At 71.9% G+C, this 98012-nt stretch carries 83 protein-coding genes, 1 pseudogene and 2 riboswitches (1 of these 86 running past the window's edge); of the genes and pseudogenes, 58 read left to right on the forward strand and 26 right to left on the reverse strand.

What is annotated here, in order from left to right; genetic code table 11:
• Window positions 1-164, forward strand: partial view of an alpha-glucan family phosphorylase gene (gene glgP / locus SGA01_RS12495; RefSeq protein ID WP_141296583.1) — the 3' portion only. 2392 nt of this gene lie to the left of the window's left edge; the window shows 164 of its 2556 coding nt (coding positions 2393-2556); its start codon lies beyond the left edge, outside the window; it ends in the stop codon at window positions 162-164.
• 22 nt (window positions 165-186) lie between these two features.
• Here the strand turns inward: glgP and SGA01_RS12500 are convergent, their stop codons facing one another.
• The 4 genes from SGA01_RS12500 to SGA01_RS12515 all read right to left on the reverse strand — a co-directional run bounded on the left by SGA01_RS12500 (window position 187) and on the right by SGA01_RS12515 (window position 5696).
• Window positions 187-1704: a sensor histidine kinase gene (locus SGA01_RS12500; RefSeq protein ID WP_141296585.1), complete on the reverse strand. Its 1518-nt coding sequence runs from the start codon at window positions 1702-1704 to the stop codon at window positions 187-189.
• The gene (locus tag SGA01_RS12505; protein ID WP_141296587.1) at window positions 1697-2374 is read right to left on the reverse strand and encodes a response regulator; all 678 of its coding nucleotides are present in this window, start codon (window positions 2372-2374) and stop codon (window positions 1697-1699) included. The genes SGA01_RS12500 and SGA01_RS12505 overlap by 8 nt, the downstream gene beginning before the upstream one ends.
• A gap of 123 nt (window positions 2375-2497) precedes the next feature.
• Window positions 2498-4528 carry a M4 family metallopeptidase gene (locus tag SGA01_RS12510; protein WP_141296589.1) on the reverse strand — a complete coding sequence of 677 codons (2031 nt, stop codon included), beginning with the start codon at window positions 4526-4528 and terminating at the stop codon, window positions 2498-2500.
• Window positions 4529-4751: 223 nt separating this feature from the next.
• A complete protein-coding gene (locus SGA01_RS12515; RefSeq protein WP_141296591.1) occupies window positions 4752-5696 on the reverse strand; it encodes a TetR/AcrR family transcriptional regulator C-terminal domain-containing protein in 945 nt (314 codons plus the stop codon).
• A gap of 126 nt (window positions 5697-5822) precedes the next feature.
• On the opposite strand from SGA01_RS12515, the gene SGA01_RS12520 reads away from it, so the two are divergent.
• Window positions 5823-7322: an MFS transporter gene (locus tag SGA01_RS12520; RefSeq protein WP_141296593.1), complete on the forward strand. Its 1500-nt coding sequence runs from the start codon at window positions 5823-5825 to the stop codon at window positions 7320-7322.
• A gap of 178 nt (window positions 7323-7500) precedes the next feature.
• Here SGA01_RS12520 and SGA01_RS12525 read toward each other — a convergent pair whose 3' ends face one another.
• Both SGA01_RS12525 and SGA01_RS12530 read right to left on the reverse strand, forming a co-directional pair.
• Window positions 7501-9354 carry an ABC transporter ATP-binding protein gene (locus SGA01_RS12525; RefSeq protein WP_141296595.1) on the reverse strand — a complete coding sequence of 618 codons (1854 nt, stop codon included), beginning with the start codon at window positions 9352-9354 and terminating at the stop codon, window positions 7501-7503.
• A complete protein-coding gene (locus SGA01_RS12530; RefSeq protein ID WP_141296597.1) occupies window positions 9351-11144 on the reverse strand; it encodes an ABC transporter ATP-binding protein in 1794 nt (597 codons plus the stop codon). The genes SGA01_RS12525 and SGA01_RS12530 overlap by 4 nt, the downstream gene beginning before the upstream one ends.
• Before the next feature lie 149 nt (window positions 11145-11293).
• On the opposite strand from SGA01_RS12530, the gene SGA01_RS12535 reads away from it, so the two are divergent.
• From SGA01_RS12535 to SGA01_RS12550, 4 genes are read left to right on the forward strand one after another with little or no spacing between them, the layout of a single operon-like run.
• The gene (locus SGA01_RS12535) at window positions 11294-12199 is read left to right on the forward strand and encodes an ABC transporter ATP-binding protein (protein ID WP_141296599.1); all 906 of its coding nucleotides are present in this window, start codon (window positions 11294-11296) and stop codon (window positions 12197-12199) included.
• The gene (locus SGA01_RS12540; protein ID WP_141296601.1) at window positions 12196-12945 is read left to right on the forward strand and encodes an ABC transporter permease; all 750 of its coding nucleotides are present in this window, start codon (window positions 12196-12198) and stop codon (window positions 12943-12945) included. Before SGA01_RS12535 ends, SGA01_RS12540 begins: the two co-directional genes overlap by 4 nt.
• A 27-nt stretch (window positions 12946-12972) precedes the next feature.
• Window positions 12973-14283, forward strand: a complete 1311-nt coding sequence (locus SGA01_RS12545; RefSeq protein WP_141296603.1) for a sensor histidine kinase — start codon at window positions 12973-12975, stop codon at window positions 14281-14283.
• Window positions 14280-14924, forward strand: a complete 645-nt coding sequence (locus SGA01_RS12550; protein WP_141296605.1) for a response regulator — start codon at window positions 14280-14282, stop codon at window positions 14922-14924. The genes SGA01_RS12545 and SGA01_RS12550 overlap by 4 nt, the downstream gene beginning before the upstream one ends.
• A gap of 24 nt (window positions 14925-14948) precedes the next feature.
• Here the strand turns inward: SGA01_RS12550 and glgX are convergent, their stop codons facing one another.
• Window positions 14949-17150 carry a glycogen debranching protein GlgX gene (gene glgX / locus SGA01_RS12555; protein WP_141296607.1) on the reverse strand — a complete coding sequence of 734 codons (2202 nt, stop codon included), beginning with the start codon at window positions 17148-17150 and terminating at the stop codon, window positions 14949-14951.
• Between the two features lie 184 nt (window positions 17151-17334).
• Here glgX and SGA01_RS12560 point away from each other — a divergent pair, with 184 nt between their 5' ends.
• The 6 genes from SGA01_RS12560 (at window position 17335) to SGA01_RS12585 (ending at window position 23797) form a co-directional block, all read left to right on the forward strand.
• Window positions 17335-18552, forward strand: a complete 1218-nt coding sequence (locus tag SGA01_RS12560; RefSeq protein ID WP_371866023.1) for a L,D-transpeptidase — start codon at window positions 17335-17337, stop codon at window positions 18550-18552.
• Window positions 18553-18754: 202 nt separating this feature from the next.
• Complete coding sequence (locus SGA01_RS12565; protein WP_141296609.1) at window positions 18755-20017, forward strand: L,D-transpeptidase; 1263 nt, start codon at window positions 18755-18757, stop codon at window positions 20015-20017.
• Window positions 20018-20093: 76 nt separating this feature from the next.
• Window positions 20094-20861 (forward strand): enoyl-CoA hydratase/isomerase family protein, encoded by a 768-nt coding sequence (locus tag SGA01_RS12570; RefSeq protein WP_024755207.1) that lies wholly within the window; start codon window positions 20094-20096, stop codon window positions 20859-20861.
• A 70-nt stretch (window positions 20862-20931) separates the two neighbouring features.
• Window positions 20932-21438: an ATP-binding protein gene (locus SGA01_RS12575; RefSeq protein WP_141296611.1), complete on the forward strand. Its 507-nt coding sequence runs from the start codon at window positions 20932-20934 to the stop codon at window positions 21436-21438.
• Between the two features lie 395 nt (window positions 21439-21833).
• Complete coding sequence (locus SGA01_RS12580) at window positions 21834-22613, forward strand: polysaccharide deacetylase family protein (protein ID WP_141296613.1); 780 nt, start codon at window positions 21834-21836, stop codon at window positions 22611-22613.
• Entirely contained in the window at window positions 22613-23797 is a 1185-nt protein-coding gene (locus SGA01_RS12585) for a YncE family protein (RefSeq protein WP_141296615.1), read from the forward strand. The genes SGA01_RS12580 and SGA01_RS12585 overlap by 1 nt, the downstream gene beginning before the upstream one ends.
• Before the next feature lies 1 nt (window position 23798).
• Here the strand turns inward: SGA01_RS12585 and SGA01_RS12590 are convergent, their stop codons facing one another.
• Entirely contained in the window at window positions 23799-24437 is a 639-nt protein-coding gene (locus SGA01_RS12590; protein WP_141296616.1) for a GNAT family N-acetyltransferase, read from the reverse strand.
• Between the two features lie 74 nt (window positions 24438-24511).
• Between SGA01_RS12590 and SGA01_RS12595 the strand changes: the two genes are divergently transcribed.
• Both SGA01_RS12595 and SGA01_RS12600 read left to right on the forward strand, forming a co-directional pair.
• Window positions 24512-24727, forward strand: coding sequence for an EF-hand domain-containing protein (locus tag SGA01_RS12595; RefSeq protein ID WP_024756557.1), 216 nt, complete (start codon window positions 24512-24514; stop codon window positions 24725-24727).
• Window positions 24728-24798: 71 nt separating this feature from the next.
• The gene (locus SGA01_RS12600; RefSeq protein WP_141296617.1) at window positions 24799-25716 is read left to right on the forward strand and encodes a CopD family protein; all 918 of its coding nucleotides are present in this window, start codon (window positions 24799-24801) and stop codon (window positions 25714-25716) included.
• Window positions 25717-25729: 13 nt separating this feature from the next.
• On the opposite strand, the gene SGA01_RS12605 is transcribed toward SGA01_RS12600, so the two are convergent.
• From SGA01_RS12605 to gcvT, 5 genes are all read right to left on the reverse strand, one after another.
• The gene (locus SGA01_RS12605; RefSeq protein ID WP_141296618.1) at window positions 25730-26293 is read right to left on the reverse strand and encodes a DUF7010 family protein; all 564 of its coding nucleotides are present in this window, start codon (window positions 26291-26293) and stop codon (window positions 25730-25732) included.
• Window positions 26294-26493: 200 nt separating this feature from the next.
• A complete protein-coding gene (locus SGA01_RS12610; protein ID WP_141296619.1) occupies window positions 26494-27864 on the reverse strand; it encodes an L-serine ammonia-lyase in 1371 nt (456 codons plus the stop codon).
• A gap of 160 nt (window positions 27865-28024) precedes the next feature.
• Complete coding sequence (gene glyA, locus SGA01_RS12615; RefSeq protein ID WP_141296620.1) at window positions 28025-29293, reverse strand: serine hydroxymethyltransferase; 1269 nt, start codon at window positions 29291-29293, stop codon at window positions 28025-28027.
• Between the two features lie 31 nt (window positions 29294-29324).
• A complete protein-coding gene (gene gcvH, locus SGA01_RS12620; RefSeq protein WP_141296621.1) occupies window positions 29325-29702 on the reverse strand; it encodes a glycine cleavage system protein GcvH in 378 nt (125 codons plus the stop codon).
• A gap of 77 nt (window positions 29703-29779) precedes the next feature.
• Window positions 29780-30904: a glycine cleavage system aminomethyltransferase GcvT gene (gene gcvT / locus SGA01_RS12625; RefSeq protein WP_055641224.1), complete on the reverse strand. Its 1125-nt coding sequence runs from the start codon at window positions 30902-30904 to the stop codon at window positions 29780-29782.
• Between the two features lie 59 nt (window positions 30905-30963).
• A riboswitch (glycine riboswitch) is annotated at window positions 30964-31089 on the reverse strand.
• 1 nt (window position 31090) lies between these two features.
• A riboswitch (glycine riboswitch) is annotated at window positions 31091-31189 on the reverse strand.
• Window positions 31190-31339: 150 nt separating this feature from the next.
• Here gcvT and SGA01_RS12630 point away from each other — a divergent pair.
• The 11 genes from SGA01_RS12630 (at window position 31340) to SGA01_RS12680 (ending at window position 43701) form a co-directional block, all read left to right on the forward strand.
• Window positions 31340-32020: an AAA family ATPase gene (locus SGA01_RS12630; protein ID WP_141296622.1), complete on the forward strand. Its 681-nt coding sequence runs from the start codon at window positions 31340-31342 to the stop codon at window positions 32018-32020.
• Between the two features lie 151 nt (window positions 32021-32171).
• Window positions 32172-32912, forward strand: a complete 741-nt coding sequence (locus tag SGA01_RS12635; protein ID WP_141296623.1) for an enhanced serine sensitivity protein SseB — start codon at window positions 32172-32174, stop codon at window positions 32910-32912.
• Between the two features lie 101 nt (window positions 32913-33013).
• On the forward strand, window positions 33014-33805 hold the full coding sequence (locus SGA01_RS12640; protein WP_079037403.1) for an enhanced serine sensitivity protein SseB C-terminal domain-containing protein: 792 nt from the start codon (window positions 33014-33016) through the stop codon (window positions 33803-33805).
• Between the two features lie 362 nt (window positions 33806-34167).
• On the forward strand, window positions 34168-35205 hold the full coding sequence (locus SGA01_RS12645) for an ABC transporter permease (RefSeq protein WP_141296624.1): 1038 nt from the start codon (window positions 34168-34170) through the stop codon (window positions 35203-35205).
• A gap of 111 nt (window positions 35206-35316) precedes the next feature.
• Window positions 35317-37089, forward strand: a complete 1773-nt coding sequence (locus SGA01_RS12650; protein ID WP_141296625.1) for an ABC transporter substrate-binding protein — start codon at window positions 35317-35319, stop codon at window positions 37087-37089.
• Between the two features lie 114 nt (window positions 37090-37203).
• Window positions 37204-38202: an ABC transporter permease gene (locus SGA01_RS12655; protein WP_141296626.1), complete on the forward strand. Its 999-nt coding sequence runs from the start codon at window positions 37204-37206 to the stop codon at window positions 38200-38202.
• The gene (locus SGA01_RS12660; protein ID WP_141296627.1) at window positions 38199-39302 is read left to right on the forward strand and encodes an ABC transporter ATP-binding protein; all 1104 of its coding nucleotides are present in this window, start codon (window positions 38199-38201) and stop codon (window positions 39300-39302) included. Before SGA01_RS12655 ends, SGA01_RS12660 begins: the two co-directional genes overlap by 4 nt.
• 8 nt (window positions 39303-39310) lie before the next feature.
• Window positions 39311-40480 carry an ABC transporter ATP-binding protein gene (locus SGA01_RS12665; RefSeq protein WP_141296668.1) on the forward strand — a complete coding sequence of 390 codons (1170 nt, stop codon included), beginning with the start codon at window positions 39311-39313 and terminating at the stop codon, window positions 40478-40480.
• A gap of 328 nt (window positions 40481-40808) precedes the next feature.
• Window positions 40809-41486, forward strand: a complete 678-nt coding sequence (locus SGA01_RS12670) for a trimeric intracellular cation channel family protein (protein WP_055641215.1) — start codon at window positions 40809-40811, stop codon at window positions 41484-41486.
• A gap of 23 nt (window positions 41487-41509) precedes the next feature.
• Window positions 41510-42388: a thioesterase family protein gene (locus SGA01_RS12675; protein WP_174867292.1), complete on the forward strand. Its 879-nt coding sequence runs from the start codon at window positions 41510-41512 to the stop codon at window positions 42386-42388.
• Window positions 42389-42537: 149 nt separating this feature from the next.
• Complete coding sequence (locus SGA01_RS12680) at window positions 42538-43701, forward strand: cysteine desulfurase family protein (protein ID WP_141296629.1); 1164 nt, start codon at window positions 42538-42540, stop codon at window positions 43699-43701.
• 15 nt (window positions 43702-43716) lie between these two features.
• Here SGA01_RS12680 and SGA01_RS12685 read toward each other — a convergent pair whose 3' ends face one another.
• Window positions 43717-44376 (reverse strand): N-acetylmuramoyl-L-alanine amidase, encoded by a 660-nt coding sequence (locus SGA01_RS12685; RefSeq protein WP_055641213.1) that lies wholly within the window; start codon window positions 44374-44376, stop codon window positions 43717-43719.
• A gap of 60 nt (window positions 44377-44436) precedes the next feature.
• Here SGA01_RS12685 and mnmA point away from each other — a divergent pair, with 60 nt between their 5' ends.
• On the forward strand, window positions 44437-45582 hold the full coding sequence (mnmA, locus tag SGA01_RS12690) for a tRNA 2-thiouridine(34) synthase MnmA (RefSeq protein ID WP_141296630.1): 1146 nt from the start codon (window positions 44437-44439) through the stop codon (window positions 45580-45582).
• A 20-nt stretch (window positions 45583-45602) separates the two neighbouring features.
• Here mnmA and SGA01_RS12695 read toward each other — a convergent pair whose 3' ends face one another.
• On the reverse strand, window positions 45603-46388 hold the full coding sequence (locus SGA01_RS12695) for an alpha/beta fold hydrolase (RefSeq protein WP_141296631.1): 786 nt from the start codon (window positions 46386-46388) through the stop codon (window positions 45603-45605).
• Between the two features lie 98 nt (window positions 46389-46486).
• Here SGA01_RS12695 and SGA01_RS12700 point away from each other — a divergent pair, with 98 nt between their 5' ends.
• The 15 genes from SGA01_RS12700 to SGA01_RS12770 all read left to right on the forward strand — a co-directional run bounded on the left by SGA01_RS12700 (window position 46487) and on the right by SGA01_RS12770 (window position 66486).
• Window positions 46487-47026: an LOG family protein gene (locus tag SGA01_RS12700; protein WP_141296632.1), complete on the forward strand. Its 540-nt coding sequence runs from the start codon at window positions 46487-46489 to the stop codon at window positions 47024-47026.
• 63 nt (window positions 47027-47089) lie between these two features.
• Window positions 47090-47788, forward strand: a complete 699-nt coding sequence (locus SGA01_RS12705) for an SDR family oxidoreductase (protein ID WP_141296633.1) — start codon at window positions 47090-47092, stop codon at window positions 47786-47788.
• A 2-nt stretch (window positions 47789-47790) separates the two neighbouring features.
• Window positions 47791-48807 (forward strand): methionine synthase, encoded by a 1017-nt coding sequence (locus SGA01_RS12710; protein WP_141296634.1) that lies wholly within the window; start codon window positions 47791-47793, stop codon window positions 48805-48807.
• Window positions 48808-48839: 32 nt separating this feature from the next.
• On the forward strand, window positions 48840-51020 hold the full coding sequence (gene ligA / locus SGA01_RS12715) for an NAD-dependent DNA ligase LigA (protein ID WP_141296635.1): 2181 nt from the start codon (window positions 48840-48842) through the stop codon (window positions 51018-51020).
• A gap of 310 nt (window positions 51021-51330) precedes the next feature.
• The gene (locus SGA01_RS12720; RefSeq protein ID WP_141296636.1) at window positions 51331-53457 is read left to right on the forward strand and encodes a putative bifunctional diguanylate cyclase/phosphodiesterase; all 2127 of its coding nucleotides are present in this window, start codon (window positions 51331-51333) and stop codon (window positions 53455-53457) included.
• Window positions 53458-53550: 93 nt separating this feature from the next.
• Entirely contained in the window at window positions 53551-53847 is a 297-nt protein-coding gene (gatC, locus tag SGA01_RS12725) for an Asp-tRNA(Asn)/Glu-tRNA(Gln) amidotransferase subunit GatC (protein ID WP_015036350.1), read from the forward strand.
• A 6-nt stretch (window positions 53848-53853) separates the two neighbouring features.
• Window positions 53854-55353: an Asp-tRNA(Asn)/Glu-tRNA(Gln) amidotransferase subunit GatA gene (gene gatA, locus SGA01_RS12730; protein ID WP_055641205.1), complete on the forward strand. Its 1500-nt coding sequence runs from the start codon at window positions 53854-53856 to the stop codon at window positions 55351-55353.
• Between the two features lie 5 nt (window positions 55354-55358).
• On the forward strand, window positions 55359-55592 hold the full coding sequence (locus tag SGA01_RS12735; RefSeq protein ID WP_030693796.1) for a hypothetical protein: 234 nt from the start codon (window positions 55359-55361) through the stop codon (window positions 55590-55592).
• 16 nt (window positions 55593-55608) lie between these two features.
• Window positions 55609-57120 (forward strand): Asp-tRNA(Asn)/Glu-tRNA(Gln) amidotransferase subunit GatB, encoded by a 1512-nt coding sequence (gene gatB, locus SGA01_RS12740; protein ID WP_141296637.1) that lies wholly within the window; start codon window positions 55609-55611, stop codon window positions 57118-57120.
• 263 nt (window positions 57121-57383) lie between these two features.
• Complete coding sequence (locus SGA01_RS12745; RefSeq protein ID WP_141296638.1) at window positions 57384-59486, forward strand: phosphocholine-specific phospholipase C; 2103 nt, start codon at window positions 57384-57386, stop codon at window positions 59484-59486.
• Between the two features lie 197 nt (window positions 59487-59683).
• Window positions 59684-61915: an MMPL family transporter gene (locus SGA01_RS12750; protein ID WP_141296639.1), complete on the forward strand. Its 2232-nt coding sequence runs from the start codon at window positions 59684-59686 to the stop codon at window positions 61913-61915.
• Window positions 61893-62459 (forward strand): GNAT family N-acetyltransferase, encoded by a 567-nt coding sequence (locus SGA01_RS12755; protein ID WP_141296640.1) that lies wholly within the window; start codon window positions 61893-61895, stop codon window positions 62457-62459. Before SGA01_RS12750 ends, SGA01_RS12755 begins: the two co-directional genes overlap by 23 nt.
• A 35-nt stretch (window positions 62460-62494) precedes the next feature.
• A complete protein-coding gene (locus SGA01_RS12760; protein WP_141296641.1) occupies window positions 62495-63064 on the forward strand; it encodes a hypothetical protein in 570 nt (189 codons plus the stop codon).
• A gap of 160 nt (window positions 63065-63224) precedes the next feature.
• Complete coding sequence (locus SGA01_RS12765; protein ID WP_141296642.1) at window positions 63225-63422, forward strand: hypothetical protein; 198 nt, start codon at window positions 63225-63227, stop codon at window positions 63420-63422.
• A 7-nt stretch (window positions 63423-63429) separates the two neighbouring features.
• Entirely contained in the window at window positions 63430-66486 is a 3057-nt protein-coding gene (locus SGA01_RS12770; protein ID WP_141296643.1) for a helix-turn-helix transcriptional regulator, read from the forward strand.
• Here the strand turns inward: SGA01_RS12770 and SGA01_RS41870 are convergent.
• The 3 genes from SGA01_RS41870 to SGA01_RS12785 all read right to left on the reverse strand — a co-directional run bounded on the left by SGA01_RS41870 (window position 66370) and on the right by SGA01_RS12785 (window position 68953).
• Entirely contained in the window at window positions 66370-66669 is a 300-nt protein-coding gene (locus tag SGA01_RS41870) for a DUF6191 domain-containing protein (protein WP_141296644.1), read from the reverse strand. The genes SGA01_RS12770 and SGA01_RS41870 overlap by 117 nt on opposite strands.
• Window positions 66666-67826 carry a PQQ-dependent sugar dehydrogenase gene (locus tag SGA01_RS12780; RefSeq protein WP_174867294.1) on the reverse strand — a complete coding sequence of 387 codons (1161 nt, stop codon included), beginning with the start codon at window positions 67824-67826 and terminating at the stop codon, window positions 66666-66668. Before SGA01_RS12780 ends, SGA01_RS41870 begins: the two co-directional genes overlap by 4 nt.
• A 104-nt stretch (window positions 67827-67930) precedes the next feature.
• Window positions 67931-68953: an aldo/keto reductase gene (locus SGA01_RS12785; protein ID WP_055646007.1), complete on the reverse strand. Its 1023-nt coding sequence runs from the start codon at window positions 68951-68953 to the stop codon at window positions 67931-67933.
• A 75-nt stretch (window positions 68954-69028) separates the two neighbouring features.
• On the opposite strand from SGA01_RS12785, the gene SGA01_RS12790 reads away from it, so the two are divergent.
• The 7 genes from SGA01_RS12790 (at window position 69029) to SGA01_RS12820 (ending at window position 79562) form a co-directional block, all read left to right on the forward strand.
• On the forward strand, window positions 69029-69994 hold the full coding sequence (locus SGA01_RS12790; RefSeq protein WP_167534069.1) for a 2-hydroxyacid dehydrogenase: 966 nt from the start codon (window positions 69029-69031) through the stop codon (window positions 69992-69994).
• Between the two features lie 441 nt (window positions 69995-70435).
• Window positions 70436-73324, forward strand: coding sequence for a putative bifunctional diguanylate cyclase/phosphodiesterase (locus tag SGA01_RS12795; protein WP_371866024.1), 2889 nt, complete (start codon window positions 70436-70438; stop codon window positions 73322-73324).
• Window positions 73325-73552: 228 nt separating this feature from the next.
• Window positions 73553-75397, forward strand: a complete 1845-nt coding sequence (locus SGA01_RS12800) for an acetolactate synthase large subunit (RefSeq protein WP_141296645.1) — start codon at window positions 73553-73555, stop codon at window positions 75395-75397.
• Between the two features lie 31 nt (window positions 75398-75428).
• Window positions 75429-75956, forward strand: a complete 528-nt coding sequence (ilvN, locus tag SGA01_RS12805; RefSeq protein WP_024756291.1) for an acetolactate synthase small subunit — start codon at window positions 75429-75431, stop codon at window positions 75954-75956.
• A gap of 119 nt (window positions 75957-76075) precedes the next feature.
• On the forward strand, window positions 76076-77077 hold the full coding sequence (ilvC, locus tag SGA01_RS12810; protein WP_055641191.1) for a ketol-acid reductoisomerase: 1002 nt from the start codon (window positions 76076-76078) through the stop codon (window positions 77075-77077).
• A 237-nt stretch (window positions 77078-77314) separates the two neighbouring features.
• Entirely contained in the window at window positions 77315-78904 is a 1590-nt protein-coding gene (gene serA / locus SGA01_RS12815; RefSeq protein ID WP_055641190.1) for a phosphoglycerate dehydrogenase, read from the forward strand.
• A gap of 76 nt (window positions 78905-78980) precedes the next feature.
• Window positions 78981-79562: a TetR/AcrR family transcriptional regulator gene (locus SGA01_RS12820; RefSeq protein ID WP_055641189.1), complete on the forward strand. Its 582-nt coding sequence runs from the start codon at window positions 78981-78983 to the stop codon at window positions 79560-79562.
• A 47-nt stretch (window positions 79563-79609) separates the two neighbouring features.
• Here the strand turns inward: SGA01_RS12820 and SGA01_RS12825 are convergent, their stop codons facing one another.
• Both SGA01_RS12825 and SGA01_RS12830 read right to left on the reverse strand, forming a co-directional pair.
• Window positions 79610-80467, reverse strand: coding sequence for a hypothetical protein (locus SGA01_RS12825; protein WP_141296646.1), 858 nt, complete (start codon window positions 80465-80467; stop codon window positions 79610-79612).
• Window positions 80464-80814: a hypothetical protein gene (locus SGA01_RS12830; RefSeq protein WP_141296647.1), complete on the reverse strand. Its 351-nt coding sequence runs from the start codon at window positions 80812-80814 to the stop codon at window positions 80464-80466. Before SGA01_RS12830 ends, SGA01_RS12825 begins: the two co-directional genes overlap by 4 nt.
• A 107-nt stretch (window positions 80815-80921) precedes the next feature.
• Between SGA01_RS12830 and SGA01_RS12835 the strand changes: the two genes are divergently transcribed.
• Window positions 80922-83936, forward strand: a complete 3015-nt coding sequence (locus SGA01_RS12835; RefSeq protein ID WP_141296648.1) for a CHAT domain-containing protein — start codon at window positions 80922-80924, stop codon at window positions 83934-83936.
• 19 nt (window positions 83937-83955) lie between these two features.
• Here SGA01_RS12835 and SGA01_RS12840 read toward each other — a convergent pair whose 3' ends face one another.
• Window positions 83956-85068: a PucR family transcriptional regulator gene (locus tag SGA01_RS12840; RefSeq protein ID WP_141296649.1), complete on the reverse strand. Its 1113-nt coding sequence runs from the start codon at window positions 85066-85068 to the stop codon at window positions 83956-83958.
• Window positions 85069-85252: 184 nt separating this feature from the next.
• On the opposite strand from SGA01_RS12840, the gene SGA01_RS12845 reads away from it, so the two are divergent.
• Together SGA01_RS12845 and pruA are read left to right on the forward strand one after the other, a co-directional pair.
• Window positions 85253-86179, forward strand: a complete 927-nt coding sequence (locus tag SGA01_RS12845; protein ID WP_055641184.1) for a proline dehydrogenase family protein — start codon at window positions 85253-85255, stop codon at window positions 86177-86179.
• 33 nt (window positions 86180-86212) lie between these two features.
• A complete protein-coding gene (gene pruA, locus SGA01_RS12850; protein ID WP_055641183.1) occupies window positions 86213-87844 on the forward strand; it encodes an L-glutamate gamma-semialdehyde dehydrogenase in 1632 nt (543 codons plus the stop codon).
• 74 nt (window positions 87845-87918) lie between these two features.
• Here the strand turns inward: pruA and SGA01_RS12855 are convergent, their stop codons facing one another.
• Complete coding sequence (locus SGA01_RS12855; RefSeq protein ID WP_174867296.1) at window positions 87919-88800, reverse strand: alpha/beta fold hydrolase; 882 nt, start codon at window positions 88798-88800, stop codon at window positions 87919-87921.
• A 111-nt stretch (window positions 88801-88911) separates the two neighbouring features.
• Between SGA01_RS12855 and SGA01_RS12860 the strand changes: the two genes are divergently transcribed.
• The gene (locus tag SGA01_RS12860; protein ID WP_141296650.1) at window positions 88912-89448 is read left to right on the forward strand and encodes a GNAT family N-acetyltransferase; all 537 of its coding nucleotides are present in this window, start codon (window positions 88912-88914) and stop codon (window positions 89446-89448) included.
• A gap of 12 nt (window positions 89449-89460) precedes the next feature.
• On the opposite strand, the gene SGA01_RS12865 is transcribed toward SGA01_RS12860, so the two are convergent.
• From SGA01_RS12865 to SGA01_RS12875, 3 genes are read right to left on the reverse strand one after another with little or no spacing between them, the layout of a single operon-like run.
• On the reverse strand, window positions 89461-90207 hold the full coding sequence (locus tag SGA01_RS12865) for a hypothetical protein (protein ID WP_141296651.1): 747 nt from the start codon (window positions 90205-90207) through the stop codon (window positions 89461-89463).
• Window positions 90204-90545 carry a PadR family transcriptional regulator gene (locus SGA01_RS12870; RefSeq protein ID WP_141296652.1) on the reverse strand — a complete coding sequence of 114 codons (342 nt, stop codon included), beginning with the start codon at window positions 90543-90545 and terminating at the stop codon, window positions 90204-90206. Before SGA01_RS12870 ends, SGA01_RS12865 begins: the two co-directional genes overlap by 4 nt.
• A 55-nt stretch (window positions 90546-90600) precedes the next feature.
• Window positions 90601-91605 (reverse strand): MDR family NADP-dependent oxidoreductase, encoded by a 1005-nt coding sequence (locus SGA01_RS12875; RefSeq protein WP_141296653.1) that lies wholly within the window; start codon window positions 91603-91605, stop codon window positions 90601-90603.
• Window positions 91606-91706: 101 nt separating this feature from the next.
• On the opposite strand from SGA01_RS12875, the gene SGA01_RS12880 reads away from it, so the two are divergent.
• The 4 genes from SGA01_RS12880 (at window position 91707) to SGA01_RS12890 (ending at window position 95501) form a co-directional block, all read left to right on the forward strand.
• Complete coding sequence (locus SGA01_RS12880) at window positions 91707-92591, forward strand: LysR family transcriptional regulator (protein ID WP_141296654.1); 885 nt, start codon at window positions 91707-91709, stop codon at window positions 92589-92591.
• Window positions 92592-92854: 263 nt separating this feature from the next.
• Window positions 92855-92986 carry a hypothetical protein gene (locus SGA01_RS41875; protein WP_255325181.1) on the forward strand — a complete coding sequence of 44 codons (132 nt, stop codon included), beginning with the start codon at window positions 92855-92857 and terminating at the stop codon, window positions 92984-92986.
• A 126-nt stretch (window positions 92987-93112) separates the two neighbouring features.
• Window positions 93113-94153, forward strand: a complete 1041-nt coding sequence (locus SGA01_RS12885; protein ID WP_141296655.1) for a 3-isopropylmalate dehydrogenase — start codon at window positions 93113-93115, stop codon at window positions 94151-94153.
• 259 nt (window positions 94154-94412) lie between these two features.
• Entirely contained in the window at window positions 94413-95501 is a 1089-nt protein-coding gene (locus SGA01_RS12890; RefSeq protein ID WP_141296656.1) for a branched-chain amino acid aminotransferase, read from the forward strand.
• Window positions 95502-95525: 24 nt separating this feature from the next.
• On the opposite strand, the gene SGA01_RS12895 is transcribed toward SGA01_RS12890, so the two are convergent.
• The gene (locus SGA01_RS12895) at window positions 95526-96947 is read right to left on the reverse strand and encodes a cytosine permease (protein WP_141296657.1); all 1422 of its coding nucleotides are present in this window, start codon (window positions 96945-96947) and stop codon (window positions 95526-95528) included.
• A 155-nt stretch (window positions 96948-97102) separates the two neighbouring features.
• On the opposite strand from SGA01_RS12895, the gene ureA reads away from it, so the two are divergent.
• Both ureA and SGA01_RS12905 read left to right on the forward strand, forming a co-directional pair.
• Complete coding sequence (gene ureA / locus SGA01_RS12900; RefSeq protein ID WP_141296658.1) at window positions 97103-97810, forward strand: urease subunit gamma; 708 nt, start codon at window positions 97103-97105, stop codon at window positions 97808-97810.
• A pseudogene (locus SGA01_RS12905) lies at window positions 97810-98012 on the forward strand (urease subunit alpha); the annotation flags it as partial. The gene ureA and the pseudogene SGA01_RS12905, both read left to right, overlap by 1 nt.

Genomic DNA, 98012 nt, shown 5'->3' on the forward strand with positions numbered 1-98012 from the left:
GGCAGCCGTATGCCGGCACCCTGGAACTCGACCGCACCGGCTCCTTCGGCTGCACGGTCCGCGTCCTGCCCGCCCACCCGCTCCTCGCCCACCAGGCCGAACCGGGGCTCGTGGCCCTGCCGGAGGAGACGGCGGGGGAGGGCGCGGGCTGCCTGCTGCGGTAGGCGGGCGCTCCACCGGACGGCCTCAGCGCACCTCGGCCTTGTCGGCGAGGTGCCCTGCGGTGAAGCAGAGCCGGTACACCGGGACCGCGGCGAGCAGCGTGGAGCGGTAGTACCGGCACTCGTCCATGCCGGGCGGCTCCGCCGGAACGCCCTTCGGCGGGCCGTCCAGCGGATGGTCGGGCAGGTCCTCGGCCTCGGTGATCGCGGTGAGCGTCTGGCCGATCCGCATCCGCCCGTAGTCGTCCGGCTCCAGGTACGACTGGTGCTGGGTCCACAGCGCGACCCCCACCATGAGCAGGCCGAGCGCGGCGAGCAGCGCGAGCGGGATCCAGATGGCCTGGGCGAGGCCCTTGCGGACCTCGCGGCGGACCCGGTCCAGCTCCCGGGCCGAGGTGGGCGCCGCCGGCGCGGCCGGGCCGCCGGGGGGCGTCCGGCGCGGCAGGGTCGCGCGGACCGCGAAGCCCCCGTCGGGCGTGGGTCCGTGGGTCAGGGCCCCGCCCGCGAGCCGTACGCGCTCGTCGAGGCCGACGAGTCCGGTGCCGCCCGAGGCGAGCGGCGACCCCGCCGCACCGGGACCGCTGACGACGTCCACGGCGACGCGCTCCGGGCCGGCGTCGACCCGGACGGCCACGCTGCCGCCCGGCGCGTGCTTGGCCGCGTTGGTGAGCGCCTCCCGGACGACGCGGTGCAGCGCCCAGCCGGCCATCCCGTCCGGCTCGTGTCCCTCCCCGGTCACGGTGAGGGTGACCGCGAGGCCCGAGGCGCGGGCGCGGGAGACGAGTTCCTCGACGGGTTCGCCGCCCGGGGCCGTCGGCGCCGGGTCCTCGTCGGGCTGGCGCAGGACGCCGATGACGTCCCGGAGGCGGGCCGTCGCGTCGGCCGCCGCGCGGCGCAGTTCGCCGGCCGCGTGCTGCTGGTCGGGGCCGAGCGCCGGATCGACCTCCAGGGCGCCCGCGCGGACCGCGATCAGGGCCAGGTCGTGGCCGAGGGAGTCGTGCATGTCCCCCGCGATCCGGGAGCGTTCCCGCAGCCTCTCCCGGTCGGCGACGGCCGCCTGCTCCCGCTCCATCCGGACGGCGAGCTCCCAGCCGCTGTGCACGAGACGGTCGTACTGGCGGACGTAACGGCCGATCAGCCACGGCGCGACGATCGCCAGGGCCAGCGCGAGGAGCAGCGTGAACCACTGGCCGAGCGAGGTGGCGGTGAGCCGGGTGAGGAACAGCCCGACGGCGGCCACCGCGCCGAACAGCCACAGCGCGCCCCGGGTGTGCTCCTGGCGGCGCCCCGCGAGATAGCCGAAGGCGATGAGGGCGAGGCTGTACGAGGGGGTGAACAGCTCCAGGGTGGCGGGCAGGCTCAGCGCGACCGTCACCGCGATCGGCGCCAGCGGCCATCTCCGGCTGACCGCGACGCAGCCGCCGAGCACCGTGACGCCGAGCGCGACCTGCGGCCAGCTCCCGCCGTCGTTGGGGTCCGACCTCAGCAGCACCGGGACGCACAGCAGCAGCCACAGCCCCAGGTCGAAGAGACGCTCACGCATCCGGGTTCCCGAGGGGATCGCCGGGGACCATGCCCGCCTCGTACGCGAGGACCGCGAGCTGGACGCGGTTGCGGAGTCCCAGGCGGGCCAGGACGGCGCTCACATGCGCCTTGACGGTGCCCTCGACGACGTACATGCGGTCCGCGATCTCCTGGTTGGAGAGCCCGGCGCCGAGGAGGCCGACGACCTCCCGCTCGCGGCCGGTGAGCGGTTCCAGGCGCGCCCGTGCCTCGGCGGCCCGGCCGAGGCGCTCGCCGCCGAGGGTGTCGATGACCCGGCGGGCGACGGCGGGGGAGAGGGCGGCGCCGCCGGTCGCCACGGCCCGGACCCCGGCGATGAGTTCGCGCGGGTCCCCGGACTTGAGCAGGAAGCCGCTGACGCCGAGGGCGAGCGCCCGGGCGATGTAGGCGTCCTCGGAGAAGGTGGTGAGCATGACGGCGGCCGTGTCCGGGACGGTCCCGCGCAGCTCCGCGGCGGCGCCGAGCCCGTCGAGGCGGGGCATCCGGATGTCGAGCAGGGCGACGTCGGGCCGGTGCAGCCGGGCGAGCTCCACGGCCTCGTGGCCGTCGCCGGCCTCGGCGACCACCTCGATCCCGGGGTCGGTGGTGAGGATGGCCCGGACCCCGGCCCTGATCATCGTCTCGTCGTCCGCCAGCAGCACCCTGATCATGGGTCCCAGGGTATGCAGACAGGGGTGTGCAGACGCGCGGAAGCCCGGAGGGAACGTTCCCTCCGGGCTTCCGTCACATCACTTCAGGCTCTGCGGGCCTTGCGGCTCCGCGGGCCTTCCCGCTTACGGGAAGGTCAGCTTGAAGTTGTTGATGTAGCCGGTGTCGATCGAGGCCTTGTCCTGGACGCGGAGCTTCCAGGCGCCGTTGGCGACCTCCGAGGAGGCGTTCACGGTGTAGGTCTGGACGATGTTGTCGGCGCTGCCGCCGGACCGGTTGCTCAGGCTGTAGGCCGAGCCGTCGGGGGCGACGAGGTCGACCACGAGGTCACCGCGGTAGGTGTGGACGATGTCCACGTCCACCTTGAGGGTGGAGGGGGCGTTGCCGGCGATGCCGGTGACGTTGACCGTCGAGGTCACCGCGGCGCCGTTGTCCGGGATGGACACGTCGGCCGCGTTCTCGAAGACCTTGCCCGGCTGCGGCTCGCCGCCACCCGGACGGGTACCGACGTTCACACCGGCCCAGGCGTGCTGGACGGCGAGGACCTCGGGGCTGTTGGCGCCGTACAGCTCCGTGGCCACCGCGACGGTGCCCGTGCGGGCGCCGGCGTAGTTGGTGGAGGAGTTGAACTTGGTGGTGAGCGCCTTGAACCAGATCAGCGAGGCCTTGTCCCGGCCTATGCCGGTGACGGGCAGGCCGTCGGAGGTCGGCGAGTCGTAGTTCACGCCGTTGACGGTCTTGGTGCCGCTGCCCTCGGAGAGCAGGTAGTACCAGTGGTTCGCCGGACCCGAGGAGTAGTGGACGTCGACGTTGCCGATGCCCGAGTACCAGTAGTCCTTGGAGGAGCCGTCCTTGCTCGGCTTGTCCATGTAGCGCAGCGGCGTGCCGTTGCCGCGGATGTCGATCTTCTCGCCGACGAGGTAGTCGCCCTGGTCCTGGCTGTTGTTGGCGTAGAACTCGACGGCCGCGGCGAAGATGTCCGAGGTGGCCTCGTTGAGGCCGCCGGACTCGCCGCTGTAGACCAGGCCGGCGGTGACGGACGTGAGGCCGTGCGTCATCTCGTGCGCGGCCACGTCGATGGACGTGAGCGGCTTGGTGTTGCCCGCGCCGTCGCCGTAGGTCATGCAGAAGCAGGAGTCCTGCCAGAAGGCGTTGACGTAGGCGTTGCCGTAGTGGACCCGGGAGTACGCGCCGGCGCCGTCACCGCGGATGCCGGAGCGGCCGTGCACGTTCTTGTAGTAGTCCCAGGTGAGCGCGGCGCCGTAGTGCGCGTCGGCGCCCGCGGTCTCCTTGTTCTGCGGAGTCCCGTTGCCCCAGACGTCCGTGGTGTTGCTGAACAGCGTCCCGGTGCCCGACGAACCACCGTTGAGGTTGTACGTCTTGTGGCTGCCGCGAGTCGTGTCGGTGAGCGTGTACGAGGGCGCGGTGCCGAGGGTGACCTGGCCGCTGTACTGGGTGTTGCCCGTGCCGGTGTGCACGGCCTGCCACTCGTACAGCTTCGCGCCGCTCTTGGCGTCCGTCACGACGTGCAGCTCGTTCGGGGTGCCGTCGTGCTGGAGGCCGCCGACGACGGTCTCGTACGCGAGGACGGGGGCGCCCTTGGCCATCCAGACGACCTTGCGCGGGGCGCGCTCGGCGTCCGTCTTCTTCGAGCCGTCCGCCGCGGCGATGCCGACGGCCTGCTTCTCGGCGGCGGCCGGGGCGACGGTCGCCGTGAGGTCGACGTTCTTCAGCTCCGCGCGGGAGGACTTGGTGACCGAGGCGGTCGCGCCGCCCTTGGTCTCGGCGACGATCAGGTCACCGCCGAGCACCGGAAGGCCGGCGTAGGTGCGCTCGTAGCGCGTGTGGGTCGTGCCGTCGCGGTCCTGCACGACGTCACGGACGACCAGCTTCTCCTGGGCGCCGAGGCCGAGCGCCTTGGCCGTGGCGGCCTTGTCGGCGTCGGCGGCCTTGATGAGCGCGGTGCGCTCGGCGGGGGTGAGGTCGGCCGGGAGCTTGCCGGGGTTCGCCGAGGTGCCCTTCTGGGACTTCGGGGCGATGGTCCAGGGATCGTCGGCCGCGGTGGCGGACCCCGTCTGGACGCTCACGGCGAGCATGGCGGCGGCAGCGATCAGAGCGCCGGTCGCGGTGGCGCGACGGCTGGGCGTGGATCTCACGCAGACTCCTTTTGCGAGGGGGGTACCGGCGGACTGGGTGGGGTCCGTCCGGGCGGAGCAAGGAGAGCTGTGGAGCACGTTCGGAGCTGTGCAACACGTCCGGGTGAAGCAGCGAACAGTGATGCGAAGAACCGGGGAGAGAGTGACAGGACTGACGGGTACCTGTCATGAGTGCGTCAGCAAGTTGGCCGGAAGTCGTCCGCTGCCCGTACGTCCGTGTTCGTTAACCGGACGTTTCGTCGATCATGGACGCGATGCCGTCCAGAGTTCGCTGAAGCCCGAATTCGAAGAGCGCGTCGAGGTCCAGACCGAAGCCGCCGCCACTCGTCACCGAGTTCAGCTCGGGGTAGGAACCGCCCGCTTGGATCGCGTCGAAGCGTGGCTCATTCTGTTCCATCCACTCGCCGTCGGAGATCCCCGTGTCCTGCCGCGCCTGCTCCTCCAGATCGTCCGCCATCGACAGCCCCTGCACGTAGGCGAAGATCAGCAGATGCGCGTGGAGCTTCTCCGTGTGCGTCAGCGGAGTGCCCCGCAGCGACCGCAGCACCCACTCCGTGTACGCCATCGCGTTCCGCGTCGCGACCGGCCGCGTGAACGAGGCCATCGCGTGCGCCATCCACCGGTGCCGCGAGTACACCCCGCGCAGCCACCGCGCCCCCCGCTCCAGACCCACCCGCCACTCCGGCGGCACCGGCCCCAACGGCACCTCGCCGCAGGCCGCGTCCGCCATCAGCCGCACCAGCTCCGCCTTGCCCGGCACATGCCGGTACAGCGTCATCGTCGACACCCCGAGCGCCGTCGCCACCCGGCGCATCGTCAGGCCGTTCAGCCCCTCGGCGTCGGCGAGTTCCAGCGCCGCCGCCACCAGCCGCTCCCTTGAGAGCGGCTCCGGCTCCGGGCCCGCGCCCGATCCCGCGCCCGATCCCGTGTCCGATCCCGTGCCGCGTCCCGTCCGAGCGAGGACGACCGTGCCCACCCCCGGCTCCGGCCGCACCAGACTCTCCTGGCGCAGCACCCCCAGCGCCTTCGTGGCCGTCGCCATCGCCACGCCCCACTCCCGCGTGACCGCCCGCGTCGACGGCACCCGGTCGCCAGGCGACAGCTCGCCGGACCGGATGCGGCGGCGGAGCTCGGCGGCGATGGCGAGGTAGGGCGGCTCGTTCGTCACCGGGCGGAGTGTACTAGTGCGGTCGGGACGGCGTACGCCTTGTGGCAGAAGGCCTGTTGGGGGTTTTCCTCCCGGTGCACTAGGGCGGGAGTGGTCTTGTACGCCCGGCGCTGCTTCCTTGCTCCCATGACACTCACCGCACACCCCGGGCACGACACCGCGGGACCCGGACCCGTCCGTGCCGGACGGCGCGAATGGGCCGCCCTCGGCGTCCTCATGCTGCCCCTGCTCCTCGTCTCCATGGACGTCTCCGTCCTCTACTTCGCCATCCCCTCCATCAGCGCCGACCTGGCCCCCGGAGCCACCGAACAGCTCTGGATCCTCGACACCTACGGCTTCGTCCTCGCCGGACTCCTCGTCACCATGGGCGCCCTCGGCGACCGCCTCGGGCGCCGCCGGCTCCTCCTCGGCGGCGCCGCCCTCTTCGGGGTCGCCTCCGTCGCCGCCGCCTACGCCCACAGCCCCGGCGCCCTGATCGCCGCCCGCGCCCTCCTCGGCCTCGCCGGCGCCTGTCTCATGCCCGCGACCCTCGCCCTCATCCGCAACCTCTTCCAGGACCCGGCCCAGCGCGCCAAGGCCGTCACCGCGTGGACCGCCGTCATGGCGAGCGGCATCTCCCTCGGGCCCGTCGTCAGCGGCGCGCTCGTCGAGCACTTCTGGTGGGGGTCCGTCTTCCTCGTCAACCTCCCCGCGATGGCGCTCCTCCTCGTCCTCGGACCCCTGCTGCTTCCCGAGTCCAAGGCGCCGGCCGCCGGCCGTGGGCCGTTCGACCTGGTGAGCGGCGGGATCTCGCTTGCCGCGCTGCTGCCCCTGATCTACGGGATCAAGGAACTCGCCAAGGACGGCTGGGCGCCGCTGCCCGCTCTCGGGGTGACCGGTGGACTGCTGCTCTGCCTCGTCTTCGTCCGCCGCCAGGCCCGGCTCGCCCACCCCATGGTCGACCTCGGGCTGATCCGCACCCGGGCCTACGGCGGCTCCGTCCTCGTCAACCTGCTCGCCATGGTCGCGACCGTCGGCTTCGCCGTCTTCCTCACCCAGTACCTGCAGTCCGTCCTCGGCCAGAGCCCCTTCGAAGCGGCCCTGTGGAGCCTCGTACCCGCCCTCGGCGTCCTCGTCGCCGCCCCGGTGGCCGCGACGCTCGCCCGCCGGGTCGACCGGGCGTACGTCATGGGCGGCGGGTTCCTCGTCTCCGCCGGCGGCTTCGCCTGGCTCGCCGCGATCGACCGCGCCACGCCCTTCTGGGCGGTCCTCGTGGCCAGTGCCGTCTACGCCGCCGGGCTCGTCTCCGCCATGACCCTCGCCAACGAACTCGCCCTCGGCGCCGCGCCGCCCGAGCGCGCGGGGTCGGCCGCCGCCGTCCTCGAATCGGGGCAGGAGCTGGGCGGGGCGCTCGGGATGGCGATCCTCGGGTCCATCGGGGCGGCCGTCTACACCGCGGCGATGCCGCCCTCGGCTCCCGCCGCCGCTCGGGAGACGTTGGGGGGTGCGCTGTCGGGGCCTGCGGATGTTCTCGATGCCGCCCGTGGTGCCTTCGTCGAGGCCATGGGGGGTGCCGCCTTGGGGGCTGCCGTGTTGATGGTCCTCGCCGGCTTGTTGGCGGTCGGGTTGTTGCGGGGGCGTTCCTGAGGGGTGGTGCGTGGGGGACGTTCCGGGGGTCGCGTTCGGGACTGCATGATTTACGGCGCCCTCGGGTGCCGGATGGCTTGAAGTCTCTCTGCGCCACAAATCACGCTTTACGTCCCGAACACGACCCCCTCCACGTCCCCCACTCCCGCCGGTGGAGCGGTGACCGCCTGGGTTCCTTTCAGCCCACCAGGCTGTCCCGCCATGCCTTGTGCAGGCCCGCGTAGTGGCCCTCGCCCGATACCAGGGTCCTGGGCGTGCCGTCCTCGACGATCCTGCCCGATTCCATGACGAGGACCCGGTCCGCCACCTCTACCGTCGACAGGCGGTGGGCGATGACCACCGCCGTGCGGCCCGCCAGGACCGTGTCCATCGCCCGCTGCACCGCCCGCTCTCCCGGCACGTCCAGCGAACTCGTCGCCTCGTCCAGGATCAGGACCGCCGGGTCCGCGAGAAGTGCCCTCGCGAACGCCACCAGTTGGCGCTGGCCGGCCGAGATCCGGCCGCCCCGCTTGCGTACGTCCGTGTCGTAGCCGTCCGGGAGGGTGGTGATGAACTCGTGTGCCCCGATGGCCCTGGCCGCTTCCTCGATCTCCTCGCGGGTCGCGTCCGGGCGGCCGATCGCGATGTTCTCCGCCACCGTGCCGGAGAAGAGGAACGCCTCCTGGGTCACCATGACGACGCCTCGGCGGAGGGTGGGTGTGGTCAGGTCCCTGAGGTCGACGCCGTCGAGGAGGACCCGGCCGTCCGTCGGGTCGTAGAAGCGGGACAGCAGCTTGGCCAGGGTGGACTTCCCGGCGCCCGTCGCGCCCACCACCGCCACCGTCTGGCCCGCCGGGATCCTCAGGTCGAACGCGGGCAGCACCTCGCCGCCCGTCCGGTAGGCGAAGCGGACCTTCTCGAAGACCACCTCACGGCCCGGTGTGCCCTCGCGGTCCGGCAGCTCCTTCGGCGCCGTCGTCTCCGGGACGCCCGGCTTCTGGGCCAGGAGGCCCGCGATCTTGGCGAGGCTGGCCGCCGCCGACTCGTACGAGTTGAGGAACATGCCCAGGCGGTCGATCGGGTCGTACAGGCGCCGCATGTACAGCACCGCCGCAGCCAGGACGCCCAGTTCGAGCGTGCCGTCCGCGACCCGGTACGCGCCCCACAGGACCATCCCGGCCACCGCCGTGTTCGCCACGAGCCGCGAACCGACCACGTAGCGGGCCATCTCCAGGAGCGCGTCGCCGTTGCTGCGCTCGTGGCGGTGGTTCAGTACCGCGAACTCGGCGTCGTTCTGCTGCTCGCGGCGGAAGGCCCTGACCGGGCGGATCCCGTTCATCGTCTCCGCGAACTTCACGATCACGCCGGCGATCGCCGTGGACCGCTCCGCGTAGACCGCGCCCGCGCGGCGGCGGTAGATCCGTACCAGGAGGTACAGCGGGGCGAAGGACGCCACGGCCACCGCTCCGATGCCGAGGTCAAGCCAGAGCAGGATCACGGAGATGGAGACGAAGGAGAGGACCACGCCGATCAGTTCCTGGAGCCCCTCCGAGAGCAGCTCGCGCAGCGATTCGACGTCCGTCGTGGAGCGGGAGATCAGCCGGCCCGAGGTGTAGCGCTCGTGGAAGTCCACGCTCAGGACCTGGGCATGGCGGAAGATCCGGCCCCGGAGGTCGAGCAGCACGTCCTGGTTGACGCGGGCCGCCACCCGTACGAAGGCGTACTGGAGCACTCCCGAGAGCGCGGCGCACAGGAGGTAGCCGAGCGCGACCGCCACCACCGGGCCGTGGTCACCCGCGCGGAAGGCCGGGACGCCCCGGTCGATGGCGTACGCGACGAGCAGCGGGCCCGCCTGGACCGCCGCCTCCTTGAGGAGGAGGACGAGCGCGGCGGCCGTGACCCGCAGCCGGTGGGTGGCGAGGAGGGAACGCAGCAGCGCGCCCGTGGCGCCCGGGGGCGTCGGCAGGTCGTCGCGGTCGAAGGGGTCCGAGGGCGGTGACTCGGGGAGCGATGCCGGGGGTTCGCTCGTGGGCGCGACGGTCGTGTCCGTCATCGGTGTTCGTTCCCCTCGTCCTCGCCGGACATCAGCCAGGCGTACTCCTCGCTGCTCCGCAGCAGTTCCTGATGGGTGCCCACGGCCGTGATGCGGCCTTGTGAGAGCAGCGCCACCCGGTCGGCCAGCATCACCGTCGACGGGCGGTGGGCCACGACCAGTGCCGTCGTCTCGCGGAGGACCTCCCGCAGGGCCGCCTCCACCCGTGCCTCCGTGTGCACGTCGAGCGCCGAGAGGGGGTCGTCGAGGACCAGGAAGCGGGGTCTGCCGACCACCGCGCGCGCCAGCGCCAGACGTTGGCGCTGACCGCCCGAGAGGCTCAGGCCCTGTTCGCCCACCTGCGTCGCCGTGCCCTCCGGCAGCCGGTCCACGAAGCCGTCCGCCTGGGCGACGCCGAGGGCGCGCCGCAGCTCCGGCTCGCCGGCCCCGGCCCCGGCGCCCATCAGGACGTTCTCCCCGACGCTCGCCGAGAACAGCGTCGGCTCCTCGAAGGCCACCGACACCAGGGTCCTCAGCCGCTCCCGCTCCATCAGGGCGATGTCCTCGCCGTCCAGCAGGATCCGCCCGCCGGTCGCCTCGTGCAGGCGCGGGACGAGCGCGGTGAGCGTCGTCTTGCCGGAACCGGTGGAGCCGACCAGGGCCAGGGTCTCGCCGGGGCGGATGTGGAGGTCGATGCCGTCCAGGACGGGCGGTGACCCTTCCGGGGCGTCCGGGTAGTGGAAGGACACCCCTTCGAACCGCACCCCGTCCGAGCTGTCCGCCGGGGTCGAGGACGCCGACGTCTCCGGCTCCTCGTGCGCGTCCATCACCTCGAAGTACCGTTCCGTCGCGGTCGCCGCCTCCTGGCTCATCGCGAGCAGGAAGCCGATCGACTCGACCGGCCAGCGCAGCGCGAGCGCCGTCGACAGGAACGCGACGAGCGTGCCCGCCGACAGGTCGCCGTCCGCGACCTGCACGGTGCCGAGGACCAGCGCCGCCCCGATGGCCAGCTCGGGTACGACCGTGATGACCGCCCAGATCATGGCGAGCAGCCGGGCCTTGACCAGCTCCGTGCCGCGGAGCTGTCCGGCGAGTTCACGGAAGGCCTTCGCCTGGCTGCGGTGCCGGCCGAAGCCCTTGACGATCCGGATGCCGAGGACGCTCTCCTCGACGACCGTCGTCAGATCGCCGACCTGGTCCTGGGCGCGCCGCGCCACGACCCCGTAGCGGCCCTCGAAGAGCGAGCAGACGATCACCAGCGGTACGACGGGCGTGAGCAGCACCAGGCCGAGCGACCAGTCCTGGGCGAGCAGCAGCACATAACCGGCGAGGATCGTCACGCCGTTGACCAGCAGGAAGGTCAGCGGGAAGGCGAGGAACATCCGGACCAGCATGAGGTCGGTCGTGCCGCGCGAGAGCAGCTGCCCCGAGGCCCACCGGTCGTGGAAGGCGATCGGCAGCCGCTGGAGCCTGCGGTACAGATCGGACCGCATCCGTGCCTCGACCCCGGCGAGCGGCCGTGACACCAGCCAGCGCCGGTACCCGAAGAGGACGGCCTCGGCGATGCCGAGCAGGAGGAGGTAGAGCGCCCCCAGCCACACACCGCCAGGGTCGCGGTCGGTGATGGGCCCGTCGACCATCCACTTCAGGACGAGCGGGATGACGAGCGACAGACAGGAAGCGACGATCGCGACGATCGCCGCGGTGAACAGCCGCGCCCGCACGGGCCGGACGTACGGCCACAGCCGGAGCAGCACGCGGATCGCCGAACGGTCGGGGGAGGTCTCTGGGGGCAAGGGTTTCTCGGGCATCAGGTCCGACCATACGGTTCACCACTGACACGTCTCATCCGGTTTTCCCGCGCCCCCGGAGGTCGTAGCGGCATCAGCCGATCGGTTGATGCCGCTTTCGAGCGCGATGGCCGATACCGGCGGCCCGGCCGGATCGGCAGGCTCGGGGCATGACAGCGATCGAGGTGCAGGGACTGCACAAGGCGTACGGCGACCGGAAGGTCGTCGACGGGGTCTCCTTCGACGTCGGCGAAGGGGAGATCTTCGGGATCCTCGGGCCCAACGGCGCCGGCAAGACCACCACCGTGGAGTGTGTCGCGGGACTGCGGACCCCCGACGAGGGGCTGGTGCGCGTCTGCGGGTACGACCCCGTCGCGCAGCGTGCCGAGGTCACCCGCGTCCTCGGCGTCCAGCTCCAGGAGAGCGAACTCCAGGCCAAACTGACCGTCCGTGAGGCGCTCGACCTGTACGCCTCCTTCTACGAGCGGCCCGCCGACCGGCAGGAGCTCGCCGAGCGGCTCGGGCTGCTGCCGCACCTGAGGACCCGGTTCGGGAAGCTCTCCGGCGGGCAGAAGCAGCGGCTCTTCATCGCCCTCGCGCTGATCGGCAACCCCAGGGTCGTCGTCCTCGACGAGCTCACCACCGGTCTCGACCCCCGTGCCCGCCGCGAGGCCTGGTCGCTCGTCGAGTCCGTCCGCGCGGGCGGCGTGACCGTCCTGCTCGTCACCCACTTCATGGAGGAGGCGCAGCGCCTCTGCGACCGGATCGCCGTCATCGACCGGGGCCGGGTCGCCGCGCTCGACACCCCCGACGGACTGATCGGGCGCTCGTCCACCGCCAAGGAGATCTCCTTCGCCGCGCGCACCCCGCTCGACCCGGCGGACCTCCGCGCGCTGCCGGGGGCGGCGGGCGTGGAGACGAGGGAGGGACGGACCGTCGTCCACGGCACCGACGAGACCGTCGACGCCTTCGTCTCCCTCCTCGCCCGCCGCGGCGTCACGGCCGGCCAGCTCCGGGTCAGTGACGCCACCCTCGACGACGCCTTCCTCGACCTGACAGGAGCCGACCTCCGATGAGTGCCGCCACCGCCACCCGCAGCGTCCTCAGGACCGAGGCCCGGCTCTTCGCCCGCGAACCCGGCTCCCTGTTCTGGGTGATGGTCTCGCCGACCGTCCTGCTCGTGATCCTCGGCCTGATCCCCTCTTTCCAGGAGGCCTCCGACGACCTCGGCGGACGCCGGGTCATCGACCTCTACGTCCCCGTCGCCGTCCTCTTCGCCCTGATCATGTCGGGACTCCAGGCCATGCCCCCGGTCCTCGCCGGCTACCGCGAGCGCGGCATCCTGCGCCGGATGTCCACCACGCCCGTACGCCCCGGAGCGCTGCTCACCGCCCAGCTCGCGCTGCACGCCGCCGCTGCGCTCGCCTCGGCGCTGCTCGTGATCGCGGCCGGGCGGCTCGCCTTCGGCGTCGCCCTGCCGGAGAACCTCCCCGGCTACGCCCTCGCCCTGCTCCTCGCCGTGGCGGGCGGCCTCGCGCTCGGCGGCGCCGTGTGCGCGGTGTCCCGCACGCAGAAGATCGCCACGGCCGTCGGCTCGGCCGTCTTCTTCCCGACCATGTTCACCGCGGGCGTCTGGGTGCCCGTCCAGGCCATGCCGGATACAGTGCAGCGGATCGTCCAGCTCACGCCGTTCGGTGCCGCCTCCCAGGCGCTGGACACGGCCGCCTCCGGCGGCTGGCCCGGCTGGGCCGCGCTCACCGTGACCGGGGTGTGGACGGTCGTGCTGACCGCCGCCTCGGTGCGCTGGTTCCGCTGGCAGTGACCGCGCGTGAGTGAGGGAGAGGGGCCGATGCCCACCACCGTCGAGGAGCGCTGGCGCCAGTTCTTCCGCTGGGGGCCCTACGGGCTGCTCGCCGCCGCCACCGCCATCGCCGCCGCGGCGGCGGACCTGCTGATGAGCGACGGCGAGAAGGCCGCCGCCGGAGCCCTGGTGCTCGCCGCGCTCGTCCTCCAGGTGGGATGGGACCGCCACTGCGCCCGGAGCGCGGGCCCGCGGGAGACGAGGCCCGGCCCCGACGGCGAACAGCCCGGGACGGCGCCCGTCCTCGTGCACGGGGCGCCCGGGCCCGCCTCCGTCGCCTACTTCACCCTCCGTACCGCCCTCGCGTTCGCCCTCACCTGGCTCAACCCCTTCTTCGCGATCTACGCCTGCATGGGCTACTTCGACACCGAACACCTCCTGCCCCGCCGCGTCTCCCGCGCCGGACTCCTCGTCACCGCCGTCACCATGGCCGGCTCCCAGTCCGGTGGACTGCCGCCCGCCACCCCTCTCAACTGGCTGGCCTTCGGCGGGCTGTTCGCCCTCAACCTCTCCCTCACCGCCGTCTTCTCCCACCTCGCCGCCAAGGAGGCCGAGAGGGCCGCCGAACGCGCCACCACCATCGCCGAACTCGGTCGCGCCAACGCCCGCCTCGAACAGGCCCTCGCCGAGAACGCCGCCCTTCAGGCCCAACTCGTCCTCCAGGCCAGGGAGGCCGGGGTCGCCGACGAGCGCCGCCGCCTCGCCGCCGAGATCCACGACACCATCGCGCAGGGCCTCACCGGCGTCATCGCCCAGCTCCAGGCCGCGACCGCCACCCCCGACCGCGAGCGGGCCGACGTCCACCTCCGGCGGGCCGCCGGCCTCGCCCGGGACAGTCTTGGCGAGGCCCGCCGCTCCGTGCGGAACCTCGGCCCGGCCGCCCTGGAGCACGACACCCTGCCCGAGGCCCTCCGCAAGACCGTCGCCGACTGGGCCGAGCGCACCGGGTGCGACACCCGGTTCACCGTCACGGGCACCGAGCTCCCCCTCCACGACGAGGTCGCCGCCACCCTCCTGCGGATCGCCCAGGAGGCCCTGTCCAACGCCGCCCGCCACTCCGGCGCCTCCCGGGCCGGCGTCACCCTCTCCTACATGGACGACGAGATCACCCTCGACGTGCGGGACGACGGCCGAGGCTTCGACCCGCACGCCCTCGCGGGACGGGACCGTACGGGCGGGGGGTTCGGTCTCGACGGCATGCGGGCCCGGGCCGAACGGCTCACCGGCTCCGTCGCCGTGGAGACCTCACCGGGCGAGGGCACGGCGATCTCCGCTCGCGTACCGTGGAGCGCGCCATGACCGACATCACCCTTCTGATCGTCGACGACCACCCCGTCGTACGGGACGGCCTGCGCGGCATGTTCACCGCGGCCGGCTCCGGCTTCCGCGTCCTCGGCGAGGCCTCCGGAGGCGTCGAGGCCGTCGAACTCGCCCTGCGCCTCGACCCGGACGTCGTCCTCATGGACCTGCGCATGCCCGGCGGCAACGGCGTCGACGCCATCGCCGAGCTCACCCGCCTCGGCGCCCGCTCGCGGGTCCTCGTCCTCACCACGTACGACACGGACACCGACACCCTCCCGGCGATCGAGGCGGGCGCCACCGGCTACCTCCTCAAGGACGCGCCGCGCGAGGAGCTGTTCGCGGCCGTGCGGTCCGCCGCCGAGGGCCGCACCGTCCTCTCCCCGGCCGTCGCCACCCGCCTGGTCACCGCCGTCCGCAAGCCGGTCGCCGTCGCCGACACCACCCTGTCCGCCCGCGAGAGCGAGATCCTCGGCCTCGTCGCGAAGGGCACCGCGAACCGCGCCATCGCCGCCGAGCTCTTCATCAGCGAGGCCACCGTCAAGACCCATCTCACGCACATCTACGGCAAGCTGGGGGTCAAGGACCGGGCGGCCGCCGTCGCCGCCGGCTACGACCGGGGGATCCTGGGCTGCGGCTGACACCCGCCCCCGGCCCGCCCCGCCTCACTCCCTGACCCGCAGCAGCACCGTCGAGCGCGCGCCCACCGTGATCGTCCCGCCGCCCCGGTGCACCGTGCCCGGCGCCCGCGACTGGTCCTCCCGGGTGGTGTCGACGAGGAGTTCGTACGACTCAGCCCAGGGCGGCCCCGGCAGCCGGAACTCCAGCGGCGTGTGGCCGGCGTGCAGGACGGCGAGGAAGCTGTCGTCGGTGATCTGCTCCCCGCGCTCGTCCCGGCCCGGGATGTCCCGGCCCGAGAGGTAGAGGCCGAGCGTCGCCGTCGGCGCGTACCAGTCCCGCTCCGTCATCTCGCCGCCGTCCGCGCCGAACCAGGCCAGGTCCCGCAGCCCGTCCGCGCCCTGCGCCCGCCCCGAGAAGAAGGCCCGGCGACGCAGCACCGGGTGGCGGTGGCGCAGGGCGAGCAGCCGGCGGGTCAGGGCGAGGAGCTGGGCCCGCCCCGGGTCGTCCGGCAGCGACCAGTCGAGCCAGCCGATCTCGTTGTCCTGGCAGTAGGCGTTGTTGTTGCCGCCCTGGGTGCGGCCCATCTCGTCGCCGGCGACGAGCATCGGCACCCCGGTCGACAGGAGCAGGGTGGTGAGGAGGTTGCGGAGCTGGCGGAGCCGCAGCGCCTGGATCCCGGGGTCGTCGGTCTCGCCCTCGGCGCCGCAGTTCCAGGAGCGGTTGTCGTGGGTGCCGTCCCGGTTCCCCTCGCCGTTGGCCTCGTTGTGCTTCCGCTCGTACGTGACGAGGTCCCGGAGCGTGAAGCCGTCGTGCGCGGTGACGAAGTTGACCGAGGCGTACGGCCGCCGGCCGCCCCAGGCGTAGAGGTCGCTGGAGCCGGAGAGCCGGTAGCCGAGGTCCCGCACATCGGGCAGCGCGCCCCGCCAGAAGTCCCGTACGGCGTCCCGGTAGCGGTCGTTCCACTCCGTCCACAGGGGTGGGAAGGCGCCCACCTGGTAGCCGCCGTTGCCCACGTCCCAGGGCTCGGCGATGAGCTTGACCCGGCGGAGCACCGGGTCCTGGGCGATCACGGCCAGGAACGGGGACAGCATGTCGACGTCGTGCATCGAGCGGGCCAGCGCCGCCGCCAGGTCGAAGCGGAAGCCGTCGACCCCCATCTCCGTGACCCAGTAGCGGAGCGAGTCGGTGATGAGCCGCAGCACCTGCGGCTGCACGACGTGCAGCGTGTTGCCGCAGCCCGTGTAGTCGGCGTACCGGCGGGCGTCGGACTGCAGCCGGTAGTAGCCGCGGTTGTCGATGCCCTTGAGGGAGAGGGTGGGGCCCAGCTCGCCCGCCTCCGCCGTGTGGTTGTAGACGACGTCGAGGATGACCTCGATGCCGGCCGCGTGCAGCGCCCGCACCATCCGCTTGAACTCGCCGACCTGCTGCCCGGTCGTCCCGGAGGAGGAGTAGGCGGCGTGCGGGGCGAAGTAGCCGAGGGAGTTGTACCCCCAGTAGTTGCTCAGCCCGCGCCGGAGCAGATGGTCCTCGTGCGCGAACTGGTGGACGGGCAGCAGCTCGACCGCCGTCACCCCGAGCCGTACGAGATGCTCGATGGCCGCCGGGTGCGCGAGCCCCGCGTACGTGCCGCGGAGCCGCTCAGGGATGCCCGGGTGCTGCTGGGTGAAGCCCTTCACGTGCAGCTCGTAGATGACCGAGTCCTGCCAGGGCGTCTTCGGCCTGCGGTCGTCCGACCAGTCGTCGTCGTCCTGGACGACGACCCCCTTGGGGACGTACGGGGCGGAGTCCCGGTCGTCCCGGACGGTGTCGGCGACATGCTGCTGCGGCCAGTCCCGCACATGCCCGTACACCTCGGGCGGCAGCGAGAAGTCTCCCTCCACCGCGCGTGCGTACGGGTCGAGGAGCAGCTTCGCCGGGTTCCAGCGGGCACCCGTCCACGGGTCCCAGCGGCCGTGCACCCGGTAGCCGTACCGCTGCCCGGCACCGACCCCGGGCACGAAGCCGTGCCAGATCTCATGGGTCAGCTCGGTCAGCGGCAGCCGCCGCTCCGTGCCGTCCGCGTCGAAGAGGCACAGCTCCACGGCCTCCGCGCCCCCCGCCCACAAGGCGAAGTTGGTGCCCGTCACCCCGCCAGGACCGACCCGGCACCGGGCGCCGAGCGGCGTCGGCGCCCCCGGCCAGACCGGCGGTCGGGCCCGTTCCAGGGCATGCTCCTGTACCGCCTCCTGCTCGGCTGCGCTCGACACCGTCCCGGCCTCCCGCGGCTCGTGGGGCTCGTGGGGCCCGCACCCGGGGGAGCGGCGGCGTCCCGGCCACCGCTCCCGCGCGTCGTTCTTTCCCGTCGTCCTCCCTGTTCTGCCCGCACGGCCGTGCTCCCAACATGGCCCGCACGCACGTTTCCCCTGGAGGGGGGCTGTCGTTGGGCCGAGCGTGAATCGTGTATGGAAGCGGGCGAGGTACGCCCTCGTGGTGGCGGGACTGATGGCGGGCCTCGCGGGCTGCACCGGAACGGACGGCGAAGGGGGCATCGACATCTCCCTGCCGGGCAAGGCGCGGGCCCCCGGAGACGTCATCCGGGTGAGTCCGGAGGACGGCAGCCGGGGGGTGCCGGCCGAGGGCCCCGTCGAGGTACGGGTGGACAGCGGGCGGCTCGAACGGGTGACGGTCGTCCAGGTCGAGGACGCCCAGCGGACCCGGGTCGTCGGCGAGATCTCGGCGGACGGGCTGCGCTGGCGGCCCCGGGCCGACGCCCGGCTCGCGCTGGCCGCCAAGTACAGCGTGGACGCCGTCGCGCTCGACGCCCACGGCCGCCGGTCGGCCCGGCACACCACCTTCACGACCGTGGTGCCGGAGAGCCGGTTCATCGGCTACTTCAAGCCGGAGAACCGTTCCACTGTCGGCACCGGAATGATCGTCTCCTTCTCCTTCAACCGGCCCATCGAGAACCGCGACGACGTCGAGCGCGCCGTCCGCATCACCTCGGACCCGCCGGTCGAGGTCGTCGGCCACTGGTTCGGCAAGGAGCGGCTCGACTTCCGCCCCGCCGCGTACTGGCGGCCGGGCACGAAGGTCACCGTCGAGCTCGCGCTCCGCGACGTCGAGGGGGCGCCCGGTGTGTACGGCATCCAGCGCAAGAAGGTCGGCTTCACCGTCGGCCGCTCCCAGGTCTCCCTCGTCGACGCCGCCGCGCACACCATGGAGGTCCGCAGGGACGGCAAGGTGCTGACCACGGTGCCGATCACCGCGGGCGCGCCGAAGACCACCACGTACAACGGGAAGATGGTCGTCACGGAGCTGTACGACGTGACACGGATGGACGGGCGGACGGTCGGTTTCGGCGGCGAGTACGACATCAAGGACGTCCCGCACGCGATGCGGCTCACCGAGTCGGGGACCTTCCTGCACGGCAACTACTGGGCCTCGCCCGACACCTTCGGCTCGGCCAACGTCAGCCACGGCTGTGTGGGGCTGCGGGACGAGAAGGGCGGCAGCGCGGACTCCCCGGCGGGGTGGTTCTTCGACCGCACGCTCATCGGCGACGTGGTGGAGGTGGTCAACTCGCAGGACCGGAAGGTCGCGCCCGACAACGGGCTCGGCGGCTGGAACATGGACTGGGTCCAGTGGAAGGCCGGTTCGGCGCTGAAGTGAGACCCCCTCGCGTTCCTCTCGCGCCCCTTTCGCCACCAGGCCGTCTTTCTGTCGCCTTAGCACGCCGATCGGGACGGAACGGTGACATTCGCGAGGATCTTTCGTGTCCTGCGGTGTGATTATCTAGCGCCGTGTGCGCGAGCGGATGTGCACGGGGGTGGGGCCGTGGCAATGCCAGGCCGTGCGAGGGGAGAAGACCACAGTGAACGGGCAGCCGATATCGGGGGCATCGGTAGGAGCTACGGGCCGGCGCGGCCGACGACGCGGGGGCGTCCGTCTGCAGGCGCTGGCCGCGGGGGCTCTGCTCCTCGTCCTCACCGCCTGCGGCGGCGGTGAGACCGGCGGTGCCAAGGGGGGTCAGGATCCGGCGTCGCAGGGGAGCGGCAAGCCGGAGAACGCCGCCTCCCAGGCGGTCGTGACGATCCTTCCGAAGGACGGCGCCGACTCGGTCGCCACCAGCGGGGCCCTCAAGGTCACCGCCGAGCAGGGCAAGCTGTCCACGGTCACGGTCGCCGACTCCAAGGGCGCCGCCGTCGAGGGCAAGATCGCGGCGGACGGCGCCAGCTGGTCGCCCACCGCCCACCTGTCCGCGGGGACCCAGTACAAGGTCCACGCCGTCGCGAAGGACGCCGAGGGCCGCGAGTCGGCGAAGGACACCACCTTCACCACCTTGGTCCCGAAGAACACCTTCATCGGCCACTACACGCCGGAGGACGGTTCGACCGTCGGCGTCGGCATGCCGGTCTCCATCAACTTCACCCGGGGCATCACCGACCCGGACGCCGTCGAGAAGGCCATCAAGGTGACGGCCGAGCCGGCCGTGGAGATCGAGGGGCACTGGTTCGGCAACGACCGCCTCGACTTCCGCCCGGAGGAGTACTGGGCCGCGGGCACCAAGGTCACCGTCGACCTCAACCTGGACGGCGTCGAGGGCCGCCCGGGCGTCTACGGCAAGCAGAAGAAGACGATCACCTTCACCATCGGCCGTCGTCAGGTCTCCACCGTCGACGCGAGCGCCAAGACGATGAAGATCGAGCGGGACGGCTCGATCATCAAGACGCTGCCGATCACCGCGGGCGCCCCGTCGACGACCACGTACAACGGTCAGATGGTCATCAGCGAGAAGTACAAGGTGACCCGGATGAACGGGGCCACGGTCGGCTTCGGCGGCGAGTACGACATCAAGGACGTCCCGCACGCGATGCGGCTCTCCACCTCGGGCACCTTCGTGCACGGCAACTACTGGGCCCCGAAGAGCACCTTCGGATCCTCCAACGTCAGCCACGGCTGCGTCGGCCTGTCGGACACGCGCGGCGCGGGCGACAGCTCGACCCCGGCCGCCTGGTTCTACGAGCGCTCGATCATCGGTGACGTGATCGTGGTCAAGAACTCCAAGGACAAGCAGATCCAGCCGGAGAACGGCCTCAACGGCTGGAACATGCCGTGGTCGGAGTGGACCAAGTAAGTCGTTTTCGAGGGGCCCGGTGCTGTGAGCAACAGCACCGGGCCCCTCGGCGTTAACGCCGACTAACCTTCGCTCCATGACTGTGAACCTCGAAGTCGCCGACGGCGTCGGCACGATCCGCCTCGACCGCCCCCCGATGAACGCCCTCGACATCGCCACCCAGGACCGGCTGCGCGAGCTGGCCCAGGAGGCGACCGACCGCGACGACGTGCGGGCCGTGATCCTCTACGGCGGCGAGAAGGTGTTCGCGGCCGGCGCGGACATCAAGGAGATGCAGGTCATGGACCACGTGGCCATGGTCAAGCGCTCGCGCGCCCTCCAGGACTCCTTCACGGCGATCGCCCGCATCCCCAAGCCCGTCGTCGCCGCCGTCACCGGCTACGCCCTCGGGGGCGGCTGCGAGCTCGCGCTCTGCGCCGACTACCGGATCGCCGCCGACAACGCGAAGCTGGGCCAGCCGGAGATCCTGCTCGGCCTGATCCCCGGCGCCGGCGGCACCCAGCGGCTCTCCCGGCTGATCGGCCCCTCCCGCGCCAAGGACCTCATCTTCACCGGCCGCATGGTGAAGGCGGACGAGGCCCTCACCCTCGGCCTGGTCGACCGGGTCGTCCCGGCCGCCGAGGTGTACGAGCAGGCGCACGCCTGGGCCGCGAAGCTGGCCCAGGGTCCTGCGGTCGCCCTGCGCGCCGCGAAGGAGGCCGTCGACCAGGGTCTGGAGGCCGACATCGACACCGGTCTCGCCATCGAACGCACCTGGTTCGCCGGGCTGTTCGCCACCGCGGACCGTGAGAACGGGATGCGCAGCTTCGTCGAGGAGGGCCCGGGCAAGGCGAAGTTCGCCTGAGCCGTCCCCGCGGGGGCCGATTCCGCCGGAACGGCCCCCGCGGACGGCTCCGTGCGGCCATGATGGGGGCATGGCGGGCCTGGAGGGTACGGAGCAACCATGGCAGCGCGGCAGCGCCGCCGCCGCACGGTGGTCACCGGCCGTGGATGACGAACAGGTCCCCGACGTACTGGAGTTGTACGGCAACCCGGCCGAGGAGGACGTGCGGCTGCCGTCCCGTCCCGAGTCCGCGTGGGTGGCCCGCCGGCTCACCCAGAGCGTGGTCCTGCGCCAGTGGGGGCTGGGCCCGCAGATCGCCGAGCACGCGGTGCTGCTCGTCTCGGAGCTCGTCGGCAACGCCGTCCGGCACACCGGCGCCCGGTCCTTCGCGCTGCGGATGCACCGGCGGCGCGGCTGGATCCGGATCGAGGTCCGCGACCCCTCGCGCGGGCTGCCGTGTCTGATGCCCGTGGGGGAGCTCGACATCAGCGGCCGGGGGCTCATGCTCGTCGACAAGCTCTCCGACCGCTGGGGCGTGGACCTCGCGCCGCGCGGCAAGACGACCTGGTTCGAGATGCGGGTCGCCGACCGCGCCTGAAGGCCGCCGGTGCCCGTGCCCCGGATACACGAAAGCCCCCGTCCGCCGTAGTGGGGCGCCTGGGGGCTCTCGTGTGATGCGCCGTGGACGGGGGGGTGTATCCACGGCTGCTATGTCGACCTGGCCCGGGTCAATGGGGGTCGTGTCTCCGACTATGACAGACAGGCGGCCGCGTAGCCAAAAGTCCTTACCGGGATAAAAACGGTCAAATGGGGATTGATCTTCTATGAATCATTGGTGATCTGTCGCACTCGCCTTGCAAACATTGAATGGCTATGCGGTTCATCGATTGTTTCCCCGGCTGGTCCGCATGCTGGACGCCCCGGCGCGCCCCGCAAACGTCCTGAATCGGCCTAATCATCACGATTCGGTCGACATCCATCTTTACTGGTCGCGTGAAGCCGACCGACCGCCGTGGCGCCCTCCGGGCGGGCGTGACCGCCGCCCTCGCGGGAGCCCTCGCCACCGCCTGCGGCACGGAGCCCAGCCCCGCCTCCCGCCGCCCCGGAGCCGCGCAGGGCACGGAGCCCGCCGCCGCCCCGGCCGCCGCCCCCGCCCCGCTCCGCTTCCCCGGCCGGCCCGCCGAGATCGACCACGGCCCCCGCGACCGGCCCCGGGTCGCCCTCACCTTCCACGGCCAGGGCGACCCCGCCCTCGCCCGCACCCTCCTCGGCCAGGCGGAGAAGGCCGGCGCCCGCGTCACCGTCCTCGCCGTCGGCACCTGGCTCGACGAACACCCCGGCATGGCCCGCCGCATCCTCGACGGCGGCCACGACCTCGGCAACCACACCCAGCACCACACCGACATCAACACCATGACCGAGACGGAGGCCCACGCGGAGATCGAGGCCTGCGCCACCCGCCTGCGCCGCCTCACCGGCTCCGTCGGCACCTGGTTCCGGCCCTCCAGGGCCCGGCACGCCACCCCCGCCGTCCTGCGCGCCGCCCACCGCGCCGGATACCCGCACACCCTCTCGTACGACGTCGACTCCCTCGACTTCACCTCGCCCGGCGCCGACGCGATCGTCCGCAACATCACCGGACCCCTCCGGCCCGGCTCGGTCGTCAGCCTGCACTTCGGCTACCCGGACACCGCCGCCGCGCTGCCCCTCCTCCTCGCCGACCTCGACCGCCGCGGACTGCGCGCGGTCACCACCACGGAGCTGCTGACCTGATGGCACACCTCACCGCGCGCAGCGGGGCCCTCCTCGCCGCGGCCCTCCTCGTCACCCTCGCGGGCTGCGGCGGCGCGAACCGGGAAGAGAACGGCGCCACCGGGGTCAAGAAGGCCGCCGCCCCCGCCGTACCCAAGCCGGCCGAGGCCCCCGCCGGGCTCCCCGGCATGCCGCCGCTCCTCGACCCGAACGACGTCTACGCCGCCGACCGGCCGAACAAGCTCTCCCCGGTCGTCAGGAACTTCCCCTCCCGGATCTACGTCCCCAACACCAACTCCAACACCGTCTCGGTCATCGACCCGACGACCTACCAGGTCGTCGAGACGATCCCCGTCGGCAACCAGCCCCAGCACGTCGTGCCCTCCTGGGACATGAAGACCCTCTGGGTCAACAACAACCGGGGCCACACCCTCACCCCCATCGACCCCGCCACCGGTGTCGCGGGCAAGCCGGTCGAGGTCCACGACCCGTACAACCTCTACTTCACGCCCAACGGCAAGTACGCGATCGTCATGGCCTCCCTCGACCGCGAACTCGTCTTCCGCGACCCGCACACCATGGAACGGAAGAAGACCGTCCCGGTGAGCTGCTACGGCGTCAACCACGCCGACTTCTCCGCCGACGGACGCTACTTCGTCGTCTCCTGCGAGTTCTCCGGCGAACTCCTCAAGGTCGACACCGAGAAGATGGAGGTGATCGGCCAGCAGAAGCTGCCCTTCGAGGGCGCCATGCCCCAGGACGTCAAGATCTCCCCGGACGGCAAGACGTTCTACGTCGCCGACATGATGGCCCACGGCATGTGGGTCCTCGACGGCGAGAAGTTCACCACCCCGACCCTGATGCCCACCGGCAAGGGCGCCCACGGGCTCTACGTCAGCAGGGACTCCCGCGAGATGTACATCCCCAACCGCGGCGAGGGCTCGGTCTCCGTCTTCGACTTCGGGAAGAACAAGCTCACCAAGAAGTGGCGGCTCCCGGACGGCGGCTCCCCCGACATGGGCGGCGTCTCCGCCGACGGCAAGGTCCTGTGGCTGTCCGGGCGTTACGACTCCGAGGTCTACGCCATCGACACGACGAGCGGCGAGCAGCTCGCCCGCATCCCCGTCGGCGGCGGCCCCCACGGCCTCGCCGTCTACCCCCAGCCCGGCCGCTACTCCCTCGGCCACACGGGCATCTTCCGGTAGGTCAGTGGGCCACGAGCAGTGCCTCCGAGGCCACCGGACGGAAGCCCGCCGCCTGGAAGACGCGCACGCTGCGGGCGTTGCCCGGCGACTGCTGGGCCCACACCACCGGGCCCGGGGCGAGATGCCGGGCCGCCGTCGCCAGCGCGCGCCCGAGGCCCCGGTGGCGTACGCCCTCGTCGACCTCGATCGCCGCCTCCCAGCGGCCCGCGACGCCCCGGCCCAGGATCAGCACCCCGCCGTCCGCCGCCCACACCCGTACCTCGTCGCGGAACTTCAGCGCCCGCGCGACCCGGGGGTGGGACGGGTCGTCGAGCTCGCGGAGCCCCAGCGGGGGAGGGCCCGGCAGGGCGTCGGCCACCGTGAGCAGGTCGATCGTGTTCATGCCCCGGCCGGTGCGGGCCATCAGGGCGGCGAGGAAGCCCGGGTGCATGGTCGCCGCGAGCGGGTCGCTCGGCGTGGCCGCGAGCTCCGCCCGTATCCACTCCGGATCGGCGTCCGTGAACACCACCGAATGGGCGGTGAAGGCGAGCACGCCCGCGTCCCGCGGGTTCGGCTGCGGCACCACCGTCGTCGACCCGTCCGGGGGCGGGAACTCCCCGTGTGCCGCCGCCGCCAGTATCCGTGCCACCTCGCTGCTCATACCGCCATCATCCGGCAGGGGCGGGCCCGCTAATCTGACCACCGTCAGTGAAGCACCAAGAAGGGGCGGAAGCAGTGGCGGACATCGACGCGGCACGCACGGCATTCAACAAGTTCGACGCCGACGGGGACGGTTTCATCACCGCCGCGGAGTACAAGAGCCTCATGGCGCAGCACGGCGACTTCAACGTCACCGAGTCGGTCGCCGAGGTGCTCATCAAGCAGCGCGACGACAACGGTGACGGCGTGCTGTCCTGGGACGAGTTCTGGGCGCACTACAGCAAGGCCTGACCCGCGCCCGCCCGGGCGGGTGGCGCCAGCCTTGAGTTGCCGCCCGTCCGGGGCTCGGTGACGATCGTCCGGTGACGCTTCCCGGACCTTTCGGTACCCCGAGCCGTCCGACCGCGGCGATCCTCGCCGCGGTCGCCGCCATCGCCGTCACCGGCCTCGCCCTGCTGGGCGCCGGCCTCGCCCAGGCGGGCACCGGCGAGCTCCGGATACCCGCCGCCGGCACCACCGCGCTGCTGCGTTTCCTCGTCCTCGCGGGCCTCGCCGTCCACGTCGGCGAACTCGCCGGACACCGCCTCGCCGGGGAAGGGCCCCGGCCCCGCTCCCTGTCCGTGCCCGCCGCCGTGCTCGCCGCGGCCGCCTCCGCCGGACTCCTGCTGCTCCTCGCCGCCGTCAGCGGGCTGAGCCTCCCCGTCGTGTACGGGCTGCGGGAGGGCCGCCTCCTGCTCGTCACCGCCAACGCCTTCGCCCTCGCCGCGCTGTGCGCCGCCTCCCGGCGCCCGGCCCTCGCCGTGGTGCCGCTGGCCGTCGCGGTCGTGGCCGAGGCGCTGCGCGCCCACACGGAGACGTACACCCCGGCCGTCGGCATCGGGCTCACCGTCGTCCACCTCACGGGCGCCTCGCTCTGGCTCGGCACGCTCCTGTACGTGCTGCGCACGATGAGGCTGCGGCGCGGCGGCCGTGACGTGCTCCTCCGCTACGCCCGGATGGCCGCCGTCGTCTACGCGGCCCTCGCGGTCACCGGCACGGCCTCCACCCTGCGCAGGCTGCCGCTGGACGCGGTCCTGACCACGGCGTACGGCCGGATCCTGCTGGTCAAGCTGCTGCTGTTCGGCGGGGTGAGCCTGCTGGCCCTGGCGGCCAGGAGCCGGATGCTGTCCGGCGGCGACGCCGAGGCCCCGGCGCGGATCGAGGTGGCCGCGCTGGCGGTGGTCGTGGTGGTCTCGGCGCTCCTCACGGTGGTGCCCGACCCGCACTGGATCGCGACCTGAGGGTCCTCGGGGATCAGCCGCGCAGGGCGACGTGGAAGGACGAGCCCCACAGCACGGCGGCCGCGCCGAGACCCACCACCGCACGGATCGTCTCCGCCGAGGCGCCGGCCGCGAGGACGGCGAGCCCCACCAGCGCGAGCGCCGTCAGGAGGATCGCGGTCCACCGGTACTGCGGCTGGTCGAAGAGGCGCGCCAGCGGGAAGAAGTGCAGACCGACGACGAGGCAGATCCCGACCGGGATGAGCTCCGGGTGGCCCGAGGCGTTCGACGCGGCGATCACCGCGAAGATCGCCACCAGCTCGGCGGTGTTGACCAGGCCGACCCCGCGGTTCCACTTCTCCGGCAGGCGCACGGTCCGGGTCACGGGGCCCCGGGTGCCGCGGAAGGCGACCACGACCGCGCCGGCCGTCACGGCCGCCGCGACGACGCCGACGGCGACCGAGACCGCGGCCGCCGCCACTCCCGAGCCGCCGGCGAGGGCCCAGACGAGGCCGAAGACGGCGAGGACGATCGCGCCTCGGCGACGCAGGTTCCGGGTGAGGTCGAGACACTCGGCGTCGATGGATTCTGTGGTCATGGCGCGGACATTACAGCGGCGGTCGAACGGGATTGCGGGTTTCGTCGATCTTCCCGCGCATCGACCCGGACCCATGGTGCGGCTCTGTCCGCGGGACATGCCGAACCGTCGCACAGCGGGAAACGGCCGGCCCCGGGACTCCCGGGGCCGGCCGTACACACACGTGGTTCCGCGGCACTACCGGTGGCCGCGGATGATGCTCAGCACTCGATGATGTTCACCGCGAGACCGCCGCGCGCGGTCTCCTTGTACTTCACGCTCATGTCCGCGCCCGTCTCCTTCATGGTCTTGATGACCTTGTCGAGGGAGACCAGGTGGCTGCCGTCGCCGCGCATCGCCATCTTCGCGGCCGTGACAGCCTTGACCGCCGCCATGCCGTTCCGCTCGATGCACGGGATCTGCACGAGGCCGCCGACCGGGTCGCAGGTCAGGCCCAGGTTGTGCTCCATGCCGATCTCGGCCGCGTTCTCCACCTGCTCCGGGGTGCCGCCGAGGACCTCGGCGAGCGCGCCGGCCGCCATCGAGCAGGCCGAGCCGACCTCGCCCTGGCAGCCGACCTCGGCGCCGGAGATGGAGGCGTTCTCCTTGAAGAGCATGCCGACGGCGCCGGCCGCCAGGAGGAACCGGACCACACCGTCCTCGTCGGCGCCCGGCACGAAGTTCGTGTAGTAGTGCAGGACCGCCGGGATGATGCCGGCCGCGCCGTTCGTCGGGGCGGTGACCACCCGGCCGCCCGCCGCGTTCTCCTCGTTCACGGCCATCGCGTAGAGCGTGATCCACTCCATCGCGAGCGCCGCCGGGTCGCCCTCGGAGCGCAGCTTGCGGGCCGTGTTCGCGGCGCGGCGGCGCACCTTCAGGCCGCCCGGCAGGATGCCCTCGCGGGACATGCCGCGCGAGACGCAGGCCTGCATGACCCGCCAGATCTCCAGGAGACCGGTGCGGATCTCCTCCTCGGTGCGCCAGGCCTTCTCGTTCTCCAGCATCATCGAGGAGATCGAGAGGCCGGTCTCCTTGGCGAGGCGGAGCAGCTCGTCACCGGTGCGGAAGGGGTACTTCAGGACGGTGTCGTCCGGGACGATCGGGTTCTCGCCGGCCACCGCGTCCTCGTCGACGACGAAGCCGCCGCCGACCGAGTAGTACGTCTTCTCCAGGACGAGCGCGCCCTCGGCGTCGTACGCGAAGATCGTCATCCCGTTGGCGTGGTACGGGAGCGCCTTGCGGCGGTGCAGGATCAGGTCGGCGTCGAAGTCGAAGGGGATCTCGTGCGCGCCGAGGAGGTTGATCCGGCCGCTCGACTTGATCCGCTCGACCTCCTCGTCCGCGGTCTCGACGTTCACCGTGCGCGGCGAGCTGCCCTCCAGGCCGAGGAGCACCGCCTTCGGGGTGCCGTGACCGTGGCCGGTCGCGCCCAGCGAGCCGTACAGCTCCGCCCGTATCGTCGCCGTGTGGGCGAGCAGGCCCTCGTTCTTGAGCCGGCGGGCGAACATCCGGGCCGCGCGCATCGGGCCCACCGTGTGGGAGCTGGACGGGCCGATGCCGATCGAGAACAGGTCGAAGACCGAGATGGCCACGGGGGGACTCCTTGTGGGGGCTAGACGCCGTTGTCTGCCGGGGTGGTGCAGAAACGTTGATCATGGGGCGGGGCACCGCGCTCACTGTCCAGTGTGCGCGGTGCCCCGGAGCTTTCGTACGAACGGCCTCAGACGGGCCGCAGAACAAAAGGGTACGAAATTACTTCAGGCCGGGGTAGAGCGGGTGCTTGTCGGCGAGAGCCGTCACCCGGGCCTTGAGCGAAGCGGCCTTGTCGGCGTCGAAGTCCGGCTTCAGGGTCTCCGCGATGATGTCGGCGACCTCGGTGAAGTCCTCGGTGCCGAAGCCGCGGGTCGCGAGCGCCGGCGTGCCGATGCGCAGACCCGAGGTGGTCATCGGCGGACGCGGGTCGTTCGGAACGGCGTTCCGGTTGACCGTGATGCCGACCTCGTGGAGACGGTCCTCGGCCTGCTGGCCGTCGAGCTCCGAGTTGCGCAGGTCGACGAGGACCAGGTGCACGTCGGTGCCGCCGGACAGGACCGAGACACCGTGCGCGGTGACGTCGTCCTGGACCAGACGCTCGGCGAGGATGCGGGCGCCGTCCAGGGTGCGCTGCTGGCGCTCCTTGAAGTCCTCCGAGGCCGCGACCTTGAAGGAGACGGCCTTGGCCGCGATCACGTGCTCCAGCGGGCCGCCCTGGAAACCGGGGAAGACCGAGGAGTTCAGCTTCTTCGCGAACTCCTTCTTCGCCAGGATGATGCCGCCGCGGGGGCCGCCGAGCGTCTTGTGCGTGGTGGAGGTCACCACGTCCGCGTACGGGACCGGGTTCGGGTGCAGACCGGCCGCGACCAGACCCGCGAAGTGGGCCATGTCGACCCACAGGTACGCCTCGACCTCGTCGGCGATCCGGCGGAACTCCGCGAAGTCCAGCTGACGCGGGTAGGCGGACCAGCCCGCGATGATGACCTTCGGGCGGTGCTCCTTGGCGAGGCGCTCGACCTCGGCCATGTCGACCAGACCGGCCTCGTCCACGTGGTACGCGACCACGTTGAACTGCTTGCCGGAGAAGTTCAGGCGCATGCCGTGGGTGAGGTGGCCGCCGTGCGCCAGGTCCAGACCCAGGATCGTGTCGCCCGGCTGGGCGATCGCGAAGAGAGCGGCCTGGTTCGCGGAGGCGCCGGAGTGCGGCTGGACGTTGGCGTACTCGGCGCCGAACAGGTCCTTGACCCGGTCGATCGCGATCTGCTCGGCCACGTCGACGTGCTCGCAGCCGCCGTAGTAGCGGCGGCCCGGGTAGCCCTCGGCGTACTTGTTGGTGAGGACGGAGCCCTGGGCCTCCATGACCGCGACCGGAGCGAAGTTCTCCGACGCGATCATCTCGAGGGTGGACTGCTGACGAAGGAGCTCGGCGTCGACGGCGGCGGCGACGTCGGGGTCCAGCTCGTGGAGGGGAGTGTTCAGAAGCGACATGAATCGATCCCTAGGGGTCTCGGGCCCGGTCTCAGCCGGCGGAGAACGCGGTGTACTCGTCGGCGGAGAGCAGCTCGTCCGGCTCGCCCGCGACGCGTACCTTGAACAGCCAGCCACCCTCGAACGGAGCCGTGTTCACCAGCGACGGGTCGTCCACCACGTCCTGGTTGGCGGCGACGACCTCACCCGAGACGGGGGAGTACAGGTCGCTCACGGACTTCGTCGACTCCAGCTCGCCACACGTCTCGCCCGCGGCGACGGTGTCGCCGACGGCGGGAAGCTGGGCGTAGACGACGTCACCGAGCGCGTTGGCCGCGAACTCCGTGATGCCGACCGTCGCGACGCCGTCCTCGGCGGCCGACAGCCACTCGTGCTCCTTGGTGTAGCGCAGCTGCTGGGGGTTGCTCATGACCTGATTCTCCTGGATCGGGGGAGTAATGATGAACGTGGGTCTCGCGGGATGAGACCCGGGGTGAGACGACTGCGTCACTTCTGGCGCTTGTAGAACGGCAGCGCCACGACCTCGTACGGCTCGTGGGTGCCGCGGATGTCCACACCTACACCCTCGGTGCCGGGCGCGGCGTGCGCCGCGTCCACGTAGGCGATCGCGATCGGCTTACCGAGCGTCGGGGACGGGGCGCCCGAGGTCACCTCGCCGATGACCACGCCGTCCTTGACGACGGAGAAGCCGGCACGCGGGACGCGGCGGCCCTCGGCGACCAGGCCGACGAGCTTGCGCGGCGGGGCGGTCTCGGCGCGCTCGGCGGCCTTCTCGAGCGCCTCACGGCCGACGAAACGGCCGTCGTTGGTGGTCTTCTCGAACTTCACGACCCGGCCGAGACCGGCGTCGAAGGGGGTGAGGGCGGTCGTCAGCTCGTGGCCGTACAGCGGCATGCCCGCCTCCAGGCGGAGCGTGTCGCGGCAGGACAGGCCGCAGGGGATGAGGCCGACCGGGGCACCCGCCTCGGTCAGGGCCTTCCAGACGCCCTCGGCGTGCTCGGGCTTCAGGAAGAGCTCGAAGCCGTCCTCGCCGGTGTAGCCGGTACGGGCGATCAGCGCGGGGACGCCCGCGACCGTGCCGGGCAGGCCGGCGTAGTACTTGAGCCCGTCCAGGTCGGCGTCGGTGAGCGACTTCAGGATGCCGGGGGACTCCGGACCCTGGACCGCGATCAGGGCGTACGCGTCACGGTCGTCGCGGACCTCGGCCTCGAAGCCGGCCGCGCGCTCGGTCAGCGCGTCGAGGACGATCTGCGCGTTGGAGGCGTTGGCGACGACCATGTACTCGGTCTCGCCGAGGCGGTAGACGATCAGGTCGTCGAGGATGCCGCCGTCCTCCTGGCAGATCATCGTGTAGCGGGCGCGGCCCACGCCCACCGTGGAGATGTTGCCGACGAGGGCGTGGTCGAGGAGCTCGACGGCCTGCGGACCGGTGACGGTGATCTCGCCCATGTGGGAGAGGTCGAAGAGGCCCGCCTTGGTCCGGACGGCGATGTGCTCGTCCCGCTCGCTGGCGTAGCGCAGCGGCATGTCCCAGCCCGCGAAGTCGGTCATGGTCGCGCCCAGCGAACGATGCAGCGCATCGAGGGCGGTCAGACGGGGGGCAGTGCTCATGGGGTGGCTCCCGGATCCCAAGGGCGGTTCGGTGACGAAACACATGACGGGCGAGGACGTCCTCCCCATCTGTCATGGAACCTGAGAGGTTCACCGAGAGCATCTCGTCACCGAAAAATCGGCTGGGAGAGATCGGCTTGCACCTTGGGTGGGGACACGGCAGGGTGTCCCGCTTTTCAGATCTGCCTCATCCACGCGGTACGGGGCCTGAGAGATTCAAGGGAGGGTCTTGCTCCTTCGGCGTCCGGACACGTGAACGGTCCGGAACTCTCCCGCGCGGATTCGAGCGGCCGGTATGCGGTTGTATGGCGACTGTGCGCGCCTGGCGCGCACATCATTGCACGCGTGCTCCGCGCGGCACATCACTTGTATCTCATTACCGCTTCTTTACACTTTGTGGGCAAGGGTCTCCCGAGGCCCGGCAGGGGGAGCAACATGAGGATCCAGCACACCGGCGCGTACGCGGCGAGCACCGGCATACCGCCCCAGCGCGCCCGGGCCCGCTCCAGGGCGCGGACCGGGACCGGCCGCCGTGGCCGGATCCTGCGGGACCTGCGCGAGCGCGGCGGCCGGGGCCCCCGCGCCCTCACCTTCGCGGCCGGCGACCTCGTCGTCGTGTCCGGGCTGCCCGGCAGCGGCAAGTCCACCCTCATGAAGCGCGCCGCCGACGGCCGGGGGATCGACTCCCAGGACGCCCGCGAGCGCTGGGAGGCCCGCATGCCCCGCCTCCTGCCGTACGCGCTCTACCGCCCCCTGGTCCGGATCGCGCACTACGCAGGACTGCGCCGCGCCCTGCGCTCCGGCGCGAGCGTGATCGTGCACGACTGCGGCACCCAGTCCTGGGTGCGCGGCTGGCTCGCCCGCGAGGCGAGACGCCGCGGCGGCGGCCTGCACCTGGTCCTGCTCGACGTGACCCCGGACACCGCGCGCGACGGCCAGCGCGCCCGGGGCCGCGGCGTCTCCGCGTACGCCTTCGCCCGCCACCGGCGAGCCGTCGGCCGCCTCCTGCGGGCCGCCGAGTCCGGCAGCCTGCCGCACGGCTGCGCCTCGGCGACCCTCCTCGACCGGGACGCCGCCGACGCCCTGCGGAAGATCGGCTTCCGCGAGGCGGCGTGAGAGGCCGCGTGGGCGGCGGAGTGAGGGGCGGTGTGAGTGGTGTCCCTCACTCGTACCCCCTGCTTTTGGCCACGGCGGCGTCAGGGCGGCGTTAGGGTGCTGCGGGGCAGTGCGGGAGGGCGCGCGCCGGCGAGACTGGGGAAGAGGGACCGTGGACGTGACGTGGCCGGGCAATGAGCTCGAAGAGGTGCTGGCCGCCTCGCTCGGCAACCCCGCCGCAGGGGGCCGACTGGTCGAGGTGCTGGGCCGCAGCGCGGTCTGGGTGCCCCTGCCCAACGGCGGCGGCCCCGAAAGCCCCGACCTGGACCTCGCCACCATGGAGATCGACGGCGCGGCCTTCGTCCCCGTCTTCAGCTCCGAGCAGCAGCTGGTCGCCTGTGTCGGCACCCACATGTCGTACACCGTCGCCCCCGCCCGCGACTTCGCCCGCGGCCTGCCCCCGCAGCTCGGCATCGCCGTGAACCCCGGCGGCACCGTCGGCGTCCCGCTGCCCCCGCCCGCCGTCGCGGAGCTCTGCCGCGTCGGCCGCACCCCGCTCGACGGCCCCGCCAGCGGCGGCCGCGTCCGGCTCTTCGAGCCCGACTGGCAGGACGACCCCGTCGACTTCCTCGCCGCCGCCTCCGCCGAGTTCGAGGCCACCGGAGTCGTCGTCACCGCCCGCCGCGCCCTCGCGAGCGTCGAGGGCACCGAACCCGCCCTCTTCATCGGCGTCCAGCTCGCCGCCTGGGACGGCGTCGACCGCAACGCACCCCTGGACGCCCTCGGCCGCGCCCTCGGCCGCGTCGAGGTCGCCTGGCCGGTCAACCTCATCCTGCTCGACATGGCGCAGGATCCGGTCGGCGACTGGATGGTGGAGCGGGTACGCCCCTTCTACCAGCGCGCCGCCGGGTGAGCGGCACCCTGTCTAAGCTGAACTGAACTGGACCGAGATCTCAGCCGAACCGAATCAGCGGCTGGACGGACGTGGTGAACGGAAGAGGGGCGGGACCCAGGGTGAGCGCGTCGAGCACCGCTGCGACCGGAGGGGTCGAGCACATGCTGCGCCAGGTGGCACCCGGACGCTACGACGCGTACGAGAGGCTGCTGCACGCCCTGGCCGACGGCGAGGTCTGGATGCTGCTCTGGCAGGGCTCGCCCGGCTCGCCCGACGCCCAGTACGGGAACATGGAGGTCGACGGCTTCGGCTACGCGCCCTGCGTCACCTCCGCCCAGGAGCTCGCCGCCTCCGGCTGGAACCGCGCCCACGAGCTCGTCACCGGCCGCGAGATGGCCCGCGCCCTCTACCCCGACCGCTGGGGCATCTGGCTCAATCCGCACGCTCCCGGCGGCGGCGTCGGCATCCCCTGGGCGGACCTGCGCCGCATCGCCACCGGTCTCGACCGGATGCCCGCCGGGCCGCTGCGCGTCAGCGAACCCGCTCTGGAGATTCCGCAGTTCTACGCCCTGCTCACGCAGAACGCGCACCGCACCCCGGCCGTCCGGTCACTGCGCCGCGGCTGGGTGCAGCCCGCGCTCGGCTCCCCGTACCTCGCCGTCGGGCTCGACCTGTACGACACCTCCGCGGCCGCTGTCGACTCCGTCCGCGCGATGATGCGCCAGTCGATCTCCGCCGTCCCCGACGGGCTGCCCGTCTCGACGGTCGCGCTCTCCGACGCGTACGACCCCGTGGCCCTCTGGCTGAGCGCCCACGCGCGCCCCTTCTACGACCGGGAGGCGCACGCCGGACGCGGATCCGCCGCCGTGCCGGGATACGGCTACCCGCCGCCGGCCCCGTCCGGATACTGAGACGTCACCCTTCTCGCCTCCCACCCCACCGGCCTCCGGAGTCTTCTCCGGAGGCCGTTGTTCGCCCCAATACCGCACCTCGAACGCCCAGTTGGGCGACATGTCCGATTACGGTGAAGAGGACCCGAGATGGTCCGCTCAGGTGATCACGACGTCCGGATAACGGAAGTCGCAGCACCGCATCACGTTTGAGCAAACATTCCCCGTCAGGGCTGGCGGGTGATCGCGGACGCATTGAAGACTCCCCGGAACACAGGACGTTCGGCTCCTCTCGAGCCGGTGTCCAGCAGGTTGTTCCACCGAGCCGCTACCCGCGGCGGGCAAGGGCCGGCTACCCGCGGCCGAGAGGGGTCCTCACCACGATGACGGCACCACTGCACGAGACGAGTGCGGGCGAGTCGACCGCCACCGTCGTCGGCGCGCCCGACGCTCCCGGCACTCCGGACAACTCCGGCACCCCCGACGCATCCGCCAAGGCGATCCAGGGCCGCTCGCCCTGGCAGATCGCCTGGACCCGCCTGAAGCGCGACAAACTCGCCCTCGCCGGCGCCTTCGTCGTCGTCTTCCTCATCCTGGTCGCGATCCTCGCCCCGGTCATCGTCGGCCTGCTCGGCCACCCGCCGGACGAGTTCCACGAGGACCAGATCGACCCGCTCTTCGGCACGCCGATCGGGTCGTGGGGCGGCATCAGCTCCGACTTCCTCCTGGGCGTCGAGCCGGTGAACGGCCGCGACGTCTTCAGCCGGATCGTCTACGGCGCCCGGATCTCGCTGCTCGTCGCCTTCCTCGCGGCGGTCTTCGCGGTCGTCCTCGGCACCGTCCTCGGCATCATCGCCGGCTACTTCGGCGGCTGGATCGACGCCGCCCTCAGCCGCGTCATGGACGTCATGCTCGCCTTCCCGCAGCTGCTCTTCACGATCGCCCTGGTCTCGGTGCTGCCCAACGAGCTGCTCGGCCTCGACGGCTCCGGCGTCCGCATCGCCGCCCTGGTGCTTGTGATCGGCTTCTTCGGCTGGCCGTACGTGGGCCGCATCGTCCGCGGCCAGACCCTCTCGCTGCGCAACCGCGAGTACGTCGAGGCCGCCCAGAGCCTGGGCGCCGGCCGCTTCTACATCCTGCGCCGCGAGCTGCTGCCCAACCTGATCGCCCCGATCATGGTCTACGCGACGCTCATGATCCCCACCAACATCCTCACCGAAGCGGCGCTCAGCTTCCTCGGCGCGGGCGTCAAGCCGCCCACCGCTTCCTGGGGCCAGATGCTGTCGACGGCCATCACCACCTACGAGGCCGACCCCATCTTCATGGTGATCCCCGGCTTCGCGATCTTCATCACCGTCCTGGCGTTCAACCTCTTCGGCGACGGCGTGCGTGACGCGCTCGACCCGAAGGGCTCCCGCTGACCGCTCGCCGACGACATTCACGACCCGCCCCTGCCGCTGGCGACAGGAGGCTCATCCCCCAAACGGCGGACCGACTTGACGGCCGTCACTACTCCGGAGGTTGCGAGACCCATGACTCTGATGAGCTCTCAGAGGCGCAGAATCGCCGCGGGCGCGCTGCTGGCGGCGGCCACGATGGTCGTCACCACCGCGTGCGGCGGTGACGGTGGCAACAAGACCGGCGACAAGGGCCCGAAGGCCGCGGCCGGCTTCAACGCCGCCGTGAACAAGGTCGCCAACCCCTCCGACAAGAAGGGTGGCGAGCTGAAGTTCATCGGCTCGCAGGAGGCCGACTCGTGGGACCCGCAGCGCGGTTACTACGGCTTCGTGTGGGACTTCGCGCGCTACTACACGCGCCAGCTGGTCTCCTTCAAGTCCGAGCCGGGCGCCGCCTCCACCGAGCTCGTCCCGGACCTCGCCACCGACGCCGGCAAGGTCTCGGCCGACGGCCTCACCTACACCTTCACGCTGAAGGACGGGGTGACCTGGGAGGACGGCAAGCCGATCACCTCCAAGGACATCAAGTACGGCATCGAGCGCATCTGGGCCCAGGACGTCATCTCCGGCGGCCCGATCTACCTGCAGCAGGTCCTCGACCCCAAGGGCGAGTACAAGGGCCCGTACAAGGACACCTCCGCGGACAAGCTCGGCCTGAAGGCGATCGAGACCCCGGACGACAAGACCATCATCTTCAAGCTGCCGGTCGCCAACGGTGACTTCCTGCAGATGCTGGCCATGCCCGCCGCGTCCCCGGTCCGCCAGGACAAGGACACCAAGGCCAAGTACCAGCTGAAGCCCTTCTCCTCCGGTCCGTACAAGTGGGAGTCGTACACGCCGAACAAGTCCATCAAGCTTGTCCGCAACGACAAGTGGGACTCCAAGACGGACACCATCCGCAAGGCGCTCCCGGACAAGATCAGCGTCACGTTCACCACGAACGCCGACGACATGGACAACCGTCTGGTCGAGGGCGAGTACGACCTCGACATCAACGCGACGGGTGTCGGCGCCGCCGCACGCCAGAAGGTGCTCCAGCAGCACAAGGGCAACGTCGACAACCCGCAGACGGGCTTCATCCGCTACGCGGTCTTCCCGCAGACGGTGATCCCCAACATCGAGTGCCGCAAGGCCATCATCTACGCGGCCGACTCGAAGTCCCTCCAGACCGCCCGTGGTGGCCCGCAGGCCGGTGGCGACATCGCCACCAACATGCTGCCGCCGGCGATCAAGGGTGCCGACGCGAAGGCCGACCCGTACGGCAAGCTCGCCGGTGCGCCGGACCTCGCCAAGGCCAAGGAAGCCCTCAAGAACTGCGGTAAGCCGAACGGCTTCAAGACCACGATCGCGGTCCGCAACAACAAGAAGATCGAGATCGCGACCGCCGAGTCCCTCCAGCAGTCGCTGAAGGCCGTCGGCATCGACGCCCAGATCGACCAGTTCGACGGCGCCCAGACCTCCGGCATCATCGGTTCGCCGAAGGTCGTCAAGGACAAGGGCTACGGCATCATCATCATGGGCTGGGGCGCCGACTTCCCGTCGGGCCAGGGCTTCCTCCAGCCGCTGGTCGACGGCCGCTTCATCCTCCAGAGCGGTAACAACAACTTCTCCGAGCTGAACGACAAGGCCGTCAACGGCCTCTTCGACCAGGCGCTGAAGGAGACCGACCCCGACAAGGCCGGCGAGCTCTACAAGCAGATCAACACGAAGGTCTCGGAGGCCGCGGTCTACCTGCCCTTCACCCACGAGAAGAACATCATCTGGCGCAGCTCCCGGCTGACCAACGTCTACACGGCGGACGCCTACAACGGCCGCTACGACTACGCGTCGCTCGGCGTCGTCAAGTAATCCGACCCGCTCCACCGGCGCACCACCCGCCGCCAGGTCCGAAGGGCAGGTGATGGCCGAGGGCGGCGGCCGGGGGACCCGATCGGGTCCCCCGGCCGCCGACCGGCCGACCGCATGCTTGCATACATAGTCCGACGGCTCTTCGCAGTCGTCGTGATGCTGCTCGTCGTCACGCTCGTGACGCTCAGCATCTTCTTCCTCATCCCCAAGATGACCGGCAGCGACCCTGCCGCGATGTTCGTCGGCAAGCAGGCGGATCCGGCTTCCATTGAGGGCATCCGTCAGAAGCTGGGCCTGGACGAGCCGATCCTGGTTCAGTTCTGGCACTTCGTCTCCGGCATCTTCGTCGGCCGGGACTACACGGGTGGTGGCGACACCATCCACTGCGCGATGCCCTGCTTCGGCTACTCGTTCCGCACCGAGCAGGACGTGTGGTCGATGCTGGTCGACGCCTTCCCCGTCACCCTCTCCATGGTCATCGGCGCCGCGGTGCTGTGGCTGGTCCTGGGTGTCTCCACCGGTGTGATCTCCGCGCTCAAGCGCGGCACGATCATCGACCGGGCGGCGATGATCACCGCGCTCGCGGGTGTCTCGCTCCCCATCTTCTTCACCGCCATGCTGGCGATGCTCGTCTTCCGTACCCAGCTCCAGTGGGTCGACGCCTCGTACACGCCGATCACCGAGTCCTTCACCGGCTGGTTCGGCGGCCTGCTGCTGCCCTGGGTGACCCTCGCCTTCCTGTACGCGGCGATGTACGCGCGGCTCACCCGCGCCACCATGCTGGAGGTCCTCGGCGAGGACTACATCCGTACCGCCCGGGCCAAGGGTCTGCCGGAGCCGGTCGTGCTCGGCAAGCACGCGATGCGCTCCACCATGACCCCCATCCTGACCATCTTCGGCATGGACCTCGGCGCCCTCGTCGGCGGCGCGATCCTGACGGAGACCGCGTTCAGCCTCCACGGCCTCGGCGGCCTGGCCATCAAGGGCGTGAGCGAGCGTGACCTGCCGCTGATCCTGGCCGTCACCCTCATCACCGCCGCCTGCGTGGTCGTCGCCAACCTCGTGGTGGACCTCCTGTACGCGGTGATCGACCCCCGAGTGAGGCTCGCATGACCGACAAGCTGACGAAGACGGGCGCCGCGCCCGGAGAGCCGGTCGCTTCCTCGGGCGCCCCGTCCGACGCCTTCCTCGACGTCCGCGACCTGAAGATCCACTTCCCGACCGACGACGGTCTGGTCAAGTCGGTCGACGGTCTCAGCTTCCAGCTGGAGAAGGGCAAGACCCTCGGCATCGTGGGCGAGTCCGGCTCCGGCAAGTCGGTGACCTCGCTCGGCATCATGGGTCTGCACACGGTCGGCCAGTACGGCCGCCAGAAGGCGCGGATCTCCGGCGAGATCTGGCTGAACGGCCGCGAGCTGCTCTCCGCCAACCCCGACGAGGTCCGCCGGATGCGCGGCCGCGAGATGGCGATGATCTTCCAGGATCCGCTGTCCGCGATGCACCCGTACTACACGGTCGGCCACCAGATCGTGGAGGCCTACCGGGTCCACCACCCGGTCGACAAGAAGACCGCGAAGCGGCGGGCCGTCGAACTCCTCGACCGGGTCGGCATCCCCGAGCCGGCCAAGCGGTTCGACAACTACCCGCACGAGTTCTCCGGCGGCATGCGCCAGCGCGCGATGATCGCCATGGCGCTCGTCAACAACCCCGAACTGCTCATCGCGGACGAGCCGACCACCGCGCTCGACGTGACGGTGCAGGCGCAGATCCTCGACCTGATGCGGGACCTCCAGAAGGAGTTCGGCTCGGCGGTCGTCATCATCACCCACGACCTCGGCGTCGTCGCCGAGCTCGCCGACGACATCCTCGTGATGTACGGCGGGCGCTGCGTCGAGCGCGGACCGGCCGAGTCCGTCTTCTACGAGCCGCAGCACCCCTACACCTGGGGCCTGCTCGGCTCGATGCCGAGGATCGACCGCGACCAGACCGAGCGGCTCATCCCGGTCAAGGGCAACCCGCCCAGCCTGATCAACATCCCGAGCGGCTGCGCCTTCAACCCCCGCTGCCCGTACGCGGACGTCCCCAAGGGCGGCATCACGCGCACCCAGCGGCCCGAGCTGGCCCTCGCCGGCGACCGCCACTTCTCGGCCTGCCACATGCCGCAGGAGGAGCGCACCCGGATCTGGACCGAAGAGATTGCGCCGAAACTGTGAGCGAGACCATGGAACCCCTCCTCAAGGTCACCGGCCTGAAGAAGCACTTCCCCATCAAGAAGGGGCTTCTCCAGCGCCAGACCGGTGCGGTCAAGGCGGTCGACGGGATCGACTTCGAGGTCCTGCCCGGTGAGACGCTCGGCGTCGTCGGCGAGTCCGGCTGCGGCAAGTCCACGATGGGCCGGCTCATCACGCGGCTGCTCGAACCGACCGGCGGCACGGTCGAGTTCCAGGGCAAGGACATCTCCCACCTGGGAGTCGGCGGGATGCGCCCGCTGCGGCGCGACATCCAGATGATCTTCCAGGACCCGTACGGCTCGCTGAACCCGCGCCACACGGTCGGCACGATCGTCTCCGCCCCCTTCAAGCTCCAGGGCGTCGAGCCCGAGGGCGGCGTGCGCAAGGAGGTCCAGCGCCTCCTGGGTCTGGTGGGCCTCAACCCCGAGCACTACAACCGCTACCCGCACGAGTTCTCGGGCGGCCAGCGCCAGCGCATCGGCATCGCCCGGGCCCTGGCCCTGAAGCCGAAGCTGGTCGTGGCGGACGAGCCGGTGTCGGCCCTGGACGTCTCCATCCAGGCCCAGGTGGTCAACCTGCTGGACGACCTCCAGCAGGAGCTCGGCCTCACGTACGTGATCATCGCGCACGACCTCTCGGTCATCCGGCACGTCTCGGACCGCATCGCGGTGATGTACCTCGGCAAGATCGTCGAGCTCGCGGACCGCAAGTCCCTGTACGAGAACCCGATGCACCCGTACACCCGGGCCCTGATGTCCGCGGTCCCGATCCCGGACCCGCGCCGCCGGGGCGCCAAGAGCGAGCGCATCCTGCTCACCGGCGACGTCCCGTCCCCGATCGCCCCGCCGCCGGGCTGCCGCTTCAACACCCGCTGCTGGAAGGCGACGGAGGTCTGCCGGACCCAGGAGCCCCCGCTCGTGGAACTCCGCCCGGGCCAGCGAGTGGCCTGCCACCACCCGGAGAACGCGGACTCGCTGACGATCCCGGGGGCCCGGGAGTCGGTCGAGATCACGAAGCCGGAGGCGAAGGCGAAGCCGAAGCCGGAGCCGGAGTCGCCGAAGGCGGAGGCTGCGCCGAAGGTGGAGGCCGCGGCCGACGTCGAGGCCGAGGCGGAGACGGCGGAGCCGTCGACCGAGGGCGACGAGTCGCCGAAGGCGTGACACCGAGAGGCCCCTGCCGCACCCCGCGGCAGGGGCCTCCGGCGTGCCGCCCTCCGGTCCGGCTCGCGCATGCCCCGCCCACCTCCCACCCCCCCCGTGTGGGCATGCGTCCCGCCGGGCTGGGGGTCCCCCCTCTGGGGGAGGGTGGGCACACGGGACGGCGCCCTTGCGGGCGCCTCCGCCCCCTGTGCCTTGACCCGCACCACCAAGCGCGCCGCGCACCGGGTGCGGGTTCGGGCGCCGGGGCCCGTGCCCGGCAGGTGCCCGGCACGGGGCGTACCGCCCGGCGCGGGCCTACCCATGCGGCGGCAACCGGCACAATTGGGCGGTGCTCCACGATCTGTTCAGCCCCGATGTCCAGCACGCCCTGGACCTCGTCGGCATCTTCGTCTTCGCCATCTCCGGCGCGCTCCTCGCCGTCCGCAAGAACTTCGACGTCTTCGGCATCGCCGTCCTCGCCGAGGTCACCGCCCTCGGCGGCGGTCTCCTCCGCGACCTGATCATCGGCGCCGTACCCCCCGCCGCCTTCACCGACCTCGGCTACTTCGTCATGCCGCTGGTCGCGACCGTCCTCGTCTTCTTCCTCCACCCGGAGGTCGAGCGGACCCAGACCGCCGTCAACGTCTTCGACGCCGCGGGCCTCGGCCTCTTCTGCGTGACCGGCACGACGAAGGCGTACGACTACGGCCTCGGCCTCACCTCCTCCGCCGCGCTCGGGCTCGCGACCGCCGTCGGCGGCGGTGTCCTGCGGGACGTGCTCGCCAACGAGGTGCCGTCCCTGCTGCGCTGGGACCGTGACCTGTACGCCGTCCCCGCGATCGTCGGAGCGACGATGGTGGTCCTCTGCATCCGCTTCGACATGCTCAACGCCTTCACCAGCGGCGCCGCCGTCCTCACGGCCTTCGTCCTCCGGCTCCTCGCGATGCGCTACCACTGGCGCGCGCCCCGCGCCTGGAACCGCCGCTCCTCCGCGCGCGAGGAACCCGAAAAAGCTACCGCTCAGTAATGAGCTGGGGTACCGTCGGAAGCATGAGCACGAGCACCGAGACGACCGCCGTCGAGTCGACCACCACCGCCGCCGCGACGACCGCGAGCGAGTTCGACCGCGACACCGCCGTCACCCTCCGGGCCCCCGGCGTCTACGACGCCGACCTCTCCGCCGGCTGGACGATCATCCAGGCCGTCAACGGCGGCTACCTCCTCGCCCTGCTCGGCCGCGCCCTCGGCGACCACCTCCCGCACCCCGACCCGTTCACGATCTCGGCGCACTACCTCACGCCGTCCGTGCCCGGCCCCGCGGTGATCCGGACCGAGACCGTCCGTACCGGCCGGACCCTCTCCACCGGGCAGGCCTCGCTCTTCCAGTACGCCGAGGACGGCACCGAGGTCGAGCGCATCCGGGTCCTCGCCTCGTACGGAGACCTCGACGCCCTCGCCGACGACGTCCGCACCACCGCGACGCCGCCCGCGATGGCCCCGATCGAGAACTGCTTCAGCGCCGCCGACAACCCGGCCCCGAGGATCCCCGGCTCCTCCGCCATCGCGGACCGCCTGGACCTCCGCCTCGACCCGGCCTGCGTGGGCTGGGCCGTCGGCGCCCCGTCCGGCAAGGGCGAGATGCGGGCCTGGTTCGGCCTCGCCGACGGCCGCGAGCCGGACGCGCTCTCCCTCCTGCTCACGGTCGACGCGCTGCCGCCGACCTCCTTCGAGCTCGGCCTCAAGGGCTGGACCCCGACCGTGGAGCTCACCACCCACATCCGCTGCCGCCCGGCCCCCGGCCCGCTGCGGGTCTCGATCACCACCCGCAACCTTGCCGGCGGCTTCCTGGAGGAGGACGCCGAGGTCTGGGACAGCGCCGACCGCCTGGTGGCCCAGTCCCGCCAACTGGCCCGCGCCCCGCGCGGCTAGGCCCTGTCCGGCGGATCATGGCCGGGTCCGCGGATTCTCGCCGTTCGGGCCGGATCCGGGGCCGGAAGGTCCCGGCCCCCGGCCTGAACGGGGGCGTAAACAGGCCAGACGGCGGGGCCGCCGCGGTGGACTCGTAGAATCGACCCACCATGGCTTACCTCGACCACGCCGCGACCACGCCGATGCTGCCCGAGGCGATCGAGGCGATGACCGCCCACCTCGCCGTCACGGGCAACGCCTCCTCCCTGCACGCCCCCGGACGGCGCGCCCGGCGGACCGTCGAGGAGGGGCGCGAGACGCTCGCCGCCGCGCTCGGTGCGCGGCCCAGCGAGGTCGTCCTCACCTCCGGCGGCACCGAGGCCGACAACCTCGCCGTGAAGGGCCTCTACTGGGCCCGCCGCGACGCCGACCCGCGCCGCACCCGCGTCCTCGCCAGCCCGGTCGAGCACCACGCCGTGCTCGACGCCGTCGACTGGCTCGCCACGCACGAGGGCGCCGACGTCGAGTACCTGCCCGTCGACCGCTACGGCCGCGTCCACCCCGAGGCCCTGCGCGAGGCCATCGCCCGCGACCCCGGGTCCGTCGCCCTCGCCACCGTCATGTGGGCGAACAACGAGATCGGCACCGTCATGCCGGTCCGCGGACTCGCCGACGCGGCCGCCGAGTTCGGCGTCCCCCTGCACGCCGACGCCGTCCAGGCCGTCGGCCAGGTCCCGGTCGACTTCGCCGCCTCCGGCCTCGCCGCCATGACCGTCTCCAGCCACAAGATCGGCGGCCCGTACGGGATCGGCGCCCTGCTCCTCGGCCGCGAGTACACCCCCGTTCCCGTCCTGCACGGCGGCGGCCAGGAGCGGCACGTCCGCTCCGGCACCCTCGACGTGCCCGCCGTCGCCGCATTCGCCGTCGCCGCCCGGCTCGCCACCGAGCGCCGCGAGGAGTTCGCCCGCGAGGTCGGCGCCCTGCGCGACGGGCTCGTCACCGCCGTCCGTGCGGTCGTCCCCGACGCGATCCTCGGCGGCGACCCCGACGAGCGGCTCCCCGCCAACGCCCACTTCACCTTCCCGGGCTGCGAGGGCGACTCCCTGCTCCTGCTGCTCGACGCCGCCGGCATCGCCTGCTCCACCGGCTCCGCCTGCACCGCCGGCATCGCCCAGCCCAGCCACGTCCTGCTCGCCACCGGCACCGACCCGGACCTGGCCCGGGGCACCCTGCGCTTCTCCCTGGGCCACACCTCCACCGAGGAGGACGTGAAGGCGGTCGCCGAGGCCATCGGCCCGGCCGTGGAGCGGGCGAGGACCGCGGGCCTCAGCTGAGGCCCCTCACGGCCCTCACACCGGCTTCTTGGCCGCCTCGCGCACGAGCCGCAGATAGCGGTCCCAGTCCCAGTGCGGCCCGGGGTCGGTGTGATCGGTGCCCTCGACCTCCACGTGCCCGATGATGTGCTCCCGGTCCACCGGTATCCCGTACCGCGCGCAGATGTCGGCCGTCAGCCGCGCCGACCCCGCGTACATCGCCGCCGTGAAGTCCTGCGGCCGGTCGACGAAGCCCTCGTGCTCGATGCCGATGCTCCGCTCGTTCATGTCGCGGTTCCCCGCGTGGAACGCCACGTCGAGCTCCCGGATCATCTGCGCCACATGACCGTCCTTGCGGACCACGTAGTGCGCGGCGGCCCCGTGCCCCGGGTTCTTGAAGACCTTCAGCGCGGTCGCGTAACTGCCCTGCACGACATGGATCACGACCCGGTCTATGCCGTAGTCGTCCGGCCGGTCGGCCCGCCGCCAGTTCGCCCGCGCCGCCGAGGTCCACTCGGCGCCCTTGTGGTCGAGCGCGCCCTCGACGCGCTTCTTCTCCATCCCCGGCAGCCGCCACCACGCGCGCGCCAGCTCGTCCCTGGCCAGCGCGGCCGTACCCAGCACGGCGACCCCGCCGCCGAGCAGCACGGCCCGCCGCCCCACCCGCCTGTCCGAACCGCTTCCCCTGCTCCCCATGCACCAGAGAACGCTTACTCCCGCGACCATGGTTCCCGGGCCCCGTACCCTGGTAGGGCTATGACTGAGACTTCGCCCCCGCGCCCCCGCACCCAGCCCCTCCGGGTACTTGCCGCAATGTCCGGCGGTGTGGACTCCGCCGTCGCCGCCGCCCGGGCCGCCGAAGCAGGCCACGAGGTCACCGGCGTGCACCTCGCGCTGTCCGCGAACCCGCAGTCGTTCCGGACCGGAGCGCGCGGCTGCTGCACGATCGAGGACTCGCGCGACGCGCGCCGGGCCGCCGACGTCATCGGCATCCCGTTCTACGTGTGGGACCTCGCCGAGCGGTTCCGCGAGGACGTCGTCGACGACTTCGTCGCCGAGTACGAGGCGGGCCGCACCCCCAACCCCTGCCTCCGCTGCAACGAGAAGATCAAGTTCGCGGCGCTGCTCGACAAGGCCCTCGCCCTCGGCTTCGACGCCGTCTGCACCGGCCACTACGCCACGGTCGTCCTGGGCGACGACGGCACGCGCGAGCTGCACCGCGCCTCCGACATGGCGAAGGACCAGTCGTACGTCCTCGGGGTGCTCGACGAGAAGCAGCTCGCGCACGCGATGTTCCCGCTCGGCGACACCCTCACCACCAAGGACGAGATCCGGGCGGAGGCCGAGCGGCGCGGGCTCGCGGTCGCGAAGAAGCCCGACAGCCACGACATCTGCTTCATCGCCGACGGCGACACCCAGGGCTTCCTCGCCTCCCGCCTGGGCAAGGCGGAGGGCGACATCGTCGACGAGGCCGGCACCAAGGTCGGCACCCACGAGGGCGCCTACGGCTTCACCGTCGGCCAGCGCAAGGGCCTGCGGATCGGCCACCCGGCCGCCGACGGCAAGCCCCGCTACGTCCTCGACATCTCGCCCGTGAACAACACCGTCACGGTCGGCCCCGTCGAGGCCCTGGACGTCACCGCCCTCACCGCGATCAAGCCCCGCTGGTGCGGCACGGCCCCCGAGGGCCCCGGCCGCTACACCGCCCAGCTGCGCGCCCACGGCGGCGAGACCGAGGTGACGGCCGCCCTGGTGGACGGCCAGCTCACGGTCACCTTCGCCGAGCCGGTCCGCGGTGTCGCCCCCGGCCAGGCGATCGTGCTCTACGACGGCACGCGCGTCGTCGGCTCGGCGACGATCGCCACGACGACCCGCCGCACGACGCAGCCCACGCCCGCGTAACCGGGAGCCGGGCGGAGGCCCTACGCGGCCTCGCTCGTCTCCCGTTCCTCCGCCAGGAACTCCTCCAGGACCGGGGCCAGGACGTGCGGGGCCACCTCGTGCGTCTGGCCCGTCAGGGTCCGGTGACGGGCGCGGGGGAGCGCCGCCGTCAGGGCGCGGGCCGCTTGGCGCGCCCACGCCGGACTCGCGCCCCCGTCGACGACCAGCACGCGCGCGTGGACCCCGGCGAGACGCCGGACCGGCACCGTCCCGTCGCCGAGCACGGCATGGTCGTACGCGAGGGTCGACGCCAGCGCGTCCCCGCCCGGCCACGCCTCCGCCGGTACGCCCCACTCCGCGAGGAACAGATCGAGGGCCGCGCCCCGCTGCCCCCGGCCGAGCAGCTCCGCGGCCCCGCCGTGCCGCGCGGCGGCCTCCGCCGAGTACGGCGGCTCGTACATCGCCACCGGCCCGGCCGAGAGCCCGGCGGCCACCGCGGCGAGCGCCAGGGCGCCCCCCGTGCCCACCCCGTACAGGGCAGCGCCGCTCCCCGCCTCCCCGGCCACCGCGGCCAGGTCCTCGATCTCCCGCTCCACCGCGTACGGCCCGGTGTCGCCGCTCCCGCCGCGCCCCCGCCGGTCGTACGTCACGACCGAGAAGCGGCGGGCGAGGAGCCCGGCGAGGGGCCGCTCGCTCGCGGCCGTGCACAGGGGCCCGCTCACCAGGACCAGCGGCGGCCCCGCCCCGTCGCCGTACCTCTCGTACGCGATCGTCGTCCCGTCCCGTGACGTGACCCGTCCCCCGGCCCTGCCCAGCGTGTCGTCCATGGCAGTGCAGACCCGGACCGTCGCCGGAACTCATCGCCGCACGCGGGGAATTCCCGAAGAATCTTCGAAGCCGCTGGTCACCCCCTACGGTGGAGCGCATGAACATCTGCGTCTTCCTCTCCGCCGCCGACCTCGACGAGCGGTACACGGCGCCGGCCCGCGAGTTCGCCGGACTCCTCGGCAAGGCCGGCCACACCCTCGTCTGGGGCGGCTCCGACACGGGCCTGATGAAGGTCGTCGCGGACGGCGCCCAGGAGGCGGGCGGCCGACTCGTCGGCGTCTCCGTCGACTTCCTCCAGCACAAGGCCCGCCCGGACACGGACGAGATGGTCGTCGCCCGGGACTTGGCCGAGCGCAAGGCCCTGCTCCTGGCGAAGTCCGACGCGATCGTGGTCATGGCCGGCGGCATCGGCACCCTCGACGAGGCCACCGAGATCCTTGAGCTGAAGAAGCACGGCAAGCACGCCAAGCCGGTGGTCCTGCTCAACACGGCGGGCTTCTACGACGGCCTGAAGATCCAGCTCCGCCGCATGGAGGACGAGGGGTTCCTGCCGGTCCCGCTGACCGACCTGGTGTTCTTCGCGGAGGACGGCCCGACGGCCCTCGCCCACCTGGAGGAGAGCCTGGGCGCGAGCTGAGGCAGGTCTCGGAACGAGCCCGGACGAGCCTGGGGGAGAGCGCCGGCTCCCGCTGATGCGAGCATGGTGCCCATGGCTACACATGTGATCACCGGAGCCGGTTCCGGCATCGGCGCGGCCGTCGCGCGCCGCCTCCACGCGCGCGGGGACGAACTCGTGCTGCACGCGCGCGACGCGGGGCGTGGCAAGGAGCTCGCCGCGCAGTTCCCGGGCGCGCGGACGCTCGTCGGGGACCTGGCCGACCCGGACCGGCTGTCCTGGGCCTTCTCGCACCAGAGCATGCCGGAGCGGGTGGACAGCCTCCTGCACATCGCGGGCGTCGTCGACCTCGGTCCCGTCGGGGACCTCACCCCGAAGACCTGGCACCACCAGCTCAACGTCAACCTGATCGCCCCGGCCGAGCTGACCCGGCACCTCCTGCCCCAGCTGCGGGTCTGCCAGGGCCACGTCGTCTTCGTGAACTCGGGCGCCGGGCTCGCCGCCCACGCCGAGTGGAGCGCGTACGCCGCCTCCAAGCACGGCCTCAAGGCCCTCGCGGACTCCCTGCGCCACGAGGAGCACGCCAACGGCGTGCGGGTCACCTCCGTCTACCCGGGCCGCACCGCGAGCCCCATGCAGGCGAAGGTGCACCAGCAGGAGGGCAAGGAGTACGACGCGTCGAAGTGGATCGACCCGGAGTCGGTCGCGACCGCGATCCTCACCGCGATCGACCTGCCGCGCGACGCCGAGATCAACGACCTGACCGTCCGTCCGGGGCGATAGGCGTGAGCGACGAAGCAGACAAGGGCGGCACGAGGCTCTTCGGCCCCGCCACCGGTGTCGGGTCCATGCCCGGCGGCGACGCCCGCGAGGCCGCGAAGACGGTCACCGGCTCCTTCGAGGACTTCCCCTTCCTGGCGGAGCTGCCCGCCCGCGGGCCCGGCGCCGACATGATCGGCCGGACCATCGGGATGCTCGTCGACCTGTACGCGCACGTCGAGCCGAGCGGCTGGCGGATCAGCGACCGGCCCGGCCGGGACACCAAGCGGGCCCGGTCCTGGCTCGGCGAGGACCTGGACGCCCTGGAGGAGTTCACCCAGGGGTACGAGGGCCCGCTCAAGGTCCAGGCCGTCGGCCCGTGGACGCTCGCCGCGGCCCTGGAGCTGCGCGGCGGCGAGGCGGCCCTGGGCGACGCGGGCGCCTGCCGCGACCTGGTCGGCTCCCTCGCGGAGGGGCTCCGCGCCCACCTAGCGGAGCTGGCCAAGCGGGTCCCCGGGGCCCGGATCGTCCTCCAGCTCGACGAGCCCTCACTCACGGCCGTCCTGCGCGGTGACGTCCGTACCGCCAGCGGCTACCGCACCTACCGGGCCGTCGACCGGCAGGTCGTGGAGAGCGCCCTGCGGGACGTGATCGGGGTTCACGACGGGCCGGTGGTCGTCCACTCCTGCGCCCCCGACGTCCCCTTCGCGCTGCTGCGCCGGGCCGGCGTCGCCGGGGTCTCGTTCGACTTCGGGCTCCTCACCGAACGTGACGAGGAGCCGATCGGTGAGGCCGTGGAGGCCGGCACGAAGCTCTTCGCCGGTGTGGTGGCCTCCACCGACGGCCCGTTGTCGGACCCGGGCGGTAGCGTCATGGGTGTCAGGACGCTGTGGCGCAGGCTGGGGCTGAATCCGGGGACTCTCGCGGAGTCCGTGGTCGTCACCCCCACGTGCGGGCTCGCGGGCGCTTCGCCCGCCTATGCCCGTGCGGCCCTCGCCCACTGCGCCCGGGCGGCGAGATCGCTCGCGGACAACCCAGAGTGACCGGGTTCAGAGGCACGGGAGGACGGACGAAGGTGGCAGTCGAACAGGGGGCCCTGCCCGCCGAGGCACGGGAGAAGCACGCCGACCTGGCGGAGCGGATCGAGGAGCACCGCTTCCGGTACTACGTGAAGGACCAGCCGGTCATCAGCGACGGCGAGTTCGACAAGCTTCTGCGCTCGCTGGAGGCGCTGGAGGAGCAGTACCCGGAGCTGCGGACGCCCGACTCGCCGACCCAGAAGGTCGCCGGGCAGTACGAGACGGAGTTCACCTCCGTCGAGCACCGGGAGCGCATGCTCTCCCTGGACAACGCCTTCGACGACGAGGAGCTCGCCACCTGGGCCGAGCGGGTCGCGCGGGACGTCGGCACCCCCGACTTCCACTACCTGTGCGAGCTCAAGGTCGACGGCCTCGCCGTGAACCTCACGTACGAGCACGGGCGGCTGACCCGCGCCGCCACCCGCGGCGACGGCCGCACCGGCGAGGACATCACGCCCAACGTCCGGACGATCGCCGACATCCCGGACCGGCTGCGCGGCGACCGCGTCCCGGACCTCGTCGAGATCCGCGGCGAGGTCTACTTCCCGATGGAGGGCTTCGAAGGGCTCAACGCCCGCCTGGTGGAGGCGGGGGACAAGCCCTTCGCCAACCCGCGCAACGCGGCCGCCGGTTCGCTGCGCCAGAAGGACCCCAAGGTCACCGCCTCCCGCCCGCTCCACATGGTGGTGCACGGCATCGGCGCCCGGGAGGGCTTCGACATCTCCCGGCTGTCGGAGACGTACGAGCTGCTGCACGAGTGGGGCCTGCCGACCGCCGGGCACAACCGGGTGGTCGACTCGCTCGACGGCGTGCGGGAGTTCATCGCGTACTTCGGCGAGAACCGCCACTCCGTCGAGCACGAGATCGACGGGGTCGTCGTCAAGCTCGACGAGATCCCGCTCCAGGGCCGGCTCGGCTCCACGGCGCGCGCCCCCCGCTGGGCCATCGCCTGGAAGTACGCGCCGGAGGAGGTCAACACCAAGCTGGTCGACATCAAGGTCGGCGTCGGCCGCACCGGGCGCGTCACGCCGTACGCCCAGGTGGAGCCGGTGACCGTGGCCGGCTCCGAGGTCGAGTTCGCCACCCTCCACAACCAGGAGGTGGTGAAGGCCAAGGGCGTGCTGATCGGCGACACGGTCGTGCTGCGCAAGGCCGGTGACGTGATCCCCGAGATCCTCGGGCCCGTCGCCGACCTGCGGGACGGCAGCGAGCGGGAGTTCGTGATGCCCGCCGAGTGCCCGGAGTGCGGGACGCCGCTGAAGCCGATGAAGGAGGGCGACATCGACCTCCGCTGCCCGAACGCGCAGACCTGCCCGGCGCAGCTCCGCGAGCGCCTCTTCTTCCTCGCCGGGCGCCAGTGCCTGGACATCGAGAACTTCGGCGCGGTCGCCGCGGCGGCCCTCACCCGCCCCCTTGAGCCGGCCGAGCCGCCGCTCGTGGACGAGGGCGACCTCTTCGACCTCACCATCGAGCAGCTGCTCCCGATCAAGGCGTACGTCCTGGACCCGGACAGCGGGCTGCCCAAGCGGGACCCGAAGACCGGCGAGGAGAAGATCGTCACGGTCTTCGCCAACCAGAAGGGCGAGCCGAAGAAGAACGCCCTGTCGATGCTGGAGAACATCGCGGCGGCCAAGGCGCGCCCGCTCGCCCGCTTCATCAACGGCCTCTCGATCCGGCACGTGGGGCCCGTCGCGGCCGAGGCGCTGGCCCGTGAGTTCCGCTCCCTGGAGCGGATCGAGCAGGCGAGCGAGGAGGAGCTTGCGGCCGTCGACGGCGTCGGCGGGATCATCGCGGCCGCGGTGAAGCAGTGGTTCGCCGAGGAGTGGCACCGCGAGATCGTGCGGAAGTGGCGCGCGGCCGGAGTGTCGCTGGAGGACGAGGGCGCCGGGGAGGATGTGGGGCCGCGTCCGCTGGAAGGTCTCACGGTCGTCGTGACCGGCACCCTGGAGAAGTTCACCAGGGATGGCGCAAAAGAGTCCCTCCAGACCCTCGGAGCCAAGGTCGCCGGTTCCGTTTCAAAGAAGACCGCCTTTGTGGTCGTCGGCGAAAACCCTGGTTCGAAGTACGACAAGGCGATGCAGCTGAAGGTTCCGGTTCTGGACGAGGAAGGCTTCTCGGTCCTGCTCGAACAAGGTCCCGAAGCCGCTCGGGAGGCCGCGGTACCGGTCGCCGAGTAGCCTCCGCCGACCCCGGGAAAGGTCACCCGTTCGGCGCATACCAGATCGTTACGGGTGGCCGGGTCGCATTCGGGCAAGAGAGGGAGAGCGCTGCCCGTCGGAGCCCTCGGCGGCCTACTGTGGTGACCGTGCGTCCTGTCCCGCACGTCCGAGCGAGGGCTGCCGGTCGTACGCGCCAGGACGAACGGCCCAGTGGCATGAGGAACGGCCGCCCGGTGGCGGCCGCATGGCGGACGGCCCGACGACGGACGGCCGCGCGAGCGCGGCCCATCGCACACCGACGGCATCGCCGCCTGTGAGAGGGACGGGAATGGAACCGACCGAGAGCGTCGCCCCGGCCCCACGGCCGTACGGCCGTGTGGTCCCCACGGGCCTCACCTCCCGGCTGCCCGCAGCCGTGGTGGGCATCGCCGCCGTCGTGCTCGTCGTCGGCCTCCAGCGGGCCCTGAGCACCGGACACGGACTCTTCCCCGGCGGTGCCGCGGGCTGGTCCCTCGCCGTCCTCACCGGCCTCATCGTCGGTCACCTGGTCGCGCTCGGCCGCGACCGCTGGTGGGGCGGCACGGGCTCCGGCGCCGCCCTCACCCTCGCCGTGCTCCTGCTGTACGGCTGGGTGCCCGCCGGACTCGTCTCGCTGACCGTCGTCGCCCTCGTCGGCGCCGCCCGCCGGCACCGCTGGCGACAGGGCCTGCTGCACGGCGCCGCCGACGTCCTCGGGGTCGCCGCCGCCGCCCTCGTCCTCGCCGTCTTCGGGGACGTACCGACCGTCGAGGAGCCCTGGCAGCCCCTCGACTGGACGATCGGGGACCTCCCGGAAGTCGTCCTCGCCGCGGCCGCCTACCTCGTGGTGACCCGGATCCTGCTGTGGTACACGCTCGCGCCCCAGGGCCGCGGACTGCCCACCATCGCCCGCACCGCCCTCCTCCGGCAGGGCCTCGTCGCCGTCGCCCTGCTCGGCATCGCGCCGCTCATCTGCGTCGTCGCCGCCACCCGGCCCGTCCTCCTGCCCCTCTTCGCCGTCCCCCTCATCGCCCTCGACTCCACCCTGTGGATCGCCCGGGCCCGCGCCGAGGAACAGCTGCGCGACCCGCTGACCGGGCTCCCCAACCGCCAGTGGCTCCTGGAGCGGGCCTGGACGGCCCTGGAGGAGGCCGAGGGCGAAGGCGCCCGCGCCGCCCTGGTCCTGATCGACCTCGACCGCTTCCGCTCGGTCAACGACACCCTCGGGCACCTCGCGGGCGACCGGCTGCTCCTCCAGATCGCGGAACGGCTCCGCCTCGCCCTGCCCCACGGCGCCGAGGCCGCCCGGCTCGGCGGCGACGAGTTCGCCGTCCTGCTGCCCACCGCCGACTCCACCACCAGCGCCCAGCGCGTCGCCCGCCACCTCGTCGCCGAACTCTCCTCCCCGCTCGACCTCGACGGACTCACCCTCGTCCTGGAGGCCAGTGCGGGCGTCGCCGTCTTCCCCGACCACGCCCTCGACGCCGAGGGCCTGCTGCGCCGCGCCGACGTCGCCATGTACCAGGCCAAGCGGGACCGCACGGGCGTCGAGGTCTACGAGTCCAAGCGCGACTCCAACACCCCCGACCGCCTCGGCCTCCTCGGCGACCTGCGCCGCGCTCTCGACGCGGGCGAGGTCGAACTCCACTACCAGCCCAAGGTCCGCTTCGACGGCCAGGTCGCGGGCCTGGAGGCGCTCGTCCGCTGGGTCCATCCGGAGCGCGGGAAGGTCCCGCCGGACGAGTTCATCGCCATCGCCGAGTCCTCCGGCCTGATGCCCCACCTCACCGAGTACGTCCTGGAGACCGCCCTCGCGCAGGTGGCCCGCTGGCGCACCCAGGGCCTCAACGTCCCGGTCGCCGTGAACGTCTCGCCGCGCGACGTCCACACCCCCGGCTTCGCGGGCGCCGTCGCGGCCCGCCTCGCCCGCCACGGCGTCCCGGCCGGCGCCCTCCAGCTGGAGATAACGGAGCACGTGCTCCTGGAGGACCCCCAGCGGGCCGCCGACACGCTCAACGGCCTCACCGGCCACGGCGTCAAGATGTCCCTCGACGACTTCGGCACCGGCTACTCCTCCCTCGTCCACCTGCGCCGGCTGCCCGTCAGCGAACTGAAGATCGACCGCTCCTTCGTCGCCCGGCTCGCCGTCGACACCGAGGACGCCGAGATCGTCCGCTGCACCCTCGACCTCGCCCACTCCCTCGGCCTCCTCGTCGTGGCCGAGGGCGTGGAGGACGACGAGACCTGGGAGCGCCTCCGCGACCTGGGCTGCGACGCCGTCCAGGGCTGGCTGGTCGCCGCCGCGATGCCGCCCGCCGAGGCGACCGCCTGGCTCCTGGCCCGCGGCGAGCACGGCTGGCGCCGCCCCGCCGACATCGCCGCCGACCTCGCCGCCGAAGTGGACCTCGACCACCCCTCGGGCCAGGTCGTCCCGTAGGACGTGTCACGCCCGGGGCCGACCGTTTCACGGGGAGCGGCACCGGCCCCATAGGATGGACCAAACCATCAAGCTCACCCCGTGAGGAACCGCATGCCTGGCATCACGCGCGAGGAGGTCGCCCACCTCGCACGGCTGGCGCGTCTGGAGCTGAAGGGCGAAGAACTCGATCACTTCGCCGGCCAGCTCGACGACATCATCGGCGCGGTCGCCCGCGTCTCCGAGGTCGCCGACCAAGACGTACCGCCGACCTCTCACCCGCTGCCGCTGACCAATGTCATGCGCGCGGACGAGGTCCGTCCGTCGCTCACCCCCGAGCAGGCGCTCTCCGGCGCCCCGGCCCAGGAGCAGCAGCGTTTCAAGGTGCCGCAGATCCTGGGGGAGGACTAACAAGTCATGACGGACAACAACATCATCAAGCTCACGGCCGCCGAGATCGCCGGGAAGATCGCCGCCGGCGAGCTCACCGCGGTCGAGGTGACCGAGGCCCACCTCGCCCGTATCGAGGCCGTCGACGAGAAGGTCCACGCCTTCCTGCACGTCGACCGCGAGGGCGCTCTCGCGCAGGCGCGCGCCGTCGACGAGAAGCGCGCCCGTGGCGAGAAGCTCGGCCCGCTGGCCGGCGTCCCGCTCGCACTCAAGGACATCTTCACCACCGTCGGCATGCCGACGACCGTGGGCTCGAAGATCCTGGAGGGCTGGATCCCGCCGTACGACGCGACCCTGGTCAAGAACCTCAAGGCCGCCGACGTCGTCATCCTCGGCAAGACCAACATGGACGAGTTCGCGATGGGCTCCTCCACGGAGAACAGCGCCTACGGTCCGACCGGCAACCCCTGGGACCTGACCCGGATCCCCGGCGGCTCCGGCGGTGGCTCCTCGGCCGCCCTCGCCGCGTACGAGGCCCCGCTCGCCATCGGCACGGACACCGGCGGCTCCATCCGCCAGCCCGCCGCCGTCACCGGCACGGTCGGCGTCAAGCCGACCTACGGCGGCGTCTCCCGCTTCGGCATGGTGGCCTTCTCCTCCTCCCTCGACCAGGGCGGCCCCTGCGCCCGTACGGTCCTGGACGCGGCCCTCCTGCACGAGGCGATCGCCGGGCACGACCCGCTCGACTCGACCTCCATCGACGCCCCGGTCCCGCCGGTCGTCGAGGCCGCCCGGAACGGCTCGGTCGCCGGCATGCGCGTCGGCGTCGTCAAGCAGTTCCGCGGCGAGGGCTACCAGGCCGGTGTCGTGCAGCGCTTCGACGAGTCCGTCGAGCTGCTCAAGTCGCTGGGCGCCGAGATCGTCGAGCTGGACTGCCCGACCTTCGACCTCGCCCTGTCGGCGTACTACCTGATCGCGCCGTCCGAGTGCTCCTCGAACCTGGCCCGCTTCGACGCCATGCGCTACGGCCTCCGGGTCGGCGACGACGGCACGCGGTCCGCCGAGGACGTCACCGCCCTCACCCGTGAGGCCGGCTTCGGCGACGAGGTCAAGCGCCGCATCATCCTCGGTACGTACGCGCTGAGCTCCGGCTACTACGACGCGTACTACGGCTCGGCCCAGAAGGTCCGGACCCTCATCACCCGCGAGTTCGAGAAGGCCTTCGAGGAGGTGGACGTGATCGTCTCCCCGACGACCCCCACCACTGCCTTCCCGATCGGCGAGCGCGCCGACGACCCGATGGCGATGTACCTCGCGGACCTGTGCACCATCCCGACCAACCTGGCCGGCAACGCCGCGATGTCGCTGCCCTGCGGCCTCGCGCCCGAGGACGGTCTGCCGGTCGGCCTGCAGATCATCGCTCCCGCCATGAAGGACGACCGGCTGTACAAGGTCGGCGCCGCCGTCGAGGCCGCCTTCGTGGAAAAGTGGGGGCACCCGCTGCTTGAGGAGGCTCCGTCGCTGTGAGTGCCATGGCAAAGAAGGCCAAGAACTTCAAGAAGTCGAAGACCGGCGTCTACGTCTCGCTGGCCACCACCGCGTTCGGCGCCGTCAGTGTCGCCAAGCAGGCCAAGCTGGCCCGCAACGACAACGACACCCTGCGGCTGATCGACGCCGCCGTGTCCGCCGCCGCCATCGTTACCGGCCTGGCGATCCTCTACCGGGAGCTCAAGCGCCTGGGCGACGACGACGTCCTGCTGGGCTGAGAGGGAAAGTCTCACCGTGACTGTCACTGAACTGCTGTCGTACGACGCGGCCCTCGCGGCGTTCGACCCCGTCATGGGCCTGGAGGTCCATGTCGAGCTCGGCACCAAGACGAAGATGTTCTGCGGCTGCTCGACCGAGCTGGGCGCGGAGCCGAACTCGCAGACGTGCCCGACCTGCCTCGGCCTGCCCGGCTCGCTGCCGGTGGTCAACGCGATCGGCATCGAGTCCGCGATCAAGATCGGTCTCGCGCTGAACTGCGAGATCGCCGAGTGGTGCCGCTTCGCCCGGAAGAACTACTTCTATCCGGACATGCCGAAGAACTTCCAGACCTCCCAGTACGACGAGCCGATCGCCTTCAACGGCTACCTGGACGTCCAGCTGGAGGACGGCGAGATCTTCCGCGTGGAGATCGAGCGCGCCCACATGGAGGAGGACACCGGCAAGTCCACCCACATCGGTGGCGCGACCGGCCGCATCCACGGCGCCTCGCACTCCCTGCTCGACTACAACCGGGCCGGCATCCCGCTCATCGAGATCGTCACCAAGCCGATCGAGGGCGCGGGCGAGCGGGCCCCCGAGGTCGCCAAGGCGTACGTCGCCGAGCTGCGCGAGCTGATCCGTGCCCTGGGCGTCTCCGAGGCGCGCATGGACAAGGGCCAGATGCGCTGCGACGTGAACCTGTCGCTGCGTCCGAACGGCACCAAGACCTTCGGCACCCGCTCGGAGACGAAGAACGTCAACTCGCTCCGTTCGGTGGAGCGTGCGGCGCGCTTCGAGATCCAGCGCCACGCGGCCGTGCTCACCTCCGGTGGCACGATCGTGCAGGAGACCCGTCACTTCCACGAGGACGACGGCTCCACCACCGCCGGCCGCATCAAGGACAACGCCGAGGACTACCGGTACTTCCCGGAGCCCGACCTCGTCCCCGTCGCCCCGGCCCGCGCGTGGGTCGAGGAGCTCCGGGGCGGTCTGCCCGAGCTGCCGCGCGTGCGCCGCAACCGGCTGCGCGAGGAGTGGGGCGTGTCCGAGCTGGACATGCAGTCCATCCTCAACGCGGGCGCGGTCGACTCGATCGTCGCCACGATCGAGGCGGGCGCGGACGCGACCTCGGCCCGCAAGTGGTGGATGGGCGAGCTCGCCCGTAACGCCAACGAGCAGGGCGTCTCGCTGGAGGAGCTGGCGATCACCCCGTCGGACGTGGCCCGGGTCTCGGCCCTGGTCGCCGCCGGCGATCTGAACGACAAGCTGGCCCGCCAGGTCATCGAGGGCGTTCTCGCCGGCGAGGGCACCCCGGACGAGGTCGTCGAGAAGCGCGGTCTGAAGGTCGTCTCCGACGACGGCGCGCTCGGCACGGCGGTCGACGAGGCCATCGCGGGCAACGCGGGCATCGCCGACAAGATCCGCGGCGGCAAGGTCGCCGCGGTCGGCGCCCTGGTGGGTGCGGTCATGAAGGCCACCCGCGGCCAGGCGGACGCGGCGAAGGTCAAGGACCTGATCCTGGAGAAGCTGGGCGTCAGCGAGGGCTGATCCTCCTGGGACCCGGTGGTACGAGGGGCGGTACGGCTGTCGCGAGACGGCGGTACCGCCCTTCGTCCGTGAAGGGTCCGCCGGGCCGTCGGCCCGCGATTCGGCGCCCCACACCTGAGCACTTGGACTTCCGTGACGACCTGATGGACGTTCACCACCGCGTCCCCGCCGGGTCTTCTCTGTGTCACCCCGCCTCACTACCGTCCCCGTCGTACCACCAATGGCTCGAAGGCGAACCATTGGCCGTCGACTGGAGGTCGGTCTTGTCATCCGAGAAGTCCCCCGAGCTGTCCCGCAGAAGGCTCCTCGCGCTGGGCGGCGGCGCCCTCGGTGTCGCCGCGGCCGGCTCGTTGTTGCCGCCGTCCCTGCAGGCCGCGATGGCCGCGGAGCCCCCGGCCGGCGGGATGGGGGCGGTGCGGCACGTGGTCGTCCTCATGCAGGAGAACCGTTCCTTCGACCACTACTTCGGGACCCTTCGGGGTGTCCGCGGATTCGGTGACCGCAACGCCATCGAGCTGCCCTCCGGCAAGCCGGTGTTCGAGCAGCCCGCCGCGCTCGGCAGGACCGTGCTGCCGTTCCCGATCCGCGGCGCCGCCGAGACGCAGCAGAAGGACCTCCAGTACATCGGCGACCTCGACCACTCCTGGAGCGGCGGCGGCAAGGCCTGGCGCGGCGGCTGGATGGACGGCTGGGTCTCGGCCAAGACCGCCGCCACCATGGCGTACTACGACCGGCGCGACATCCCCCTGCACTACGAGCTCGCCGACACCTTCACCATCTGCGACGCGTACCACTCGTCCATCCACACCTCGACGAGCCCGAACCGCAACCACCTCTGGTCCGGCTGGACCGGCTTCGAGGCCGACGGCACCCGCGCCGTCACCAACGCCGCCTACGCCGAGGGCACCCACCCCGGCTATGGCTGGCCCACCTACGCCGAGCGGCTCGAAGCCGCCGGGCGGAGCTGGAAGACGTACACGGAGTGGGAGAACTTCACCGACAACAACATCGAGTTCTTCACCACCTTCAAGAAGATCGCCCGGAAGGCGCTCGCGCACACCGGCGGGCACACCTTCATGGAGTCCTTCTACGCCGCGGTCCGCGACACCGAGGACCTCGCCGAGCGGACCCGCCTCCTCGGGCTCCTGGAGGAGGGCGTCGCCGCTCTCACCGAGGCCGAGCGCTCCCTCTTCGAGCGCGGGCTGCGCCGGGTCGAGAGCGGCACCCTCGCCGACGCCTTCCGCGCCGACATCGCCGCCGGCACGCTCCCCGAGGTCTCCTACCTCGTGCCCTCCGCGATCGACTCGGAGCACCCCGGCTCCTCCTCGCCGATCGCCTCCGCGAGCCTCGTCTACAAGGTGCTCGACGCCCTCGGCTCGCACCCGGACGTCTGGCGCCACACCGTCGTACTGATCAACTACGACGAGAACGACGGCTTCTTCGACCACGTGCCGCCGCCGGTCCCGCCCGCCGAGAACACGGACGAGCGCTGGAAGGGCCAGCCCACCGGGCTCGGCATCCGCGTCCCGCTGCTCGTCGTCTCCCCCTGGTCCGTCGGCGGCTACGTCTGCTCCGAGACCTTCGACCACACCTCGGTGATCCGCTTCCTGGAGAAGCTGACCGGCATCGCCGAGCCCAACATCACGCCCTGGCGCCGGGCCGTCACCGGCGACCTCACCTCCGCCTTCGACTTCAAGCGCGGCCGCCGGCAGCCGCCCGTCGAGCAGCCCGGCCCGATCCCGCCCTTCACCGGCCGCTGGCGGCCCCAGCCCCCGGCCGTCCAGCAGATGCCCGTCCAGGAGCCCGGCGCCCGTCCGGCCCGCCCCCTGCCGTACCAGCCGGACGCCTCCGCGACCGTCGCACCCGGGGCCGTGACCGTGGCCCTGCGCAACACCGGCAGGGCGAGCGCGCACTTCGCCCTCTATCCGTACGCGGGCGAGTTCGCCGTCCCGCAGCACCGGGACGTCAGGGGGACGGGGGAGTGGACCGTCCCCGTTACGGGTGATCATTACCGCTTCACGATCACCGGCCCGAACGGCTTCCGCCGCGAGTTCGAGGGCCCCGCGGCCGGCGGCGCCGAGCTCGCCACGCGCCTCGACCACCACGACCGTGACCTGCACCTCACCGTGCGGAACACGGGCACGGCCCCGCTCGCCTTCACCGTCCGGCCGCTCGGGTACGTCGACGAGCGCGACCTCGCCGACTGGACCCGCACGGTCACGGTGAAGCCCGGGAAGACCCGTACGGTCGTGCACTCGGCCGCCGACGCGCACGGCTGGTACGACATCGAGGTCACCGCCTCCGGTGGCTTCCGCCGCCGCCTCATGGGCCACATCGAGAACGGGCGCCCCAGCGTCTCCGGATGACCCCACCGTCTCCGGACGGCTCCCCTCCGTGTGCGGGGGCAGGGACCTCGGTCCCGACCCCCCGCACACGGCTGTGAGCATCGACACGAAAGGGACAAACGATCACGTTTGGCTGTAAGAGTGGGCGCAATTAGGTCATGCGTTCTTCTCGGGCCGCTCCCGTGCAAGATCCACGAACCACCCAGGGAGCTCGTCCTTTGGCAGCCATCGCCCGATGGTGCATCCGGCACCGTCTCGTCGTCGTCCTCCTCTGGCTTCTCGCGCTCGGCGGGGTCGGCACCGGCGCGGTTCTCGCCGGCAGCGCGTACTCCAACGACTACGAGGTCCCCGGCACCGAATCGGGCCGGGCCACCGCCCTGCTCGAGCGCGGCTTCCACGGCCTCGGCGGCGACAGCGACACCATCGTCTGGCACACCGAGCAGGGCAGCGTCCGCGCCGACGCCGTCGAGCAGCGCATGACCGCGATGCTCGACAAGACCGCCGAGCTCCCCGGGATCGCCGCCGTCACCTCCCCGTACGGGGACACGGCCGGCCAGATCAGCGAGGACGGGCACACCGCCTACGCCACCGTCACCTTCGACGCGCAGGCCGACGACATCCCCGAGGCCCAGGCCCAGGCCCTCGTCGACACCGCGAAGGCCGCCGCCTCCGACGACCTCCAGGTCGAGCTCGGCGGCACCGCCGTCGCCCTCACCGAGGCCCCCGGCGGCCACATCGCCGAGGTCGTCGGCGTCGCCGTCGCGGCCGTCGTCCTCTTCCTCGCCTTCGGCTCCCTCGCCGCGTCCGTGCTCCCCATCGCGACCGCGCTGGTCAGCGTCGGCATCGCGTACTCCGGGATCGTCCTGCTCGGCCACCTGATGACCGTCGCCGACTTCGCGCCCATGCTGGGCATGCTCGTCGGCCTCGGCGTCGGCATCGACTACGCGCTCTTCATCGTGACCCGGCACCGCAGAGGCCTGAAACGCGGGCTCTCCGTCGCCGAGGCCGCCGAGACCGCCGTCGCCACCACCGGCCGCGCCGTCGTCTTCGCCGGCGCCACCGTCTGCATCGCGCTGCTCGGCATGCTGATCCTGCGGCTCAGCTTCCTCAACGGCGTCGCCATCGCCGCCTCCCTCACCGTCGTCCTCACGGTGGCGGCCTCCGTCACCCTCCTGCCGGCGCTGCTCTCCCTCATCGGCATGCGGGCGCTGTCCCGGCGCGAACGCCGGACGCTCGCCGAGCGCGGGCCGCAGCCCGAGCTCCCCACCGGCTTCGCCGCCCGCTGGTCCGCCTTCGTCGAGCGCCACCCCAAGCTCCTCGGAGCCGTGGCCGCCGTCGTCATGGGCGTCCTCGCGCTGCCCACCCTCTCGCTCCACCTGGGCACCTCCGACCAGGGCAACGGCCCGGCCACCGCGACCACGCGGCAGGCGTACGACCTGGTCGCCGAGGGCTTCGGCCCCGGCGTCAACGGGCCCCTCACCCTCGTCGCCGGGCTCGACGGCGCCGACGACCGGGTCGCCCTCGACCAGCTGCCGGCCGCCCTGTCCGCCACCAAGGGCGTCGCGTCCGTCTCCCCGGTCACGTACAACAGCTCCGGCGACACCGCCGTCCTCACCGTCGTCCCCGACTCCTCGCCCCAGTCCAAGGCCACCAGCGACCTCGTCGACCGGCTCCGCACGGACGTCCTCCCGGCGGCCGAGAGCGGCACCTCGCTCGACGTGCACGTGGGCGGCGTCACCGCCTCGTACGACGACTTCGCCGAGATCATCATCGGCAAGCTGCCGCTCTTCGTCGGCGTCGTCATCGCGCTCGGCTGTCTGCTGCTCCTGCTCGCCTTCCGCTCCATCGGCATCCCGCTCAAGGCCGCCGTCATGAACATCGCGGCCGTCGCCGGTGCCTTCGGCGTCGTCGTGGCGATCTTCCAGTGGGGCTGGGGGAGCGAGCTCCTCGGCCTCGGCAGCGCCGGGCCGATCGAACCCTTCCTCCCGGTGATCATGGTCTCGGTCCTCTTCGGGCTCTCCATGGACTACCAGGTCTTCCTGGTCAGCCGGATGTACGAGGAGTGGCTGGAGACCGGTGACAACCGGCGGGCGGTCCGGGTCGGCCTCGCCGAGACCAGCCGGGTGATCAACTCCGCGGCCGTCATCATGATCGCGGTCTTCCTCGCCTTCGTCCTCTCCGGCGACCGGGTCATCGCGATGTTCGGCATCGCGCTCGCCGCGGCCGTCGCCCTCGACGCCTTCGTGCTGCGCACCCTCCTCGTCCCCGCCCTCATGCACATGCTCGGCGGCGCGAACTGGTGGCTGCCGAAGAGCCTCGACCGGATCCTGCCCCGGATCAGCATCGAACCGCCCGAGTCCCGTGCCGCCGCGGACGCCCGTGCGAAGATCCCAGGGCAACGTGTGACGGCGGTCGAGGAGGAAGACGATGTTCGCGATATCGCTGGGTGACGACGGCGCCGAGCTGCGGCCCCTGGAGCCCTGGCAGGCCGAGGAGTTCCTCGCCCACATGGACCGGGGCCGGGAGTTCGTCGGAGAGCACATCGCGCTCCCGGACTTCGTCGCGGACCTCGACTCCGCCCGCTCCTTCCTCCGCTCGTACGCCGAGAAGGCCGCGAACGACGCCGGACGCATCTACGGCATCTGGACCGGGGGCACGCTCGTCGGCGGCGTCCTCTTCCGGACCATGGACGTGGCGTACGGGACCGCCGAGGCCGGCTGCTGGCTGGAGCCCTCCGCCGCCGGGAAGGGCCTGATCACCCGGGCCTGCCGGGTCATCATCGACTGGGCGATCGAGGAGCGCGGCATCCACCGCGTGGAGTGGCACGCCTCCTCGAAGAACGAGCCGAGCATCGCCGTCGCCCGCCGCCTCGGCATGACGAAGGAGGGTCTGCTGCGCGAGAACTACCCGCACCGCGGCACCCGCGCCGACACCGAGGTCTGGGCCGTCCTCGCCCCCGAGTGGCGCGCGGCGAAAGAGCGGCCGGTTTCTTAAGGCCGTTCTCATGTACGGCGCCTAGCGTGCGCCGCATGGACATCACGAAGACCGACGAGAAGACCGTAGAGACGGCGCCCGAGCCGAAGACCGAGGGCTCCTCGGAGGTCGAGGCGGCCACCGAGGCCACCGTGGAGCGGGACGCCCAGGCCGAGCCGGCCGAGCCGGCGGACGACGCCTCGGACGACGACTCCCTGGACGACGACGAGCTCGCGGCCGAGACGTCCACCGGCGTCGGCGCCGGCGGCGCGGCCGTCGTCTCCGCCGCCCTCGGCGCCGTCGCGCTCACCGGCACGTGGACGGGCAAGGTCGTCTCCGAGCGCGAGACGCTCATGGGGCAGATCAGCAGCCAGTCCGCCCCTCCTGCCCAGCAGATCTCCGAGATCTACGGCGACGCCTGGCACAGCACCGCCCTGGTCAACGGCGTCTTCGCGCTGCTCGCGCTCGTCACCGCCGTCCTCGTCCTGGTCCTCGCCCGTCCCGACCGCCCCGTCTGGGTCCGGGCGGTCGCCCTCGGCGGCGCCGTCCTCGGTGGCCTCGGGCTGCTCCTGTCGGTCGGTACCTACTTCGACCTCTTCCTGAGCCTGCCCACCACCGGCTCCTGAGGGGGTACTCAGCCGGTCTAAGGACCCCCTGAGGTCCGCCTAAGGCCCCCCGTACCCCGAACATGCGGCACTCGCCCGATGTGACGGGACCCCCTGGGAAACGAGAGTAGAGGCATCGCAAGGAGCGATACCGAAACCCGAAGCCACCAGGGAGCACCCGATGTTCGAGTACGAACTCCACCACATGAACCACGCCCAGCTCGTCCGTGAGGCGGCCGCCCAGCGCCTGACCCACGAGGTCGCCGAGGCCGCCGGGGCCACCCGGGGTCTGCGCCTCTTCGGTCGCCGCCACGGCGGCCACGGCCCGGAGGGGCGGGTGACCGACGGCGACCGCGGCCACTTCGTCCGGGCCGCGTGACCCCCGTATGAGCGACCGTACGGATGGTTGTGCGATGCTCGGCGCCGTGGAGACCAGGTCAGTCAGCCCCGTCTTCGTCGGCCGCGCCGGCGAACTCACCGCCCTCACCGAGGCGCTCTCCCGCGCGACCGCGGGAGAGCCCCAGGCGCTGCTCGTCGGCGGTGAGGCGGGGGTCGGCAAGACCCGCCTCATCGAGGAGTTCCTCGACACGGCCTGCGACCGGGGCGCCGTCGTCGCCCTCGGCGGCTGCGTGGAACTCGGCGCCGACGGTCTGCCCTTCGCGCCCTTCGCCACCGCCCTGCGCTCACTCCGCCGCAAGCTGCCCGACGAACTGACCGCCGCCGCCGACGGCCAGGAGGGCGAGCTCGCCCGACTGCTGCCCGAGCTCGGCGACCCCGGCAGCCACGAGCCCTCCGACGAGGACGCCACCGCCCGCCTCTTCGAACTCACCGTGCGGCTCCTGGAGCGGCTCGCCGCCGACCGCACGATCGTGCTCGTCCTCGAAGACCTGCACTGGGCCGACACCTCCACCCGGCACCTGCTCACGTACCTCCTCCGCACCCTCCGCCGCGGCCGGATCGTGGTCGTCGCCAGCTACCGCGCCGACGACATCCACCGCCGCCACCCGCTGCGCCCCCTCCTCGCCGAACTCGACCGGCTCCGCACCATCCGCCGCATCGAGCTCTCCCGCTTCACCCGCACCGAGGTGCACCGACAGCTCACCGGCATCCTCGCCGCCGAACCCGCCCCCGGGCTCGTCGAGGAGGTCTTCGAACGCTCCGACGGCAACGCCTTCTTCGTCGAGGAGCTGGTCGTCTCCCACGAGGCCGGCTGCGCTCTCGGCCAGCTCAGCGACTCCCTGCGCGATCTTCTGCTCGTGCGGGTCGAGGCGCTCACCGAGGACGCCCAGCGGGTCGCCAGGATCGTCGCCGAGGGCGGCTCCACCGTCGAGTACGGCCTGCTCGCCGCCGTCGCCCGGCTCACCGAGGACGAGCTCATCGAGGCGCTGCGGGCCTGCGTCGGCGCCAACATCCTGCTCGCCGTCCCCGACGGCGAGGGCTACCGCTTCCGCCACTCCCTCGTCCGCGAGGCCGTCAGCGACGACCTGCTCCCCGGCGAACGCTCCCGCCTCAACCGGCGCTACGCCGAGGCCCTGGAGACCGACCCCTCGCTCGTCCGGCCCGACGAGCGGGCCACCCGCCTCGCCACGTACTGGTACCACGCCCACGACCCGGCCCAGGCCCTGCCGGCCGTCCTCCGCGCCTCCGTAGCCACCCGCAAGCGCCACGCGTACGCCGAGCAGCTCCGGCTCCTGGAGCGGGCCATGGAGCTCTGGGACGAGGCTCCCGCCGAGATCCGCCGCGGGCTCCGGCCCATGGACTACGCCGAGGCCTACCCGCCGTGCGGCTGCGACCCCGAGACGACCCCGCTCAGCTACCTCGACCTCCTCGCCGAGGCCGCCGTCGCCGCCCGGCTCAGCGGCGAACACGAACGCGCCCTGAAGATCGGCCGGATGGCGCTCCGCCTCCTCGACGGCGAGGACGTGCACGACCCCCTGCGCGCCGCCTGGTTCTGGAGCGAGAAGGCCCGCCTCCAGTCCAACCTCGGCCGCGGCGACGGTTCGGAGGAGATCGCCCGCGCCCAGGAACTCGTCAAGGGCCTCCCGCCGTCCGCCGTCCACGCGGTCGTCCTCGTCGGCGCCGCCGGCTGGGGAATGCTCCGCAACCCCGGCCCCGAGGCCCTCGCCGCCGCCGAGCGCGCCGTCGAGTACGCCCGGCACGTCAAGGCCGAGTCGATCGAACTCAACGCCCGCCTCACCCTCGGCACCATCATGACCGCCGCCGGGGACGTCGAGGCCGGTCTCGCCGAGATGCACGAGGTACGGGAACGGACCACGGCCCTCGGCCAGTTCAGCGAGGCCTCGCGCGCCCACATCAACATCTCCTCCTCCCTCGAAGCCCTCGGCCGCTCCCGGGAGGCCGTCGAGGTCGCCGACGCCGGCATCCGCCTCACCCGCTCGTACGGACTCGTCGGCAGCGTCGGCTGGATCGAGGCCAACCGCGCCGAGTCCCTCTTCTCCCTCGGCCGCTGGGACGAGGCCCGGGAGGCCGCCGAGCGGCTCCAGCACTCGGCGAACAGCATCAAGCCCCGCGGCTCGGCCTCCCTCCGGCTCGCCCAGCTCGCCGTCGCGCGCGGCGACCTCGACGCGGCCGGCCGCCACCTCGCCGACGCCCGCGCCGTCTACGGCTCCCGCGACCCGATCCCGCAGTACACCCTGCCCATGGCCCAGGTCGCGATCGCCGTGGCCGCCGCCGAGGGCCGCGTCCAGGACGTCAGGGCCCAGCTCGCGACCGCCGCCGAGGGCGGCTTCCCGCCCGGCACCCACCGCTACGGCTGGCCGCTCGTCCTCACCGCCGCCGCCGCGGAGGCCGACAGCCGGGGACTGCCCGCCGCCGACGAGGGCCGCGACGAGGCCCTCGCCCTGATCCGCCGCTGCGTCCGCGCCCTCGCCGCCCCGGCCCCCGTCTGGGCCGCGCACTCCCTCCAGGTCTCCCAGGAGCTGGCCCGGGCCGAGGGCCGCGAGTCCGCCACCCGCTGGGCCGAGGTCGTCACCGCCTACGAGTCGCTGGACCGCCCCGCCCAGCTGGCCCGCGCCCACCACCGCCTCGCCGACGCCCTGCTCGTCGAGGGCGGCCACCGGGAGGAGGCCACGGCCCTGCTCCGCGAGGCCCACGCCACCGCCGTCCGCCTCGGGGACCGCCCGCTCCGCGAGGACGTGGAACTGCTCGCCGCCCGCGCCCGCCTCTCCCTGGCGCCCGAGAAGCAGCTCCCGGCGCCCGCGGAGCCCGGCGACGACGGCTTCGGCCTGACCCCGCGCGAGCAGGACGTCCTGCGCCTGGTCGCGGCCGGCCGCACCAACCGGCAGATCGCGGAGGAGCTCTTCATCTCACCGAAGACGGCGAGCGTCCACGTCTCCAACATCCTCGCCAAGCTCGGCGTCGCCGGCCGGGGAGAGGCCGCCGCCCTCGCCCACCGCCTCCACCTCCTCGACACGACCCTCTGACCCCGGCCCGGGGATCCGTATCGTCACGCGGCCCGAGGTGAGGTCTATCGGGCCGCGCCCCGGGTCCCCGTCTCCCGGGTCCTCCCGGGTGAGGGCCTGCCGCCGCAGTTCCTCCTCGGCGTGCCGGCGTCCCGGCGCGAAGAGCTCCGCGATCGGATCGAACACGGTCACCGCCTCCCTCACCTCACCTCCAGCCGGAGGATCCTGTCGTCCCCGGGCTCGGGCGTGCCCCGGGTGTCCGTCTCGCTGCTCACCAGCCAGAGCCGGCCGTCGCCCCCGGCCAGGACCGTGCGCAGACGTCCGTACTCACCTGACAGGAACGCCTCGGGGTCCCCTGAGCGTTCCGTGCCGGAGAGCGGTACGCGCCACAGTCGCTCGCCCCTGAGCGCGGCCATCCAGATCGCGCCCCGCGCGTAGGCGATGCCGCTGGGGGAGGCCTCCGAGGTCGGCCACTGGGCCACCGGGTCCACGAAGCCCTCCCGGCCCGCCTGCCCCTCGGCCTCCGGCCAGCCGTAGTTCTTCCCCGGCTCGATCAGATTCAGCTCGTCCCAGGTGTTCTGCCCGAACTCGGCTGCCCACAGCCGCCCGTCCGCGTCCCAGGCGATCCCCTGCACATTGCGGTGTCCGTACGTGTAGACCACCGAGTCGGGGAAGGGGTTGCCCGGCGCGGGTCTGCCCTCCGGGGTCATCCGCAGGATCTTCCCGCCGAGCGAGGCCCGGTCCTGGGCGAGACCGGTCACGCCCGTCTCGCCCGTGCCCGCGTACAGCATCCCGTCCGGCCCGAACGCGATCCGTCCGCCGTTGTGCACGGTCCCCTTCGGGATGCCGGTCAGCACCGGCTCCGGCGCCCCGAGCCGGTCGCCGTCCCCGCCGCCGTACCGCATGCGCACGATGCGGTTGTCCGAGGCGGCCGTCAGGTAGGCGTAGACCCAGCCGTCGCGGACGGCGAGCCCCATGAGCCCGCCCTCACCGTCCGGCACCACCCCCGGCACCTCGCCGAGCGGGGTCTTCGCGCCGCTTCTCCCGTCGACCCGGGTGATCGTCCGCTCGTCCCGCGAGGAGACCAGCAGATCGCCTCCCGGCAGCTGGGCCAGGCCCCAGGGAGACTTCAGGCCCTCGGTGAGCGTGCCCGCCACCGACACCCGCGCGCCCGGGGACGCGGCCCCGGAAGCCGAGGTGGAGGCGGAGGCCGAGGCCGACGCCGAAGCCGATACCGACGCGGGCGGAGCCGTACCCGGACGCTCCCCGGAACCGCCCGAGGAATCCCCCGAGGAGCAGCCCGCGACGAGCACCAGCACGGCGGCGCCCCACAGGGCCTTCAGCACAACAGGACGGCTCATGGTCAACGGTCCCCTTCGACGAGTCGAGCGGCATCCCTTCACTCTTCATACACCGCTCGACCCGATCGGGTTCCCGCCCACGGACACCGATTCCCGCGCGCCGCTCAGTCCCACGACCCCCGGGGCGCCGGCAGCGCCGCGATCTCCGCGAGATCCCCCGCCGTCAGCCGCAGCCCGGCCGCCCGCGCGTTCTCCTCGACCCACCGCTCCCGCTTCGCACCCGGCACCGGCACGACGTGCGGCCCGCGGCCGAGCACCCACGCCAACGCGACCTGCGCCGGGGTGACATCCGCCCCGTGCCGCGCGGCGACCCGCCGCAGCCCCGCCACGAGCGGCTGGTTCGCCGCCATCATCTCGGCCGTGAACCGGGGGTGCCTGGCACGCGGATCGTCCGGCTCGAAGCCGCCGCCCGGGGTCAGCGTTCCGGTGAGGAAACCGTTCCCCAGCGGCATCGCCGCCAGGAAGCCCACCCCGCGCGCCGCGCACCACGGCAGCAGCCGGACCAGCGCCTCCGGCGACCACACCGACAGCTCGGCCTCGACCGCCGCCACCGGGAAGACCTGCTGGATCCGCTCCAGTTGGCGGATCGTTCCCTCATAGCCGTCCCTCGCGGTCCCGGTCGCGCCCCTGCGGGCCGACCGGGCGCCGACCGCGCACAGCCCGAGCGCCCGGACCTTGCCCGCCGACACCAGCTCGGCCATCGCGCCCCAGGTCTCCTCGACCGGCACCTCGGGGTCCGCGCGGTGCAGCTGGTAGAGGTCGATCACATCGGTCTGGAGCCGCCGCAGCGAGGCGTCACAGGCCCGACGCACGTACCCCGGCCTGCCGTTGGCGACCACGTGCCGGCGCTCGCCGCCGTCGCCGACGAGCAGTCCGCACTTCGTCGAGACGAACGCATCCGCCCGTCTCTCCTTCAACACCCGCCCCAACAACAGCTCGTTGGTGAACGGCCCGTACATGTCGGCGGTGTCGAGCAGGCTCATGCCGGCGTCAAGTGCCGCGTGCACGGTCCGCAGTGAGCGGTCACCCCGTTGCTGCGAACGGTTGTACGCCCAGTTCATCGGCATGCACCCCAGGCCGATCGCACCCACGTCGAGCGCCGTCGCCCCGATAGTCCTGCGCTCCACCTGCCGGTACCCCTCCCTGTGCCGTCCCCCAAAGTAACCAATGACGCACGGGATTCTTCGCATAGCCTCCCGGTCATGACATTCGAAGACAGCACCGCCGATGTGTGGCTTCCGGTTCCCGCGGACGAGATCGAAGGACTCCCCGCACCGGGCGAGTCCGGACTGAACTACCGCTTCTGGGACGGCGGACCGGACTTCCCCGCCGATCCCGCGCGCTGCGCCTTCTACGTCGTCCCGTACATGAAGGGGTCGGAGATCGCCGTACGGCCGATGGCGGCGATGACCTCCGTCCGGGTCGTGCAGACGCTCTCCGCGGGCATCGACCACGTCACGCCCGGCATTCCGGCCCTGCGGCCCGGGGTCGCCGTCTGCAACGCCAAGGGCGTGCACGAGGCCAGCACCGCCGAGCTCACGCTCGCGCTGATCCTGGCCTCGCTGCGCGGCATCCCCGGGTTCGTGCGCGGCCAGGACGCCGAGGAGTGGCGGGCCGGCTTCTACCCCGCGCTCGCCGACAAGTCCGTGCTGATCGTGGGGTACGGGTCGATCGGCGCCGCCATCGAGGACCGGCTCGCGCCGTTCGAGTGCGCGCGGGTGGCGCGCGTCGCGCGCTCCGCGCGCGCAACGGAGCGCGGCCCGGTCCACGCCCTCGCGGAACTGCCCGCGCTGCTTCCGGAGGCCGACGTGGTCGTGCTGTCGACTCCGCTCACGCCCGCGACCCACCACCTCGCCGACGCAGGCTTCCTGGCCAGGATGAAGGACGGGGCGCTGCTCGTGAACGTCGCCCGTGGGCCCGTCGTGGACACGGCCGCGCTGCTCAAGGAGGTCGAGAGCGGTCGGATCACGGCGGCGCTCGACGTCACCGACCCGGAACCGCTGCCGGCCGGGCATCCTTTGTGGCACGCTCCCGGTGTCCTGATCAGTCCCCATGTGGGCGGTTCCACTTCCGCGTTCATGCCGCGCGCGAAGCGGCTGATCGCCGGACAACTGCGGCGGTTCGCGGCGGGGGAGGGACTGGCCAACGTCCTCCTCACGACCGGCTGAGCCCCGGGGGGACGCGGCCGGCCGGGGCGGGCGGCGTGCGCCCCCGACGCGCGCCGCTCACAAGCCCCCAGGTAGTCACGGAGAGTACTGCGACCCTGTCCCTGAGTGACGGTCCTGGTGTATCGTCCGGGAGTGGGGGACTGCGTCGATGACGGGCTGACGCTGGGGAGCGAAGTGACGGGTCATCAGATTTCGAGGGGGGCGACGGGTGAAACACGGCCGGAGGACCGACGATCCGACGCGGCGGCGACGCCGCCGGCAAGCCTCCCGCGCCTCGCTGCCGGCCTCGCGCGTTCGGTGCCGGACCAGGCCAAGCCGATCCGCGCGCCACGCGCCGCCGGACCGCACGACTGCGACGGGCACGCCCCCGGGGGTGCCGAGGAGCCGCCCGCGCGCCCGCACGAGTCGTCCGGGTGTGGCGGTGCGGCGCCGGAGGGGCCGGTGAGCGCGCCCGGGGCGGTCATCGCGCGCAGCCGTGTCGGCGGCGACTCCGGGCGTCCCGGCCGCGATCGTCCCGGCATCGGCTCGATCGTCGCTCAAGTCGCCCTGGGGCTCATCTGCGCGGGCTATACGACCGGGGCGTCGCTCGGCTGGGGATCACCGGAACTGGCCCTCTTCATGGGTGACTTCGGACTCAGCGCCGCCGCGCTCACCGCCGCGGTCTCCTGCTTCCTCTACGCCCGCGCCCACCGCGGCAGCGACCGCCCCGCGTGGCTGCTCTTCGCCTTCTCCTCCTTCATGGCCGCCTCGGGGAACGCGGTGTGGGGGTGGTACGAGGTCGTCCTGCGGGCGCCGGTGCCGGACTCCTCCGTCGCCGATCTCTTCTTCTTGCTCTTCGCCCCGCCCGCCGTCGTCGGGCTCCTCGTCCTGGCCAAGAAGCCCGTCACCCGGGCCGGCTGGGTCTGCCTCGGGCTCGACGCCTGGCTCATCGGCGGCTCCCTGCTCACGCTCTCCTGGAGCCTCGCCCTCGCCCGTACGGCGCACTTCGAGGGCGAGTCCGTCTCCCAGGCCGCCCTGTCGCTGGCCTACCCGCTGCTCGACATCGTCCTGGTCAGCATGGTCCTGGCGCTGCACTTCCGGCGCTCCCAGGCGAACCGCTCGGCGACCAACACCGCGATCGCCGCGCTCGCCCTGACCGTCCTGTGCGACGCCCTGTTCACCTCGCCGCTGCTCCGCGAGAACTACGCCTCCGGCCAGCTCCTCGACGCGGGCTGGTTCGCCGGCAGCCTGCTCCTCGCGTACGCGCCCTGGGGGGTGCGGCGCCTGCCCGACAGCACCGCCCACGCCCGCGGGCCGTGGCTGCACAGCCGTCCGGTCGCGGGCTCGCTCGCCGCGCTCACCCCGTACCTCGCCGCCGCCGTCTGCACCCTCGGCATCCTGTACAACGTCGTCGAGGGCCGCAGGGTCGACCGGGTCGTCGTCCTCACCGGCTGCGCCGTCGTGCTCGCGCTCGTCGTCCGGCAGGGCATCATGCTCCTCGACAACATCGCGCTGACCCACGAACTGGCCCAGAAGGAGAACCACTTCCGGTCCCTCGTGCAGGGCTCGAGCGACGTCATCATGATCGCCGCGCCGACCGGGATCCTCCGCTACGTCAGCCCGGCCGCCGCCGGCGTGTACGGACGCGAGGCCGACGAGCTCATCGGCTCCGAGCTCGCCTCCCTCATCCACCCCGAGGACCTCGGGGCCGTCGTCCACGAGGTGCGCCGCTTCCTCGCGGCCTCGCCCGCCGACGAGCCCACCACCCGGATCGAGTGCCGCTTCCGCTCGGGCCGTGGGGGTACCTCCGGGGGCGCCTCCCGGCCGGAGGCTGGGGGAGAAGCCGAGAGCGGGGGAGAGTGGCTCAACGTCGAGTCGACCGTCAACCGCCACCAGGGCGGCCTCATCTTCAACAGCCGGGACGTGACCGAACGGGTCCGCCTCCAGGCCCAGTTGCAGCACAACGCCGAGCACGACCCGCTCACCGACCTGCCCAACCGGGCGCTCTTCACCCGGCGGGTCCGGCAGGCGCTCGGCGGCCGCAGGTCCTCCGACCCCGGCACCGCCGTGCTCTTCATCGACCTCGACGGCTTCAAGGGGGTCAACGACCGCCTCGGCCACCAGGCGGGCGACGACCTCCTCGTCCAGGCCGCCCGCCGCCTCCAGGAGTCCGTACGGGCCGGGGACACCGCCGCCCGGCTCGGCGGCGACGAGTTCGCCGCCCTCATCCTCGGCGACGGCGGCCGCGAGCAGGACGCCCGGGAGGCCCAGGTCCAGGAGATCGCCGACCGGCTCCGGCTCACGCTCTCCCGGCCGTACCGCGTCGACGGCGGCAACGAGGTGCGGGTCGCCGCCTCCATCGGCGTCGCCTTCGCCGAGCCCGGCATGGAGGCGGGCGACCTCCTGCGCAACGCCGACCTCGCCATGTACCGGGCCAAGGCAGCCGGCAAGGACCGCGTCGAGCTGTACGCGCCACAGATGCAGGCCGAGGTCGTACGGCGGACCGAGCTGGCCGCCCGACTGCGCACCGCACTCCACGACGGCGAGTTCGCCCTGCTCCACCAGCCGGTCGTCGACCTCGCCACCGGCCGGATCTCCGCCGTCAGCGCCCAGGCGCGCTGGCGCTCGACCCAGGGCATCCTCTTCACCCCCGCCGAGTACCTCCGCGTCACCGACGACGGCGAGCGCACCGCCGAGCTCGGCCGCTGGCTCCTCGAAGAAGCGGTGGAGCAGGCCGCAGAGCGGGCGGGAATCGGCCACCGCACGCCCGTGTCCATCCGGCTCTCCGCCCGCCGCCTCCTGGACCGCTCGCTCCCGCTCGGCTCCGTCGAGTCGCTGCTCACCCGGCACGGGCTGCCGTCCGGCTCACTGATCATCGAGCTCGCCGACAGCGACGCCCGGACCTCGCTCGACGAGCTGGAACAGCGCCTTGTGACCCTGCGCCGCCTCGGCGTGCGGATCGCGCTCGACGGATTCGGCAGCGGACATGTGGCGATCGACGCCCTTCGACGGCTTCCCGTCGACATACTGAAGCTGGACCGAGGGCTCGTCGAGGGCGTGGTCGAGTCCGCCCGGCTCCGCAAGATCACCCGAGGGGTGCTCCGTATCGCCGGCGAGCTCGGCCTCCAGACCGTCGCCGAGGGCGTCGACGTACCGGAGCAGGTGCTCGCGCTGCGCGCCATGGGCTGCAGTCACGCCCAGGGCATGGCCTTCTCGGGCCCGCTCGACGAGTACCGCCTGCGCAGGGCCCTCGTACGGGACGAGTACCCGCTCCCCGGAGCGGTCCCCGTGAGGGCCGGAAACCGTCCTCCGATCCGCTCAAATACTGAGACGCCCGTCCCACCCACTTGACAGTGGTGAGGTGGGAGAGGGAGGGTCAGTGCCATGCGCACCCGAATTCTCGTACTTGGAAAGCGCGTCGGCTGAAGCAGGGCCACCGAAGGCCCGGCTGAGAAAGCATCCGACGCGCTCCCCTCGCTTGCCTCACGGCACGAGGGGTTTTTTGTTGCACTGGATCACCCCCAAGTCGACGTAAACCCTCGCAAAACACCTCGCAAAAACCCTCTGCTTCGAGAAGAGATGCTGATGACCGACCAGGCCACCGGGCACCATCCGCAGCCGCGGCCCCGTAGCGGCGCGCAGCCCGCCGTCGAGCACGTCACGGGCGCGCAGTCCCTCATCCGTTCTCTCGAGGAAGTCGGCGCCGACACGGTCTTCGGCATTCCGGGCGGTGCGATCCTCCCGGCGTACGACCCGATGATGGACTCGAAGAAGGTGCGCCACATCCTGGTCCGTCACGAGCAGGGCGCGGGCCACGCCGCGACCGGCTACGCGCAGGCCACGGGCAAGGTCGGCGTCTGTATGGCGACCTCCGGTCCCGGTGCGACCAACCTCGTCACCCCGATCGCCGACGCGCACATGGACTCCGTGCCGCTCGTCGCGATCACCGGCCAGGTCGCCTCGAAGGCGATCGGCACGGACGCCTTCCAGGAGGCGGACATCTGCGGCATCACGATGCCGATCACCAAGCACAACTTCCTGGTCACCAAGGCCGAGGACATCCCGCGGACGATCGCCGAGGCCTTCCACATCGCCTCCACCGGCCGCCCCGGCCCGGTCCTGGTCGACATCTCCAAGGACGCGCTCCAGGCGAAGACCACCTTCAGCTGGCCGCCGCAGACCGACCTGCCCGGCTACCGTCCGGTGACCAAGCCGCACGCCAAGCAGATCCGCGAGGCGGCCAAGCTGATCAGCGCGGCCAAGCGGCCCGTCCTGTACGTCGGCGGCGGTGTCATCAAGGCCGGCGCCACCGGCGAGCTGAAGATCCTCGCCGAGCTCACCGGCGCCCCGGTCACCACCACCCTGATGGCCCTCGGCGCCTTCCCCGACAGCCACCCGCTGCACGTCGGCATGCCCGGCATGCACGGCGCGGTCACCGCAGTCACCGCGCTCCAGAAGGCCGACCTGATCGTCGCCCTCGGTGCCCGCTTCGACGACCGTGTCACCGGCAGGCTCGACAGCTTCGCCCCGTACGCCAAGATCGTCCACGCGGACATCGACCCGGCCGAGATCGGCAAGAACCGCGCCGCCGACGTCCCGATCGTCGGTGACGCCCGCGAGGTCATCGCCGACCTGGTCCAGGCCGTCCAGGCCGAGCACAGCGAGGGCAACAAGGGCGACTACGCCGCCTGGTGGAGCGACCTGAACCGCTGGCGCGAGACCTACCCGCTCGGCTACGACCTGCCGGAGGGCGGCAGCCTCTCACCGCAGCAGGTCATCCAGCGCATCGGGCAGCTCGCCCCCGAGGGCACGATCTTCGCCGCGGGCGTCGGCCAGCACCAGATGTGGGCCGCCCACTTCATCGACTACGAGCAGCCGGCCACCTGGCTGAACTCCGGCGGCCTCGGGACGATGGGCTACGCGGTCCCCGCCGCGATGGGCGCCAAGGCCGGCATGCCGGACCGCACGGTCTGGGCGGTCGACGGCGACGGCTGCTTCCAGATGACCAATCAGGAACTCACCACCTGCGCGCTGAACAACATCCCGATCAAGGTCGCCATCATCAACAACGGCGCCCTCGGCATGGTCCGCCAGTGGCAGACGCTGTTCTACAACCAGCGCTACTCCAACACCGTCCTGCACTCGGGACCGGACGACGTCCAGGCGAACAAGGGCACCCGCGTCCCCGACTTCGTCAAGCTCTCCGAGGCCATGGGCTGTGTCGCCCTGCGCTGTGAGGACCCGGCCGACCTGGACAAGGTCATCGCCGAGGCGAACGCCATCAACGACCGTCCGGTCGTCATCGACTTCATCGTCCACGAGGACGCCCAGGTCTGGCCGATGGTCGCCGCGGGCACCTCGAACGACGAGGTCATGGCCGCGCGGGGCGTGCGCCCCGACTTCGGCGACGGCGAAGACGACTGACAGCGAAGAGCGAAAAGGAAGAGACCCAGACATGTCCACCAAGCACACGCTCTCCGTCCTCGTCGAGAACACGCCCGGCATCCTCGCCCGGATCGCCGCGCTCTTCTCCCGCCGCGGCTTCAACATCGACTCGCTCGCCGTCGGTGTCACCGAGCACCCCGACATCTCCCGCATCACCATCGTGGTCAATGTCGAGGACCTGCCCCTCGAGCAGGTGACCAAGCAGCTCAACAAGCTGGTCAACGTCCTGAAGATCGTCGAACTCGAGCCCAGCGCTGCGATCCAGCGCGAGCTCGTCCTGGTGAAGGTCCGCGCCGACAACGAGACCCGCTCCCAGATCGTCGAGATCGTGCAGCTGTTCCGTGCCAAGACCGTGGACGTCTCGCCCGAGGCGGTCACCATCGAGGCCACCGGTTCGAGTGACAAGCTCGACGCGATGCTCAAGATGCTGGAGCAGTTCGGCGTCAAGGAGCTCGTGCAGTCCGGCACGATCGCCATAGGGCGTGGTTCCCGGTCCATCACGGACCGGTCCCTGCGGGCCCTCGACCGCAGCGCCTGAGAGTCATCGGAGGTCAACCGCAGGTCCATCCGGCGGTCCGACTGACGAGACCCCAAAGCTTCCCTCAAGCGCTCCCCCGTACGGTGGGACGCAACATCAGCACCTCAAGGAGATTCCCAGTGGCCGAGCTGTTCTACGACGACGACGCCGACCTGTCCATCATCCAGGGCCGCAAGGTCGCGGTGATCGGCTACGGCAGCCAGGGCCACGCCCACGCGCTGTCGCTCCGTGACTCCGGTGTCGACGTCCGCGTCGGCCTCCAGGAGGGCTCCAAGTCCAAGGCCAAGGCCGAGGAGCAGGGCCTGCGCGTCGTCTCCGTCGCCGAGGCGGCGGCCGAGGCCGACCTCATCATGATCCTGACCCCGGACCCGATCCAGGCCAAGGTCTACGAGGAGTCCATCAAGGACAACCTGAAGGCGGGCGACGCCCTCTTCTTCGGCCACGGCCTGAACGTCCGCTACGGCTTCATCGAGGTCCCCGAGGGCATCGACGTCGCCCTGGTCGCCCCGAAGGGCCCGGGCCACCTGGTCCGCCGCCAGTACGAGGAAGGCCGCGGCGTTCCGTGCATCGCCGCCGTCGAGCAGGACGCGACCGGCTCCGCCTTCGCGCTGGCGCTCTCGTACGCCAAGGGCATCGGCGGCACCCGCGCGGGCGTCATCAAGACGACCTTCAAGGAAGAGACCGAGACCGACCTGTTCGGTGAGCAGGCCGTTCTCTGCGGTGGTACCGCGGCGCTGGTCAAGGCGGGCTTCGAGACCCTGACCGAGGCCGGCTACCAGCCGGAGATCGCGTACTTCGAGTGCCTCCACGAGCTGAAGCTCATCGTCGACCTCATGTACGAGGGCGGCCTGGAGAAGATGCGCTGGTCGGTCTCCGAGACCGCCGAGTGGGGCGACTACGTCACCGGCCCGCGGATCATCACCGACGCCACCAAGGCGGAGATGAAGAAGGTCCTCGCGGAGATCCAGGACGGCACCTTCGCCAAGGAGTGGATGGCCGAGTACCACGGCGGCCTGAAGAAGTACAACGAGTACAAGACCCAGGACGAGAACCACCTCCTGGAGACCACCGGCAAGGAGCTGCGCAAGCTCATGAGCTGGGTGAACGACGAGGAGGCGTAAGCCTTCAGGGCGGGGGTCGGACAGTGTGTCCGGCCCCTTCCCGCGTCGTTGGACACCTCGTCCAACCACGGACGGGTGATCCTTCCAACGAGGCGTATGAGCTGCGCCGACGCACCACTACACTTCTCAACAACATACGCGTCAGGCCCACAGCGTCGTGCGCTTTCACGCGGCAAGCCCCCTCCACCGCCTGCGGCCGTCGGGACGGCCGTCCGCACTGGATCTGTGAGGACTCACGTGAGCTCGAAACCTGTCGTACTCATCGCTGAAGAGCTGTCGCCCGCCACCGTCGACGCGCTGGGCCCGGACTTCGAGATCCGGCACTGCAACGGCGCGGACCGCGCCGAGCTGATCCCCGCCATCGCGGACGTGGACGCGATCCTGGTCCGTTCCGCGACCAAGGTCGACGCCGAGGCCCTCGCCGCCGCGAACAAGCTGCGGGTCGTCGCCCGTGCCGGTGTCGGTCTGGACAACGTCGACGTCTCCGCCGCCACCAAGGCCGGCGTCATGGTCGTCAACGCCCCGACCTCGAACATCGTCACCGCCGCCGAGCTCGCCTGCGGTCTGCTCGTCGCCACCGCGCGCAACATCCCGCAGGCCAACACCGCGCTGAAGAACGGCGAGTGGAAGCGCAACAAGTACACCGGCGTCGAGCTGAGCGAGAAGACCCTCGGTGTCGTCGGCCTCGGCCGCATCGGCGTCCTGGTCGCCCAGCGCATGTCCGCCTTCGGCATGAAGATCGTCGCGTACGACCCCTACGTGCAGCCGGCCCGCGCCGCCCAGATGGGGGTGAAGCTGCTGGCCCTGGACGAGCTCCTGGAGGTCGCGGACTTCATCACCGTCCACCTGCCGAAGACCCCGGAGACCATCGGTCTCATCGGTGACGAGGCGCTGCACAAGGTCAAGCCCGCGGTCCGGATCGTGAACGCCGCGCGCGGCGGGATCGTGGACGAGGCGGCGCTGTACACCGCCCTCAAGGAGGGCCGGGTCGCCGGCGCGGGCCTCGACGTGTACGCGAAGGAGCCCTGCACGGACTCCCCGCTCTTCGAGCTCGACCAGGTCGTGTGCACCCCGCACCTCGGCGCCTCCACGGACGAGGCCCAGGAGAAGGCCGGCATCGCCGTCGCCCGCTCGGTGCGCCTGGCGCTCGCGGGCGAGCTGGTCCCGGACGCGGTCAACGTCCAGGGCGGCGTCATCGCCGAGGACGTGAAGCCGGGTCTGCCGCTCGCCGAGAAGCTCGGCCGGATCTTCACCGCCCTCGCGGGCGAGGTCGCGGCCCGTCTCGACGTCGAGGTCTACGGCGAGATCACCCAGCACGATGTGAAGGTGCTCGAACTCTCCGCGCTCAAGGGTGTGTTCGAGGACGTGGTCGACGAGACCGTGTCGTACGTCAACGCCCCGCTGTTCGCGCAGGAGCGCGGTGTCGAGGTCCGTCTGACGACGAGCTCCGAGTCGCCCGACCACCGCAACGTCGTCACCGTGCGCGGCACCCTCGCCAACGGCGAGGAGGTCGCGGTCTCCGGCACGCTGGCCGGCCCCAAGCACCTCCAGAAGCTCGTCGCGGTCGGCGACTACGACGTGGACCTGGCGTTCGCCGACCACATGGTCGTGCTGCGCTACGAGGACCGCCCGGGCGTCGTCGGCACGGTCGGCCGGATCCTCGGCGAGGCCGGTCTGAACATCGCGGGCATGCAGGTCTCCCGCGCGGAGGAGGGCGGCGAGGCGCTCGTCGTGCTCACCGTGGACGACACGGTGCCGACGACCGTCCTGGCGGAGATCGCCGAGGAGATCGGCGCCGCATCGGCCCGCTCGGTCAACCTGATCTGACCCTGCTCGCAGGGATGTGCCCGGTCGCTAGACATTCGTCTTACACGATTGTCTAGCGGCCGGGTACAGTGCTGTCATGGGACACAAGGAAGACCTGCTCGAAGGCGCGAAGCGCTGCCTCCTGGAGAAGGGGTACGGGCGCACCACGGCCCGCGACATCGTCGCCGCCTCGGGCACCAATCTCGCCTCCATCGGCTACCACTACGGCTCCAAGGACGCCCTGCTCCAGCAGGCCTTCCTCGCCCTCACCGAGGAGTGGGGCCAGCAGGTCGGCCCCGCGGGCAGCGGCGAGGAGAAGCGGGAGCTGCCGGCCGACCCGTATCAGCGCTTCCACGCCGTCTGGGAGCAGGTCATCGCCGCGGCCGGGCCCAGCCGGCCCGTCTGGAAGCTCCAGACCGAGATCGTCACCCGGCTCGACGACGACGAGAAGCTCCGCGACGCGATCAAGGAGCCCCAGCGTGAGGGGCGCCTCGGCATGGCCGAGGGCTTCCTCGGCATCGACCCGGAGGCGGACCCGGAGAAGGCCCGGGTGGCGGGGCTGCTCTGCCAGGCCCTCGCGACCGGTGTGATGATCCAGTGGATGGTCGACCCGGAGACCGCGCCGAGCGCGGAGGACCTCACGGAGGGGCTCAAGGTCCTGATGGGGGAGCGGGACTGACGTACCGTCGGGCCGAGTGAAGTGCTGCCGCCCGTCGGCGTCGGGCCTCACGCCCCCTTGCGGAAGCGCTCGCTCAGTTGGCGGCCCAGGGCCGGGGGGACGTGGCCCGACGGTGGGTCCTCTCCCAGGGCCCGGGCCAGGTCGACGGCGTACACGTCGACCGCCGACTCCGTGAGGTCCGCGAGGTTCCCCGCGGCGTCCCGGCCGCGCCGCCGGCCGAGCAGCAACAGGACGACACCGGCCAGGGCCGCCGGCCACCACTGGGCACCCAGGCAGAGATAGAGCAGGCCCCAGCCGCTCTGCGTCGAGGCGCTCGTCAGTGCCGCCCGCGCCGTGATCAGATCGTCCCGGCAGGGTTCCGGCAGCACGATCCACAGCCGCGGCCAGGTGAACGCGAAGTCGAGACCGTACTGGCCCTGGACCCGGACCCCCACGGAGCGCAGCCGGTCGCCGATCCAGGCGGGCCTGGCCGGCTCGGTGAGCGCGATGGCGTTACGGGCCTCGACGTGGGAGGCCTTGGCGGCCGCGGGGCCGGTCGCGACGGCGTCCTCCTCGGTGTTCCACCGGTGCCGGCGTCGCCGGACGAGCCCGCCGACCAGCCACCGCGGGCCGGAGGCCAGCCAGACCTTCTCGACCAGGGAGCCGAGCCCGCGCGCGAGCAGTCCGACCGCCGCCCCGATCAGCAGAAGCGCCGCCGCGAGGAGCAGTGCCGATACGGGGCGCCGGTCGTAGCCGGCCGCCAGGTCCTCGGCGGAGCTGCTCAACAGCCGCCAGTCGAGGGCGTGGCGGTGGCCGAGCACGGACGCCGCCGCGGCGAGCGCGGCGAACAGCGCGCCCGGCAGGGCGAGGAGTTGCACCCAGCGTTCCGCCAGGCTCTTGCCCAGCGCGGAAAGGAGGGTGTTCATCCGAACATCAACGGTTCGCCGAGCACGGCGCACTCGTGCAGCGGGGCGCCCGGTGTGCGGTGCTCGCTGCGAGAGCACCGCCCGCCCGGGCAGATGTAGGAGCCGGCCGGTCGCGGCGCGGACTCCTGGCCGGGGAACGAGGCGTACCCCCGAGGCCGCGACGGCAGGTCCAGGAGGGTGCGGACCGACTGCGTCACGGCGGCCGCAGGCCGGGTTCCCTCCCTCAACTCGACCAGGAGCCGCTCCAGTTCGGCCGACCGGCCCATGTTTCTCGCGAGTGTGCGCGCTTCCGTCAGCTCTGCGCAGAACCGCGCCAGCTCGTGAGCGTCCTCGGCGGTGATTTCCACCCGTTCCTCCCCCTCACCCGACTTTCACGGAATAGTCTCATCGTTCATTCGGGAGAGTCGTGGATTCGTCTGGGTTCGTCTGGGTCCATCAACAGCCGGGGGGCGTCGTGAGTATCAGAGATCTCGCTTTGGGGCTGGAACAACGGCTCGCCACCTTCTACTCCAGTGGCGACCCGGAGCTCTTACGGGAACCGGAGGCGCAGCAGCTCGCGGACCGGCTGTACTACTCGGTCGACTGGTACGCCCCGGCCGAGGCGGCCGAGGGCGCACGGATGTTCAACGTCGCACTCCTGCTGGCGGGCTTCCACTGGCACCGCTGCGAGTACTTCGAGGAGGACATCTCGCGAGAGGACGCGACGCGCGCCACGTTCCTCTACAAGATGGTGTGTCAGGTGGCGCCGCACCTCGTCCCCGAGGTCGTGATGAGCGTCTACGTGCAGACCGGAGACCCCGTGGCCGACATGCGGACCGACAACCCACTGTCGGCGTACACACAGCTCGGCATCAACCTGCTCAAGGAGGCGGAGACGAAGGGGGATACGCGACTTCTCGACGACGCCGCCGAGCTGTGCCTGCTCACGGCGCGCGCGAACCCGCGGGAGGACGTGGTGAAGGCGGAGGCCCTCGTCACGCTCGGGAACATCCTCACCCGCAGATACGAGTTCATGGATGAGGAGGACGACCTGGAGCGCGCCCTCATCGTCACGCGCGCGGCCGAAGACCTGATTCCGGAGGGCGACCCGTGCCGCCTCAAGTTCTGTTCGGGGCTCGGGCACATCGCGATCCGGATGTTCCAGCTCACAGGGGTCCTCGACTGGCTCGACGAAGCGGTCCGGGTACTGCGCGAGGGCGCGTACGAATCCCCCGGCGACGACACGCTCCGCGCCGCCGTCCTGACCAACCTCACCGCCGCCCTGACCGCGCAGCACCAGGCCATCGGCCGGTTCGACGCGGCCACCGAGGCGCTCCAGGCGCAGTTCGAGGCCGTGGGCATCACTCCTCGTGACCATCCCGATCTGCCGAGCCGCCTGGTGAACCTGACGGACCTCATTCTTGGCCACCCCGGCAAGATCACGGCGGAAGCCGACCGGTACGACCTGGCGATCGGCCTGCTCGACGATGCCCTGTCCCTGCTCCCCGACGGTCACCCCGACCGGCCCGGTTGCCTGAACAGCCTGACCTCCGCGTACCAGGCCCGCTACCGACTGACGAACGAACCGCTCGACCTGGTCGCCGCCGCCGAGGCGGGCGTGTCGGCGGTCGAGGCCAGTGCGGTCGGTCACTACCGCCGGCCGATGATGCTGATGGGGTTCGCCCAGTCCCTGAAGGCCTTCGCCGATCGCTTCCCGGGGTCCGGTGGGCTGCTCGACATGGCCGTGGCCGCGCTCCACGAGGCATACACGCTGCTTCCCGAGGGGCATCCGGACTGTGCGGATGTCCTCACCGGACTAGGGGCCATCCTGCGGGACCGGTTCACGACCGGCGGGAAGCCCGCCGACCGCGACGGCGCCGTCCGAGCTCTGCGCGGGGCGGCCGCCGTCCTCTCCGCGTCGGCCCGGACCCGGGCGCGGGCGGCCTCGGCGGCGGGCGACATCCTCGCCGATGCCCAGGACTTCGCCGGCGCCACCGGCTCCTACGCCCTCGCCCTGGAGCAGCTCGAACTGACCGCCTGGCGCGGGCTGGGCCGCGCCGACCGGGAACGCCTGATCGCCGAGTTCCCCAGCCTGGCCGCGAACGCGGCGACCTGCGCCGTACGAGACGGAAAGCCGGAGCGAGCGGTGGAACTGCTCGAACAGGGCCGCGGCATCCTGATCGCCCAAGCCCTGGAGACTCGCACCGACCACTGGCAGCTGCGTGCCCTGGCGGGCGAACTCGCCGACCGGCTCGAACAGGTCCTCGGCGAGCTGGAGCGGCTGCCCGACAGCCCGTCCCGCACGGCGGGATGGGAGCCGCAGGACCACCGGCAGGCCGACGAGAGCCGCGCCGCCCTGGCCCGGCAGCGGGAGGAGGTCCTCAAGGAGATTCGTGCCCTGAGCGGACTCGAGGACTTCCTGCGGTCACCGTCCTTCGATGCCCTGCGCGCCGCCGCCGCACGCGGGCCCGTGGTGCTGCCCGTCGCGAGCACGTACGGCTGCTTCGTCCTCCTCCTCGCCGAGGACGGGGTGGAGGCGCTCCCGCTGGAAACGAGCGCCGAGGAACTGGCGGGACGGGCCGTCACCCTCGCCGTGGCCCTCGATCCCGGTCATTCACCGTTCAAGGCGCGCAGTACAGTCCTGGACACCCTGGAGTGGCTGTGGGGCACCGTGGCCGAGCCGGTGCTGGGGGCCCTGGGCCGTACGGAGTCGATCGGCCCGGACGGAGATCCGCCCCGCGTGTGGTGGTGCCCCACCGGGATCTTCTCGCAGTTCCCGTTGCACGCCGCCGGGCGCGACCTCCCCGACGGTGGTGTAACGGTGTCCGACCGGGTCGTCTCCTCGTACACCCCGACGCTGCGGGCCCTGCTCCACGCCCGTGACCGGCCCCGGCTGTCGGCTGACGCGGACGGCCGGGGCCTCATCGTCTCCATGCCCTCCACCCCGGACTTCCGGGACCTCCCGGCCGCCGCGGACGAGGCCCGGGACCTGCGCGGGCGCCGCCCGGACGCCCGGCTCCTCACCGGCCCCGCCGCGACCGCCCCGACGGTCCTCGAGGCGCTCGCCGACTGCTCCTGGGTTCACTTCGCCTGTCACGGCACGCAGGACGTCGCGCAGCCCTCGCGCGGCGCGCTGATCCTGCACGACGGTCCGCTGACGCTGCGGGACATCGTGAACCTCCGGCTGCCGTACGCGGAGTTCGCGTACCTCTCCGCCTGTGAGACGTCACGCGGCGGGTTCGTCCTGGCGGACGAGGCGATCAGCTTCGCCGCCGCCGTCCAGGTGGCGGGTTTCCGGGATGTCGTCGGCACGCAGTGGTCCATCGACGACGTCCTCGCGCCGGAAGTCGCGGACCTCGTGTACGAGCACCTGTCCCGGCAGAGCGTCCCCGACCCCGGGGCCGCTCTGCACGAGGCGCTGCGCGCGGTGCGGGCACAGAAGCCGAACGCCGTGGCGAGCTGGGCGGCGTACGTCCACGTGGGGCCGTGACCGACGTGGGGAGAGCCGGTCAGAGCCGGGCCGACTTCAGCGACATGTGGAGCAGGAGGCGGTCCTCGCCGTCGTCCAGATCCAGGCCCGTGAGCTGTTCGACCCGGGACAGCCGGTAGTAGAGGGTCTGCCGGTGGATGCCCAGGGCCGCCGCCGTGCGCCCTGCCTGGCCCGCGTTGTCGAGGAACACCTCGGCGGTGCGGGCCAGTTCGCTGTGGGCGGGGGTGAGCAGCGGTGCGACGGCGGGGTCGATCTCGGGGTGGTAGAGCGCCGCGAGCAGGCGGTACGGTCCGATCCCGGCCCACTCCGCGACCGGACCGAGCGTCGGCTGGGCCGTGGCGGCGCGGGCCGCCGTGCTGGCTTCGCGCCAGGCGGCCGGGAGCTCCGCGAGGCCCCGGCGGGGGCTCGCGATGCCGGCCGGCGTGGCGCCGCGCAGCCGCTCCGCGGCCGTGTGGGCGGGGGAGAGGTCCTCCGCCGTGCGCAGCCGTACGAGCACGGCGAGGGACTCGGCCTCGGGGAGGGTGGCGACCGCCGCCGCGCCGGGCACCGCCCGGATCGAGGGGGCCTCGCCCTGCCAGGGGGTCACGCAGACGACGGTGTGCAGCCCGTCCGCGCTGGGGCCCAGGGCCGCCCGGAGCGCGGCGACGGCCATGTCGCTCTGCCAGCCGCGCCCGGCGGTCAGGACCGCGACGAACTCGCGGGAGAGGTCGGCGTCCGCGCGCTCCTCGTCGGCGAGGAGCTCGCCGATCCGGGTGGCGACCTCCATCGCGGCCGTCAGCTGGGAGGGCGTGGGGCCGGGCTCGGCGTCCAGCAGCCAGACGTATCCGAGGACGACGCCCCGATGGCGTACGGGAAGACAGATCCGGTCCCGGAACACCCCGGCGTCCGGGGCGGCCGGGATGTGGACCGGGGCCGTCGCCCGGGTGATGCCGAAGCCCTCGAACCAGGCGCGGACCGCCGGGGTCGACTTCCGGGTCAGGATCGACCGCGTCCGGACGGGGTCCATGGCGGTGTCGTCTTCGCTGTCGTGCGCCCCGAAGGCGATCAGCCCGAAGTCGCGGTTCTCCAGTGTCGCCGGGGTGGCGAGGAGTGCGGAGATCTCGTCGACCAGTTCTTGGTAATCGCCCTTCACAGCGCCATTCTCGCACCCCTTCAGACATGTGTATGAGATGCCGCGCACGGATGCGTGACAGCTGTCGATGGCAGAGGATCGGAGCGATCCATAGGTTTCACGGTGGTTCTCCGTGCTGTTCCCGTTTTCTTACGAAAGATCGGGTAGAGCACCCTTCGTCACCCTGTCCTTCTGGAGGTGCCCCGTGCTGGGTCCCGTGATCCTTGCTGCGTCGCGCAGCGACAAGATGCGCCGTCTCGTGTCGGCCGCCCCCGGGACCAAGCAGGTCGTCGCCCGCTTCATCGCCGGTGAGACGGTCGGCGACGTCGTCCCGATCGTCCAGGAGCTGACCGACCGCGGCCTGGAGGTCACCCTCGACGTCGTCGGTGAGGACATCACCACCGTCGAGCAGTCGTACGCCGCCCGGGACGCCTACCTGGAGCTCATCGGCCGCCTCAAGGAGCTGGGCCTCGGTGCCCGCGCCGAGATGTCCGTCAAGCTGTCGATGTTCGGCCAGTCGCTGGAGAACGGCCACGAGCTCGCTCTCGCGAACGTCCGCCCGGTCGTCGAGGCCGCCGCCGAGATCGGCACCACGGTCACCCTGGACGCCGAGGACCACACCACCCTCGACTCGATGTTCGCCATCCACGAGGAGCTGCGGAAGGACTTCCCGCAGACCGGCTGCGTCATCCAGGCGTACCTCTTCCGCACCGAGGACGACGCCCGCCGCCTCGCCGAGAACGGCTCCCGCGTCCGGATCGTGAAGGGCGCCTACAAGGAGCCCGCCTCCGTCGCCATCCAGGACAAGCCCGAGATCGACAAGGCGTACGTCCGGATCATGAAGATCCTGATGGACGGCGAGGGCTACCCGATGATCGGCTCCCACGACCCGCGCCTGATCTCCATCGGCCAGGAGCTGGCCCGCCGCGCCGGGCGCAAGCTGGACGAGTACGAGTTCCAGATGCTGTACGGCATCCGCAGCGAGGAGCAGAACCGCCTCGCCGCCGAGGGCCACCGCATGCGCGTCTACACCGCCTACGGCACCGACTGGTACGGCTACTTCATGCGCCGTCTCGCGGAGAAGCCGGCCAACCTGCTGTTCTTCGTCCGCTCCATCCTCACCAAGGGCTGAGCCCCCCACCTCTCACAAGGAGTACTGCGACTCATGGACGCTGTCACCCAGGTCCCCGCTCCGGTCAACGAGCCGGTGCACAGCTACGCCCCCGGTTCCCCGGAGCGCCTCCGTCTCGAGGTCAAGCTCAAGGAGCTGGCCGAGAACCCGCGCGAGCTGCCGATGACCATCGGCGGCGTGAAGCGCCTCGGCGGCGGCGAGGAGTTCAAGGTCGTCCAGCCGCACAACCACAAGGCCGTCATCGGTACCTTCCGCGGCGCCACCACGCAGGACGCCCAGGACGCCGTCGACGCCGCCCTCGCCGCGGCTCCGGCCTGGCGCGCGATGGCCTTCGACGACCGCGCCGCGATCATCCTGCGCGCCGCCGAGCTGCTCGCCGGCCCGTGGCGCGAGACGCTGGCCGCGTCCACGATGCTCGGCCAGTCGAAGACCGCCCAGCAGGCCGAGATCGACACCCCGTGCGAGCTCGTCGACTTCTGGCGCTTCAACGTGGCGTACGCCCGCCAGATCCTGGCCGAGCAGCCGCCGGCCAACTCCCCGGGTGTGTGGAACCGTCTGGACCACCGCCCGCTGGAGGGCTTCGTCTACGCGATCACGCCGTTCAACTTCACGGCCATCGCGGGCAACCTGCCCACCGCCCCCGCCCTCATGGGCAACGTGGTGGTCTGGAAGCCGTCCCCGACGCAGACGCACTCCGCCGTGCTCCTCATGGAGCTCCTGGAGGAGGCCGGCCTGCCGAAGGGCGTCATCAACCTGGTGACCGGCGACGGCATCGCCGTCTCCGAGGTGGCCCTGAACCACCCCGACCTGGCCGGTATCCACTTCACCGGTTCGACCAAGACCTTCCAGCACCTGTGGAAGACGGTCGGTACGAACATCGAGAAGTACCGCTCGTACCCGCGGATCGTCGGCGAGACCGGTGGCAAGGACTTCGTCGTCGCGCACCCGAGCGCCGACCGCGCCATCCTGAAGACCGCGCTGACCCGTGGCTCCTTCGAGTTCCAGGGCCAGAAGTGCTCCGCGTCCTCGCGTGCGTACGTCCCGGCCTCCATCTGGAACGACGGCTTCAAGGAGGAGTTCGCGGCCGAGGTCGACGGCATCACCATGGGTGACGTCACCGACCTGTCGAACTTCATCGGCGCCGTCATCGACGAGCGCTCGTTCGCCAAGAACAAGGCCGCGATCGACCGTGCCGCGGCCGACCCGACCTGCACGATCGTCGCCGGTGGCACCTACGACGACTCGGTGGGCTACTTCGTCCGCCCGACCGTCATCGCGTGCACCGACCCGGAGAACGAGGTCTTCAAGGCCGAGTACTTCGGCCCGATCCTCGCGATCCACGTGTACGAGGACGACCAGTACGACGCGATGCTGACCCAGATGGAGTCGGTCTCGGACTACGCCCTCACCGGCTCGGTCATCTCCGGCGACCGCGCGGCCGCCGCGTACACGATGGAGAAGCTCCGCTTCGCCGCGGGCAACTTCTACATCAACGACAAGTCGACCGGCGCCGTCGTCGGCCAGCAGCCCTTCGGCGGCGGCCGCGCCTCGGGTACGAACGACAAGGCCGGCGCTCCGCAGAACCTGATGCGCTGGACGCTGACCCGCGCCATCAAGGAGACGCTGGTTCCGCCGACCGAGTACGGCTACCCGCACATGGGCTGACGCCCGCCCGCCTCGTAGAGGCCCCCTGACACCGCCCCCCTCCTCGGTCCCCCAACTGAGGACGGGGGCGGTTCTCATTCCCCGGCGCGGCGCTTCAGGAAGTCGCCGATGAGCTCCGCGATCGCCGGCGCGTGGGTCTCCAGGGCGAAGTGGCCCGTGGGGAGGAGGTGGATCTCCGCGTCCGGGAGGTCGCGGCGGAAGGCTTCGGCGCCCGCCGGGACGAAGACCTGGTCGCCCTCGCCCCAGACGGCGAGGAGGGGGACCCGGGAGGTGCGGAAGTACTCCTGGAAGGCGGGGTAGAGGGCGAAGTTGGAGCCGTAGTCGGCGATCAGGCCGAGCTGGATCTCGTCCTGGCCGTCGCGGGCCATGAGGGTGGCGTCGTGGTGCCAGGCGTCGGGGCTGAGCAGGTCGCGGTACTCGGCGGGGACGCCGGTCTCGTACTGCCACCTGATGCCGTCGAGGGAGCGGATGCCGCGGACCGGCTCCTCGGTCTCGGGGGTGCGGTTCTCGATGAGAGCGAGGACCGGGGCCCAGGCCTCGGCGCCGAGGCCCTCCTCGTAGGCGTTGCCGTTCTGGCTGATGATCGCGGTGACGCGCTCGGGGTGGGCGAGGGCGAGGCGCAGGCCGATGGGGGAGCCGTAGTCCTGGATGTAGAGGGCGTACCGGTCGAGGCCCAGGGTCTGGGTGAACTCGTCGGTGAGCGCCGCCAGCTCGTCGAAGGTGTAGTCGAAGTCGGCGGCGGAGGGGGCCGCGCTGCGGCCGAAGCCCAGGTGGTCGGGGGCGATCAGTCGGTAGTCGTCGGCGAGCAGCGGGATCAGGTCGCGGAACATGTGCGAGCTGGTGGGGAAGCCGTGCAGCAGGAGCAGGACGGGGGCGTCGGCCGGGCCGGCCTCGCGGTAGGCGATCTCGTGGCCGCGGACGGTGGCGGTGCGGTGGTGGATCGGCAGCACGGTCATCCCTCTAACCCCTTATGTGTGCGTGACTGGTTATGGCTTGACTCAATCAGGCTCGGGCTAACCTGTCAATGGCTCTTAAGGGGTTAGGTGAGGTTGTGGGAGGGTGAGCCCATGACCTTGAGGATCGCGCCCACCCATGAGCTCGGGGCCGGTCGGCTCCGGTCCGTACGCGAGATGCTGGACTCCGCCTTCGACGGCGACTTCGGCGAGGACGACTGGGACCACACGCTCGGCGGCGTCCATGCCTGGATCGAGGACGGGCGGGGCATCGCCGCCCACGGCGCCGTCGTCCTGAGGCGGGTGCTCCACCAGGGGCGTTCGTACCGCGTCGGATACGTCGAGGGGGTCGCCGTCCGTAGCGACCTCCGGCGGCGGGGGCTCGGCGGGGTGGTGATGGAGGGTCTTGAGCGGGTCGTCGACGGCGCGTACGCCTTCGGGGCGCTCAGCGCCTCGGGCGAGGGGGCCGCGCTCTACCGGGCGCGTGGCTGGCGGGTCTGGGAGGGGCGCATCGAGGTCCTCGCTCCCGAGGGGATCGTCCGGCTCGCGGAGGAGGAGGGCTCCGTCTTCCTGCGTCCGGCGGCCGGGCGGGCCCTGCCGGACGTCGCCGCCCCGCTCGTCTTCGACTGGCGCGACGGCGACGTGATGTGAGGTGAGGGAGGGTCAGGGCCTGGGGTGGCGCTGCTCCTCGCGGCCCTTGGCCGTCTCCAGGTGGGACGTGTACAGGGACGAGAACATGGAGACGAGGGCGATCGTGATCGCGAGCCCGCCCGTGCCGAGCGCCCCGATGAAGCACGCCGCCGCCGCGGCGCTGACCACCACGAGCCACACCGCGAGCGCCAGCTTGCCGCGGCGGCTCAGGAACAGCGTCCGGAGCGGGGTGGCCGGCGGGGTCTTCAGGGCGCCCTCCGGGCCCGCCGTCGCCGCGCGCGGCCGCTTGAAGTAGCCGTACACCAGCCATTCGCCGCACAGCTCCCAGCCCTCGGGCTCCAGCCCGGCCAGGACCTTCGTGCGGCGCCGTCCGGTGATGACCTCGCGGCGGTACTCCCACCGCAGCGCCGCGGTCGTGGAGCGGCGGCAGACGAACCGGCCGAGCGAGTCCAGGGACTCCACCTCCCAGCCCTCGTCGCCGTGGACGGCGAGCATGCGGACGTCGTTGAAGATGTCGGCCGTCCAGGTCCAGTTCTCCGCCTGCTCGTCCGGCTCGGCGGGCCGCGGGGCGAGCCCGCCGAGCTGTGCGGCGAAGCCGGCGGCCGGGCCGAACTCCTCCTCCGGGTGTGCCCCGGTCTCGGCGAGGTGTCCGCGGAGGTCCTCGACCGTGGCGGTGATCTGGTCCTCCGGCACGCCCGCGGTGTGCAGGGCGGCGGCCAGCTCGGTGAAGTACCGCTCGGAGTCCGTGGTCGTGCTCATGTCGTTCTTCCCCCTGGGTGCAGCGTGGTCTCGACGGCGCGGTGGAAGCGCAGCCAGTCGCGGCTCTCGGTGGCGAGGTGCTCGCGCCCCCGCTCGGTGAGCCGGTAGTAGCGGCGGCCCGGCCCGCGCTCGGCGGCGCGGAACTCGGCCTCCACCAGACCGGCGTCCTCCAGGCGGTTCAGCACGGGATAGAGCGTCCCGCCCTTGATCTCGCCGAGTCCCGCCTCGGCGAGCGCCTTGGCGATCTCGTACCCGTAGCTCTCGCCGTCGGTCAGGCGGGAGAGGACGAGCAGGTCGAGGACTCCCTTGAGCCAGCTGGATCTGCGGTCTGCGGCCATGGATGTATTGGAGCACCAGCTAGGTAGGAATGCAAACTAGATAGGGGTGCCGGTCTCATGCGGCGACCAGCATCTTTCCGAGGTTCTCGCCGCGCAGCATCCCCAGGAAGGCCTCGACGATGTGCCCGAAGCCCTCCACCACCGTCACGTCCAGGGGCAGCGCCCCGCTGCGCAGGTGGGGGACGGCGAGCTCGTACAGCTCCTCCAGGGCGTCCATGTGGTCGCGGACGAGGAAGCCTTCGAGCCGGATGCTCTTGCCGACCACGTCGAAGAGGTTGCGCGGGGCCGGCGGGGGAGCGGACAGCGAGTGGTACTGGCCCACCGCGCCGACCCAGGCGATCCGGCCGAACGGGCGCAGCGCGGCGATCGAGGCCTCCAGGTGCTCGCCGCCCACCCCGTCCAGAACCGCGTCGAGCCCCGCCGGGGCCGCCTTCGCGAGGAGCTCGCCGACCGGTCCGTCGTGGTAGTCGAAGGCCGCGTCAAAACCCACCTCCTCCGTCAGGTACGCCACCTTCCGCGCCGAACCCGCGCTGCCCACGAGCCGCCCCGCGCCCAGCAGTCGGGCGAGCCGGCCCGCCGCCGTGCCCACCCCGCCCGCCGCCGCGGAGACGAAGAGGTCCTCGCCCGGCTGGAGCCGCGCGATCCGGGTCAGGCCCACATAGGCCGACAGGCCGGTACCGCCGAGCAGGCTCAGATGGGCGGCGAGCGGTACGCCGGGGCCGAGGTCCGGGACCGGGCGCGTCTCGTCCTTCGTGACCAGGGCGTGGGTGCGCCAGCCCTTGCGGTGCAGGACGAGGTCGCCGGGGCGCAGGGCCGGGTCGCGGGAGTCGAGCACCCGGCCCAGCGTGCGGCCCTCCATGGGGGAGTTCAGGGTCCAGATCTCGTCCGAGTCCATCGCCTCGCGGTGGTACGGGTCGACGGACCACAGGACGTTCTCGACGAGGGCGGTGCCCGGCTCCGGCGCCGGGACGGGGGACTCGACGAAGGCGAAGTGGGCGGGGGCGGGGAAGCCGGTGGGGCGGGCGGTCTGCTGGACGGTGATCATGGTGTCGTTCGTCATGGGCCAGACCGTAGGAGGGAATCCGCGGCCCGGGCAGGGGGTTGCGTCGATGGAAGCGGCCCATCCATGAATGCCGCTCATACGACGAGGTGGGAACCGTGATGACCGAGGACCTGGCCCCGCGCGAGCTGCGCGTCCTGGTGGCCGTCGGCCGCGAGCGCGGCTTCTCCGCCGCGGCCGTCGCCCTCGGCATGACCCAGTCGGCCGTCTCGCACTCGGTGCGGGGCAGCGAACGCAAGCTGGGGGCCGTCCTCTTCGAGCGGGGGCGGAACGGCGCCACGGCGACGGCGGCGGGCGAGCGGGCCCTCGCGCACGCCCGGCGGGTGCTCCGGCTCCTGGACGTGATGGCGGCCGAGGTGCGCGGCGCGCGGAGCGGCGCCGAACCCGACATCCTCGCCGGGCCGCTGCGCATCGCGGCCTTCCGCAGCGCGGCGCTCCATCTGCTGCCGCGCGTCCTCGGGCGGCTGACGGCGCGACACCCGGAGCTCGTGCCCGAGGTGCGGATCGTCCGGGAGGTCGGGCGCGGCACGGCCGGTGAAGTCCTCGACGGGCGGGCGGACCTGGGGATCGCAACCATCGGGACCAGCTCGCCCGTGCCGCCGGAGCTTGTCGGGGGCGTCCTCCTTGAGGAGGGGTACGCGCTGGTGCACCCGGCAGGGCATCCGGCGCCGCGCACGCTGCCGCTGGTCGACTGGACCGAGAACTGCACCTCGTACACCAGGGAATGGTGGGCCGGGCAGGAGTGGCTGCCGCCCGCGACGGTGGAGGCGGAGGACGACGGAGCGGTGCTCTCGATGGTGAGCACCGGTTACGGGATGGCCGTGATGCCGGAGCTCTCCCTGGTCGGAGCACCGTCCTCCGTCGAGATCACCGATCTCGGTCCGGAGCGGCCGACGCGCTCGGTGGGCTACGTCACCACCCCCGAGCTGGCCGCCTCGCTCGCCGTGCGCGCGCTCATCCGGGAGCTGCGGGCCGCCGCGGGGTGACCCTCGGGAGACCTCCGGGGGACTCTCGGTCCCGCGCCGTCTCAGATAGTAGGAAGTCCGAGTAACTGTGGAGACAGATGCGGCACTCTGCCCTAGCTTTGTAGAAGCCGAACGTCTCGCTACATCAGCGAATGGCGGTCGAGAGCGCGACGCCCCTGTGCAGGCAACCCCTGCGGCGGCGCTCCCCGCCCCTGCCGGCACCTTCGATCACCACTGATCTCCGCAACTTCGGATCATCACTGATCTCAAGGAGTCGATCCCTCATGGCAACTCAGACCGCCCGCCGCGTCCGCCACTCCGCCGCCCGTTCCAGCGACGAGGCCCGCCAGAACGCCGCCGCAGCCCTCCAGCGCGCCCTCGACCGCCGTGACAACGGCGGCTCCACCGGCCACTGATCCGCAGGTCCGAGGGGTCCCCCGCAACGGGACCCCGCGGGCCTCCGGTCGCCCGTTCGGGCTGTCCGTTCGTCCACATGATGGACGTAACGTGTCAGACGATGGGACGAAGAGTAGGGTGCCGACATGTCTCACAGCATCAATCTCGCAGTCATTCCCGGCGACGGCATCGGCCAGGAGGTCGTGGCCGAAGGCCTCAAGGTCCTCTCGGCCGTCCTTCCCCAGGACGTGAAGCTGGAGACCGAGGAGTACGACTTCGGCGCCAAGCGCTACCACGCCACCGGTGAGACCCTCACCGACGCCGATCTCGACTCCCTCAAGAAGCACGACGCCATCCTGCTCGGCGCCATCGGCGACCCGTCGGTGCCGTCCGGAGTCCTGGAGCGCGGCTTCCTGCTGAAGCTCCGCTTCGCCTTCGACCACCACGTCAACCTGCGCCCCTCGAAGCTGCTCCCCGGCGTCGCCACCCCGCTCGCCGGCCAGCCCGAGATCGACTTCGTCGTGGTCCGTGAGGGCACCGAGGGTCCGTACACCGGCAACGGCGGCACCATCCGCAAGGGCACCCCGCACGAGGTCGCCACCGAGGTCTCGGTCAACACCGCCTTCGGTGTCGAGCGGGTCGTCCGGGACGCCTTCGCCCGCGCCCAGGCCCGTCCGCGCAAGAAGCTGACGCTGGTCCACAAGAACAACGTGCTGACGTTCGCCGGCCACCTCTGGACGAACATCTTCACCAAGGTCGCCGGGGAGTTCCCCGAGGTCACGACCGACTACCTGCACGTCGACGCCGCGACGATCTTCCTCGTCACCGACCCGGCCCGCTTCGACGTCATCGTCACCGACAACCTCTTCGGCGACATCATCACCGACCTCGCCGCGGCCGTCTCCGGCGGCATCGGCGTCGCCGCCTCGGGCAACATCAACCCGAGCGGCGAGTTCCCGTCCATGTTCGAGCCGGTCCACGGCTCCGCGCCGGACATCGCGGGGCAGGGCAAGGCCGACCCCACGGCCACCGTCCTCTCCGTCGCCCTCCTGCTGCGCCACCTCGGCTACGAGACCGAGGCCGTCCGGGTCGAGGAGGCCGTCTCGGCCGACCTCACCGAGCGGGGCACCGCCGTCCGTACGACGGCCGAGGTCGGCGACGCGCTCGCCGCGCGAGTAGCGAGCTGACCCGCGCAGCCGACTGACATCTGACAGCAGCCGCCGGGTCGCACCTGCACCCGGCGGCTGTACCTGTGCGGCCGCAGGGTGCCACCATCGAACCCTGGACCGCGTTCACCCGTTTCCCGCACCGGTCCCCGCGAGCGATAATCGGACGTGGGGCCGTGGCATACGGGCATGCTCGGACGTCCACGCAGTCATGGGCCTCGGTCGATGACCGAGGCGTGTGCGCGGTCCTACACACACAACCGGTGAAGGACACGCACTCATGACGACGCCCACGATCGAGCTCAAGCCCTCCTCCAGCCCTCTGTCCGACGCGGAGCGCGAGGCGATCCTGGCCAACCCGGGATTCGGCCGCCACTTCACCGACCACATGGTCACCATCCGGTGGACCGAGGGCCGCGGCTGGCACGACGGCCAGCTCGTGCCGTACGGCCCGCTGCACCTGGACCCGGCCACCAACGTCCTGCACTACGCGCAGGAGATCTTCGAGGGCCTGAAGGCCTACCGCCGCCCCGACGGCTCGGTCGCCAGCTTCCGCCCCGACGCCAACGCCCGCCGTTTCCAGGCCTCGGCCCGCCGGCTGGCCATGCCGGAGCTGCCCGTCGAGACCTTCGTCGAGGCCTGTGACCTGCTCGTCAAGCAGGACAAGGCATGGGTTCCGGCGCACGGCGGCGAGGCCTCGCTCTACCTGCGCCCGTTCATGATCGCGACCGAGGTCGGCCTGGGCGTCCGCCCGGCCAACGAGTACCTCTTCGTGGTCATCGCCTCCCCGGCCGGCCCGTACTTCCCCGGTGGCGTGAAGCCCGTCTCCATCTGGCTCTCCGAGAACCGCGTCCGCGCCGTCCCCGGCGGCGTCGGCGACGCCAAGACCGGCGGCAACTACGCGGCCTCCCTGCTCGCGCAGGCCGAGGCGGCGGCGAAGGGCTGCGACCAGGTCGCCTACCTCGACGCCGTGGAGCACAAGTGGGTCGAGGAACTCGGCGGCATGAACCTGTACTTCGTGTACGGCGACAAGCTGATCACCCCGACCCTCACCGGTTCGCTCCTCGCCGGCATCACCCGTGACTCGCTGCTCAAGCTGGCGGCGGACCTCGGTCTGAAGCCGGAAGAGGGCCGCGTCTCCATCGACCAGTGGCAGGCCGACAGCGCCGACGGCACCCTGACCGAGGTCTTCGCCTGCGGCACCGCCGCCGTCATCACCCCGGTCGGCACGGTCAAGTCCGAGCGGGGCGAGTGGCAGCAGTCGGGCGGCGAGCCCGGCGAGGTCACGATGAAGCTGCGCGACGCGCTGCTCGCCGTCCAGACCGGCCGGGCCGAGGACGCCCACGGCTGGATGCACGAGCTCGGCTAGTCGCCGCCCGGCAGCAGCCGGTCGCTACTCCGTAGCAGCCAGGGCTTCCGGGGCCGTCACGGTCCCGGGAGCCTTTTTCGGCGTCAGTACGGCGTACAGCGCGCCGCCCGCCACCCCCGACAGCACGAAGCTGCAGTCGATCCCGCCCGTCAGGGCGAGCAGCGGCGCCTCGTAGAGCGGTGTCGACACCCCGGCCAGGCCGACCGCCGCGCCGATCGCCCAGGAGGCGGTGGCGCGCGGGTGCCAGCCCGCCGAGAACCAGTAGATCCCGCCGCGCGAGCGGTTGTTGTAGACCTGGAGCGCCTCCGGGTCGTACGACCCGCCGCAGCGCGCGTGCCCGATCAGGGTGATCACGGCCCACGGCGTGCCGATCGCGGTGAGCAGCAGGACGAACGAGGTCATCGCCGTCTGGGCGTCCGAGGCGAAGTGGCCCAGGAAGACGAAGGCCGTCGCCACCGCCGCGACCACGAGCGTGGCGCGCGCCCGGGTGGCGCGGGGCAGGATCGCGTCGAGGTCGAGCCCCATCGAGTACAGCATCAGCCCGGCGTTGCCGACGGACCCGGCCGTCGCCGCGAGGAGCAGCGGCACCAGGTACCAGGCGGGGGAGGCGGCGACGAGCGGCCCCGCGTAGTCGAGGCCGCCGCGGGACGCGAGAGCGGTGACCGTGCCGAAGAGCTGGGGGATCAGGAGGCCGACGAGGAGGCCGAGGCAGGTGGCGTACCAGACCTTCTTCGCACTGTGCCGCACGGGCGAGACGTACCGGGTGTAGTCGCCGAGCAGGGTGATGAAGGCGACGGGCCCGCTGAGCCCGGCGGCGACGGCGGAGAGCAGCCAGGTCGGCCAGAACGAGCCGAGCAGGTACGGGGTCTCCGGTACGGCGGCCGTCGTGAAGTCCCCGGCGTACGCGACCAGGCCGATCGCGAGGAGCACGGTCATGCCGACCGCGAGCGCCTTGCTCAGCTTGAGCAGCAGCCGGTAGCCGTAGACCGCGGCGACGGCCGTGGCGGCGGCGAGCAGGGCGTAGACGACGGCGTGCGAGGCGCCGCCGGTCGGCAGGCCGACCAGCCGGGCCAGCGTCCCCACCATGACGTCCCCGCCGATCCACAGCGTCAGCGCGGTGTAGCCGAGCGACAGCAGCAGCCCGACCACGGAGCCCACGAGCCGGCCGCGGACGCCGAAGAAGGCGCCGGAGGAGGTGGAGAGGTTGGTGGCGGTGCGGAGGGAGACCAGGGCGAGCGGGGCGGTGACGGCGACGCCGACGACGGTTCCGGCGACGACCGAGGTGACCGAGGCCCAGAGGTCGAGGCCGAACGAGACCGGGAGCCAGCCGAAGACGATCACCCCCAGACAGAGGTTGGAGCCGAGCAGGATCGCCACGAGATCGCGGGGGCCGCTGGTGCGTTCGGCCTCGGGGACGGTGTCGACTCCGCGCTGTTCTATCGGCATGAGGACTCCTGGGGAGGGGAGCGGGGCGAGAGCGGCTCGCTCGTCCAGACATTTAGAGTGACGCTCAATGTGACCCATGCCTGTCGGCCACGTCAATGCTTGGCAGCGGGCTGTTCAACATTTAGAGTGACGCTCAAACAGGAGGTGTTTCGGACGTGCGACTGACCCCCACGGAACGCGACCGGCTGCTGCTCTTCGGCGCCGCCGAGCTCGCCCGGGCCCGCCGGGCCCGGGGCCTGCGGCTCAATGTCCCCGAGGCGACCGCGCTCATCGCGGACACGGTCTGCGAGGCGGCCCGCGACGGCAAGCGACTCGCCGAGGCGATCGCCGAGGCCCGCTCCGTCCTCGGCCCCGACGACGTCCTCCCCGGCGTCGCCGACGTGGTCACCGAGGTCCATGTCGAGGCCGTCTTCGACGACGGCTCCCGCCTCGCGGTCGTCTCCGACCCGATCGGCTGGGGGTCCCCCCGCGAAGCAGGGGGAGGAAGGCTGGGCGAGGCGGCGCCGGGCGCCCTGCTGCCCGGCCCCGCGCACCCGGAGCCCGCGCCCGCGCTCACCCTCCGCGTACGGAACACGGCGACCGTGCCCGTGAGCGTCACCTCCCACTTCCACTTCTTCGAGGCCAACCCCCGCCTCGACTTCGACCGGGCCGCCGCCTACGGCATGCGGCTCGCCATCCCGGCCGGCGCCTCCTTCCGCTTCGACCCGGGCGGCGAGGCCGAGGTCGGCCTCGCGCCGATCGGCGGCGCGCGCGTCGCGATCGGCTTCGCGGGCCTGGTGGACGGGCCGCTGGACGCGCCCGGCGCGAAGGAAGAGGCCCTGCGGCGCGCGGCGGCCTGTGGCTACCTGGGAGTGGAGAGCTGATGGACCCGTACGAGTACGCCTCCGTGCACGGCCCCCGCGCCGGCGACCGTGTCGTCCTGGGCGACTCCGGGCTCGTCGTCCGCGTCGAGTCCGACTCCCAGAAGCTCGGCGACGAGTTCCTCGCAGGCTTCGGCAAGACCGCCCGCGACGGCCTCCACCTCAAGGCGGCCGCCGTCCGCGAGACCTGTGACGTCGTCATCAG

It is taken from the genome of Streptomyces gardneri (assembly GCF_006539185.1).
In the GTDB taxonomy this organism is placed as follows: domain Bacteria; phylum Actinomycetota; class Actinomycetes; order Streptomycetales; family Streptomycetaceae; genus Streptomyces; species Streptomyces gardneri.

What these genes read in the sequence shown, in the direction of transcription:
- SGA01_RS12870 (WP_141296652.1), bottom strand. Translation starts at nt 90,545, where the DNA reads ATGGCCGCAGACCGCAGATCCAGCTGGCTCAAGGGAGTCCTCGACCTG.
- SGA01_RS12685 (WP_055641213.1), bottom strand. Translation starts at nt 44,376, where the DNA reads ATGGGGAGCAGGGGAAGCGGTTCGGACAGGCGGGTGGGGCGGCGGGCC.
- mnmA (WP_141296630.1), top strand. Translation starts at nt 44,437, where the DNA reads ATGACTGAGACTTCGCCCCCGCGCCCCCGCACCCAGCCCCTCCGGGTA.
- SGA01_RS12675 (WP_174867292.1), top strand. Translation starts at nt 41,510, where the DNA reads ATGAGCACGAGCACCGAGACGACCGCCGTCGAGTCGACCACCACCGCC.
- SGA01_RS12680 (WP_141296629.1), top strand. Translation starts at nt 42,538, where the DNA reads ATGGCTTACCTCGACCACGCCGCGACCACGCCGATGCTGCCCGAGGCG.
- SGA01_RS12545 (WP_141296603.1), top strand. Translation starts at nt 12,973, where the DNA reads ATGCCCACCACCGTCGAGGAGCGCTGGCGCCAGTTCTTCCGCTGGGGG.
- SGA01_RS12535 (WP_141296599.1), top strand. Translation starts at nt 11,294, where the DNA reads ATGACAGCGATCGAGGTGCAGGGACTGCACAAGGCGTACGGCGACCGG.
- SGA01_RS12765 (WP_141296642.1), top strand. Translation starts at nt 63,225, where the DNA reads ATGTTCGAGTACGAACTCCACCACATGAACCACGCCCAGCTCGTCCGT.
- SGA01_RS12605 (WP_141296618.1), bottom strand. Translation starts at nt 26,293, where the DNA reads ATGACCACAGAATCCATCGACGCCGAGTGTCTCGACCTCACCCGGAAC.
- SGA01_RS12890 (WP_141296656.1), top strand. Translation starts at nt 94,413, where the DNA reads ATGACGACGCCCACGATCGAGCTCAAGCCCTCCTCCAGCCCTCTGTCC.
- SGA01_RS12520 (WP_141296593.1), top strand. Translation starts at nt 5,823, where the DNA reads ATGACACTCACCGCACACCCCGGGCACGACACCGCGGGACCCGGACCC.
- SGA01_RS12780 (WP_174867294.1), bottom strand. Translation starts at nt 67,826, where the DNA reads ATGAGCCGTCCTGTTGTGCTGAAGGCCCTGTGGGGCGCCGCCGTGCTG.
- SGA01_RS12720 (WP_141296636.1), top strand. Translation starts at nt 51,331, where the DNA reads ATGGAACCGACCGAGAGCGTCGCCCCGGCCCCACGGCCGTACGGCCGT.
- SGA01_RS12590 (WP_141296616.1), bottom strand. Translation starts at nt 24,437, where the DNA reads ATGAGCAGCGAGGTGGCACGGATACTGGCGGCGGCGGCACACGGGGAG.
- SGA01_RS12885 (WP_141296655.1), top strand. Translation starts at nt 93,113, where the DNA reads ATGTCTCACAGCATCAATCTCGCAGTCATTCCCGGCGACGGCATCGGC.
- SGA01_RS41875 (WP_255325181.1), top strand. Translation starts at nt 92,855, where the DNA reads ATGGCAACTCAGACCGCCCGCCGCGTCCGCCACTCCGCCGCCCGTTCC.
- SGA01_RS12700 (WP_141296632.1), top strand. Translation starts at nt 46,487, where the DNA reads ATGAACATCTGCGTCTTCCTCTCCGCCGCCGACCTCGACGAGCGGTAC.
- SGA01_RS12855 (WP_174867296.1), bottom strand. Translation starts at nt 88,800, where the DNA reads ATGACCGTGCTGCCGATCCACCACCGCACCGCCACCGTCCGCGGCCAC.
- SGA01_RS12880 (WP_141296654.1), top strand. Translation starts at nt 91,707, where the DNA reads ATGACCGAGGACCTGGCCCCGCGCGAGCTGCGCGTCCTGGTGGCCGTC.
- pruA (WP_055641183.1), top strand. Translation starts at nt 86,213, where the DNA reads ATGGACGCTGTCACCCAGGTCCCCGCTCCGGTCAACGAGCCGGTGCAC.
- gcvT (WP_055641224.1), bottom strand. Translation starts at nt 30,904, where the DNA reads ATGAGCACTGCCCCCCGTCTGACCGCCCTCGATGCGCTGCATCGTTCG.
- SGA01_RS12525 (WP_141296595.1), bottom strand. Translation starts at nt 9,354, where the DNA reads ATGACGGACACGACCGTCGCGCCCACGAGCGAACCCCCGGCATCGCTC.
- SGA01_RS12575 (WP_141296611.1), top strand. Translation starts at nt 20,932, where the DNA reads ATGGCGGGCCTGGAGGGTACGGAGCAACCATGGCAGCGCGGCAGCGCC.
- SGA01_RS12665 (WP_141296668.1), top strand. Translation starts at nt 39,311, where the DNA reads ATGGAACCCCTCCTCAAGGTCACCGGCCTGAAGAAGCACTTCCCCATC.
- SGA01_RS12755 (WP_141296640.1), top strand. Translation starts at nt 61,893, where the DNA reads ATGTTCGCGATATCGCTGGGTGACGACGGCGCCGAGCTGCGGCCCCTG.
- SGA01_RS12505 (WP_141296587.1), bottom strand. Translation starts at nt 2,374, where the DNA reads ATGATCAGGGTGCTGCTGGCGGACGACGAGACGATGATCAGGGCCGGG.
- gcvH (WP_141296621.1), bottom strand. Translation starts at nt 29,702, where the DNA reads ATGAGCAACCCCCAGCAGCTGCGCTACACCAAGGAGCACGAGTGGCTG.
- SGA01_RS12570 (WP_024755207.1), top strand. Translation starts at nt 20,094, where the DNA reads ATGACTGTGAACCTCGAAGTCGCCGACGGCGTCGGCACGATCCGCCTC.
- SGA01_RS12645 (WP_141296624.1), top strand. Translation starts at nt 34,168, where the DNA reads ATGACGGCACCACTGCACGAGACGAGTGCGGGCGAGTCGACCGCCACC.
- gatC (WP_015036350.1), top strand. Translation starts at nt 53,551, where the DNA reads ATGCCTGGCATCACGCGCGAGGAGGTCGCCCACCTCGCACGGCTGGCG.
- SGA01_RS12550 (WP_141296605.1), top strand. Translation starts at nt 14,280, where the DNA reads ATGACCGACATCACCCTTCTGATCGTCGACGACCACCCCGTCGTACGG.
- ilvN (WP_024756291.1), top strand. Translation starts at nt 75,429, where the DNA reads ATGTCCACCAAGCACACGCTCTCCGTCCTCGTCGAGAACACGCCCGGC.
- SGA01_RS12695 (WP_141296631.1), bottom strand. Translation starts at nt 46,388, where the DNA reads ATGGACGACACGCTGGGCAGGGCCGGGGGACGGGTCACGTCACGGGAC.
- SGA01_RS12760 (WP_141296641.1), top strand. Translation starts at nt 62,495, where the DNA reads ATGGACATCACGAAGACCGACGAGAAGACCGTAGAGACGGCGCCCGAG.
- SGA01_RS12650 (WP_141296625.1), top strand. Translation starts at nt 35,317, where the DNA reads ATGACTCTGATGAGCTCTCAGAGGCGCAGAATCGCCGCGGGCGCGCTG.
- SGA01_RS12820 (WP_055641189.1), top strand. Translation starts at nt 78,981, where the DNA reads ATGGGACACAAGGAAGACCTGCTCGAAGGCGCGAAGCGCTGCCTCCTG.
- SGA01_RS12630 (WP_141296622.1), top strand. Translation starts at nt 31,340, where the DNA reads ATGAGGATCCAGCACACCGGCGCGTACGCGGCGAGCACCGGCATACCG.
- gatA (WP_055641205.1), top strand. Translation starts at nt 53,854, where the DNA reads ATGACGGACAACAACATCATCAAGCTCACGGCCGCCGAGATCGCCGGG.
- SGA01_RS12790 (WP_167534069.1), top strand. Translation starts at nt 69,029, where the DNA reads ATGACATTCGAAGACAGCACCGCCGATGTGTGGCTTCCGGTTCCCGCG.
- SGA01_RS12530 (WP_141296597.1), bottom strand. Translation starts at nt 11,144, where the DNA reads ATGCCCGAGAAACCCTTGCCCCCAGAGACCTCCCCCGACCGTTCGGCG.
- SGA01_RS12770 (WP_141296643.1), top strand. Translation starts at nt 63,430, where the DNA reads ATGAGCGACCGTACGGATGGTTGTGCGATGCTCGGCGCCGTGGAGACC.
- SGA01_RS12800 (WP_141296645.1), top strand. Translation starts at nt 73,553, where the DNA reads ATGCTGATGACCGACCAGGCCACCGGGCACCATCCGCAGCCGCGGCCC.
- glyA (WP_141296620.1), bottom strand. Translation starts at nt 29,293, where the DNA reads ATGTCGCTTCTGAACACTCCCCTCCACGAGCTGGACCCCGACGTCGCC.
- SGA01_RS12705 (WP_141296633.1), top strand. Translation starts at nt 47,090, where the DNA reads ATGGTGCCCATGGCTACACATGTGATCACCGGAGCCGGTTCCGGCATC.
- SGA01_RS12895 (WP_141296657.1), bottom strand. Translation starts at nt 96,947, where the DNA reads ATGCCGATAGAACAGCGCGGAGTCGACACCGTCCCCGAGGCCGAACGC.
- SGA01_RS12875 (WP_141296653.1), bottom strand. Translation starts at nt 91,605, where the DNA reads ATGACGAACGACACCATGATCACCGTCCAGCAGACCGCCCGCCCCACC.
- SGA01_RS12655 (WP_141296626.1), top strand. Translation starts at nt 37,204, where the DNA reads ATGCTTGCATACATAGTCCGACGGCTCTTCGCAGTCGTCGTGATGCTG.
- SGA01_RS12660 (WP_141296627.1), top strand. Translation starts at nt 38,199, where the DNA reads ATGACCGACAAGCTGACGAAGACGGGCGCCGCGCCCGGAGAGCCGGTC.
- SGA01_RS12865 (WP_141296651.1), bottom strand. Translation starts at nt 90,207, where the DNA reads ATGAGCACGACCACGGACTCCGAGCGGTACTTCACCGAGCTGGCCGCC.
- SGA01_RS12540 (WP_141296601.1), top strand. Translation starts at nt 12,196, where the DNA reads ATGAGTGCCGCCACCGCCACCCGCAGCGTCCTCAGGACCGAGGCCCGG.
- SGA01_RS12585 (WP_141296615.1), top strand. Translation starts at nt 22,613, where the DNA reads ATGGCACACCTCACCGCGCGCAGCGGGGCCCTCCTCGCCGCGGCCCTC.
- SGA01_RS12500 (WP_141296585.1), bottom strand. Translation starts at nt 1,704, where the DNA reads ATGCGTGAGCGTCTCTTCGACCTGGGGCTGTGGCTGCTGCTGTGCGTC.
- SGA01_RS12860 (WP_141296650.1), top strand. Translation starts at nt 88,912, where the DNA reads ATGACCTTGAGGATCGCGCCCACCCATGAGCTCGGGGCCGGTCGGCTC.
- SGA01_RS12825 (WP_141296646.1), bottom strand. Translation starts at nt 80,467, where the DNA reads ATGAACACCCTCCTTTCCGCGCTGGGCAAGAGCCTGGCGGAACGCTGG.
- SGA01_RS12735 (WP_030693796.1), top strand. Translation starts at nt 55,359, where the DNA reads ATGGCAAAGAAGGCCAAGAACTTCAAGAAGTCGAAGACCGGCGTCTAC.